This is a genomic window from Microbispora bryophytorum, assembly GCF_043197435.1.
Taxonomy (GTDB): Bacteria; Actinomycetota; Actinomycetes; order Streptosporangiales; family Streptosporangiaceae; genus Microbispora; species Microbispora bryophytorum.
This window is the reverse complement of record NZ_JBICTF010000011.1, coordinates 1-113853: the sequence shown is the minus strand read 5'-3', so window position 1 is coordinate 113853 and position 113853 is coordinate 1. Positions and strand designations below refer to the sequence as shown.

Sequence of the window (113853 nt, the reverse complement as noted above, 5' to 3'; positions counted from 1 at the left end):
CGCTCCCATGAGGTTGGCCTGGAAGCCGCGCTTGTACATGTCCAGGGCGAGCGCGCGGGTGGCGTCGCCGGGGCCGCCCTCGGTCAGCACGAAGATCAGGTCGAAGAAGGTCAGGGAGCCGACGAGCATCAGTGTCGAGGACGTGATGATCGTGTACTTGAGCTGCGGCAGCGTGATGCTGAAGAACATGCGCACCCGTCCCGCGCCGTCCAGTTCCGCGGCCTCGTAGAGCGAACGCGGGATCTGCCGTACGCCGCCCTGGTAGAGGAGCGAGTGGAACGGGATGTACTGCCACGACACCACGAAGATCACGACGCCGAAGGCGAGGCCCGGCTCGCCGAGCCAGTCCTGGGTGAGGAAGTCGAGGCCCAGCCCGGCGCCGATCCCGAAGTTCGGGTCGAGCAGCGCCTTGAAGGTGATCGCGATGGCCGCGGAGCTGAGCAGCAGCGGGATGAAGTACAGCACCGCGAGCAGTTCGCGGTAGCGCTGGTGGCCCGCCAAGAACACCCCGATCAGGATGCTGGCCGGGGTCTGGAAACCCCAGGAGAGCAGCATGATCAGGAACGTCACCCACAGCGCGTGGGGCAGGCCGGGGTCGGTGAGCACCTGCCGCCAGCTTTCGAGCCCGGTCAGCTGGATCTCGCCCAGGGTGTCCCAGGACGTGAAGCTGAGCAGCAGGACCCCGATCAGCGGAATCAGCGCGAAGACGGCGAAGGCCACCAGGGCCGGCAGCGCCAGCCAGGGCAGGACGCCGCCGCCGCGCGACACGGCGGCGGACGACGTCCTTCGAGCGGTGATGGCGGACATGCTTACTTACCGATAACCGCGTTCATGTTCGTGGCGAACTGCTGGGGCGAGATCGACATCTGGAACAGCTTGGCGATGTTGTCCAGCAGCACCTCGGCCGCGGTCGGGCTGAGCGCCTGGTCCCACGACTGGGCGAACACCTTGGCGTTGCTGGAGACGCCGTAGATGAAGTTCAGGAACTCGGCGTCCTTGGAGCCGGCGAACAGGCTGTCGGAGCCCTTGACGATCGGCACGCCACCGGTGCCGACCCAGTCCTTCTGCTCCTGGTCGTCGAGCACGCCGGTGGCGAAGAACTTCTTGGCGATCTCCTTCTGCTCCGGCGTCGCCTTCGAGGAGATCGACAGGTACTGGCCGGGGTTGCCGACGGTGTTGGTCGGGTCGCCCTTGCCTCCGTCGACCCCCGGGAAGTTCATCCAGCCGAGGCCGCCGCTGGAGACGATGTCGCCGCCCTGCTCCTGCTGGATGCCGTACGACCAGCTGCCGTGCAGCATCATCGCGGCCTTGCCGGTGTAGAGCAGCGCCTGGTCGGCGTTGGAGTCGGCGGTGACGGAGGAGAAGCCCTTGATGAAGGCGTTGGCCTTGATGAGCTCCTGCATCTTGGTCAGGGCCTCGATGGCGAGGGGGTTGTTCCAGGCGTCCTTCTCGCCGTCGAAGACGGCCTGGAACACCTCGGGGCCGCCGATGCGGTCGAAGAGGAACTCCAGCCACATCATGTTGGTCCAGCGCGACTGGCCGGCCAGGGAGAACGGCGCGACCCCCGCGTCGTTGAACTTCTTCACCAGGTCGAGGATGTCGCCGTACGACTGCGGCGGCTGGGCCCCGACCTTCTCGAAGACCTTCTTGTTGTAGAACAGGACGATCGGCTGCACGGTCTCGCACGGCATCGCGTAGATCTTGCCGTCGATCGTCGCGGCGCCGAAGGCGCCGGGGAACAGCCGGTCCTTCACGGCGGCGTTCTCGCCGAACCACGAGGTGAGGTCCTCGACCTGGCCGGCCTGCACGTAGCTGCGCAGACCGCCGCCGCCCCAGCCCCAGATGATGGTGGGCGCCTGGTTCGCGCCGATCGCCGTCTTGATCTTCGTCTTGTACGCGTCGTTCTGGATCGTGGTGATCGCGATCTGGCCGTTGGGGTTGGCCTTGTTGAATCGATCCACGGACGCGGTGCGGGGAGCCTCACCGGGCGGGCCCTGGAGGAACCAGTAGGTGGCCTTGCCCCCGCCGCCACCACCACCGGCGGCGCCGCCGCCGCTCGCGCCTCCGCCGGCCGGGGCGGGGCCGGACGTGCCGCAGGCCGCCAACGCGGCACCGAGGGGGAGGCCCATGGAGAGGGCGAGGAAGGTGCGGCGGGATGAGTTCGTGGACTCCACGCTGATCTCCGTACGTCGAACGCCGAGGCTGGCCGCGGCTCGTTGAAAAGTACTCGGACGTGGTGGGGGGCGACGTGGATCGGCACCCCGGTGCCACTGTCCACTCCTTCTTGAAGTCAGCTCGTTTCGAAATATTTCGACACAAGCCGCGTGGCACGCCAATCTAGATTTGCGGTACGTCACTGTCAAGAGCGCTCTCACGAGTTCCCCAGCTCATCGTGATGCGTGTGTAAAGTACCGACGAACAGGCGTCACGCCTGGTGATCATGGTTGGCCTGAAGATTGCCGACAGAACCGACCGCGATGCCGAAAAGTTTCGAAACTTTTTTTGAGGAGACCAAATGACGGCCCCAGATCGGACGCACGCGGCGGACGGGACGCTCCGGGCATGGCAGGACCCGGCACTCCCCGTGGCCGACCGGGTCGAGGCGCTCCTCGCCGAGATGACCCTTGAGGAGAAGGTCGGCCAGCTCGGCAGCCGGTGGTTGGGCAACGACATGCAGGCTCCCGAGGAGGCGGAGCCGGAGAACGCGCTCAATGTGGCCCCCATGCAGGATGTGTTCGCCGCCTCCGGCACGGTGCCCATCGAGGAGGCCGTACGCGATGGGCTCGGCCACCTGACGCGGGTGTTCGGCAGTGCCCCGGTGACGGCCGTGGAGGGCGCGGCGGACGTGGTGCGGCTGCAGCGCGAGGTGGTGAAGCAGTCCCGGCTCGGCATCCCGGCACTGGTCCACGAGGAGTGCCTGACCGGTTTCACCACCTACGGCGCGACCGTCTACCCGGCGGCCATCGCCTGGGGCGCGACCTTCGACCCCGAGCTGGTGGAGCGGATGGCCGCCGCCATCGGCAGGGACATGCGGGCCGTGGGCGCCCACCAGGGCCTGTCGCCGGTGCTGGACGTGGTGCGCGACTACCGGTGGGGCCGGGTCGAGGAGACCCTGGGCGAGGACCCGTACCTCGTCGCGATGCTCGGCGCGGCCTACGTGCGCGGCCTGGAGAAGGCCGGGGTCATCGCCACGCTCAAGCACTTCGCCGGCTACTCCGCCTCGCGGGCGGCCCGCAACCACGGCCCGGTCCCCATGGGCCGCCGCGAGCTGATGGACATGATCCTGCCGACGTTCGAGACCGCCATCGCCGAGGGCGGCGCGCGCTCGGTCATGAACTCCTACTCGGACGTGGACGGCGTGCCCGCCGCCGCCGACCCCTGGCTGCTGACCGAGGTGCTGCGCGACGAGTGGGGGTTCACCGGTACGGTCGTGTCGGACTACTGGGCGATCGCGTTCCTCGCGAAGATGCACCAGGTCGCCGCGGACCACGAAGAGGCCGGGGTGCTCGCGCTGACCGCGGGCATCGACGTCGAGCTGCCCGACACGCTCGGCTTCGGCCGGCACCTGGTCGAGCGGGTGCGGCGGGGCGAGCTGCCCGAGGACCTGGTGGACCGGGCCGCGCGCCGCCTGCTCACCCAGAAGGTGCAGCTCGGGCTGCTCGACCCGGACTGGACGCCGGAGGGGTCGGTGGCCGGCGCGGACACCGTGGACCTCGACTCGCCGGACAACCGGGCGCTGGCCCGGGAGCTGGCCGAGCGGTCGATCGTGCTGCTCGACGCGGGCGACGCGCTGCCGTTGCTCGGGGAAGGGCGCCCGGGGCCGCGCCGGGTCGCCGTGGTCGGGCCCTGCGCCGACGACCCGCGCACGTTCATGGGCTGCTACGCCTTCCCCAACCACGTGCTGCCCCGCCACCCGAACCTCGGGCTCGGCGTTGAGGCGCCCAGCCTGCTCGACGCGCTGCGCGCCGAGCTGCCGGACGCCGAGATCGTCCACGAGCGGGGCTGCGACTGGCGGGACGAGGACCGGTCGGGCTTCGCCGCCGCCCTCGCGGCCGCCCGCGAGTCCGACCTGTGCGTGGCCGTCGTCGGCGACCTCGCCGGGCTGTTCGGGCAGGGCACCTCCGGCGAGGGCTGCGACGCCGAGGACCTGCGGCTGCCGGGGACGCAGGAGGACCTGCTGATCGAGCTGGCCGCCACCGGCACGCCGGTCGTGGTGGTCGTGGTGTCGGGCCGGCCGTACGCGCTGGGGCGGGTGCGCGAGGGCGCCGCCGCGATCGTGCAGGCGTTCATGCCGGGCGAGGAGGGCGGGGCGGCCATCGCGGGCGTCCTGTCCGGACGGGTGCAGCCCAGCGGGAAGCTGCCGGTGCAGATCCCGCGGACGCCGGGCGGGCAGCCGGGGACCTACCTGCAGCCGCCGCTGGGCTCCGACAGCCACGGGATCAGCAACCTCGACCCGACGCCGCTGTTCCCGTTCGGCTACGGCGCGTCCTACACCGCCTTCGAGGTCGGCGACCTGGAGATCAGCGACTCCGAGGTCTCCACCGACGGGGAGTTCACCGTGTCGGTCCGCGTGCGCAACACCGGCGGCCGGGCGGGCGAGGAGGTCGTCCAGCTCTACCTGCACGACGTGCTGGCGCAGGTGACCAGGCCGGTGCGGCAGCTCGCCGGGTTCGCCCGGGTGCGGCTGGAGCCCGGCGAGAGCGCGCGGGCGACCTTCGTCGTGCACGCGGACAGGACCGCCTTCACCGGCCGCGACCTGCGGCGGATCGTCGAGCCCGGAGACGTCGACGTCTTCGTGGGCACCTCGGCGTCGGACCTGCCGTGCCAGGGCCGCGTACGGCTGACCGGCCCGCTGCGCCACGTCGGCCACGACCGGCGGCTGGTCACTCCCGTGGAGGTGCGATCGGCGGCGGGTCCCGATCAGGGAGGAACAGATGCCGCCCAGTCGTAGGCGGGCCACCCTCGCCACGGTCGCGGCCTCGGCGGGCGTGTCGGTCGCGACCGTGTCGAAGGTGCTCAACGGCCGCAGCGACGTCGCGCCGGAGACCCGTTCCCTGGTGCTGTCGCTGCTGGAGCAGCACGACTACGTCGCGCCGCCGCAGCGCCGGGGCGAGGTGGCGCCCGACACGATCGAGGTGGAGTTCGACGCGGACCTCAACGCGTACTCCACCGAGATCGTCCAGGGTGCGGTGCAGGCCGGGGCCGATCTCGACGTGGCGGTCGTGGTGAGCATCCGGCGCGACGCCGACCGCACCGCGGGGTGGGCGCGCGAGCTGGTCGCGGCCGGACGGCGGGCGCTGGTCGCCGTCACCGGTGAGCTGACCTCCGGGCAGCTCGCCGCGCTGTCACGGGCGCGGCTGCCCCTGGTCGTGATCGACCCGCTGAACCTGCCGCGGACCCGGGTGACCAGCGTCGGCTCGACGAACTTCGCCGGTGGCCTGGCCGCGACGCAGCACCTGCTCGGGCTGGGGCACCGGCGCGTCGCCTATCTGGGCGGCCCGGCCACCGCGACCTGCAACCAGGCCCGGCTGCACGGGTACCGGGCCGCCATGGAGGCCGGGGACGCGTCCGTCCTGCCCGGCTACGTGCGGACCGGGCACTTCCACTACCACGACGGAATGACGGGCGGAACGGCCCTGCTCGACCTGCCCGAGGCGCCCTCGGCGATCTTCGCGGGCTGCGACGACATCGCGCTCGGCGTGCTGGAGGCGGCCAGGGCACGGGGGCTGCGCGTGCCCGAGGACCTCAGCATCGTGGGGTTCGACGACACGCAGATCGCCCGGATGGCCTCGCCGCCCCTGACCACCGTGCGGCAGCCGCTGCGGGAGATGGGCGCCGTCGCGGTGCGTACGGCGCTGCGCCTGGCGGCCGGGGAACAGGTCGAGTCTCACCACGTCGAACTCGCGACGGAGCTCGTGGTGCGCGGCTCGACCGCACCGGCGCACACTGGCTGGTGAGGCCCGGGGAAGCAAATCCGCCGAGCGAACGTTGCATGATGCAATAGTCACCGTGCAATGGTCACTGCGCAGTAGCCGCGTGAAAGTTGGTGGTCTCGATGACCGTCCGGGCAAAGGCACTGATCACGCTCCTCCCCTCCGACCAGGGCGGTCTGCCGCACGAACTTCCCTCCCGCACCCAGTCGCTGGTGATCTGCGCCTGTGCGGGGGAGGAGGACAGCCGGTCCAGCCGGCCGTTCCAGGCGGCGATCACGGCGGACGATGAGGAGCCGCTGACCCCCGGAGACCGGCTGCATGTGGTGACCATCGCGACCACCGACGACGACGCGGTCGAGTATCTGCGCCCCGGGGAGCGTTTCCGCCTGTGGTGCGGCCACGACGTCGGCAGCGGGATCGTCTCCCGCCGCCTCATCTGACCGTCCGGCCGGTCCTCATCGCGGCCGTGTCCCACCCCGGCGGGCGCGCGCGTAGGCTTGTCTCGCGCCCGCCACCTGCGGGAATGGGAGGCCTGCCCGCTGGGGGAGGCGATATGGCCGAACAGTCGCTACCACTCGCCGCGCATCTGCGGCTGCACACACACGACGTCGACGAGGCCCGTGCGCGGGTCGGAAACGAGCTCGGCGACCACGGGCTGCGCCCGGTGAATTCGGAGACCCGGCTCGACACCCGCTTGAACGGGATGGCGTTCGACGGGGTGGGGTTGTACTCGCTCCGTTACGGCACGGAGGTGCTGATCACGCCGCAGCCGGTGGACAGCTACCTGCTCGTCGAGATCCCGCTGGCCGGCGCGGCGGAGGTGTCCCACGGCCGTGATCGGATCGTGTCGACGCCCGAGCTCGCCTCCGTGCTGTCGCTGACGCGGCCCATGTCCATGCGATGGGCCCCCGGCCACGAGTCGATGATCGTCCGCTTCGGCCGGGCGGTGCTCGAAGCCCACCTCGGCAAGCTCCTGGGGCGCACGCCCCGCAGGCCGCTCACCTTCTCGCTCGGGCTGGACCTGACCCGGCCCCCCGCCCGATCGTGGCTCTCGGTCGTCGAGCTGCTCAGGCGAGAGGCGGAGACCGGCGGCGCCATGCTGGAGCAGCCCGTCGCGCTCGGGCAGCTGGAGGGGCTGCTCATGACACAGTTGCTGCTGGCCCAGCCCAGCAACTACAGCGAGGCGCTGTCGGCCGTGCAGCCCCGGGTCGCGCCGACGGCGGTGGAACGGGCGGTGGACGTGATCGAGGCGCGGGCGGCGGAACCGCTCAGCGTGGAGGAGCTCGCCGAGGCGGTGGGCGTCGGCACGCGGGCGCTCCAGGAGGGGTTCCGGCGTCAGCTGGAGACGACGCCCATGAGCTACCTGCGGGAGGTGCGCCTCGAGCGGGTGCGCGCCGAGCTCAGGGTCTGCGATCCGGGCGCCACCACGGTCACCGACGTCGCCTACCGGTGGGGGTTCGTCCATCTGGGGCGGTTCGCCCTTGCCTATCGCCGGCGTTTCGGGGAGTCGCCGTCGGAGACGCTGCGCCGCTGAGCGCGGGCGCGGGGCCGCTCAGCGGGCCGGCAGGTCCGCCCACCACGTGGTCGTGCCACAGGGACGGTGCACGCAGCCGTGCCGGATGGCGAGGGCGTCGACGACGACGGCGCCGCGCCCGCTCTCGTCCGGGGGCGCCGCGGCCCCCGGCCACACCGGTGCCGCTCCGGCGTCGGTGACCTCGACCCGGATGACGTCGTGATCGCCCTCCGAGCGGAGGAGGAGCCGGAACTCGGCCGGCGGCAGGGCGTGGAGCACGGCGTTGGTCACCATCTCGGAGATCACCAGCACGGCCTCCTGCGCGGCGTGCCCGGGCGTTCCCCAGGCCACCAGGACGCCGAGCGCACGGTGTCGCAGGCCGCAGATCTCCTGAGGAGAGTGCGGCACCGGACACGTGTATCCGGAAACGACCGTCTCGGCCGTGCGGGCGCCGGCGCGCTCCATGGTCTGCGAGTTCATCGTGTCGTGCTCCTTCGTCACCAGCCGGCACCTCCATCGGCGAAGCGCCCCCGACGCTTCGTACCGCGGTGCGTCAAACGGTCGGACAGGGCGTCACTTATCGCAGATTAGGCATGCCGCAGGACCGCCTGCTATCCCCAAGGCGAGGGCGGGTATCCGTATAACGAACCATTACCTGACGTCGTGGAGGGTGGCGCGCTCATGGGCCGGACGAGCGCGTAGCCACCCTGACGGGCCCTCACGGTAAAGGCTCTCCCGGCAGGCCGCTCCCGGGCGCGAGGGAGACGGATCAGCGGGCGGACGTGGTCTTCGGGGCGTTCAGCCGCTGACGCCGGAGCTGCTCGGCGAACTCCCTGGCCATCGCGAGCTGCTCGCGCAGTTTGTCGGCGCGTTCCGCGACCGCCCTCTCGAACAGCTGCAGCCGGGCGAGCAGGCCGGGTTCGTCGTCGTCGCGGGCGAGCCGGTCCGTGATCTCCAGCAGGTCGCGCATCTCCTCCAGCGTGAACCCCAGCGGCTTCATCCGCCTGATCAGCGCCAGGCGCTGCACGTCCTGCTCGCTGTAGAGCCGGAAACCCCCCTGCGTGCGGGCGGGCACGATCAGGCCGACCTCTTCGTAATGGCGGATGGTGCGCAGGGACAGCCCGAGCCGCTCGGCGACCTCGCCGATCTGGGCCAGACCTTCAGGCATCGCTCCGCTCACCTTTCCTGCCGCCGTGGTCACCGCCCCCATGCGGGTACCGCCGCCACCCACGGGCTACCCTCACGTACGGGTGGGGTTTCGCGGAACGGCGCCCTGGAACTCTTCGGCGAAGACACCTGTCGTCCAGGAGCCCGGCTGGAGGGGAGCACAAGCATAAGGCCCTTGACCCGCCCCGGTGGAAGTCGGCGGCGGCGCCGCTCCCACCGCGACGGCGCGCCCGGCGAGGGGGAAGGGCCAGGCGGGCCGTGCGGTGGCGTCGCCTGCGACGGACGAGCACGCGGCGAAGCGGAGTTCCATCACAAGCGGGGCAGACCCTACTCTTACGGCAGGTTGTAGGGCAATAACCACCCGGCGGCCGGCGCTCGCGATCAGTAGGTGCTGGGCTCCGGATCCTCGACGCTCCACATCACCGTGCCGTCCGGCCGGACGCACCGCCGGCGGACCCGGGTGACCAGTTGCGTCGGCAGTTGGAGCGCCGCCACCCAGGACCCGTTCCTGCTCCGTTCGAAACAGATGTTGTCGCCGTTGACGACGACGCGGTCGGCGGTGAGGGTGCGCTGAAACCCGCTGTACATCATGACGCGGTAGACGGACATCGTCCTCCTCTCCACGTGCGGTCTCTCGTGTGGCCGGACCCGCCGCTGAGGAGGCTCCCGCGCGGGCGGGCCCCGGTGGGCGGCGGGGCCGCCCGGACGCCTGGTCTTCCGGCGGTGACGACGCGGGGCGCGGGGACTGGACGTCGCGGGACGGCAGCGCGTCGGCCGGGAGAACCACGTGACCAGCCCTCACCCTACTCTGACGTCAGAGTAGGCGAACCCCGAGGGCGGAGGGGCACAGGGTGGGTGGAGGGGCACAGGGCGGACGGCACATGCCCCCGGCGTTCTCTTCGCGCCCAGCCGGATCACCGGCCATCACACGTGAGCGGGGCCCGCGCGGGACGTGACGGGCGGTCTGTCCGCCGCCGTCCCGCGCGGGCCCCGTAGCGCACTCTCTTGCTCTCGCTTACCCCCGGGATCGGGTGTCATGCGCGGTTCTTCCCACCGGTCGCCGCGGTCGCCCGGTCAGCTCGTCAGCAGGCCGATGCCGAGGGTCAGCACGCCCGCCGCGAGGCAGAGCGCGCCCAGCCAGAGCAGCATGATCAGACGGTTCGGCCGGGTCACGTCCCGTCCGATGGACGACAGGAAGAACCCGGCGGACATCAGCACGGCGGCGGCCGGCACGCCGAGCCGGGCGATCCACAGGGTGGCGCCGCCGAGGCCGGTGGCGTCGACGAAGAGGAGGCACACCAGCCCCAGGGTGACCAGCACCCCCGCGTGCGCGTGGCCGGCACGGGCGAACGTCTGCTGGAAGGGCGTCATCGGCACCGCGCCGCGGACGATCCGGGTGAGGAACCACCCGCCGAACTCGATGGTCACGATGGTCAGCAGGACGACGCCGGCGATCACCTGGGTCGGCTGGCTGAGCTGCAGGGGGGTCATGGGATCTCCTGTCCGAACGTGATGGGGCGTACGGGGACGGCGGGGGGGTCAGCGGCCGGTGTCCAGGGCGGTCTCGGGAAGGCCGAGTGTCCGCGCGAGCTCGGCCAGCTCCGCCTCGAACAGATCGCCCTTCTCGTCGCCGACGACTCGCGGAAGGCCGAGCGACTCCAGGCAGACCATTCCGTAGAGCCGCATCCAGCAGCGGGTGAAGGCGGCCGCGGCGGCCGTGGAGGGCATTGAGACCTCCAGGATCCGGACGAGCCGCTCGGCCAGCGGCTCGATCTGGGGCTCGCGAGGCCAGGGAGCGGGGGAGGCGCTGCCGTAGTCCCTCCAGGCTCCGGCGAAGATCTCTCCGAACAGCCTGCCCACCTGGCGTCGTGCATGGCCGAGGGCCTGGTTCTCCTCCTCCGGCGGGGACACGACCAGGGAGAGGTGGAACTCCCGGGGGTGCTCGACCCCCCAGCGCCGCAGCGCCCTGCTCGCGACCACGAGCCTGCCCGCCGTGTCCGCCTCGTCCACCTCGTCGGTCCTGGCGGCGACGAACTCGGTGAGCTCGTCCAGGATCGCCACGATGACCGCGTCGAGGAGGGCGCGGTGGCCGTCGAAGTAGCGGTAGACCCCGGGCGGGGTCATCCCCATCTCCCGGGCGACCGCCCGGATCGTCAGTGCTTCCGCGCCCTGGGTGGTCAGGATCTCGCGGCTCACCGTGATCAGCTCGCGCAACGTGGCGTCGCGCACCCTCTGGCGTCGTGAAGGACCGGTCGTCGAGGACCCCTCCATCGGCCTGTCTCCCTTCTTGTGTTTACACATGTTAACTCTAGCATCTTGCAGTAGCTAATGCGTTTATGCGACGCTGAGGTTATCAACGTTCGCGGCAAATCGCCCGCCCGGTCCCTGGAGGCTCCCTTGACCACCGACTCCGGCACAGCGCTGCGCTCCAGACCCGCCGCCCCGGCAACCGCGCCCCTGGCCGGCGCCGCCGAGCGCGACCGTGCCGTCGAAGTGCTCGGCGACGCGTTCGGCGCCGGCTACCTGACCAAGGAGGAGTTCGACGAGCGTCTCGACGTCGCTACGCGAGCGCGGCACCGCACCGAGCTCGACGTCCTCCTCGCCGACCTGCCGGCCGAGTTGCGTACGTCGAGGGACCGGGCGCGGCGCCGGGCCCGCAAGGCCAGGGCGGCCAGGCTCGGCGTGCGCATCCACGCCGGCGTCTATGCCGGCACATCGCTTCTCATGGTGGCCGTCTGGCTCGCCGTCGGACGGGCCGCGGACGTCTGGTATCCGTGGCCGATCTGGCCCGTCCTGGGCTGGGGCATCGGAGTGCTCGGCCACGCCGTGCCCGTGACCCTGGCGGTCCGCGCCCGCGAACGCCGGGGGAAGACATTCAATTCAATCGCTTGACTTACCGCACCGATTCCGATGCGGTGGTGAGGGTGACGGAAAGGTTACGGGCCGAACGGGTCAGCGTGACCCGCGAGCGGATTCTGTCGGCGGCGGAGCGGCTGTTCGCCGAGCACGGCGTGTTCGCCGTGTCCAACCGGCAGGTCAGCGAGGCCGCGGGGCAGGGCAACAACGCCGCGGTCGGCTACCACTTCGGCACCAAGGCGGATCTCGTACGCGCGATCACCCGCAGACACGCCGAGCCGGTCGATCGGATACGCGAGCGGATGCTGGCCGACGTCGGCGACTCCGCCGACGTACGCGACTGGGTGGCCTGCCTGGTCCGCCCGGTCACCGAGCATCTGGCCGCGCAGGGCAACCCGACCTGGTATGCCCGCTTCCTCGCCCAACTGGTGACCGATCCCGCGCTGCGTGCGATCGTCGCCGAGGAGACGCACGCCTCGCTGCGACGGGCGGCGGACGGGTTCATCCGCTGCCTGCCCGAGCTGCCCGCCGAGGTCCGGGCGGAGCGCGGCGAGATGACGCGGCAACTGATCACGCACGTGTGCGCCGAACGCGAGCGCGCTCTCGCGGAAGGCGCCTCCACGTCCAGATCCAGCTGGCACGGCACGGCCACCGGGCTGATCGACGCGCTCGTCGGACTGTGGCTCGCGCCCGTTTCCCGGGATCGGTGAGCGTCACCTCGCCGGACGCACGCCCGCCTCGTCCTCGTGGTGGCCGACGAGGCCGAGCAGCCACCGTCCGGGCGCGGCCAGCCGGGCCCGGACCCCGTCGTGGAGCAGCAACCAGGCGACCCAGCCGACGGCGAGCACGGCCCAGTACGAGATCAGCCGGTAGAGCGCGACGACGGCCACCGCCATGCTGCCGGTGACGCCCGCTCCGACGAACGTGGCGGCCATGCCGAGCTCGGTGACGCCGAGCCCGCCGGGGATGACCGCGACCGTCGTGGCGACCTTGCCCGCCACGTAGCCGAGCAGCACGGTGTGCGGCCCCAGTGCGACCCCCGCCGCCGCGCATACCGCGGCCAGGCAGGCCACGTCCATAAGCCAGTTGGCCAGCGCGAGAACGGCGAGGACCAGGCGGTCGCCGCCGGCGGGCCTGAGCGCGTCCCTGGCGGCGAGAACCTGTGGGGAGGCGCAGGAACGGTGCCCGCCGGGTCGCCGGCGCAGCCGCACCACCGCGACGGCGGCCGCCGCGACGGCGCCCAGCGCGATCAGCGCCGGGCCCCGGGTCGCGTCGCCGCCCAGCAGCGCGACCAGCCCCAGCACGGCGAAAGTGGCGGTCGAGTACACGGCACTGAGCACGAGCGTCGCCACCGACAGCGGCTTGGACGCACCGAGCCGGCCGAGCTCACGGATGGTGAAGGCGGCCGAGAGCACCGGTCCGGCGGGCAGGGAGCTGGACACGGCGTTGCGCGCGTACGCGACGGCCACGGAGCGTGGCCGGGTGAGCCTGACGCCGCCGCTCCTGAGCAGGCGGCGCAGCAGCCCAGCGAAGAGCCTCATCGAGAGGCCCTCGGCGACAACGGCGACGGCCAGCCAGCCCGGGTTCACGCCTCGAACCGACGCCCAGACCGCGTCCGGGTCGGGAATCCTGTCCCTGAGGGCGAACAGTGCGACTCCGGCCACGCCGACGACGGCGGCGCCTCTGAGCCGGCGCGCTGCGTGGGCGACGGAGGCAGGGGACATGCGCGGGTTCTCCGTTGCGCGATCGGGGTGGTGCGCGCCTAAATCAAGCGACTGACTTACGTTAGCATCGCGGTTTTCCCCGCTCAGGAGCGGATCCGGTCTTCGCGCTCCCGCTGCCGCAGCCGAGGTGGCGGGTGAGAACGGTGATCACGCCCGCTCCTTCTCCGCCTTCTCCTTCTCCGCGGCGACGCGCTCGGCGTAGTAGCGCGCGGAGCGCTTCGGCGTCCTGCGGAGCGTGTCGTAGTCGACCCGGACGATGCCGAACCTGCGGTCGTAGCCGAATGCCCACTCGAAGTTGTCGAGCAGCGACCAGGCGAAGTAGCCGCGGACGTTCGCGCCGCGCGCGCGGGCCTCCAGCGTCGCGTCGATGTGCGCCCGCAGATACTCCGCCCGCTCGACGTCGTCCACGTAACCGTTCTCGTCGGGCACGTCGGCGTACGCGGCGCCGTTCTCGGTGATGTACCAGGCCGGACCGGGATACTCCCGTTCGAGGCGGAGCAGTAGATCCGTCAGCGCGGCGGGGGTGACCTCCCAGTCCATCGCGGTGCGCGGGACGTCGCGGCGCAGAGCCACCGGCGACGGCCAGCCGTTCTGACCCACCGGCCCGGCCTGTACGGCCTGCGAGGAGTAGTAGTTGACGCCGAGCACGTCCAGCGGCTGCGCGATCAGCGCGAGGTCGCCGTCCCTGACCGGGAGCGGGCATCCCAGCTCGTCGAGCTTGTCCGCGATGTCGGCCGGATACTCACCCCGCAGCAGCGGGTCGAGGTACAGCCGGTTGTCGAACCCGTCCGCCCAGCGGGCGGCGGCGACGTCGGCCGGGGAGTCGCTCGCGGGGATCTTGGGCGCGAGGTTGAGCGTGATGCCCACCTCCAGCCGGTCGGAGCGGCCGCTCGCCTCCGCCCTGTCGCGGATCGCCCGGGTCGCCAGCCCGTGTCCCAGCAGCAGGTGGTGGAGGGCGGCCATCCCCGCGCGGGCGTCCTGGCGCCCCGGGGCGTGCTGGCCGGTCATATAGCCGAGGAAGGCCGAGCACCACGGCTCGTTCAGGGTCGTCCACTGGTCCACCCGGTCGCCCAGCGCGTCGTAGGCGATGGCCGCGTAGTCGGCGAAACGGTATGCGGTGTCGCGGCTCGGCCAGCCCCCCGCGTCCTCCAGGGCCTGGGGGAGATCCCAGTGATAGAGCGTCACCCACGGGCGGATGCCCTTGGCCAGCAACTCGTCGACGAGACGGTCGTAGAAGGCGATCCCCGCGGGGTTGCCCCCGCCGGTGCCGTCCGGCTGCACCCGGGGCCAGGCGAGGGAGAAGCGGTACACGTCCATCCCGAGTTCGGCCATGATCGCCACGTCCTCGGGCATGCGGTGGTAGTGATCGCACGCGACGGCTCCGGTGTCGCCGTCCGTCACCGTGCCAGGAGTCGCGCAAAAGGTGTCCCAGATGGACGGGGTGCGCCCGTCCTCGGCCACGGCGCCCTCGATCTGGTACGACGAGGTCGCCGTGCCCCACAGGAAGTTCGCATGCTGCGTCATCAGGTCAGATTTCCTTCACGAAGGTAGTTATCAGGTCCCGGCCAGGCAGTGTGTCAGAACATCGAGCTCGGCGGACCGGCGCCTGACCTTCGAGCCGCCGATCACCCACACCGTCTCGCCGGAGGGACGTCGACGGCGTCCGGGCGCGTTCAAGCTTCGGTCGCGATGGGGTCGGTGACCGTATTCATGGGTGCGTCCTGCCCGGCGGAAACGCCCTCCGCTTTCTATCGTGTCCCCTGAAGTGATCTCTGGTGCTGCCGCCCATGCTCTGGGCGTTGACATATTCGGGGGACGAGCATGCGACTCAGGCCGCTCGCGTTGGTTTCGGGAATCGCGCTCGGGTTGGCGGTGCTGACCGGTCCGGCCGCCACGGCCGCGGACACGACGGTGACCTTCACGGTCACGTCGGGTGCGTTGACGATCACGGCGCCCGCCGGTCCGGTGAGTCTGGGCAGTGCCCAAGCGGGCGGCACGGTCAGCGGGCCGATCGGCACGGTCACGGTGACCGACGCCCGAGGCGGTGTGCCCACCTCGGACTGGACGGCGCGGGTGTCGTCCACGGCCTTCGCGGGCCCGAGCGACACGGTCCCGGCCTCCGCGGCGACCTACACGCCGGGTCCCGGCACGCTGATCGTCGGCAACGGGACGCTGACGCCCGGCCCCGGCGGGACCCTGGACGTGCAGCGGGTCGCGATGACCTACACCGGCGGCACGGGCAACAGCCAGGCGACCTGGAATCCGACCATCTCGGTGACCATCCCGCTGTCGGCCGGTCTCGGCACCTACACGGGCACGGTGACGCACTCTGTTGCCTGATCGACTCATCGGCTGGGTCGCGGGCGTCCTGCTCGCCGTTCCGGGTGCGGGCACGGCAGGCGCGGCGCTCGCGGCCGTCCCGGGCCCCTCCGCCGTGGCCGCCGTGGCCGCCGTGGCCGCCGTGGCCGCCGCGGCGGCCACGGATCGGGGGGATCCCGGGCAGGGGCTGGGCATCCGGCTGGTCGACGCACCCGTCGCCCGCCGCGCCGACCCTCGCGCGCTCAAGGGCGTGGTCGATCACCTCGATCCCGGCACCACCATCAAGCGGCGGATCGAGGTGTCCAACACCAGCGGCCACCGGATGCGCGTCTCGCTGTATCCGGCGGCGGCCGACATCCGCGGCCACGCGTTCGTCTTCGCCCCCGACCGGACCCCGAACGAACTGACGACCTGGACCAGCATCGCGCCCGCGGAGATCGACCTGGCCCCCGGGCAGGCCCGCCGGGCCTGGTTCACCACCCGCGTGCCGTCCGACGCGTGGAAGGGCGAGCGGTACGGGGTGATCTGGGCGCAGACCACCGCGGAGCCGGACCAGGTGCACAACATCGGCCTGGCCAGCCGGGTCGGCATCCGGATGTACCTCGACATCGGCCCGGGCGGCGAGCCGCCGTCCAACATGAGCATCGACCGTCTCACTCCGGAGCGGGACGCCACCGGTCGCCCGGTCCTGGCCGCTCAGGTGCACAACACCGGCGGCCGGGCCCTGGACCTGTCCGGCTCGCTGTCGCTGTCCGACGGGCCGGGCGGGCTGCGCGCCGGACCCTACCCGGCGCAGCTGGGCGTCGCGCTGCGCCCGGGCGAGACCGGGCGGCTGGCCGTCGTCATGGACGCACGGCTGCCTGAGGGCCCCTGGAAGGTGGACATGGTCGTGCAGAGCGGCCTGATCAAACGCGAGGTCTCCGCGACCGTCGTCTTCCCCAAGGCCGGTATCGGCCGGCCCGTCACCCCGTCCGGCGCGTCGCGGCTGATCCTCCCCTCGATCGTCGTCGCACTGGGTCTCGTGGCCGCCGGTGTCCTGACCTGGCGCCGCCGCAGGGCCGGATCCCATCCCGAACCCCGAAGGGCATAAATGCGCAGACGCATCAACCCCCTCGCCACCTCGATCGTCCTGGCCGCCGCCCTGCCCGCCCCCTCGGCGTCCGCGACTGTCGCACCGGCCACCTACGTCCTGGCCAGGGCGGGAGAGCTGACCATCACCGCTCCCGTCGCGGTGTCGCTGGGCAGCGGGCCACCTGGAAGCCAGCCCAGCACGCAGATGGGCACGGTGACGGTGACCGACCGCCGCGAACCCGGCTCGGGCGCATGGACGGCCACCGTCTCCTCGACCAACTACACCCGCACCACCGCGCCGGTGGTCACCATCGGCCGGGCCAACATGAGCTACTGGTCCGGCCCGGCGAGTACAACCCAGGGTGGCGGGACCTTCATCCCCGGCCAGCCGACCGCCGCGAGCAGGGTCACCCTCGCCGCCCCGCGGACGGCGTTCTCCCACACCGCCGTGGCGGGGATCAACAACGCCAGCTGGAACCCCACCCTGGTGCTGTCGATCCCTTTCTCCGGTGTGACCGCCGGCACCTACACCGGCGTCGTCACCCACTCCGTCGCATGACCCCGGCGACCGGCGAGATCGCCACAGTCCGACGATGTACGTCTCTCAGGGTGATACAGCCACTTAGGACGCTCATACAACTTTCGTCCCGATTACAACTGCTGTATCCCCTTCTGTTGCGCTGCTCTGTGATCTTTGTGCGGTGGTCGGGCCCGTCTTGCCCGGCCGTACCCGCAGCAGCACTACTCACAGGGGGATGACACATTGGGTGCATTGCGCAAGGCCGCGGTCGTCGCGGTGCTCGGCGGCGTGATGGTCGCATTGCCGGGGATCGCCTCGGCCGACGCCGCCCACGGCAAGCCGGCCAACGGTCCTGGCAACGGCCCCGCCAACGGCCCGGCCAACGGCCCGGCTAACGGTCCCGGTCACGGGAAGCGCGTGCTCGACCTCCAGGCGCACCGGGGCGGCGCCGCGCTGATGTCGGAGAACACGATTCCGGCCTTCGCCAACGCGCTCGAACTCGGCGTGAGCACCCTGGAACTCGACATCGCGATCACCGAGGACGGCAAGGCGGTCGTCTCGCACGACCGGCAGATCGACGGCCGCAAGTGCAAGGACACCGCTCCGGCCTTCAAGGGCGACCCGGAGTATCCGTACGCCGGCAAGTTCATCAAGGACCTGACCGTCAAGCAGATCAAGACCATGGACTGCGGCCAGACGCTGGAGGTCTGGCCCGGCCAGAAGCCCGCCACCGGGGCCCACATGGCGCTGCTGACCGAGGTCTTCGACCTGGTCAAGGCCTACAAGGCCAAGGACGTCATGATGAACATCGAGACCAAGTACGAGGTCGGGACGACCGAGACGCAGCCGCGTGAGATGTTCGTCCAGGAGGCCGCGAAGGAGATCCGCGAGGCCGGGATGCTCAAGCAGGTCACCATCCAGAGCTTCGACTGGGGCGCGCTCATGCGGATGCACCAGGTCGAGCCGCGGCTGCCCCTGGTGGCGCTGACCAACCCCGTCTACGACGGCATCCCCGGCCTCGAGATCTGGCTCGGCGGCATCAACCTCGCGGACTTCGGCGGCGACCCGCTGAAGGCGATCAAGTCGTTCGGCGCGTCGGCGTTCTCGCCGCTGCCCGGCACCCCCGAGGGCGGCGAGGTGGGCGACGCCGACTACAAGCCCTACGTGACCAAGGCGCTGGTCGACGAGGCGCACCAGCTGGGCATCAAGGTCATCCCGTGGACCGTCGAGGAGAAGTCGACGATGAACGCGATGATCGACGCCGGCGTGGACGGCATCATCACCGACTACCCGGACCGTCTGCGCGAGGTCATGGCCGACCGCGGCCTTGAGCTGCCCAAGAGCTACCACCTGAAGAACCACGGGCACTGATCGCCGATCAGGATGATGGTGCCGTGGGCGACCGGGGCGTAGCCGTGCCATCCGCACCGGCCGGGATGCCTCATTGAGCACGGCCATCGTTGAGCACGGCCACCGTTGAGCACGGCCACTGTCGAGCCCGCCGTAGCGGAGCTCGGCGGTGGCCGCTCGATACCAGCGGGGTCCGGTCGTGGTCTCGGAGTGATCGAGCGGACCGCCGGCCGCCTACTGCGGCGTACGCGGATGGTGCGGACCTTCGCAGGACGCGGCTGCAGAAAAGCGGGGCAACCGCTGCCGGAGCATCGGCCTCCGGGCGACATAGACGCCGAAACCGAAAAAAGTGCGGGTCGAGATCGATCTCGACTCCGCACTTTCCGACAATCCCCATTGGGGATCTAGTTGGTGTCCGAGGGGGGACTTGAACCCCCATGCCCATCACTGGGCACTAGCACCTCAAGCTAGCGCGTCTGCCTATTCCGCCACCCGGACGTGGTGCCTCACGCAGGATCGTCATCCCGCGTCGGCTGATACAGGTTAGCACTCTCCCGGCCCTGCTTCATACCGGGAAAAGGCCCCACGCGGATGGCCGGAGCCCTGGGGGTGAACGTCACACCTGTACGGCGGCAGGATGGAGGCGCGAGCCGTACGACGGAAAGGCGGGGGGCCGCTGACCGGCCCGTCCCGCAGGAGGAGGCGTTATGACCCCACGCTACGGGGAGGACGAGGTCGCCGAGCTGTGCGGCGACCTGATCCGCATCGACTCGGTCAACGCGGGGGACAACGCGGGGCCCGGGGAACGCGAGGCCGCGGAGTACGTGGCCGGCAAGCTGTCGGAGGTCGGCCTGGAGCCGACGATCCTCGAGTCCGATCCCGGACGGGCGAACGTGGTCGCCCGGGTCGAGGGCACCGACCCGAGCAGGGACGCCCTGGTCCTCCACGGTCATCTGGACGTCGTGCCGTTCGACGCCGCCGACTGGACCCACCACCCGCTGAGCGGCGAGATCGCCGACGGCTGCGTCTGGGGCCGCGGGGCGGTCGACATGAAGAACATGGACGCGATGATCCTCGCCGTCGTGCGGCGGCGGCTGAGTGAGGGGCGCAGGCCGCCCAGGGACGTCGTCCTCGTCTTCACCGCGGACGAGGAGGCCGGGGGCCACTACGGCGCCCAGTGGCTGGCCGAGCGGCATCCTGAGGTCTTCGAGGGCTGCACCGAGGCCATCGGCGAGGTCGGCGGCTTCAGCGTGACCACCGAGAAGGGCCGGCTGTACCTGATCGAGGCGGCGGAGAAGGGCATCGCCTGGATGCGCCTGACCGCCAAGGGCAGGGCCGGGCACGGCTCGATGCTCAACGACGACAACGCCGTGACCGAGCTCGCCGAGGCGGTCGGCCGGCTCGGCCGCCACAGGTGGCCGGTGCGGCTCACGCCCACCGTGCAGGCGTTCTTCGAGGAGGTCTTCGGCACGGAGGTCAAGGCGGAGGACGCGGAGGCGGCGGTGGCCACCCTCGGGCCGCTCGCCCGGATGATCGGCGCCACTCTCCGCAACACGACCAACCCGACCATGCTCCAGGCCGGATACAAGGCGAACGTCATCCCCCAGGTCGCGACCGCGCACGTGGACGGCAGGTTCCTGCCGGGATACGAGGACGAGTTCTTCCAGACCGTGGACGAGCTGCTCGGGCCGAACGTGACCAGGGACTTCGTCTATCACGACGTGGCGGTCGAGACCCCCTTCAAGGGCCCGCTGGTCAAGGCGATGGCCGACGCGCTGATCGAGGAGGACCCGGGCTCGCGGGCGGTGCCGTACACGCTGAGCGGCGGCACCGACCTCAAGGCGTTCAGCCGCCTCGGGATCAGCGGCTACGGCTTCGCGCCGCTGCGGCTTCCCGAAGACTTGGACTTCTCCGGGATGTTCCATGGCATCGACGAGCGTGTTCCGGTTGATTCGCTCCGGTTTGGCGTCAGGGTCCTTGACCGTTTCCTCGAATACTGCTGAGAAAGCCCTTGCGATCACATGCCGTGCCGGTACAGTGACTCTCCGTTGGGGGTTGGATCCGCACCGGGTTGACCCAGCGGACTGTTGACTCAGCGGTTTGGGGAGGTCGCGTGACGCGCACGTCGCAGGAGCAGCGGAGGGCGAGTTCGCCCGCCGCTGTTCCCGATGTGCGCGTCACGTCTCCAGGCTCTGCGAAGCGGGGCCGGACGGCGCGGTTCGCGGCCGGCTCCCGTCTGGGCCGCCTGCTGGTCATCGGCGGGCTGATCGCCGCCGGATGGCTGCTCGGTGTGATCTTCGGTGTCTTCGGCACGGCGACGTCCGTGGCCGGGACGGCACCCTCACATGACGTCGCCGGGTCGGTTCTTCCCGATCGTCTCTCAGGTCCGGACCTCGGTCTGCCGCCCTTGCCGGGCGCGGCCGAGTCCCACGGGAAGAGCACCGACGGTTTCCCCACGGCGGCGGACGACGTCTCGGCGACCGCCGAGGCGATGGCGGGGCGCACGGTCGACGGGCTCACCAGCCAGTCGAAGCCTCTGCTCCCTCCGCCTTCCACCGCGGACCACGCGCCCGCAGACCAGGGCCTGGTCCCGCAGTCGAGCGGTGGAAACCTCCTGTTCGGGGATGTCGCGCGGGATGTGTTCGAACCGCGCTTCACCAAGCTGCCCGCCCCACTGGCGGCGGTTGTTCCCCCGGTGGTCCGCACAGCGGCGGACGACCCGTCTTTCTCTCCTGACTGATCCCGCCTTCGTGCCGGTCCCCGTCGTACGGCGACCGGTGCCACCGCCTGCCCTCGCTCGTGGTGCCCGAGCGGCAGGCTCCCGCGGGTGACGCGGAATTTCCCATCCTCGTGACGTCCACGGCTCCGCTGTGCTCATGCGGCCTGGACACGCGTCGCGAGTTGTCAGGTAACCCCCCTAGAAGAACCACTAGGAGCATTTATCATGCGAACGTGGGCGAAGGGCTCGGCCTCCGCGGCGTTTCTGGCCGCCGGCGTCATGGCCCTTGGCAGTGGTACGGCCTTCGCCGACACCGACGGCAGTCACTCGGTGCTCGGCGGAAACCAGGTCGACATCCCGGTGACCCTGCCGATCGACATCAGCGGCAACGCGGTGGCGGTCGCCGGAGACTCCCGGGCCTCCTCCCAGGGCGGCGCGGCCGTGCAGGGCGCGGGCGTGGGCGCCGGGCAGAACAAGACCTCCGGAGCGGGCAGCATCCTCGGCGGCAACCAGGTCGAAGCGCCGATCAACGTCCCGGTCAACGCCTGCGGCAACGCGGTGTCGGTCATCGGCCGGTCGGACGCGAGCTGCCGCGGCGGCGCGGCCGTCAAGAGCTCGGGACGGCACGCGAGCGCGGGCGGCAACCGCACCAGCGGCGCGCACAGCATCGGAGGCGGCAACCAGGTCGTCGCGCCGATCACCGCGCCGATCAACCTCTGCGGCAACTCGATCGCCGTCTTCGGCAACGCCACCGCCGGATGCCGTGGCGGTGCCTTCGTCGGCGGCGGCCGTGACGTCGTCCGCGCCGGCGGCAACCGCACCAGCGGCCACGGGTCGATCCTGGGCGGCAACCAGGTGGTCGCGCCGATCACCGTGCCGGTCAACGTCTGCGGCAACTCCGTCGCGGTCATCGGCAAGGCGTTCTCGGGCTGCACCGGCGGCTCGTCCGTGGGCGGCTCCGGCGGCCACGGCGGTCACGGCCACGGCGGTCACGGCCACGGTGGGTACGGCGGTCACCACGGAGGCGGTCACTGGCACCGTCCCGGCTCGGCCGGCCACGACACCGACAGCCGCTACTCGGTCGGCAGCGGCACCCAGGTGGTCACTCCGATCACCACGCCGGCCGACGTGTGCGGCAACGGCTCGGGTAGCTGCCACGGTGGCTCCACGCCCGGTCACGGCGGTCACGGTCGCCACGGCGGCCACGGCGGCCACGGCGGCGGCGCGGGCGGCAACCGCACCAGCGGGGTGCACAGCGTCGGTGGCGGCAACCAGGTGGTCGCCCCGATCACGGCTCCGATCAACGTCTGCGGCAACGCCGTCGCGATCATCGGCCACGCTTTCGCGGGTTGCCGCGGCGGCGCGACCGCGATCAGCGGCTGGAGCAAGCACGGCGGCCGGGGCGCGGGCGGCAACGTCACGTCCGGCCACGGCTCGATCCTGGGCGGCAACCAGATCGTCGCGCCGATCACGGCTCCGATCAACATCTGCGGCAACGCGGTGTCGGTCATCGGCAAGTCCCAGGCGGGCTGCCGGGGCGGCGCATCGGTCCTCGGCGGTGGCGTCGGCGCGGGCGGCAACATCACCTCGGGCAAGCACGGGATCCTCGCGGGCAACCAGATCGTCGCCCCGATCACCGCTCCGATCAACATCTGCGGCAACTCGGTGGCCGTGCTTGGCGACGCCGCCGCAGGGTGCCTGGGCGGCGCCCAGGTGGGCGGCGGCTGGAAGAGCCACGGCCACTGGGCCCACCAGCACAAGGCCGCCCGCGGTGGGGCCATGCCCGCCATGCCGGGCGCGTCGGTGCTGTCGGGCAAGCACACCGTGCAGCCGATGAGCGCCGCCGCCACTCCCTCCGCTCCGGTCGTCGGCGACCTGCCGAACATGCTCGGCCTGCCGGAGACGCCGAGCCTGCCCGCCGCGCCCGCCGCGAAGGGCAAGAAGGCCGGCAGCACGCTCGACGGCGCGACCAGCTCGCTGCCCACCACCAAGACGCTGGAGGACGCGACCGCCTCGCTGCCCGTCGCCGACACGGCGCGCAACCTCCCGACCGGCGACCTCGGGAAGAGCGCCGGCGTGCTGCCGCTGGACAAGCTGAGCGGGCTCAAGCTGATGAGCGCCGAGCAGCCGGTCGGCCTGACCGGGATGAACCCGGCGTCGTTCCTCGCACTGGCCCTCGGCGCCATGTTCGCCGCCTCGGCGAGCCTGTTCGCCGTCACCCGCCGCTTCCGGTTCGGCCGCAAGTAGTCGTACGGCCGCGCGTGACGGCACGGGAACACCTCCGGCGGCGACGGCCGTACGGAAGTGATCCGGCGGCGCGCGGCTGACGGAGGCGAGGGATATCACTCGCCCGCGCCAGGGAGCGTCTGCCAGAGGCTCCCGGCGCGGGCGACCAGGACGCCCCCCACCACCAGTGGAGGGGGCATGAACGCTTTGCCCGTTCCGGGGGCGCGGCCCGGGGCGGGCAAAGCTCTTTTGTCGGGTACTGTTTCGGGACAGATGGAGCACCCACGGTCATGGCGTCGACGACACCGCGGATGGGCAAAGCCCTTTTGACCGTGGCGTCCGCGTCCTCGGAGGCTCACATGGTCCGGGCGGCCCGTATGATCTTCCGACGCAGCCGGACGCGCCTGCTGCCGTCGGGATAAAGGCGTAGCCGCTCCAGTTCCCAGTCTCCATGCTCGGCATGCTCTGTGAGCATCTGCCTCGCCACCTCACGAGGGGTGCCGCGAGGGAGATACAGGTCCAGATAAGAGTAGTCGAGCACAGCCATTGGTCTCCGGGGCGTGCTAGGGAACTCGATGGGCTCTATTCTGCGTCTCCGTGGATAACAGCGCCAGGCGGGTTACATTCCCGGACACAACCGGGTAGCCCGGGGGGGAGGAACGTGCGGCGGCAGGTACCGTCAAAGCGGCGCCTCGTCGGCGCCCCACGGGGGTAAGCGCCCCCGGCCCGGACGACGAGGGTGTCATGAGCCGGGAGTACGAAGCCCGGCACTACGGGGAATGACAGCGGACAGCGAGGTAGGAAGCAGCGTGCCAGCCAACAACGGCAACGCCGGCGGAACCCGCCTGGTGATCGTGGAATCGCCCGCGAAGGCGAAGACGATCGCCGGGTACCTCGGGCGCGGCTATATCGTCGAGTCGAGCATCGGACACATCCGCGATCTTCCGGAGAAGGCCGATGACATCCCGGAGAAGTACAAGAGCGAGGCATGGGCCCGCCTCGGGGTGAACGTCGACCACGAGTTCGAGCCGCTCTACGTCGTGAACCCGGACAAGAAGTCGCAGGTGTCCAAGCTCAAGCAGCTTCTCAAGGAAGCCGACGAGCTCTACCTCGCCACCGACGAGGACCGGGAGGGCGAGGCCATCGCCTGGCACCTGCGCGAGGTGCTCAAGCCCAAGATCCCGGTGCACCGCATGGTGTTCCACGAGATCACCCCCCACGCGATCAGGGACGCGGTCTCCAACCCCCGCGACCTCAACCTCCGCCTGGTCGACGCCCAGGAGACCCGGCGCATCCTCGACCGCCTCTACGGCTACGAGGTCAGCCCGGTCCTGTGGAAGAAGGTCAAGCCGCGGCTTTCCGCCGGTCGTGTCCAGTCGGTCGCCACCAGGCTGGTGGTGGAGCGCGAGCGGGAGCGCCTGGCGTTCACCGCCGCCAACTACTGGGACCTGCAGGCGCTGTTCGACACCGGCCGGGCGGGCGACGACACCCGGACGTTCTCCGCCACGCTGACCGGCGTGGACGGCAGGCGCGTGGCCCAGGGCCGCGACTTCGCCTCCACCGGCAGGCTGAAGAACTCCGACGTCCTCCACCTCGACGAGGCCGCCGCGACGGCCCTCGCCGGCCGTCTGGAGGGCGTGTCCTACGCCGTGCGGTCGGTCGAGCGCAAGCCGTACACGCGCAAGCCGTACGCGCCGTTCCGGACCACGACGCTGCAGCAGGAGGCGAGCCGCAAGCTGGGCTTCTCCGCCAAGTACACGATGCAGGTGGCCCAGCGGCTGTACGAGAACGGCTACATCACCTACATGCGTACCGACAGCGTCACGCTGTCGGAGACCGCCGTCACCGCCGCCCGCAGCCAGGCGGTCAAGCTGTACGGCTCGGCGTACGTGCCGGACAAGCCGCGCGTCTACACGAGCAAGGTGAAGAACGCCCAGGAGGCACACGAGGCCATCCGGCCGTCCGGCGAGGAGTTCCGGACGCCCGGCGAGACCGGCCTGTCCGGGGACATGTTCCGGCTGTACGAGCTGATCTGGCAGCGTACGGTCGCCTCCCAGATGAAGGACGCGGTCGGCGAGTCGGTGTCGGTCAAGGTCGGCGGCGCGTCCAGCGCCGGCGAGAACGTCGAGTTCAGCGCCACCGGCCGGACGATCACCTTCCACGGCTTCCTCAAGGCGTACGTGGAGGGCGCGGACGACCCCGCGACAGACCGGGACGACTCGGAGAAGCGCCTGCCCACGCTGACCGAGGGCGACCGGCTCACGGCGGCCGAGCTGACCGCGCTCGGGCACTCGACCAAGCCGCCCGCACGGTACACCGAGGCGTCGCTGGTCAAGGAGCTGGAGGATCGGGAGATCGGGCGGCCGTCGACGTACGCGTCGATCATCGGAACGATCCTCGATCGGGGCTACGTGTTCAAGAAGGGCACCGCCCTGGTGCCGTCGTTCCTCGCGTTCGCCGTGGTCAACCTGCTCGAACAGCACTTCGGCAACCTGGTCGACTACGACTTCACGGCCGACATGGAGAAGGTCCTCGACGACATCGCCAACGACCGCGCCGAGCGGGTGCCCGAGCTGCACCGGTTCTACTTCGGCGGCGGAGACGGTGACGAAGGCCTGAAGGAGATGGTCACCGACCTCGGCGAGATCGATGCCAAGGAGATCAGCTCGTTCCCGATCAGGGGGACGGACATCCTGATCAGGGTCGGTCGCTACGGGCCCTACCTCGACCGCGACGGCGCCCGGGTGAACATCCCCGAGGACATGGCGCCGGACGAGCTGACCGCCGAGAAGGCCGAGGAGCTGTTCTCGCGCCCGAGTGGCGACCGCGAGCTGGGCGTCGACCCGGCGACCGGCCGCAGGATCGTGGCCAAGGACGGCCGTTTCGGCCCGTACGTCACGGAGATCCTGCCCGAGGAGCCCGCGCCGGCCGACGGGAAGAAGCGGACGAAGAAGGCCGACGCACCCAAGCCGCGGACCAGCTCGCTGTTCAAGACGATGTCCCTCGACACGATCACCCTGGAGCAGGCGCTGAAGCTGCTCCAGCTGCCCAGGGTCGTCGGCGCGATCGACGGCGAGGAGGTGACCGCGCAGAACGGCAAGTTCGGCCCCTACATCAAGAAGGGCACCGACTCGCGCTCGCTGACCTCGGAGGAGGACCTGCTCACGGTCACCATCGAGCAGGCCAAGGAGCTGTTCGCGCAGCCGAAGGCCCGCGGACGCGGCCGCGCCGCCGCCGCGCCGCCCCTGCGTGAGCTGGGTGAGGACCCGAACTCCAAGAAGCCGATCGTGGTGAAGGAGGGCCGCTTCGGCCCCTATGTCACCGACGGCGAGACCAACGCGTCGCTGCGCAAGGGCGACACGGTCGAGGACATCACGCTGGAGCGGGCGGCGGAGCTGCTGGCCGAGCGGCGGGAGCGGGCGCCCGCCCCCAAGCGAGCGCCTCGGGCCAGGACCGCCGCGAAGAAGCCCGCCGGGAAGCCCTGACCCCGGTCCGCGCGTCCCGCCGTCCCGTCAGGGCACGGTGGCGGGTGCGGCGGCGGGTGTGGTGACGTGCCCGGGCGCGGCTTCGCCGTGCCGCCGCGTCTGTCCACAGCCGGCCTCCGGCTGTGGACGACGGACGCGGCTGCCGGCGTGAGCTCGTAGCATCGTCGTGAGCCGGCCCTTGATCGCCAGCCGGTCGAGGGGAGTTCTCGTGGGGTTCGTCGGCATGATTGTGGTGGCCGTCGTCGTTGTGCACGGCTATCTGTGGTGGCGGCTCGTCAGGGCGTCGACGACACCGGGATCGCGTTCGCGCCGGGTGCTGACGTCGGTGCTCGTGATCCTGGCCGCCGTGATGGTGGTGACTTTCGGCGGGAGCCGGCTCGGCCTCGGCATGGACGTGGAGCGGGTCGTCGCCTGGCCCGGCTACCTGTGGCTGGCCGTGATGTTCTACCTGTTCGTGTTCGGCCTGGTCATGGAGGTGCCCCGGGCGGTCGCGACGTTCGTGACGTCGAGGCGCCGCCGTGCGGCCGAAACCGCGGCCCCGGCCGGGCGGGCCGAGGGGGAGACGGCGCCGGTGGACGAGGTGGTCCTCGCCGGAGCCGCGGCCGGGGGAGGCCCAGCCGCTCACGGCACGGCCACGACAGGCAGGCCGGCGGCGGAGGGGGCCGCGGCGGACGCCCCGGCGATCGACCGCCGGCTGTTCATCTCCCGTACGGCCTCCGCGGTCGTGACCGTGGGAGCGCTCGCGACCGTGGGGTACGGCGTGAGCCGGGCCCTCGGCGATCCGGTGATCGAGCGGGTGCCGATCCGCCTGCCCCGGCTCGACCCCCGGATGAGCGGGCTGCGCATCGCGGTCGTCAGCGACATCCACCTCGGCCCGCTGAGCGGCCGGGGGCACACCGAGCGGATCGTCCGGATGATCAACGGCCTGCAGGCCGACGCGGTGACGATCGTGGGTGACCTGGTGGACGGCACGGTCGCCGAGCTCGGCCGTCTCGCCACCCCCCTCGGGTCCCTCGAATCCCGCTATGGCGCGTATTTCGTGACCGGCAACCACGAGTACTACACCGCCGGGGGCCCCAAGGAATGGATCGAGGAGTTGCGCTCGCTGGGCGTCCGGCCGCTGCTCAACGAGCGGGTCGAGATCCGGCACGCGGGAGCCGTACTGGACCTCGCGGGCGTCAACGACCTCAACGGCGTGCCGTCGGGCGACGGCCCGGACCTCGACCGGGCGCTCGGGGGCCGCGACGCGAACCGGCCCGTCGTGCTGATGGCCCACCAGCCCGTCCAGGTGACGCAGGCCGCCGCGCACGGAGTCGATCTCCAGCTGTCCGGGCACACCCACGGCGGGCAGATGGCGCCGTTCAACCTGCTCGTGCCGCTGCAGCAGCCCGTGGTGGCGGGGCTGGCCAGCGTGCCGCGCACGGGTGGCGGCGACACCCAGGTCTACGTGACGCGGGGTGCGGGCTTCTGGGGGCCGCCGGTCCGGGTGGGCGCGCCGCCCGAGATCACCCTCATCGAGCTGCGCTCCTGACCGCTCCGGATCGCCGGAAGCGGAACCGGGCAGAGCATTGGTGCCATCTCGACAGCGAGGACGAGGCGGACGTAATACCCTCAGGCGACGGGCAGGCCCCAGTGGTCCGCTCGTCCGTCTCCCAAGCCCAGCGAGCACCTGGATACGCTGACATCATGAGCACCCCTGGCCGGGCCGCCGCGCGCCGCAAGCAGCCGCACGTGCTGGCGAACGCGCCGTTCCGCAGGCTGTGGACGGCGATGGCGACGTGCAGCCTCGGCGACTGGCTCAACATCATCGCGCTGACCGCCCTGGCCGGTAACCTGACCGCAGGATCTGGTTTCCAGGCGCAGAGCCTCGCCATCGGCGGCGTCTTCGTCGCCAAGATGCTGCCCGCGATCCTGCTCGGCCCGCTCGGCGGCGCGGTGGCCGACCGGTTCGACCGCAGGCTGACGATGGTCGTCGCCGACCTCGCCAGGTTCGCGGTGGTGCTGTCGATCCCGCTGGTCGGCAACTACCAGTGGGTGATCATCGCGACGTTCCTCGTCGAATGCGTGAACCTCTTCTGGGTGCCGGCCAAGGACGCCACCGTGCCCAACCTCGTGCCGAAGGAACGGCTCGAAGAGGCCAACCAGCTCAACCTCCTCGTCACGTACGGCACCGCCCCCGTGGCCGCGGCGCTGTTCGCGGTCGTGTCGGGCGTGGTCACGACGATCTCGGCGGCCGCACCGTCGTTCGACGTCGCGGCCACCAGCGTCGCGCTGTACGCGAACGCGCTGGCCTACCTGGCCTCCGCCGTGATGGTCTTCACGCTGCGGGCCATTCCGAAGAACCACGTCAGGCACGTGTCGGCGCCCTCGGTGCTCCGGCAGATCACCGAGGGATGGCGGTTCGTCGGCGGCAACCGCGTCGTGCGCGGGCTGATCATCGGCATGCTCGGGGCGTTCGCCGCCGGAGGCGCCGTCGTCGGCGTCGCCAAGGCGTACGTACAGGCACTGGGCGGCGGTGACGCGGGGTACGGCGCCGTGTTCTGCGCCGTCTTCCTCGGCATGGCGTTCGGCATGTTCTTCGGCCTGCGACTGCTGAAGGGCCTGTCCAGGCGGCGGCTGTTCGGACTGTCGATCGTGCTCGCGGGGCTGACGCTGGCCGCCGTCGCGCTCATCCAGAACCTGGTCGTCGTGGTCGTGCTGACCGTGATGCTGGGCGCCTGCGCCGGCATCGCCTGGATCATCGGCTACACGATGATCGGCCTGGAGGTGGAGGACGGGCTGCGCGGCCGCACGTTCTCCTTCCTGCAGTCGCTGGCCAGGGTGGTGTTGCTGCTGGTCGTGGCGGTGGCCTCGACGCTGGCCGCGCTGTTCGGCACGCACGCCGTCGGGGTCGCCGGGATCAGCTACCGCTTCGACGGCACGAACCTCGTGCTGCTCCTGGGCGCGCTGCTGGCGATCGCCGTCGGGGTGGTCGCGCTGCGGCACATGGACGACCGGCCGGGGATTCCCATCGGGGTCGACCTGCTGACCGCCCTGCGCGGGCGGCGGTTCGTGCCGGAGGAGGCGGACCTCGAACGCGGTCTGTTCATCGCCTTCGAGGGCGGAGAGGGCTCGGGCAAGACCACCCAGTCGCGGCTGCTCGCGATCTGGCTGCGCGACCAGGGCTTCGACGTCGTGCAGACCCGCGAGCCGGGCTCGACCAAGGTCGGCATGCGGTTGCGGGCGATCCTGCTCGACGCCGCCCACCAGGGACTGTCGCCGCGGGCCGAGGCCATGCTGTACGCCGCCGACCGGGCCGAGCACGTGGAGAAGGTCATCAGGCCCGGCCTGCAGCGCGGCTCGACGGTGATCTCCGACAGGTACGTGGACTCGTCGCTGGCCTACCAGGGCGCGGGGCGGTCGCTCGACCAGGAGGACGTCGCGAGGATCAACAAGTGGGCGACGGGCGGGCTCGTCCCCGACCTGACCGTGCTCATCGACGTGCCGCCCGCGGTCGGGCTGCGGCGGATGGCCTCGCCCGCCGACCGCATCGAGGCCGAGCCGCTGGAGTTCCACGAGCGGGTGCGGCGGGAGTTCCGGGCGCTGGCGGCGGCCGACCCCGACCGCTACCTCGTGGTGGACGGCACGCTCGACCAGCGGGAGGTGACGCACCTGATCCAGGACCGGGTGCGGGAGATCCTGCCCGACCCGGTGCCGCAGGAGGCCGAGGAGGCCACCGGCACGATGCCCGCCATCCGCGACTTCGGATAGCCGCACATGACCGTTTTCGGGGATCTGATCGGGCAGGACCGGGCGATCGACGTGATGCGGCGGGCCGCGTCGGCCGCCGCGGAGGCCATCGCCGGAGGGCGCGGCGCGGGCATGACCCACGCCTGGCTCTTCACCGGGCCGGCCCTGCGGACCGCGGCCGCCACGGCGTTCGCGGCCGCGCTGCTCTGTCCCGACCAGGGGTGCGGCCACTGCGACGCCTGCCATCATGTCGAGGTCGGCTCGCACCCGGACGTCACGTTCGTCCGGCCCGAGGGCCTGTCGTACAGCGTGCGGCAGACGCGCGAACTCGTGCTCAAGGCGGCGGGGGCGCCCACGCTCGGCCGGTGGCGGATCGTGCTGTTCGAGGACGCCGACCGGGTGACGGAGGCGGCGGCCAACGCGCTGCTCAAGGCCATCGAGGAGCCGCCGCCGCGGACCGTGTGGCTGCTGTGCGCGCCCTCCCCGGACGACATGATCATCACGATCCGCTCGCGCTGCCGGGTCGTGACGCTGGGCATGCCCTCCACCGAGGCGGTCGCGAACGTGCTGGTGACCCGCGACGGGGTGCCCCACGACGTGGCGCTCGACGTCGCGCGGGCGGCTCAGGGGGACATCGGCCGGGCGCGGCGGCTCGCGCTGGACGAGGAGGCGCGGCGCAGGCGCGACGACGTGCTGTCGATCCCCCGCGCGCTGACCGGTGTGGCGGAGTGCATCGCCGCCGCCGAGCGGCTGGTGAAGACCTCCACCGCGGACGCGGACGCGGCCACGACCGCGTTGAACGACGTCGAGACCGCCGAGCTGCGCAAGGTCTACGGCGAGGGCTCCTCCGGCAAGGGGCTCAACAAGGGCCTCGTGCGCGGCGGCGCGGGAGCGCTCAAGGAGCTCGAGACCATGCAGAAGTCGCGGGCGACCCGCGTCAAGCGCGACTCCCTCGACCTCGCGCTGCTCGAACTCGTGGCGTTCTACCGCGACGTGCTGGCCGTGCAGTTCGGGGCTCCGGTCGAGCTGGTCAACGAGGACCGCAGGCACGAGGTGGAGGCCGTGGCGCGCTCGTCGGCTCCCGAGCAGACGCTCCTCCGTACGGACGCGATCATGAAGTGCCGGGAGCGGCTGGCGGCCAACGTGAACCCGCAGATCGCGGTCGAGGCCATGACTCTCGCGCTCCGCTCGCCCGCTTAGGACGGAACGCTCGATGACTGCCGGTGCCGTACGGCACGTATGGTGGGTTCGGACGCGTTAGCCGTACGGATCGAGGAGGGCCGGCGCTTGGGCATGATGATGGCCGTGAGCTTCACCCGCTACGGACGGCTCTACTACCTCGATCCGGGCGGCCACTCTCCCAAGGTGGGTGACAAGGTCCTCGTGCCGACCGACTCCGGACCCGAGGTGGCCGAGTGCGTGTGGGCGCCGCAGTACGTGAGTGAGGACGTCGACGGCCTGCCCGTCTGTCAGGGCATCGCGGCCGAGGAGCACCTGACCCGAGACGAGAGCAACCGCCGCCGCAGGGCGGAGGCCCGCAGCGTGTCCAAGCGTCTGATCAAACGGCACGAGCTGCCGATGAAGGTGGTCGGCGTCGACTACCTGGACGCCGACAACGTCTACACCGTCTACTTCTCCGCCCCCCACCGGGTCGACTTCCGGGCGCTCGTGCGCGACCTGGCCCGCAACCTGCGTGCCCGGGTCGAGCTGCGGCAGATCGGCCCGCGTGACGAGGCCAGGCTCCAGGGCGGCATCGGCCCCTGCGGGCGTGACCTGTGCTGCGCGACGTTCCTCAAGGACTTCGAGCCGGTCTCGGTGCGGATGGCCAAGGATCAGGACCTGCCGGTCAACCCGCTCAGGATCGCGGGCGCCTGCGGCCGGCTGATGTGCTGCCTAAAGTACGAGCACCCGCTCTACCAGGAGTTCCGGGCGTCGGCGCCGCGTACGGGCCTCGCGGTGGACACCCCGCAGGGCCCGGGCACGGTGGTGGGGCACAACGTGCCGTCCGATTCCGTCATCGTCCGCCTCAACGAGGGCGGCCGCCGCTGCGCCTGCTCCAAGGCCAGCGTCTGCGCCCCGCGCAAGCAGCATGACGCGATGTACGGCGAAGCTGAGACGGTGGCCGAGAGCGACCCGAGTGCCTGACCATCAACGGTGATCGTCGAACTCTCCGACGGGTGCGCCATCGAAGATCTCTCCGATGTTGCCTGTACCCCAGCATGCTCGGAGGTGCGCAACGATTTCGTGCCGTGGAGGTGCTTCCCTGTTGCCGTGGCGCGGGGCCTTGCTTTCACAGATGGCGGTGCAGGAAACCCGCCGTCGCCTCGGCGGCGCGCGTGACATATGGCTCCACGTCGTACAGGTCGATGTGTTCACGGCAGTCGAGCCAGAGCATCTCCTTGTTTCCCGGGCTCCGCTGGAGGAGTGTGTCCGCCAACTCGGGCGCGCAGTACGCGTCGACCCGCCCGTGGACGACGAGTAGCGGCGTAGCGGCGAGCAGCGGGGCCGCGCCGAGCGCGTCGAAGGTCATCAGCGAATGGAGCGACCCCCAGGTCACCCGGTTGTCCCAGTGCGGCGATGCGGAACGGGAGGTGCCGTAGTAGGCGTACGGCTCGTCACCGGGCATCGCGGCCTCGCCGCCGCCGGGCGCCACAGCGGGCAGATACTCGTCGTAGCGGTCGAGGAAACCCGCGAGCGCGGTCCGGTAGGCGTCGTCGCCCATTTGCTCGGCGAACCAGGCCGGGTTGTTGTAGGCGCCTGCGATTCCGGCGACGGCCTTCACCCGTGGGTCGGTGGCGGCCGCCCGCACCGCGTACCCGCCGCCGAGGCACACCCCGGCGAGGCCGATCCGGCCCGGGTCGACCTCTGCCCGGCGGGCGAGCAGGCTCACCGCGGAGCGCAGGTCGGCGAGCTTGCCCTCGCTGTCCTCGTGCCCTCGGCGCCCTCCGCTCTCACCGAACCCTCGATGGTCGAAAGCCAGAGTGACCAGACCCGCCCGGGCCAGTCGCTCCGCATACAGCCCAGTGACCTGCTCCTTCACACCGGTGAAGGGCCCGGTTAGGGCGACGGCGGGCGAGGGTTCGAGCCGTTCGGGCAACCTGAGCTCTCCGACGAGCTTTACACCGGCTGCCGAGAAGGTGACCCGCTCGGTCCGTATCGTGGTCGTCATCGCCCCGCCTCCCCCGACGTGGTGGCCAGGGTGGACAGTTCGGCGGCCACCGCATCGGCGCCCAGACCGATGAGCCACTCCAGGGGCGCATCCGGCAGGAATCTGCTCATTACCGTGGTCAACTCCTGCTTCTGCCGATCCGTCAGCGAGGGGCCGTCCCCGGCCAGCCGCCGCACGACCTCCCGGTACAGCAGCAGGTACTGCCGTTGCCGGACGAACATGCCGCTGTCGCTCGGGGAGCCGTGGCCCGGGTAGAGCACCAGACCGTCCAGCTCGTCCATCACGCGATCCAGGACGTGCAGCCAGGCCGTGGAGTGCCCGTCCGCGGTGTAGGGGTGCGTTCCGCCGAACGCCAGGTCGCCTGTGAATGCCACCCGTCTCCCGCCCGCCTCCACCAGGAGATAGGAGTCGGCATGGCTCTCCGCCGGCCCAAGGTCGTGTATCCGGACCCGCAGGCCGGCGACCTCAATGATGTCCCCCTCCTTCAGAAGGCGGTCGGGTACCCGATACCGGTCGGGCCACTCGTCGCCGTACACCGGCTGCCACTGCTCCCGCTTGGGCACGGCGATCTGCTCGATCGTCTCGGCCACCGCGACCGAGGCGTGAACCGGCACATCCTCGTCCACCACGTACGGCAGGCCGTTGAAGTGGTCGGGGTGTGCGTGGGTGACGAACGCTCCGAGCAGTGGTTTGCGGAGCGCGGCCAGGCGCGCCGCGAGGGCCCGGGCGTCGGAGACGAGCAGGTTGCCATCGACAAGGACCACCCCCTCCGCTGTCTCCAGCAGGTAGCTGTTGGCGAACAGGCCCGGCTCCGCCGCCGTGTAGGTGTGAATGACAAGATCGCTCATGCTTGAGAAGCTAGGCGTGCCGGATTCTTCGGGCCAGAAGGCACTTTGCGGTGCCCATCGACGAGCGTACGGAGGAGGGCCGCGTGGATCCCGTGGTTCCCGACACGCTGGAGGAGAGCTGCGCGACGCGGCAGGCCCTTGAGCGGTTCGCGGCGAAGTGGCGGGTGTTGGTGATCTACGCCCTGCTGGCCGGTCCCCAGAGGCACGGCCAACTGCGGCGGCGGCTGCCCGGCATCACGCAGAAGGTGCTGACCGAGACGCTGCGAGGCCTGGAGAAGGACGGCATGGTCGAACGGCGGGTCATCAAGGACACGGCGCCCCAGCACGTGGAGTATGCGCTGACCGACCTGGGACGCACGCTGCGCGAACCGCTGGACGCCATCTGCGCCTGGGCGCTGGAACACGCGCGTGGATAGCCGCCGGCCATCCACATGGACCGCTACGATCGGTCCGGCGGCCGGACGCGGCGTACTACGCTGCGGTGGTGAGCACTGGGCGCCGCCTTGAGACATGGCTGAAGACGAAGTCGCCAGAGGACCGGCGGCTGATCCTCGCCCGGGTCGGGTTCACCTCCGAAGACGACGTGACCCCGCAGGACCTCGCCCGGCTGCTGCTCCAGCCGCGTGCGGCGCTCTCGCTCGCGCGGCTCTGCACCCTTCCTCAGCACCAGGCGCTGTCGGCCGTCGCGTGGCTGGCGGCGCAGCGGCACGGGCCGCTGCTCAACCTCTGGCATGACGCGGACCCGGCGACAAGGGCCGTGCCGCGCGCCGACGTGCTCGACCTGCTGGCCGGGAGCGATGCCGCCCTGCGGGCGCGTGCCGCCGCCACCCTGGACGCGCTCGCCGACATGGCGTTGGTGCTTCCGCCGCACGACGACCAGGTGATCGTGTCCACCGGCGTCCACGCGCATCTCGCCGAGTCAGCGGGGCTGGGCCGCCCGGCGGCCGAGCTCATCAGGCTCCACTTCAACGCTCCGGAGATCCATGCGATCGCCGAGACCCTGGGATTCCCGAAGGCCAGGGCGCGCGAGGGCGCGGAGCGCAACGTGCTCGGCCTGCTCGCCGACCAGGAGCGGGTGCGGACCCTGCTCGCCCAGGCTCCCGCGGAGGCCCGGGAGTGGCTGCTCGACATCATCGGGCACGGATCGCAGGTGCTCACCCACGCCTATCAGGCGCGCAGCGGCTTCGGTTATCAGCAGGCGCCGAAGTACGCCTTCCGACCGGGAGGTTCCGGCGACCCGAACACCGACTGGCTGGCCGCGCGCGGGCTCCTCCTGCCCGCCGGGCCGTACGACACAGCGGAGGTGCCGATCGAGGTCGCCGTGGCCGCCCTCGGCGAGCTGCGCGTGCCGTTCGTCCCGGAGCCGCCGCGGCCCCCGGCCGGTCTGCCCGACGCCGCCCGGGCCGACGGCTCCGGCCAGGCGGCCGCCACCGCCGCGCTGTCCCAGATCGAGCGCGTGCTCGCCGCGTGTGCCGACCAGCCTCCCGTCCTGCGCAAGGCCGGCGGTCTGGCGGTCCGCGACACCAAGCGGATCGCCAAAGCGGCAGGCGTGGCCGAGGACGTCACCCGGCTCTGGCTCGACCTGGCCATGCAGGCCGGACTCCTCGGCCTGCACGCCGAGCCGGTGCAGCGGCCGAAGGGTCATCGCGGCAAGCTGCCTGAGCCGGTCGTGAGCCTGCTGCCGGCGATGGCGTACGACGACTGGCTGAAGCGGTCTCCCGCCGAGCGGCTGGTGGCGATCATCGCCACCTGGGCGACCATACCGGCCGTCTACACGTTCTGGCCGGAGGAGGCCGGGACGCCGGTCGCCCTCACCGAGCCCGAGGATCCGTACGCGGTCGGCATCAGAGGTGCCGTCTTCGAGGCGCTCGCCGCGCTTCCCCCGGGCAAGGGCGTCGGCGCCGACGGCCTGCCGTACGTGACGGAACGGGCGGCCTGGCATCGCCCGCGCCACTTCGCGGAGTCGAGGGCGGGCGACGATCTGGTCGGCGCCGTTGTGCGTGAGGCCGAGTCGCTCGGCCTGGTCGCCGGGGGCGCCCTCACCGGCGTCGGCCGTGTCGTACGCGACCTGCTGCTCAGCGGTGAGGCCTGGACGTCGCCGGAGCCCGCCCTGGCCGACGCCCTGGCGGCCATGCTCCCGCCCGCGCAGGCCACCGCCTTCTTCCAGGCCGATCTGACGGCCGTGGTCCGCGGGATGCCCGGCCAGGAGCTCGCCGAACTGCTCGACGACGTCGCCGACCGCGAGTCGGAGGGGCACGCCGTGGTGTGGCGCTTCTCCGGTTCGACCGTGCGCCGGGCCTTCGACCGGGGGCAGGAGGCCGACGTCCTGCTCGCGCGGCTCGCCGAGGTGGCCGAGGCGCCCCTGCCGCAACCGCTGGAGTATCTGATCAAGGACACCGCCCGTACGCACGGGCACGTCCGGGTGGTGCGCTCCGGGTGCTGCCTGCGCTCCGACGATGAAGCGCTCGTCGAGGAACTCGCCCGCTCTCGGGCGCTGCGCGCGCTGGGCCTGCGCAAGATTGCCCCGACCGTCCTGATCAGTGCGGTGGGTGAGGAGGAGACCCTGGCCCGGTTGCGTGCCGCCGGTTACACCCCGGCGCTGGAGTCCGAGACCGGGGTGGCGATCATCGAGAGAGCCGCGCGCCGGCGTGCCTGACGTGCGACCGGCCAGGGACGGCGCTCAGCGCGCCGCCCCTGGCCGGGCCGATCTCTGGACAGTCAGGTGACTGGGGACGGCGTCAGACGCGGGTCCACTTCTGGTTCGTCTCGCCGTGGCAGGTCCAGATGTGCACCTTGCTGCCGTTGGCGGTGCCGTAGTTCGACACGTCCAGGCACTTGTTCGCCCCGACCGCGGTGATGGTGCCGTCGGAGTTGAAGCGCCACTTCTGGTTGTTCTGCCCGTTGCAGTCCCAGATGAGCACGCTGGTGCCGTCGGCCGTGCCCGCACCGTTCACGTCCAGGCACTTGTTGCCGTAGACGCGCAGCTCACCCGCGCTCGTGGAGGTCCACTGCTGGTTGGACTGCCCGTTGCAATCCCAGATCTGCAGCTGTGCCCCGTTGGTCTGTGAGGCCTCGGTGACATCCAGGCACCGGCCCGAGCCCGTGCCCCGGATCGCGCTCGTCGCCTGCGGAGTGCCCGACGGCGACGCCGACGGCGATGCCGGGGGCGTGGGCGAGGGGCTGGTGGTCGGCCCCCCGTTGCCGGTGAACTGCCACCAGTTCACGTTCATCAGGTAGCCGCTGCCGCCGGTGAACCGGAGATACAGGTCGTGGGTGCCACTCGCGCCGGTGACCGAGCAGGAGACGGTCGTCCAGTTCTGCCAGCCGCCGGTGCCCGGGACGTCGCAGGTGCCCATGAGGGTGCCGGTGGCGCCGTCGCGGCGCACTTCGATCTTTCCGCCGCTGCCGCCCGAGGCCACCCGTGCGGAGAACGAGGTCGCGCCGGTGCCGAAGGCGACGCCCTTGACCTTGATGTAGTCGCCGTTCTCGATGAACCCGACGTTCATGCCGCCCTCGCTGGACGGCTCGGTCTCCACGCCGGACTCCCAGGCGATGGTCTCGGCCTCCTGACGCACGTACGGGTTCAACGTGCCCACCTGGGGCGCCCCGGTGGTGGTCATGTTGATCGTCGGGATCGTGCCGTCGGAGTTGTAGCTGAACTTCTCCACCGCGACCGAACGGGTGAAACCGCCACCGCCCGGCAACGCGCCGTTGTGGTAGAAGAAGTACGAACCGCCGTTGAAGTCGACGATCCCCGGGTGGTTGGTGAAGCTGCTGCCCTGCGTCGACATGATCGTGCCGCGGTAGGTCCACGGCCCGGTCGGGCTGGAGGATGTGGAGTAGGCGATGAACTCCGAGCAGCACTTGGCCGCGAACACCATGTAGTACAGGCTGCCCCGCTTGTAGAACCAGGGGCCTTCTTCGAACAGCGTCGGCCGGTTGGCGTCCCCGCTGCGGGAGCCGAATCCCGAGGTGGTCAGGTTGACCTTCGTCGGGCTGCCCGAGTAGGACGTCATGTCGCTGTTGAGCTTGACGTACCACAGGTTGGGGTTGCCCCAGTAGAGGTAGGCCTGCCCGTTGTCGTCGATGTAGACGGTGGGGTCGATCTCGCCGTTCTCGACCAGGGGGTGTCCCAGGGCGTCCCTGAACGGACCGGTGGGGCTGTCGGAGACGGCCACGCCGATGGCCATCCTGCCGGTCGACCGGTTGGTCGTGGGGACGTACCAGTAGAACTTGCCGTTGCGGTAGATGGCCTGGCCCGCCCACGCGTCCGACTTCGCCCAGCTGAAGCTGGACACGCTCAGCGGCGAGCCGTGGTCGGTCCAGTTGACCATGTCGGCCGAGGACCAGACCCGCCAGTCCTTCATCGTGAAGTACGTCGAGCCGTCCTCATCGTGCCCGGTGTAGAGGTAGACCCGGCCGTTGTAGACCAGCGGCGCCGGGTCCGCGGTGTAGATGGTCTGCACGATCGGGTTGTCCGCCCTGGCCGCGCCGGCCGGAAGCAACGCCAGCACGCACAGCAGGCCCACGATCCAGGCGACCACGCGCCTGGACAGTGAAAAAGCGGATCTCACATGCGCCTCCTCAGGTGGTGGTCGCTCACCGTGCGCGCCGCGTGATCGATGGCGTGGTTACGTTAATGTGAACGCTAACAATCGACGGATGACGACCATGGCCGTGTGGGCGGAGCCAACCGTATGCGCGGGTGACGGTCAAGGTGCGGGCCTCACCGAGGCGGCGGCCAGCGGCCGGATCACCTGTGCGAACTGGTTGTCGGGGCTCCACCGAGGAGACCACCGCGTGTGAAAGTTTCACCCTGGGGAGAATTAACGTACGGGCATGCTTCGCCGGGCCGACCCTGCTCCGTCAGATGGACGGCGGCGCGAGCGCCCGGGCCGGCTGCGACCACCGCTCTCGCTTGTCAGCCCGTCTTCGGGCAGATGGTGCCGTTCCTGGGAGCGCGCAGGGCGAGCAGGTAGTCGTCGACCGCGTTGTCCACGCACGCGGAGCCGCTGCGGTAGGCCGTGTGCCCGTCGCCGTCGTACCCGAGGAGCACGCCCGAGGTCAGCTCCGAGGCGAGCCCCTGAGCCCACTCGTACGGCGTCGCGGGGTCGCGCAGCGTGCCGACGACGAGGATCGGCGGCGCGCCGGCGGCCTTGAGCGGCTTGTCGGTGCCGACGGACTTCGCGGGCCAATAAGCGCAGGGCAGCGAACCCCACATCACGAACGGTCCGAAGTGCGGCGCCACCTTGGCGGCCTCGCCCGCGGCCTGCCGGTACGTGTCGAGCGCCTTGGGGAACGGGTGGTCCACGCAGTTGACGGCCATGTTCGCCTCGGTCTGGTTCGAGTACGAACCGTCGGACCGCCGGTCGACCAGCAGGTCGGCCATCTGGAGCAGCTCCGTCCCGTCGCCCCCGTTCATCGCCTTGCCCAGGGCCTCCCGGAGCCGAGGCCAGGCCGCGCGCTCGTACAGCGGGGTGGCGATGCCGATGACCGCCCACGCCTCGTCGACCGGCCGGCCGTCGCCGAGGTCGTTCTTCAGCGGCTGCCGGTCGGCCCTCGCCAGCAGGTCGCTGATCTCCTTCATCGCGCCGTCCACCGTGCGGCTCTTGAAGGGGCAGGCGCTGTTGAGGAAGCAGTCCTCGACGAAGGCCTTCAGCGCCACCTCGAAGCCCTTCGCCTGCACCTCGTTGGACTTCAGCGACGGCACCGCCGGGTCCACCGCGCCGTCGAGCACGAGTGCCCGTACGTGCTTGGGGAACAGGTCGGCGTACATCGCGCCCAGGTAGGTGCCGTACGACTTGCCGAGGTAGGTGAGACCGGGGTCGCCGAGGACGCCGCGCAGGACGTCCATGTCCCTGGCCGCGTCGGCCGTGCCGACGTGGGGGAGGAGCCGGGCCGACTTGGCTCCGCAGCTGTCGGCGAACTGCTTGGACACCTTGTTGAGCGCCGAGACCTCCGCAGGCGTGTCCGGGCTGGAGTCCATTCCGATGTACGCGTCGAGCTGGGAGGCCGTCATGCACGTGACGGGGGTCGACTCGCCCACACCACGGGGGTCGAATCCCACGATGTCGTACTGGGCGCGCACCTTGTCGCTCACCACGGAGCGGGCGGCCCGCGCGTACTGGATGCCGGAGCCTCCGGGCCCGCCCGGGTTGATGAGCAGGGAGCCGGCGCGCTTGCCGGTGGCCGGCAGGCGGATCACGCTGAGCTCGATGCGCTCGCCCGAGGGCTTCGTGTAGTCGAGAGGCACCTTGATCTTGGCGCACTGGAAGCCGTCGCCGCACGTGCGCCAGGTGGGCCGCTGCGCGTAGAACGGGCGCAGTTCGGCGGTGGGCGCCTCGACCGCCGGCTGTGTCCGCGCGCCGGTGCTCGGCTGTTCGGAGGCGGTCGGCGCGTGGCTGGAACACGCCGTGAACGGCAGCAGTGCGGCCAGCGCCGCGACCGCCATCCGCCGGCTCGGACCGCCGCTGTACCACGTACGCGGCGGTGTGACCTTCACTTTGTGCCCGGCCGATCGCATACCCGTCGTTTCCCCTGCCGTCGCCTGCGTGACGAGGACCAGCATGCCGCCTGTCGAGGGCGGGCGGCGACCTCCCGGCAAGGGCCGCGAAGGATGAGGTCAAATGTCTGGCGGCCCGTGGGCGTCATCGGGCGGGACACGGCGGTTTTCCTGTGACAGATGCGCCTGGTATGCCGTGTTTCTGCTGCTCATCGGGCAAAGAGTGCCTCTACAAGCGGCTGGGGAAGTTTTACGGTCTCCGTGGTGCGCATCCGGCTCCGGGAGCGGGATCACAGGGCCGCGACGCTCCGGTGCCGGCGGTGCACGAGAACCGCGATGAACCTGTAGACTGTGCGAAGCCGCTCGCGGCGTGCCGCCTTAGCTCAGTCGGCCAGAGCACTTCACTCGTAATGAAGGGGTCAAGGGTTCGATTCCCTTAGGCGGCTCCAGCTCAGAGGCCCTCCCGGTCCATCCGGGAGGGCCTTTTTCGTTCCCGTACAGCAACGCGTACAGCGGGCGCTGAGTACCCATGCAAGAGAAAGTTTGCGTGCCGGGACTTTTCCGGGTTCCTTCCCGGCACGGCTGACCGACGTGGATTCCTTCACGCCCCCGTGGCCGGCGCGGGCGACGGGGAAGGTGGTCGCGCGCCCGTCTTTTGAGCCGGTCGGCGAGCTGCTGGCCGTACATCCCGAGACCGGTGCGGCCGTCGCGGGTGTGCTGATCGCCGTGGACTGACCGCGGTTCACGGAGGGCGAGTTCGTGTGCCCGGAAAGGACAGGCCCTCCCCGCGGGCTGGTCGCGATTCGCTCGCGGTCCGGGTGTGGCGGGAAGGGCCGTGCGGCGGGAAGGGCCTGGCCCTCGGTGTGGTTCTCGGTGCGGTCGCCGGATCAGCCGGTGATGCTGGCCTCACCGGTCTCGAGGTGGCCGACGAAGCGCTGCGACCAGCCCTCGTCGTTGTCGGCCGTGACCGTCACGTCGTACCAGCCGTCGCTTTCCTTCACCGGGTTCACCGTCCACGCCTCCTTGCCGTGCGCGTTGACCTTCACGGTCTGCGGCTTGCCCGAGATGTAGTTGTTGTGCGTGATCGTGAACGTCACGCGGGTGTCGCCGTTGTTGTGCAGCCAGAGCTTCAGCTTCGGGTTCTTCGTCGACTTGCCGTCGTAGTAGTCCGCCTCGACGACGAGGTCCTTGCCCGAGGTGGTGACGTCGCCGACGAACCGGCGCAGGAACCGGTTCGGGCCGGTGACGGTGATGTCGTACGCGGTGTCGTCGGCGGAGGAGCCCACGGCGCCGGTCCCGGACATCGTCGACTTCGCGGCGACCGTGTACTGGCCCGGGAACGCGGCCGGGTACTGCGCCAGCGTCGGGAGCCCGGCCCGGTTGTTGTACACCGAGAAGTGGCTCGCCTTCGTCACGAAGGGGGCCTCGTTGCTGAAGGTCAGGTTCGCCACAGCGCCGGTGAACCCGGTCAGGTTGGCGTTCGGCTGGTACGGCAGCGGACGCGCCCGCTTGGTCCCCTCCTCCTGCGTCGGCATCGTGTTGTCGCCCGGCAGGGGGGTGTACCGCGTCTCGGGGATGAGAGGCCCGGTCTCAGGAAGGTCGGGCATGCCGTAAACGGGCTTCTCGAAGTCGAAGGCGGTCGTCAGGTCGCCGCAGACCTTGCGCCGCCACTCGCTGATGTTGGGCGAGACGGCGGGCTTGCCGAGCGCGCTGGTCCACTTCTCGATGAACTGGATGACCGAGGTGTGGTCGGAGACCTCCGAGGTCACCCAGCCGCCGCGGGTCCAGGGCGAGATGAGGATGAGCGGCACGCGGAAGCCGAGCCCGACGGGGAGCGGCTCGGTGACGCCGTACGCGGCCATGGTGCCGGAGACGAACTCGTCCGCCTCGCCCGGCGCCGGCACGGGCGGCGGGACGTGGTCGAACTGACCGTCGTTCTCGTCGTAGTTGATGATCACCAGGGTCGAGTTGAACACGTCGGGGTCGGCGTTGAGGGCTTCGAGCACGCCGCGGAGGAAGTACGCGCCGTTGCTCGGCGCCGTGACCGGGTGCTCGGAGAAGAACTGGTTGTTCACGACCCAGTTCACCTGGGGCAGGGTGCCCCCCAGCACGTCGGCGCGGATCGCGGCGATGAGGTTGTCGGCGTTGCCCGACAGCCCGGTGACCGGCTCGGGGACGTTCTTCACGCCGTTGTCGTAGTAGACGTCGCCCGGTGCGGCCGTCCCGCCCTGAGTGGGGTCGAGCTTCGCGAAGGTGTTGAAGTACTCCAGGCCGTTGTCGCCGTAGTCGTCGGCGCACTGGTAGACCCGCCAGCTGACGCCCGCCGCCTGGAGCGTCTCGGCGTACGACTCCCAGGGCAGGAACTTGCCGCGCTCGTCGCCGCCGTCGTAGGCGGTGAAGCTGCCGTGCTTGTGGTCGGCGTTGATCGTTCCGCCCCACAGGAAGGTGCGGTTGGGCCCGGTGGCGCTGAGCACGGAGCAGTGGTAGGCGTCGCCGACCGTGTAGGCGTCGGCGAGGGCGTAGTGGAACGGCAGGTCATGGCGGTCCAGGTAGCCCAGCGTGGTCGGGCCGCCCTTGGCGTAGTACCAGCCGTTCATGAGGCCGCCGTACCAGGCGCCGTGCTGGTCGGTCCAACCGTGGCTGGTGCCGCCGTAGTTGGCGGCGCCGAGCTCGGCGCTCGGCGGGGTCGCCCCACTCCAGGTCTTGGCCCCGCTCAGCCGCCACGGGTACTGCGTGTCGGCCCCGTCCGTCAACGTCTTCGGCTGCTCCCAGACGGTCTTGCCACCGGGGAGCACGATGGTCGAGCGGTCACCGAAACCGCGCACGCCCTTGAGGGCGCCGAAATAGTGATCGAAGCTGCGGTTCTCCTGCATGATCACGACGACATGCTTGATGTCACGGATGTCGCCGTACGGCTTGGGCGGGTGACCGGGCTTCTTCTGCGTGGTGGCTGCGGCGGCGCTCGCGTTGGGCAACGCGGCGCCGACGGCGGCCGCTCCTGTTACGGCAGCGGCAGTGCCGAGGAAATTTCTACGGGACAGTTCAGGCATGGCTTCAGACCTCCGCGTGCGGGATGTGCCGGACGACGCTAGCCGCGAGATCTTGCTCGGAGGCGACGAGAAGCCAAAGCCGACATTGCCGATTGGTGCTGTCCATATAGCTACGAGCGCGGCTAAAGCGGACGAAAGGATTGATCGGACGCCGTGCGGGTGTTCACCATCGGCGAGCCGATCCGCACGCGGGTGGTGCTCTGGCACGCCGAAGACGCCGTCGATGTCGGCGAGCAGCGGACTGGTCGCGGCGAACACGCTGGTGCTCGCGCCCTAGGCCTTGGGGCCTGGAGGAATTGGCGCAGGCCGCGCGGCGACGTCGCGGACGTCGTTCGCCGAACGCTTCCACACCGCCAGGGCGGTCTCCGGTGTGACCACCAGGGCGAGCGTGGCGTCGCCGTGCGCGATTCCCGCTACAGCGGGGATACCGCCCTACTCCGGAGCGGTTATCACGGTCAGGTGTTCTTCGATGCGGAAGCCGGCCGACTCGTATACGGACTCAGCCATCTTGCTCGCGTAGAGGTAGGCGGTGGTGGCGCCGGCGGCGTAGCCCGCACGGACCATCGCCATCGTGACGGCCCGTCCGTACCCGCGCCCTCGGTAGCTCGGCAGCGTGGTGATGTTGAAGATTCCCGTCAAGCCACCCGAAACGGCTGTCATTCCTGTCCCTACCGGTATGCCGCGCAGCTCTGCCAGGTAGAAGGTGTGCCCGTCGACGTTCGCAAGAGATCGGTCGGCCAGCATCTTGAACATCTCGCGCGGCGCCTCGAAGCCGTCGGCGACAGTCTCGGCGTAGAGGTCGAGTTCATCGGCCGGCACGGCGCGAATACGCAGGGAGTCGATGGCCGGTTCGGCCGGAAGTCCTCGCTCGGGCCTGCGTATCATCAACGGCTGTCTGGTGAACTGGGTCAGCCCATGCTCCGCGGCCACCTTGGTGACGAGAGGCCCCGCCTCTCCGCGTACATGGATGCTCCAGGGAACCTCCCATCGGCCTTCGGAGGCTGCCAGCGCCGCTATCTCGTCAGGGATCGGCTCCACGTCGGGGCTGATGATGGCGTTCAGCGTGGCGATCGGAGCCCCGGAGACGGCCAAGACAGCGCCGTTCGGCCCTCGTCGTGCGTGACCTGTGGCAGCGGCGAGCTTCTCGAAGGTGGCCGCGTACGCTGCGACAACCGGCTTGATCGGGTCATCGGCTGGAATGATCGGGGTCACCATAAGTACCACTTTGTCGTAGTCGGTCAGGCGGTCGAAGGGCGGCGGTCGACCCAGTCGACGATGAGCCGGCGCTCGGCGAAAAGCCACCGGCCGTCCTGCCGGACGAAGGCGTCGTGGTAGCGGATCGACATGACCATGAGGGTGCGCTGTCCCTCCTCGGTCCAGAGATGGTGCGCCAGGCAATAGGTTTCGCCGGTGGCGCGGTCGCCGTCGACGGTCACCGTGCTCTGACCGTTGAAGTGCGTCGTCTTGTCGTAGTTCCGCAGCGAGCCGAAGGCGGCGGCCAGCTCGTCGCGGCCGTTGAGGGTCTGCGCCGGCTCGGCGCCGGGTTCGCCGTCGTACACCGCGACGTGGGCGTCCTCGGTGAAGAGTGCCGCCTGCCCCTGGGCGTCGCGTCGGTCCGCCAGGTGGGCGTAGGCGTCGACCAGTTCGCGGATCGCCAGCCGATCGGCGAACTGTTCGGGGAACGGGTTGGGACTGCTCATGGTGGTTCCTTGTGCTCTGCGGGACGGCACCCTGTGGTGCATTTTCAGGATCGATACTGGCCTGGGCCGGTCCGGACCGGCCAACACCGGTTACCTGGCACGGCGGCAGGAGCGGCCTGTGGCCTCTGGTTGTGGTGATCCGGCATGCGTGTCCCAGGCGCTCGGCGGGTGGTCAGCCGGTGGCGGTGAGGTCCGTCGTGGCGGCCAGGTCGGTTACCACCTCCACCATCCGGCGCAGCGCGGGCGAGTTGTGGCCGGGCCGCCAGACCATCTCGGTCGGCATGCGCTCCCCGGCGAGCGGTATGAACACCACGCCGGTACGGCGCAGGTTGTGCGCCGACCAGCCGAGGCGGGTGATCCCGACGCCGGCCGCGACGAGGCCGAGCAGCCCCTGAACGCTGGTGTCCCGGGCGACGATGTCGGGAGTGAACCCTGCGGCGCGGAAGCCTTCTTCGAATTTCTGGTGCCACGGCTCCCAGGAACTGCGCGGGGTCATCACCCAGCGTTCGTCCGCCAGCTGGGACAGGGTCAGCTCGGTGCGGTCGGTGAGCGGATGCCCCTGGGGCAGGACGGCGCACACCTGTTCGGTGGCGACGGTGCGGGAGGCGAGGCCCGGGACGTACGGCGGGCGGGTGAACGCGAGGTCGTAGCGGCCGTCGAACAGGCCGCCGACGAGCGGCCCGATGGCGGTCTCCTCGGTGCTGAGTTCCAGGTCGGGCAGACGTTCCCGTGCGGCTCGGACGACCGGTGGAAGCAGGTGGTTCGCGACGGTGGCCAGGAAGGCCAGGCGGAGCCGGCCGGTCTCGCCGCGCAGGGCCCGTCGGATCACGGTGACGGCCTCGTCGGCGCGATCCAGCACCGCGCGTGCCTCGGGCAGGAACAACGCCCCGATATCGGTCAGTTTGGTGCCGCGACTGTCTCTGTCGAACAGTTTCGCGCCGAGGATCCGTTCCAGTGCGGTGATCTGCTGCGACAGCGACTGCTGCGTGATCATCAGCCGGGCGGCGGCCTGAGTGAAGCTCGACTCCTCTGCGACGGCGACGAAGTATCTGAGTTGCCGCAGGTCAGGGGTCACAGTCTGAGCCTACCGCCGTGCCAGGTAACCGGTGTTGGCCGTAGCCGGCCGTCCGCGGGCAGCATCGTTCGTGTTCACGACGAACACGTAACGAGAGCGGGAAGATGCAGAACGACACACAGGGCCGGGTCTGGTTGATCACCGGGTGTTCCTCCGGTTTCGGGCGCGAACTGGCGCTGGCGGCGGTGGCCGCCGGCGACCGGGTGATGGCCACCGCCCGCCGGCCGGAAACCCTGACCGAACTGGCCGACCAGGGCGAAGGCCGGATCAACATCGTGGCGCTCGACGTCACCGAACCGGCCTCGATCGACGCTGCGGTGCGGGCCACGCTGGCGTTGTACGGCCGGATCGACGTCGTGGTGAACAACGCCGGCTTCACCATGATCGGGGCCGTCGAGGAAACCTCGATGGAGCAGCTGCGTTCACTCATGGAGGTCAACTTCTTCGGTGCCGCGGAGGTCACCAAGGCGGTCGTCCCCCTGCTGCGCGAGCAGGGCAGCGGGACGATCGTGCAGATGAGCTCTCTGGGCGGCCGGATGACCTACCCGGGGCTGGGCGGCTATGACGCCGCGAAGCACGCGCTGGAGGCTTTCAGCGAGGCGCTGTCGAGTGAACTGGCGCCCCTGGGCGTCCGGGTACTGCTGGTGGAACCGGGCATGTTCCGCACCAAGATCTCCAGCAACATGGTTCTGGCCCCGGAGAACCCGGCCTACCAGGAGAGCTCGGGAGGTCTGCGGCAGATGGTCGCGGGGATCGCGGGCAACGAACCGGGTGACCCCGCGAAGGCCGCCGCGGCCATCATCGAGGTGCTCGACGCCGAGAACCCGCCGCTGCGCCTCGTGCTCGGCGGCGACGCGGTCGACGCGTTGCGTGCCCACCACGAGTCCCTGCTGGCCGACATGGTCACCTGGGAGACGCTCAGCCGCTCGACCACGATGGCGTGACGTCCGCACCCTTCTCTGCCTGATCGCGGCCATGGAGTGGCATGGCCGACGCCCTCACCCACCGCCGCAGAACGCGACCGCAACGGCGACTCGTGCCGAGCAGGAGCCGGACGAGCGCGAACGCCTCCTCCGAGATCCGAGAGACGCGGGGCAGGCGGCATCTGCGGCATCCTTCAAGGAGAAATTTCGCATGACCAGTCCACAACACCCGATCGGCTCCGGCTTCGGCGCCGAATCCACCGCTGCCGACGTGATCAAGGGGATCGACCTCTCAGGCAGAACCGCGGTCGTCACGGGCGGCCATTCCGGTCTCGGTCTGGAGACCACCCGGGCCCTGCGCTCCGCCGGCGCGACGGTCGTCGTCCCGGTGCGCTTCCCGGACCGTGCCCGCGACACGCTCGCGGGGATCGACGGCGTCGAGATCGAGCAGGTGGATCTGATGGATCCGGCCTCGATCGACGCGTTCGCCGACAGGTTCCTCGCCACCGGGCGGCCGCTGCACATCCTGGTCAACTGTGCGGGGATCCAGAACGTGCCGCTGACCCGGAACGCCCGCGGGTATGAGGCGCAGTTCGCCACGAACCACCTGGGACACTTCCAGCTCACCACGCGACTCTGGCCGGCTCTGCGCCGGGCCGGAGGCGCGCGGGTGGTCACGGTGTCGGCCTGGGCGCACCACCTCTCACCCGTGATCTTCGACGACCCGAACTTCGAACGGCGCGAGTATGACGGGTGGCTGGGGTACGGCCAGTCGAAGACCGCCAACATCCTGTTCTCCGTGGGGCTGGACCGGCGTGGTGAGGCCGACGACATTCGCGGCTTCAGCCTGCACCCGGGTCTCATCATCGGCACCAACCTCAGCCCGTGGACCACGCCGGAGTATCTCCGGACGAACGACCTCGTCGACGAGCACGGCAACCGGGTCATCGACCCGCAGTCGGGCCGTAAGACCGCCGAACAGGGGGCCTCGACCATCGTCTGGTGCGCCACCGCCCCGCAGTTGGACGGCATGGGCGGCGTCTACTGCGAGAACAACGAGATCTCCCCGCTGCTCACCTCGCACGACGAGACCGTCGACGTGATGACGGGCCGGGTGGAGACACCTGTCGGGGTGATGTCCTACGCCGTCGACCCGCAGCTCGCCGACCGCCTGTGGGACCTGAGCGAGCGGCTGACCGGCAGCACGATCTGACGCTCCGGCGGCGATCTCGGGGAACGGCCCGCCGCGGACCGTGCCTGCGACGGATTCCGGTGCTTTCCGCGCCGATTTCTCCCCGCGGCCCGTCATTGATCCGTAAGCATTCGCGATCCCGGGCGGCGGTATGGTCGCGACTGTGCCTGTGAATTTCCTTCCCGGCGCGGATGTCGATTCGCCGCCGTGCCGGGAAATAGAGGGTGCGTGATTTCGCCATGAAGGAACGCATCGAAACGCTGATGCGGAGCGTGCCCGGCCGCTTCACCAGCGGGCTGCACTCCGAACGGGTGGCCACCCGGCTCGGCCTGTGGCTTGGCGTCAGCTTCACCGTCGCCTTCGTCACCGGCCTGTTCAGCCACTTCATGCAGCATCCCCCCGGCCGGCTGGCCTGGCCGTCCCGGCCGGTCGGGCTCTACCGGGTCACGCAGGGCCTGCATGTGATCGGCGGGCTGGCGACGATTCCGCTGCTTTTCGCGAAACTCTGGACCGTTTATCCGAAGCTGTGGCAGTGGCCGCCCTTCCGATCGCTCTCGCACGCCGTGGAACGCGCGCTCGTGCTCGTTCTCGTCGGTGCCTCGCTGTTTCAATTGATAACCGGCTTGCTGAACATCTCGTACGCCTACCTCTGGCCGTTCTCCTTTCCGGTCGCGCACTACTGGACGGCATACCTTCTGTACGGGGCCCTGGTCATTCACGTCGTGAACGAATGGGCGAAGGTGCGCAGGAATTTGTGGACGCGGGAGGAGGTCGAGCCCCGGGAGGCGGTCACGGCGCGGCGGCGTTTCCTCGGCACCGTGGCCGCCGCGTCGGGCCTCACCGTCCTGTTCACGGTGGGCGAGACGTACGCGCCGCTTTCCGGGCTCGCCCTGCTGGCGCCGCGCGACCCGCATGCCGGTCCGCAGGGCCTCCCGGTCAACAAGTCCGCGGCGGCGGCGGGAGTGACCGCGGCGATCCGCGATCCGGGATACCGGCTCACGGTGACCGGCGCGGTGCGCACGCCGCTGTCCCTCGCGTACGACGACCTGCTGCGGCTCCCCCAGCACACCGTCCGGCTGCCGATCGCCTGCGTGGAGGGCTGGAGCGCCGAGGCCGAATGGTCGGGCATCCGGTTGCGCGACCTCGCCGCCCTGGCGGGTGTCGCGCCTGGCTCCGTGCTCACGGTCGAGTCGCTGGAGAGGGGCGGGGGATACCGGTCGAGCGAGGTGCGGCCACCGCACTGGAACGACCCGCTCACGCTGCTGGCGCTGCGGATCGACGGCGCGCCGCTCGCGCCCGACCACGGTTTCCCCGTACGGCTGATCGCGCCGAACAGGCCGGGTGTGCTCCAGACCAAGTGGGTGTCGAAGGTGGTGGCGGGGTGAACGTGGGGCGTTGGCTGGGCTACGGCCTGGGCGGCGGACTGGTCGTGGCCGGGATCGCCGGACTGGTCGTGAACGCCCACCAGACCGACCCGCTCGGCTGGGCCCTGTGGTTCGGCGGCCTGATCGCGGCGCACGACGGAGTGCTCGTGCCCTTGGTCCTGCTCGCCGGCGTGGCCGTCGGGAGGCTGACAAAGCCGTCGCCGGTGCGGGCGGCGCTGACCGTCGCGGCCGTGCTGTCCCTCGTCGCCCTGCCGATGGTCGCGGGCATCGGCCGGCGGGCCGACAACCCCTCACTCCTGCCGCTGGACTACGGGCGGAACCTGCTCGTCGTGCTGGGCCTGATCGCGCTCGTGACGGCGCTCACCACAATCGCACTGCGGCTCCGGGGGACCCGCCGGCGCGGTTAGACGCCCGTACGGCCCGGCGCTCACGGCCGTCGGCTGCCCGCGGGGTGGCGGGCTTCCTGAACGGCCTACCACCCGCGTACCCGGCCGCAGGGGACGCGACTGCTAGCCGGCGTTGCCCGACACCGCGGCCAGCAGGCCATCGAAGTCGTCGCGGCAGGGGCCGCAGGCACGCAGGTGCGCGACGATCCCCGGGTATCGCCGCCGTGTGGCCTCCGGGTCCCGCGTCACGAGTTCGACGTACACGTGAAGCAGGTCCATCGCCTTGGCACAGCCCACGTCGCGCGGGTCGGTGCCCAGGAACCGGTCGAGCTCGTCCCAGCCGTTCATGACCGCCTCGAAGTGCCGATGTCCAGATAGCCTCGGGCGACGAGCACGGCGCGCAGCTTCCGCCTGGCGTCGAACATCGTCTTGTAGATGGCGTTGCGGTTCGTGCCCAGTTCGACGGCCAGAGCGTCCGCCGGGACGCCCTTGAGCACGATCGCGACGAAGATCTGGCGCTGCCGTTCGGTGAGTTCCTCGTCCACGGCCCGGCGCAGCGCGTCGAGCAGATCGTGTCGCTCGGAGCGTTCGGCCGGGTCGAACCCGAACCGGTCCGGCAGGCGCTCCCAGTCCTCCCCCTCCAGCGACACCCTCGGGTCACACCAGAAGTGGCGCCCGAGCTTGGCCGACACCTCCAGCACCGCGAACTTGTAGACCCAGGTGGTGAACCTGCTCTCACCGCGGAACCCGCCGAGCTTCGCGGTGACGGCCAGCAGGGCGTCGGCCGCGGCCTGGTGGGCCACGTCGTCCAGCTCGGGTCCGGCGAGGCGCAGTCGCGGGGCGCGCCTGCGCACCTCGTTGCTCGCGACGCGCAGCAGGATCGCGTGCAGCCGTTCCACGGCCGCCTCCCGCTCCACTGCGGTGCCGCGGAGCGTACGCAGCCACTCGGCCGACTCCGGGTCGACCGAGGCGAGGGTGGCCTGGTTGTCCCCGAGGCCTGGATCCACCGCCATGCCTCCGATGGTATTGACCGCTCCCGGGAGGTAAGACCTCGGCCGCCGGTGACGCGAAGACAGTGTCAGCACATCGTTTCGACACGACAGGAACATCGACATGACACTGCTGCATCCCGGCGACCGGTTTCCCGACCTGGACGTTGCCCTTCCGGGCGGGGAGACCCTGCACCTGCCCGACGCGCTGGCAGGAAGCTTCGGCGTCGTCCTCTTCTACCGGGGTTCGTGGTGCCCCTACTGCAAGGCGCAGTTGCGCGCCTTCCAACGGTCGCTGGACACCCTTGCCGGCGTGGACGCCAAGGTGGTGGCCCTGTCGGTGGACGACGAGGCCACGACGCGGGAACTGGCCGTCACGCTCCGGCTGGACTTCCCGGTCGGGCACAGCGCCGACCCGGACCAGCTGGCCCGCACGACCGGCGCTTTCGTCAACGACGACCCCAGGTATGTCCAGTCGACGGGCTTCGTGCTCGACCCCGACGGCCGGGTCGTCGTCAGCGTCTACTCCAGCGGCGCGATCGGCCGCCTCGTCCCCGACGACGTCGTCGGCCTGATCCGCTACATCCGGGAGCACTCACCCGCCGCCTGAACCTCCCCGCGCGTCGCGCGCACGGCCCGGGCGGCCAGGGCGGCTCGGGCAGCTCGGGCGGCAGGCCGGAACGTCCGGCCTGCCGCCCGGGAGCGCCCGCTCCTCAGCTCACCGCCCGCCTCAGGAGCGCCACGATCATCGCCTCGGCGTCGGCGGTCAGCTCGGTCAGGGCGTACGAGGCCGGCCACATGGCGCCTTCGTCGAGGTTCGCCTCGTCGCTGAAGCCGAGCGTGGCGTAGCGGGCCTTGAACTTCGCCGCGGGCTGGAAGAAGCAGATGATTTTGCCGTTGCGGGCGTAGGCGGGCATCCCGTACCAGAGCTTCGCCGTGAGGGTGGGCGCGCCGGCCTTGATCAGGGCGTGCAACCGCTCGGCGATCACCCGGTCGGGCTCCGCCATTTCGGCGATCTTCGCGAGGACCTCGCTCTCCGTGTCGCCCTTGGCGGCGCCGCGCCGAGTGCTCGCCTTCAGCTCCTTGGCGCGCTCCTTCATCGCGTCGCGCTCTTCTCCGGTGAACCCGTCGTACTTCTGGCCCTTGGCGGTGGTGGGCTTCGTGGTGGTCGACATGACGACTTCCTCTCTCTGTGACGTGCGGCTCTGGGATGTGAGGCTTGGACTGGTGCCGGGCGGGAGCATCGTCACCACTGGGTCACCACTGGCCCGCCTGCCGGCGGGTCGCCACGTTGAGCCGGTTGAATGCGTTGGCGATCGCGATGTTGAGCAGCAGCGCGGCCAGCTCCTTGTGGTCGAAGTGCGTGGCGGCCATGTCCCACACCTGGTCCGGCACCGGGTCCGGCCGGTCGGCGAGCCGGGTCACGGCCTCGGTCAGGGCCAGCGCCGCGCGCTCCTCGTCGCTGAACCAGGGCGTTTCCCGCCACGCGACGACGGCGTGCACCTGGTCCGCGGTCGCGCCGTGCCGCTGTGCCTGGTGGACGCCACCGGCCACGCACGGAGCGCAGCCGTTGATCTGGCCGGCCCGCAGGTGGCTCAGCGCCAGCAGCCTGGCGTCCACTCCGGCTCCCGCGATGGCGCTGGTGACCGCCGTCAGGGCCTCCATTGCCCCGGGGATCAGAGCCGCCGGGTTCGGCATGCGCTCGGTCGACATCGTTTCTCCTTCGCCGCGGGTGTTTCCGACAGGAACCATGTGACCAGCGGCGTGCCGGTGCCCGCATGGTCTGTGGGACACCGTGGGACACCTAGAACCCGGCTGAGCAGCGCGAACGCGTCGCCGATCCGTCCGCGCGGGCCGGGACGGGTACGGTGTTGCACGTGTCCAGCCCCCAGGAGCGACTGGTGGCTCAGCTCGCCCGGATCAAGGAGCTGAGCGGGCTCAGCCTGCGCGCCCTCGCCCGCCAGACGGGTCTGAGCAGCTCGTCGTTGTCGCGGTATCTGACCGGCCGGCTGGTGCCGCCGTGGGAGGCCGTCGTGGCGCTGTGCCGCGCGGTGGGACGCGATCCCCGGCCACTGCGCGCGCTGTGGGCCGAGGCGGCCGAAGCCGGCGCGGCGCCTGGACGCGGGAAGAAGCACTCGCCAAGGCGCAGGAGACGTTCGACCAGTTGCTCCCGAAGGGGATTGACTCCCCGGACAGCCATCTTTCGACAGTACGTGACGCGTGTAGTGGGCAGTCCGTCGCACGGCTCTGGTTCGCGCTGCGAGGCGAGCCGGGACGCAGGGAGGCGTACATTTACGAGATCACTGTGGCCGAGAGGTTCCGGGGCCAGGGTTACGGCCGGGCGACGATGCGGGCTTGCGTCGAAACGGCGCGCGAGCTCGGCGCGACCTCAGTGGGGCTACACGTGTTGGGGAGCAATGGAGTGGCACGGTCGCTTTACACCTCGCTGGGTTTCGCTGAAGTCGGCGTGACGATGTCGCTGGCACTCGATGCGTCCTAGGTCGTGTCTGACAAATCATGGCCCTGCTGCGCGCGGCCCAGGCGGCGCCTCGCTGCGTTCTCGTCGTCGCCCATAGCTCCGCTATGGGCTCCTCCTCGGCCTTGCGATGCATCCACCTGGATCCACGCTCGCGACGGGCAGCATTTGTCAGACACTCCCTAGCGACGCGTCGTTCACCGGCTCCGCGACGGATATTGGTGTTCGGTCGGCGAGTGGAGGACTTCGCGTCGACAACGCCCAGGTTCGAACCTGAGTTGCACCGGTTTTGGCCGTGGCGCCGACTGCCAAGTCGGCGATGTGTAAGTGGGTTCACGCCAGCAAGGTGCGGCGAGAGCCGGGAAAGTTCGATCGCCCACCGGATGTCGGTACGCCAAGTACCGACGCGGTCCACGACGTCGAACGACGGAGCAGAGCACCACCGTCCGATCAGGGGCGGGAAGCCATGGTGACCTACGCGTCCCCGCCGCTCCTTGGGATGCGCTGCCGCCGTGTCGCCCGGCTGGTGCGTGCCGCCGTCCTGACCGGCGGGCAGCGCGGGCGATGGAGCCTGGCCACCGATTCCGAACCGCGGCCGCCGTACAGGGCGCGACGGTCTCGGTGGTGTTTTGTGGCTATTATCCCCGGAATGCGTGATTTTCTGACGGACGGGGCGCCCCAGGACTCCGATCTGGTGCATGCCGCACAGAGGGGCGACGTGAGTTGTTTCGGCCTGCTTCTCGCCAGACACCGAGCGGGTATGCACGCGGTCGCACTGGCCTTGCTGGGTCACAGCCAGGACGCCGAGGACGCCGTACAGGAGGCGGCGCTCATCGCGCTGCGCCGGATAGGGGACATCCGGGATCCCGACGCGGTCGGTCCCTGGCTGCGGATGGTGGTACGCAATGTGTGCCGTACCCAGCTGCGCAGGATTTCGGCGGTGCCCGTGGCCGAACCCGCGCAAGCGCTCACGGAGGGCCGGTCGGGCGGTTCACCGGACCCGGCGGAGGTTCTCGACCAGCACGCGTTGCGGGACTGGGTCTGGGGCGCGCTGGAGGACCTGTCCCCTGGCCAGCGGTTGGTGACGATGCTGCGTTATTTCACCGACGTCACGTCGTATGAGGACATCGCGGCGCTGTGCGCCACGCCGATCGGCACCGTGCGCAGCAGGCTCAACCAGGCGCGCACGAAGCTGGTCGGTGCGCTGCTGAACTCGGCCGACCGGGCGCACGACGATGCCGCCGCGCTGAACGCGCTGCACCGCAGACTGGCCGTGGAGACCCTGGAATCCGCGTATCGCGGCGACCTGTCCGACCGCTGGTCACCCCATGCCGAGGTGATATGGCCGACCGGCAAGCGCACGAGCATCGACTACCTGCCGACCGCGTTCGACCGTGATGTGTCCGCCGGTGTACGTCACAAGCTGCTCAACGTGGTCGCCAGCCGCGAGGTGGTCATCTGGGAGGCCGCGCTGCTCAACCCGCCGGAGAACCCGTTCCACTGCCCGCCCGCCGCCGTGTGGGTGCACTTCATGGACCAGGGCCGGGTCGGCAAGCTGAGCCTTCACCACCCCGGCCGCCGCTGAGACGAATCCGCCCGGCGAATCCGGCGGGCGATCGAACTTCTCCGGGCTCTCACCGCATCTTGCTCGTGTGAGACCAACAAGCAGCGAGAACCGCCGTGGGTGACGCACGGACTGTCGTCGTCGACGGCATACGCCAGGTCTACCGCATCGCGGGTGAGGGCCCCGTGTGCCTCGTGCACTCGGGAGGCCCCGGCGTGCACCCGGAGTACCTGCGGCTTCCCAAGCTGGAACGCGACCTGACCATGGTGTACATGGACCCGGTCGGATGCGGCGACAGCGACCTGCTACCGGACGGGGACTACTCCGTGTCCCGCTACGGGCGCTTCGCCGAAGCCGTACTCGACGACATCGGCGCTCCCACCGGCTACTTCCTCGGCCATTCACACGGCGGCTTCGTCGCCCTCCAGTTCGGTCTCGACCATCCTGACCGTCTCGACGGGCTGATCCTCTACGACACCGCCCCTGCGCACGGGCGGGACGAGAGAGAGGCCGCGACAGAAGGGATGGCGGCCTTCGTCCAGCGCTGGGCGGATCGGCCGGAGGCGGTCGAGGCGGGCCGGATGTGGGACGCGGTCAATGCGTCACGGACGATGGAGATCGCCGACGACGAGTCGTTCGGGCGCTACATGAACGGCATCATGCCCGCCTACTTCGCCGACTACCGCAGGACGCTGGAACGGGTGGGCGATCTCGCAGTGGCGGTCACCCATGACCCGAACCGGCTCCCGGCTCTCTGGGACGTACGGGACCGGCTCGGCACGATCAAGGTGCCGGCGCTGCTGATCGTCGGCACCTACGACTTCATCTGCCCGCCTCGCCTGGCGTATGAGATGCGCGCGGGAATGCCGGACGCACGACTGTGCGAGCTGGGGCAGAGCGGCCACTTCGGACACATCGAGCAGGCGGACGAGTTCGCTTCCGCCGTGCTGGACTTCGTACACGACCACGCGATGGGAAATCGGGAATGACAACCACTGTGCCGCTCGGCCTCGCCGAGCACACCGAGATCAGAGCGTACGTCGACTTCTTGACGGGCGCACCGGCGCCGGTACGGGAGGCGTTGGGCATCGACTCGCTGCACATCGGCTCGGCGCTGGCCCTCGTGATGCGCGAGGACCCGAGCCACTTCTTCAACCGGGCCGGTGGGTTCGGCGCGGGCGAGCCGATCACGGCGGACGTCCTGGCGCAGGTCTGCGACTTCTATCGAGAGCAGGGCGTGTCCCGGGGCGCATTCATGATCGCGCCGGCGCTGCTGCCGCCGGACTGGGCCTCGATTGCCGCGCGACTGAACCTCACGAAGGAACGTGGTTACGTCAAGCTGGGCTGCGACACCGAGACCATGCTGTCCGCGGCCGGTGGCATCGGGGTGCTCGCCCCGGGCCTGCGCGTCGGCCCGATCGAGCCGCACCAGGCGAACGAGTGGGCCACCGTCATGATGGCCGCGCGCGGTCTGCCGCTGCAGAATCTGATCGACATGGCCGCGTCGTCCGTGGGCAAGCCGAACTGGCGGCATCACGCCGTCTGGGACGGCGAGCGGATCGTCGCGGTCGGGGGCATCTTCATCAACGGAGAATGCGCGGACATGTTCGGTGGAGCGACGCTCCAGGAAAGCCGCAACCGTGGCGCCCAGTCAGCGCTGCTCGCCATCCGTGCCCGCGCGGCGCAGGCCGCAGGCTGCCGATGGATCGTCGCCGAGACCGGAGCGGAAAGCCCCGGCGACCACAACACGTCGCTCCACAACATGCTGCGCGCCGGCTTCGAGCCGATGTACGAGCGGGTCACCTGGCGATGGCATGAGTAGCGGCGCCGGCCCGGCCCTGACGGTCGCCGCCAGGAGCAGGCGGTCCTGTTCGCCCTTCACCTCACGGTGCGGGACGGCCGCAGAGGAGGGGTGACAGCGCGGCCGGAGCCGGTCTTCGGGTACGGACCATGGCCGTCACCGGTGCCGATCCGCTGCATGTTGCCGGACGCGGGGGAAAACCTGGTGACATTTGGCGTCGCCTGCCGGAATTCTGAGTGCGGGCGACGAGTTTGTCGCTGCGGGCGCAGCACGCCTGGTGCGCTCGCCGACGGCCGGGCAGGGTCGCACCTTACGCCCGCCGGGCAGGCATGCAGCGAGCGCGGGTGGCGATCAGTCGCAGACTCCGACGCCCCACAGTTCGGAGCCCTGCATGAGCAGGCGCGTGGGCCGCTGTTTAGCGTCGGCCATGAAGCCCTTTCCCCGGCAGTGCGCGGAGGGCGCACCTGGTGCTTGGGGGTGGGCCCCAACCGGAGCATTCCATCGGCCGCGGCCTACAGTCGACATGACGACTTCCTCTCTCTGTGACGTGCGGCTCTGTGACGTGCGGCTCTGGGATGTGAGGTTCTGGATCCGCCCCCCGCGATGGCGCTGGTGACCGCCGTCAGGGCCTCCATTGCCCCGGGGATCAGAGCCGCCGGGTTCGGCATGCGCTCGGTCGACATCGCTTCTCCTTCGCCGCGGGTGTTTCCGACAGGAACCATGTGACCAGCGGCGTGCCGGTGCCCGCATGGTCCGTGGGACACCGTGGGACACCTAGAACCCGGCTGAGCAGCGCGAACGCGTCGCCGATCCGTCCGCGCGGGCCGGGACGGGTACGGTGTTGCACGTGTCCAGCCCCCAGGAGCGACTGGTGGCTCAGCTCGCCCGGATCAAGGAGCTGAGCGGGCTCAGCCTGCGCGCCCTCGCCCGCCAGACGGGTCTGAGCAGCTCGTCGTTGTCGCGGTATCTGACCGGCCGGCTGGTGCCGCCGTGGGAGGCCGTCGTGGCGCTGTGCCGCGCGGTGGGACGCGATCCCCGGCCACTGCGCGCGCTGTGGGCCGAGGCGGCCGAAGCCGGCGCGGCGCCCGCCCGGCGCCGCAACGATCTGCCGGCCGACCTGTTCGACTTCACCGGCAGGAAAGCGGAGTCCGCGCTGGTCGAAGAGCTGCTGCGCACCACCGGCGCGGCCGCGATCGACGGCATGGCGGGCGTGGGCAAGACCAGCCTGGCCGTGCATGTGGCCCATCGGCTCGTCCCCGCCTATCCGGACGGCGGGCTCTACCTCGACCTGCAGGGCTTCACCCCTGGTCAGGAGCCGCTGGAGCCGCACGCCGCGCTGGGCCGGCTGCTGGGCGCGCTGGACGTCACGCACCCCCCGGCCGGCACCGTCGAACGCGCGGCGCTGTGGCGGTCGGAGCTGTCCCGCCTGCGGATTCTCGTCGTGCTCGACAACGCGGTCGACGCGGAGCAGGTGCGTCCGCTGCTCCCCGGCGCGGGGAAGTCCGGGGTCCTGGTCACCAGCCGGCACCGGCTGGTCAGCCTGGACGCGGTGCCGCCGGTGTCCCTGGAGCCGCTGGCCGACGACGACGCGGCGCACCTGTTCGGCCGTGCGGCCGGGCTCTCGCTCACCGAGGAGGAATCGGTCGGCCAGGTGCTGCGGCAGTGCGGCGGGCTTCCGCTGGCGCTGCGGATGGCGGGCGCGCGGCTTCGCCACCGCCCGGGCTGGACGGTGGCCGTGCTGGCCGAGCGGCTGCGCGCCACCCCCAGCCGATTCGACGCCGCCTTCGGCATGTCGCTGCAGCAGCTCGACGCGGTCCAGCGCCGCATGTTCCGGCTGCTTGGCCTGCTGCCGGGCGCCGACTTCGACGCGGCGGTGGCGGGCGCGCTCACCGGCATGCCGCCCGGCCGGGCCGGCGCGGCGCTGGAGGAGCTGGTCGACGCCCACCTGGTCCAGGAGCCCTCGCCCGGGCGATACCGGATGCACGATCTGATCCGGCAGTACGCGGCGGACATCGCCGCCGACGAGGAGCCGCGGGCCGAGGCCGCCCTGCGCCGGGTTTTGACCCACTATCTGGCGCAGGCCGTCGCCCACGAGCGGACCCTGCCCTCGCCGCACCGCAAGGACCCCTCCCCGGGAGATCCGGCGAAGGCCATGGCCTGGTTCGACCTCGAGTACGTCAACCTGGTGGCCTGCTTCGACGCCGCCGTACGGCTCGGCGTGGACGAGGTGGTGGCCGAGCTGCCGCAGGCCATGCGGGTCTGGTTCTTCCGGCACCGCGGCACCGACGACCAGGCACGCCTGCTCGAGGCCGCCGCGGCCGCCGCGGGGCGTCTCGGCCGCGACCGTCAGCGGGCTTCGCTGCTCGCGGACCTCGGCTTCGCCCGTGCCGCCGCCGGACGCCTCACCGAGGCGCTCTCCGCGTACGAACTGGCCGAGCAGTCGGGGCCGGACGACGACACCGCGGCCGCCCTCGCGCTACGCATCGGCTTCGTACGCCGTGATCTCGGTGACCTCGAAGCGGCGCAGGCGCACTTCCGGCGGGCACACGAGCTGTTCGAGAAGCTCGGGCGTCACGCCGGACAGTCGCAGGCGCTGGCCTTCGACGGATGGGTGACCCTTCACCTCGGGCGGCGCGACGAAGCCGCCGAACTCGCGCGGGCGTCCGTCGCCCTGGCGGACGGGCCCGCGCGGATCACCGGGCTGGTCACCCTCGGTCTCGCACTGGCACCGGACGACCCGGCGGTGTCGTTGCGCACGCTGCACGACGCGTTGGAGCTGTCCGAGCAGCACAATCTCCAGCACAACCAGGCGTGGTGCCACAACCATCTCGGTGTCGCGCTGCGGATCACGGGCTCACCCGAGAAGGCGCTCGAACACCACCGGCGGGCCTTCGAACTGCTGGAACCGCTGGCCGAGGTGCAGTTGGAGATGGACTTCCTGCACGCCTACGCCGAGACGTGCCGCGTGGCGGGCCGCTACGAAGAGGCGCTGGCGCTGCTCGACCGGACCATCGAGCTCGCGCGTGAGCTGGACCGGCCGTACGACGAGAAGCTCGCCCGCGCGGCGGTCGTGCGCATCCGTCGCACCACCGGCGATCCTCATGCCCCTGATCTCCCGTAGCGACTGCGAGGTCGACGTCCACGACGGGGTGTTCTTCATCGTCGATGTGTCGTTGTCCTGGGACCCCTTCGAGCCGTCCGACCACGGCGGCCTCAGCCTCTCGGCCGAGGACGACCTCGTGAGTCTCGCGCTCGAAGTGTGGGACGACGAGCCGGAGGATCAGCGCGAGATGTGGGCGGATGTGGTCACCCGCGTCTTCCACTCGGAGACCGGGGAGATCTGCGCGGCGGAGCTGTACACGGGCGTGCAGGACGGGTTCCTGCTCCTGGGCGGGCCGGAGCGGCTGTGGAACGTACGGGTGTACACGCGGGCCGATGACGAAGCGGATCCGCGGGAGCGGTTCTTGGTTCAGTTCTGGCCGCGGGGGTCCTCGACCTAGATCTGGATCTTCTTTGCCCAGGGTCGGGAGAGAACAAGATCCGGCCAACTGTTGGCACGGCCGCACGTGTCGTGCCGCTCCTGTCGTTCCCGTCGGCGAATCTTCCCTGCGGTGCCAGCGCTGCCCGTACGGCCTGGTGAATCGCCACGACGAGAGGACGTTCATGATGAGGCACATCCACAGGATGTGTTATCCCGTCGCCGCCCTGTTGGCGGCGGCTGTCCCCCTGACGCTGGCCGGAGCGGTCCCCGCCGACGCCGCGCCCGCCCGCAGCGAAGTCGCGGCCACGGCGGCCACGGTGTCCACGGCGGCGCAGAGGCTCGCGGCGCCGGACCCCGTGTCATGTCCTGAGCAGGTGGCGCTGGTCAACGGCGGTTTCGAGAAGCCCCTCGTCACCGGGACGTGGGCTTCGCTCCCCGACGCCTCGCAGAGCAACCCGAACGCGATGCCGGGCTGGCGGACGACGGCCACCGATCACATGATCGAGGTCTGGAGCCCCCGGATGAACGTTCCGGCGGTAGAGGGCGCGCAGTTCGCGGAGCTGAACGCCAACCAGGTCTCGACCCTCTACCAGGACCGTCCGACCACACCGGGCCAGAAGCTGTACTGGCGGCTGTCCCACCGCGGGCGTCTCGGCACCGACCAGATGGCGCTGGACATCGGCGCTCCCTCGGGCCCCGCCCAGCAGGGGACCATGTCCGACGGCGCCGGTAAGTGGGGCGCCTACCACGGCAGCTACACCGTGCCCGCCGGGCAGACGACCACCAGGTTCGCCTTCCGTTCCATTTCCGCTGCCGGGGGCAACGCGTCGGTCGGCAACTTCCTCGACGACGTCTTCTTCGGCACCCCGCCGTGCGTCGTCGTCACCAAGTCCGCGAGCCCGCAGGGGCCGGTGGACGTCGGCGCCGAGATCACCTACCGGCTGACCGCCGTCAACAAGGGCGGCGACGTCGCGCAGAACGTCCGGCTCACCGACAAGGTCCCGACGGGGACCACCTACGTGCCCGGCTCGCTCCGCGTCGTGGGCGGCCCGGGCAGCGGCGCCCTGACCGACCAGGCCGGCGACGACCAGGCCGAGTTCGACGCGGCCACCGGCGCGATCTCCTTCAGGCTGGGAGACGGCGCCACGGACACGGCGGGGGGCCGGCTGGCCAACGACACCACTCTGCCGGACGGCACCACCGTGGAGTTCCGCGTCAGGGCCGGCCGGTCGGTCGCGGGCAAGCAGGTCGTCAACAGCGGCGCGGTCGCCTACGAGAACCGGCTCGGCCCGGAGCCCGAGCCGTTGGCCTCCACCAGCGGTGACGCCGTCATCAAGGTCAATCCGGCGGTCGACCTGAGCGTGGTCAAGTCCGCGGACAAGACCGAGGTCACCGTGGGGGAGACCGTCACCTACCGCGTCACGATCGCCAACGCCGGGCCCAACGACGCCACCGGCGTCACCGTCAAGGACGTCCTGCCGGCCAACCTCGCCTTCCTGTCGTCCACAGGCTCGGCCGGCACGTACGCCGGTGGAACCTGGACCGTGGGGACGGTGGCCGGCGGCGCGACGGCCACGCTGATCGTCCGGGCCAAGGCCACCGCGATCGGGGAGACGGTCAACACCGCCACCGTCGGCGGCAAGGAGCTCGACCTCGACCCGGCCAACGACAGCGACGCGGTCAAGGTCTGCGTCCAGCGCGAGCCGTTCTGCCCGTACTGCACGCCCGGGAGCAAGCAGGACACCGGAAAGTGACCCGCTTCGCCCACGCCGATGAGGCGTGACGCGAGGTTTCGACGTCGCGAGGCCCCTCCGGACCGACCCGGAGGGGCCTTCGCACGTGCCGGGCCGGAAACACCCGAGCGGCGGATCGCCGCAAAGACGCGAGCAGCGGATCGGCGGTGGTGCGCGTTCACACTGCATGGATCGTGAATCCCTACGGCCGACGGCGCTCGCGCCGCCCGCACCGCCTCCCCGGGCCGATCTGGCGGGGCTGTACCGCGAGCACCGGGTCGGCCTGGTGCGGCTCGCGGTGCTGCTCGTCGGCGACCTGGAGACGGCCGAGGACGTGGTGCAGGACGTCTTCGCCCGCCTGCACAGCCGGCGGCCCCCGGACCTGACGCTCGCCTATCTGCGGACCTGTGTGCTCAACGGGTCACGGTCGGTGCTGCGCCGCCGCGCGGTCATGCTGCGGCGCACGCAGCGGGTCACCGACCTCGCCGACTCGGCGGAGACCGCCGTTCTCATCGGCGAGTCCCGCAGGCAGGTGCTGATGGCGCTGGCCCGGCTGCCCCGGCGTCAGCGCGAGGCGCTGGTGCTGCGTTACTACCTCGACCTGGCGGACTGCGAGATCGCCCTGGTCATGGGGGTGGGGCAGAGCACCGTCAGATCCACGACCGCACGGGCCCTGGCCAGACTCCTTCGCGAACTGGGAGAGGACGCATGAGCACCATCGAGGATCGGCTTCGTGACGCCATGGCGGCCCGCGCGCGTACGGTGCCGGACGACGGCCTCGATCACGCGCTGCCCGCGCCACGCGGCACCCGGACGCGCGGCCTCGCGATCGCCGCCGCTGCCCTCGCGGTGGCGGGCACGATCGTGGGCGTGGCACGGCTCGCGGAGCCGTCGGCGAACCGCCGGGACGTCGGCGTCGCCGCAGCGTCGGCGAGCGGCGGCGCGGCCTCATCCGGCATGGTCGACGTCTCGGTGTTCCTCTGCACGGATTCCTCCCCCTTCAAGAGCTGCAGGGGCGGCGAGGTCACCACCTGGGAGAAGGAGAACATCAGCCGAGCGCTCCGGGCGCGCCGTGACGTGAGGACTGTGACGTTCGAGGACCGGCGGACGGCGTTCGAGAACTACCGCAGAAGCGAGACGAACCCCAGGCTGCTGAAGGCGACCCGGGCCGAGGACATGCCGGAGTCATTCCGCCTGAAGCTCGTCCCCGGCGCCGACCCCCTGGCCGTGGCCAGGGCGGCGAGCGACCTGCGCGGGGTGTCCAACGTCGTTGACGAAGGGTGCCTCAGGGACAACCAGGACCGGCCGGAGGAGGTCCAGCGAGAGTGCGACTTCCTGGACAGGTGACCCTGAGCGCCTGACACGCGGAAGGGGCACGGGCGGCGCCCGTGCCCCTCATGGCCCTACTGGCTGTCAGGACCTCGTTTTCCGGCTCACTGGTCGCAGTCCTCGCTGCTGGAGGAGTGCATCATGGGCCGGCTGTAGCTGCTGATCTGTCGTGACTCGGTGACGTACCGCGTCTCGGTGACGGGACGCTGGTAGGTCATCATGCGCGTGTAGCTGACCGGACGGCTCTCGGAGACGAAGCGCGTGGACTGCACCTCCTGAGACTCCGGCACCATCCGGGTGTAACTGACCGGACGGCTTTCCGTGACGAAGCGCGTCTCGGTGACCGGACGCTTGAAGGTCTCCTGGCGGGTCACCGGACGTGACTCGGTGACGTACCGCGTCTCGGTGATGGGCCGCTGGAAGGTCTCCTGGTGGGTGACCGGACGGCTCTCGGTGACGTAGCGCACCACGGGACGCCTGTAGGTGACGTACTGCGTCACCGGACGCGACTCGGTGACGTACCGGGTCTGGGTAACCGGGCGCTGGAAGGTCTCCTGGTGGGTGACCGGACGGCTCTCGGTGACCATGCGCGTGTAGGTCACGGGGCGCTGGTAGGACACCTGGCGCGTTTCGGTCACCGGACGCATCCGGGTGACCATCCGCGTCTCGGTGACCGGGCGCTGGTAGGTGACCTGCCGGGTGAACGTGACCGGACGGCTCTCGGTCACCATGCGCGTCTGCGTGACCGGGCGCTGATAGGTGATCGTCCGCGTGTAGCTCATCGGACGGCTGTACGACGACTCCTGGCGGAGCTGCGGACTGCTGCTCTGCAGCGACGACTCGCGCAGCGATGCCCGCGAGCGCTGGTAGGCGAGGTTGCTTCCGGACTGGCCGCTCGACTCCTCGCTCGACTCTTCGCTCGACGAACCTTCCTGGGCGCTCTCCCGCCCGTACCCGCTCTCCTCCTGGTACGCGCGCCCGCTCTCCTGGGCCGCCTCCTCCGACTGTTCGCCGAGGCTGGTGCCCGGCTCTTCGGCCTGCGGCGCGCTGAGCGCGGCGGCGAGGCCGGACGGGTGGGCGGCGGTGGAGGCCGATGCGATGGCCGGCCAGAGCGTAACCGCGGACAGGACTGCCGGACCCAGCAGTAATGAGAATCGAGTGCCGTGCATAGAGATACTCCTCTCCGATCAGCGATCGGGTCGTATCTCAATCGTTGACACACGCCGCCGCGGCCCGTCCAGGCGAGTTGACTCCTCCCGGGCCGTTCGCTGTGGCATTCCATGTCTGCCCATGGGCGTGACCTTCGACGACGACGCCGTCGACCGGCCTCCGCTTTGCCTCTGCATTTCGCCGGGAATGCGCTTCGACTAATTGCCGAGACGTTTACGGATTCGCCATTGTGCGTTTTCCGCGAAACAGCACAGCTCAGCGGTGGGCGATGACGGCGTACCGTTCGTCGTGGATGGGCTTGCCCCAGAGCACGGGGTCGGTCAGCGGCTCCACCCGCACGCTCGCGGCGTACGGCCGCAGCACCTCGACGAGGGGCTCGGCGCTCACCCCGCCGAGCCAGGGCAGGCAGCCCGCGCCCGGCACGTACGGCGGGCCGTCCCCGGAGGCCTGCCAGTTGCCCTCGATGAGGATCAGCCGGCCGTGCGGGCGCAGCAGACTCATCCAGGTGCGCAACGCGCGCTCCGGCGCGGGCAGGGTCCACAGCAGATGCCGGGCCAGGACGACGTCGAAGGAGGTTCCGGCGGCGGCCGGCGGGTCGCTCGCGTCGCCGGTGAGGACGGGCGCGGTGAAGCCCGCCGCGGCGAGCTTGTTTCGGGCCGCCTCGGCCATCCTGGGGGACAGGTCCACGCCCACCGGCCGGTGTCCCTGCTCGGCCAGCAGCAGCGTCAGCGACCCGGTGCCGCACCCCAGGTCGAGGACGTCGGTGGGAGGCCCCGGCATCCAGGACCGCAGCCGTCCCGCCCAGGCCGCGTGCACCCGGAGGTCGCGAAGCCCGTGGTCGGCTTCGTCGTCGAAGGTCTCCGCCTCCGCGTCCCAGTAGGAGGCGATCGACTGGGGATCCAGATCAGGCACGGACGCATCTTGTCACCCGTCGCCGACAAAAGTGGACGCAAAGGGTAAGACAGGTGATGTCCGCAGGGGTGGGCCCGCCTGCGGGGGTGAACGGTTCACCCAGGAAAGACGCCGAGACCCCGGCAGGAGGATCTCCTGCCGGGGTCTCGCACGTGTGGTGCCGGTGCCGGGTCGCCTCTCGGCGAAAGGCACAACGCGGCTCCAGCCGAACGGTAGTCCGCGAAGGCAAATTAGGTGAGGCCCGGGGACACCTGCACACCGGCCACGCTTCATCCAACCACGTGCCCGCACTTGTTGTTCCCGGGCCACGCCATCTTTTTCCGAGTCGATCCCGGCGCCCGCCGCCCGCAGCACACGTACGGCGCGGCCCGTCACAGGAGAAAGGGCCGCGGCCGCCGTTTTCCCCGGTCGATCCGGCTGCGCGGGGCGGAAAAGGTGTTGCCCGCCCTCGTCGTGCTCGGGAAGCCTCCCACCTGTGGAACGAGTGATTCTGGCCGGGGCGGACGGCGCCCCTGCCTTCAGTTATGTCGAGGACGAGCGGTATGGGCTGCCGTGCGCCGACCTGGTCGAGGTCATGGGCCCGGGGGCGGCCGACGCGATCACGGCGAAGCTGCCGGGCTGGGCGGTGGCGGGGCCGGTGGAGCTGGGCGAGGCCCTGGTCGCGCGCGGCGCGCGCGTGATGCGGCACGCCCACGAGATGACCTGTGAGCTGCGTACGGCGCCGCCCGCCGAGAGCGGCGCCCCCGACGGTTTCCGGTTCGCGCCTTGTGACCGGTCTCCGGAGGAGGTGTTCGCGGCGTGGCGGGCTGCCTATCCGGCGGGTCACCCCGACCACCGGAACATGGACGACGCCGCCGCGCTGCGCGACGTCCTCGCCCCGTTGCTGGAGGGGAAGGTGACCGGCGAGATCCTGCCCTGCGGCGTGCTCGCCGTGGACCGGGACGACGCGGTGGACCGGGACGACGTGGTGGGCGGCGACGTGGTGGTCGGCGGCGCGGTGGTCACCCTCTTCCACGACCGGCCCTGGGTGGTCGAGGTCTTCCGCCACCCCGCCCGCACGCCCTCCGGCCTCGGCGCGCGCATGCTGGCCGCCGTACGGGACAGGGCGGCGGCCGACGGGTGGGAGCGGCTGGGCCTGGTCGTGTCCGAGGGCAACCCGGCCAGAGGCGTGTACGAACGGCTCGGTTTCACCCTGGTCGGCAGCTCGATGACCGTCGTCATCCCGAGCCGGTCGACGTGACGAACTCCTTGACCTCCCGCTCGTAACGTCCGGGGTCCGCGTTCCAGGAGCCTGTGTGCCCGCCTCCGCTCGTCCGCACGAGCCTGACGATGTCGGGGCGGGCCTCGGCGAACCGCAGCGCCGGGCCGGTCGGCACGGTCGCGTCGTCGTCGTCCACGAAGACCAGGGTGGGGATTTTGAACTCGCGGGCGTGCCGCAGGTGGTCGATGTCGTCGAAGGACACGCCGGTGCGCCGCTCGATGACCCATTCGCCCACCGACACGAGGAAGCCGGGCACGCCCATCTGCTCGCCCCCGAGGGCGATCGGCGCCCGCCAGTCGATGACCGGGCTGTCGAGGATCATGGCCGTGATCGGCTCGCCGGGCAGGTTGCGTACGGCCATCGGCACGATGCCCCCGCCCATCGACCAGCCGTACAGGACGATCCCGGTCGCGCCCTGGCTCTTGGCGTACGTGATGGCCGCCGCCACGTCCTGCCACTCGGTGGCGCCGAGGTGGAACCTGCCGTCCGAGCTCGCCGGGGCGCCCTCGTCGTTGCGGTAGGTGATGCCCAGCACCGGCATCCCCAGGCTGTGGAAAACCGGCAGCACGCGCAGGGCCTCCGCCGGGCCGCCGTTGCGGCCGTGTACGGCGATCACCCAGGTCGTCGAGGTGCCCTCGGTCCGCCAGCCGGGGAAGTCGCCGAGCGGCGAGGGGATCTTCACGTCCGTGTACGGCACGCCGGCGGCGGCCGGGGTCGCGTGGCCCCACAGCCAGCGGTCGAGGTAGGCGTGCACTCCGGGCCGCAGCTCGCCGTGGACGACCTCGGTGACCTTCCTGGTCACCGTGCCGGCCCCGGTCGCGATCACCTGGCCCACCAGTGCGTTGCCGTCCGCCCAGGTCAGGCCGTACGTGCCGGGGGCCGCCGTGTCGGCGCCGCCCTTGATCGTGACCTGGTCGCCGCTGACGGCCGTCACCTCCAGGGGATAGCCGGAGGTGTGGACGGGGTCGATGACCAGGCCGGAGTAGTACCAGCCCGCGCCGCCGACTGCGGCGACCGCGAGCACCACGACGACGGCGAGCGTCCACAACAGGCGGCGCCGCCATCGTGTCGTCCTGCGCATGGCCCAGAATCTACTGGGCCTTTTGCGGTTCTTTAAGTGCGAGCGGTGGGTTAAGTGCGGATGACGCCTTTCGTGCGCATGAGGAACTCACCGAGGTAGGCGTCGTGCGGAACCCACGGCGGCATCAGATACGTGGGGGTGTCCCCCAGGTAGACGTTCCTGATCGACGGGTCCTCCACCAGCCGGTCGACCAGCCCGGCGTCCTGCGTGATCGCGGTCAGCACGAGCGTGTTGCGCAGCGGCTCGATGCCGTCGGCCCGGCTCCAGGGCGCGAACCACACACAGGGGAACGACAGCTCGATGCCCGTCTGGGGCGCGTCCGGCCGGTCCACCAGGAAGACGGCCGGCCGCAGGACCCCGCTGCCGTCGCCCAGGTCGTCCACCACGCCGTCGCCGCCGAGCACCGGCGTCGCGCCGTTCACGTGGTCGAGCAGGTACTTCTCGATCGCGTGCGCGTCCGCGACCGGCTGCACGGGCAGCACCGCGCCGTCGTCCTCCGGCGGCAGGCTCGGGATCGCCGAGAGCCGCTCCGCCACGGCCTCGGCCACCGGTGCGGGATCGCCCTCCACGAAGACGGCGGTGGCGTTCACGCAGGCCGTCCCGCCGAAGGCGCTGACCGACTCCACGATCATGCCCAGGTGGGACTCCCAGTCGTGCCCGGTGAGCAGGATCTTGGACCGTCCCGGGCCCTGCGGCAGCACCCTGACATCGTTGCCGTACTTGTTCACGACCTCCTCGCCGCCGTACACCATGGCGAGGTCCGCGTCGCGGATGATGTCATCGGCCACCGCGTAGTCGGTCGGCAGGAGCACCACCTGGTCGTCGCCGAACCCCGACTCCCGCAGCGCCGTGATCAGGCGGTGCGGGGTGAACGGCTCGCGCCGCGAGGGACGCACCGCGACCCGGTATCCGAGCGCCAGCGCCTCCAGCCACAGCGTGTGCACGCCCGGATGGTTGCCCGCGGCGTGTACGGCGAACACGTCGCCGCGCCGCGTCCAGACCGCCTGGCCGTTGCGGGTGAGCGGATCGCGCCAGTCGTCCACCGCACCCTCGGGACGGGCGTACCGGGTGGTGCGGTACGCCTCCGCGGCGCGCCGTCCGATGCCCGAGGTCGCGGAGCGGACCACGGTGATCGGCATCCCCGAGACGCGGCTGACGATGCGCTGGTACTTCTCCGCCGCGATTCCGTCCACCACGCCGGTCGCGAAGAGCCGTCCCGCGCGGGTGAGGGCCGCCACCCGATCGTGGGCCGGCAGGGTCCGCGCCTCGCGCAGGGCCGCCATCGACCGCTGGACGAACAGGCGCGGCACCAGGCTCAGCTCGGCGACCGGCGTCCCGGTCAGCTCCGTGATCGTCTGCCGGCTGCGGCTGTGGTAGGGCCCGCCGGCGCCGAGCGCATCGAGCCGGATCAGCTCGTCCATCAGTACACCCCCTCGATGACCGTCTCGTTCTCGAAGGTGGCAAGCGGGCCGACGTCCGCGACGGAGTCGCCCATCTGCCCCGGTGGCGGCGCCACCCGGGTCGCCAGGTCGCGTTCGAGGTTGTTGGGCAGCAGGAAGCTCTTGCTGATGTGGTGCATCACCACCTGGCCGCGGTCGCCGTACCGGACGACCTCCCCGGTCTCCGGGTCCACCACCGAGAACGTGATGTAGGGCGAGAACGCGTCGAAGACGATGAGGTCCTCCTCCGGCGCCGTGACGCGCTCGGCCAGCCCGCCGAGGATCATCGTGCTGCCGTACGTGCCGTACAGCTTCACGTTCGGGAAGACCTCGGTGCGGAGCAGGTAGCGGGTGTCGGGGTCCATGTGCGCGCCGCCCCAGCTGATCGCGGCGACTTTCGCGTTGATCAGGTCGACGAGCGCTCCTCTGCGGGCCAGCCGGGTCAGCAGCGGCGGCGTGGTCGCCAGGACCCGCACGTTCTGGGTCTCCAGGATGTGGGCGCTCTGGTCGATGAGGTGCTCGGCGTAGCGCTCGGCCTCGTCGGCGCGGCCCTCGGCGATGCACCTCTTCACCCACCGGGGGTCCATGTCGACGGTGAACGGGATGCCGCCCCGCCGCGCGGCCTGCCGGCGGATCAGCTCCCCGATGAGGTGCGGCCCGGTCGGCCCGAGCGACAGCCAGTGGCCGCTTTCGGGATAGCCCCTCGCCTGCAGACTCTGCTGGGTCCGGTGCATCAGCCGTTCCAGCCAGTCGCGCAGCAACACCACGCGCTTGGGCGGCCCGGTCGTGCCGCCGCTCTCGTACACGCCGATCACGTCCGCGTCCGCGCCGTACCCCCGGGGGATCAGGTCCTCCACCCGGACCTCGCGCAGCTCGTTGGCCACGTTGGGGAACCGGCGCAGGTCCTCGAAGGTGCGCACGTCCTCACGCGGGTCGAAGCCGAGCGTCTTCGCCCGGTCCAGCCAGTACGGCGAGCCGGTCTCGGGGCTGAAGTGCCACCGCATGGCGGCCGCGATGAACGCGGGGCCCTCCGGGATCTGGTCGAGCGGGCAGTCGAGGATCGGATCTGTTGACATCTCCGGCCCCTTTGACTCGGAAATCCCTAAAACGCCAGGCTATTTCCAGGCGATTCGCCACCAGGTCAAGAGATTCCGGGACTGTGGAAAACATCGGACACCAGATCACAGGGCCCGATCGCCGCCGGTCGGTCCTCGGTCGCTCCGCCTGAAAGAGTCTGGACGGCGCGGCCGGCGGAAAACGAGATGCCACGTGCAGAAGTGGTGAGTAGCCTGCGCGGGTAGCGCACGAACATATCCGAGCAGGAGATTCACGGTGGGGCATGTCGAGATCGGGCACCTGACGCATGTGCTGCCGGACGGCAGGATGCTCCTGAACGACGTCTCGTTCCGGGTGGGGGAGGGCGTCAAGGCGGCCCTGGTCGGACCGAACGGCGCGGGCAAGACGACCCTGCTCCGGATGATCGCGGGCGATCTCCAGCCGGTCGAGGGCACGGTGGCCCATTCGGGCGGTCTCGGCGTGATGCGGCAGTTCGTCGGCAACATCCGCGACGGCCGTACGGTCCAGGACCTGCTGCTCAGCGTCGCGCCGGAACGGGTCAGGACGGCGGCCGAACGGCTGGACGCCGCCGAGCTGGCGATGATGGAGCGCGAGGACGAGAAGACCCAGATGCGGTACGCCCAGGCGATCACCGACTACACCGACGCCGGGGGCTACGACATCGAGGTGCTCTGGGACGCCTGCACGATGGCGGCCCTCGGCGCGCCGTACGACAGGGTGAAGTATCGCGAGGTCGCCACGCTGTCCGGAGGCGAGCAGAAGCGGCTGGTGCTGGAGGCACTGCTGCGCGGGCCCGACCAGGTGCTGCTGCTCGACGAGCCCGACAACTACCTCGACGTGCCGGGCAAGGTGTGGCTGGAGACGGCGCTGCGCGAGACGCCCAAGACCGTGCTGCTGGTCTCCCACGACCGCCAGTTGCTCGCCAACGCCGCCGACCGGATCGTCACGGTCGAATCCGGCAACATCTGGATCCACGGTGGCGGCTTCACGACGTACCCCGAGGCGCGGCGGGAGCGCAACGAGCGACTCGACGAGCTGCGCAGGCGCTGGGACGAGGAGCACGTCAAGCTCAGGCGCCTGGTGGTCATGCTCAGGCAGAAGGCCACCTACAACGACGGCATGTCCTCCGCCTACCACGCGGCCCAGACCCGGCTGCGCCGGTTCGAGGAGGCCGGGCCGCCGGAGGTCGCGCCCAAGGACCAGCTCATCAGCATGCGCCTGCGCGGCGGCCGTACCGGCAAGCGGGCGGTGATGTGCGAGGCCCTGGAGCTGACCGGCCTCATGAAGCCCTTCGACATGGAGGTCTGGTACGGCGAGCGGGTGGCCGTGCTCGGCTCGAACGGCTCGGGCAAGTCGCACTTCCTGCGGCTGCTCGCCGGGGAGGGCGTGCGGCACACCGGGACCTTCAGGCTCGGCGCGCGGGTGGTTCCCGGGCACTTCGCGCAGACCCACGCCCGGCCCGAACTGGCCGGCCGTACGCCCTGCGAGATCGTCATGACCGAGCACGCCCGGCTGAAGAACGAGGCGATGAAGGCCCTGGCCCGCTACGAACTCGCCGGCCGGGTCGCCGAGCAGCGGTTCGAGACGCTGTCGGGCGGCCAGCAGGCCCGCCTGCAGATCCTGCTGCTCGAAATGTCGGGCGCCACGCTGCTGCTGCTCGACGAGCCGACCGACAACCTCGATCTGGCCAGCGCCGAGGCCCTGCAGCAGGGCCTGGACGCCTTCGCGGGCACCGTGCTGGCGGTGACGCACGACCGCTGGTTCGCGGCCGACTTCGACCGCTACCTGGTCTTCGGCTCCGACGGGCGGGTGTACGAGTCGCCCGAGCCGGTCTGGGACGAAACGCGCGTGGTCCGCCCGCGATAGCCACGTTCTTCCGGCGAGTCAGACGGCGGTTCAGGCGGTGGCTGTTCAGGCGGCCGTTCAGTCGGCGGGGTGCGGGCCGAGCAGGTCGGCCAGGCCGATGCGGGTGAGGAAGCGGGCGCGGATGCGGTCGGCGACCTCGCTCACCTCCGCCGACCCGTCGTCGAGCGGATCCACGTGCACGCGGAAGGGCCGCGTGCCGTGCGGGGTGTCGACGACCTGGACGACGGCGTCGGCGACCAGGGACACGTCGGCGCCGGGCGGCTGCAGCGCGGCCAGCCGTTCGCCCACCTGGTCCATCAGCGCGCCGTACCGCTCGTCGTAGGCCGTGAGCACCGTCTGATCGGCCGGGTGCCCGGCGTTGGCGAAGTGGTTGGTGCCCGAGGTGAACGCGCCGGGGACGACGATGCTGGTCTCGATGTCGAAGCGGGCCAGCTCGGCGGCGTACGACACCGCCAGGGCGTCGGCCGCCGCCTTGGCGGCGAAGTAGGGCGCGAGGTAGGGCGGGGTGCCGCCCCTGGTGGAGCTGGAGCCGATCCACAGCAGCAGGCCGTGCCGCCGCTCGCGCAGGTGCGGCAGGACCGCCCGGTTGAGCCGCTGGCTGCCGAGCACGTTCGTGTCGTAGACGGCGGCGAGCTCCTCGGGGGTGAACGCCTCGGCGGGGCCGAGCACCATGTGGCCGGCGTTGTGCACGACCACGTCGATGCCGCCCGTCTCGGCCAGGACGGTCGCGACCGCGGCGTCCGCCGACTCCTGCGAGAGCACGTCCAGCTCGACGGTGCGCAGATCCACGCCGTGTTCCCTGGCGTAGCCGGCCGCCTCGGCCACGCGAGGGGCGTTGCGGCCGGTGGTGGCGCGCATGGCCGCGTACACGGTGTGCCCGGCGCGGGCCAGGGCGCGCGCGGACAGCGCGCCGAATCCGGAGCTCGCACCGGTGATCAGGATGGTCTTGCTCATCGGTATTCCTTACGAGTCATGCGAAACGAGTCATGCGAACGTGATGACGCGGCGGCCGCCGCCGGACCCGCCGCCCATGGCTTCGAGGGCCGCCGGTGCCTCGTCGAGGTCGATCGGCGTGACCTTGGGCAGGATGCGGTGCTGGGCCGAGAACGCCAGCGTGTCGCGCAGATCGTGGGGCGATCCGGACGGGGAGGCCATGACGTGCAGCCGGTTCAGCACCATCGGCTGGGCGCTGAGGGTGAGCGGGGTGTTGTCGTAGCCGCAGAGCACCATCGTGCCGTCGGGGGCGAGCCCGGTGAGGACGGCGGAGGCGGCCTCGTTGGAGGGGGCGGCGTTCAGGATGACGTCGGCGCCGCCACCCCACGCCCTGAGGGCGGCTGCGGGGTCGGTGTCGCGGCTGGCCACGTACATCTCCGCGCCGAGTTCCCTGGCGGCCCCCTCGCCCGCGGCCGACCGGCCGATCACGGCGACCCGGGCGCCCATGGCGACGGCGTACTGGACGGCGAGGGCGCCGATGCCGCCGGCGCCGATGATCGCCACCCGGGAGCTCGCGGTGGCCCCGGCCCGGCGCAGGCCGTTGAACGCGGTCAGGCCCGCGCACATGAGCGGCGCCGCGGACACCGGGTCGAGCCCGGCCGGGAGCGGGGTCACGTATCCGCCCTTGAACAGGCCGTACTCGGCGTAGCCGCCGTCGGCCGTGATGCCGGTGATGCGCTTGGCCGGGCAGAGGATCTGGTCGCCGGACACGCAGTAGTCGCAGTGGCGACAGGAGTCGTACAGGAACTGCGCCCCGACGGCGTCACCCACGGACAGGCCGGCGACGCCGTCGCCGAGCGCCGCGACCGTGCCGGTGATCTCGTGGCCGGGGATGATCGGGAAGCGGGCGAACGGGAAGTGCCCGCGGAGCAGGTTGAGATCCGTGAAGCACAGGCCGCAGGCGGTGATCTTCACCAGAACCTCGCCCGGGCCCGGCTCGGGGATCTCACGGTCGATCAGGGACAGCGGGGTGTCGACCCCGGTGGCGAGTGCCGCACGCATAGGTTTCCTCCGTCGGCCACGGGTGACGCCCCCGCAGCACGCTCACCAGCGTGCTCCGCATGCTCCGGCGCAGCCAGGGGTGCTCAACCCCAGCTTCCGGCCAGCCCGAACGCCGGCCCGGGCGTGTCGCGCCAGACGTCAGCCGGATCGAGCGCGTGCATCCTCGGCACGACGTCGGCGTCGTCGGGGACGAACCAGAGCAGCCGCTGGGCGGCGTCCGCGGTGACGATGCTGTTGCAGGTGACCTTGAGGGTGCCGAGCACCGGGTTGACGACTCGCTTGTACTCCTCGTGGCGGACCTTGACCTCGTGCGCCCGCCACAGCCCGGCGAACTCGTCGCTCGTGTCCAGCAGGTGGCCGACGAGCTCGCGGCAGACGGCGTCCGTTGGGCCACGACGCGCGACCGCGGCGCGCAGATCGGAGACGAGCAGCCGGGAGTGGTAGTCGTGGTCCTCCGGCGGATAGAGGTCGCGGGTGGCCGGGACGGTGAACCAGTGGTAGAGGAAACTCGCCCGGATCCCGGTCAGCCCCGCCTGCGGCCCGACCAGGACCTGCGCGGTGTGGTTCTGCACGACCACCTCGTGCATGTCGGTGATCACCATGGCGGGGGTGTCCTCGAGCCGTGTCATGAGCTGCTGCAGCGCCGACTGCATCCGCACGGGCTCCGTCCCGGGCGGCGCAGGACACCCCGCCAGGTGGAACAGGTGGGCGGTCTCGTCCGGGCACAGGCGCAGCGCGCGGGCCAAGGCGTGCAGGACCGGCTTCGACGGGGTCTGGCCGCGCCCCTGCTCCAGCTCCGTGTAGTAGTCGGCGGACAGGCTCGCCTGCTCCGCCACCTCGTCCCTGCGCAGGCCGGGCACCCTTCGCCGGCCGCCGTGCGGCAGGCCGGCGGCCTCCGGGCTCAGCCGGTCTCTGCGCGACCTCAGGAACGCCCCCAGTTCCGAGAGATCCACCGTGTCCTCCCCGCTGCTCCTCGGCCGCCTTTCCGCTCGTCCCCGCCTCCATCCTCGCGCACCGCACGTCAGCGGGCTCCTCGGGGGGAAGGCGCGGCGAGGGCGGCGGCGGGGCAGGCCGGGGACGAGCCACGCGGGGTCCGCCCGCGATAGACGGCCGGTAAAGATACCGGCGGGAGCGCGCGTGTCCCGGAGGCGGCGCCCCATTCAGCGGTTATGACGGCTAAGTGACGCGACGTTGCCACTTGACCGTCGCACTCGCCCTCGCCGCGCTGGCGATGGCGTCGTGCGCGAGGGAAGACAAGCAGGAGGGCCCGCAACCGCTGGCCCTCAAGGAACACATGTCCTCGATCGTGCGCTCGGGGGCCGGGTACGCCGTGACCTGGGCGGGGGTGCTGAGCAACCCCAACCGCTGGCAGTTCGGCGAGAACGCCGTCGCCGTGATCACGGCCGTGGACGCCGCCGGCAAGGAGGTCGTCCACCAGGAGCAGCCGCTGGACGCGGTGCCGCCCGGCCGTCCGCTGGCCTTCAGCGGCCGGGTCACGAGCCCCGCCCAGCCGGTGCGCGTGAAGATCGACTACCGGCCCGCCACGTGGCGGCCCATCCCGCGCGTTCCGTCGGCGTTCCTCAAGTTCCCGATCTCGGACGTCCGCACCGACAAGCTGACGAACGGGTCCTACCTGGTCACCGGCTACGTGCTCGACCCGTTCCGCAAGCCCGCCGGCGGGCTCGCCGTCACGGCCCTGCTGCGCGATGCGGCGGGCAAGCTCGTCGGCGGGGCCACGTCATATGTGGACGACGTACGGCCGGGAGCCAGGCGCAGGTTCGTCATCACCGTCGAGGGCGTGCGCGGGCAGGTCGGCGCGACCGACGTGCACGCCACGACCTGGGGCTCGACCGCCAAGACGTACGAGGACCTGGCCCAGGCGGGAGCCGTTCCGCTGCACACTGTCGCGCCGACGACGGAGCCGTTCGTCAAGGACCGCGGATATCCGCCGCCCAACGACCGGCGTCAGTGAGCGGCCCTCTGCCGATCTTGACGGGCCAGGAGGGTTACCGTAGCGGGATGGCCATCCCCAGGATCGTGCTGTTCGGAGCCACCGGCTTCACCGGCAGGCTCACCGCCGAGGCGCTCGTCGCACGGGGGGCCCGGCCGCTGCTGGCCGGGCGGGACCAGACGCGGCTCACCGCCCTGGCCGACGCGCTGGGCGGTGGCCTGCCCATCGCGGTCGCCGACGTCTGCCGCCCGGAGTCCGTACGCAGGATCGTCGCGCCGGGCGACGTGCTGATCTCGACCGTCGGCCCGTTCGTCCGGTGGGGAGAGGCCGCGATCGCCGCCGCGACCGAGGCGGGCGCGGTCTACTTCGACACCACCGGCGAGCCCACGTTCGTCAAGCGGATCTTCCAGCGGCACGGCCCCGCCGCGGCGGCCCGGGGCGCGGCCCTGGTCACCGCCTTCGGATACGACTACGTGCCCGGCAACCTCGCCGCGGCCCTGGCTCTGCGCAAGGCCGGGCCAGGGGCCGTCCGCGTGGACGTCGGCTACTTCGTGGAGGGCGGCACGGCGCGTCGCGCGAGCGCCGGGACCCGTGCCTCGGCGCTGGGAATGGTCCTCGAACCGATGTACGGCTTCCGCGAGGGCCGCATCGTTCCCGAGCACGGCCGCACCCGGAAGTTCCTCGTCGACGGCCGCGTGCGGCACGGCCTGTCCATCGGGGCGTCCGAGCACTTCACGCTGCCGCCCGCGCATCCCGGCCTGCGCGAGGTGAACGTCTACCTCGGCTGGCTGGGCGGGCTGACCAGGGTCGCGGGCGTGCTGGCCAAGGCGACCCCCGTCATCGCCGCGCTGCCGGGGGTCCGGCGGGCGACCGAGGCGCTGGCCGACCGGGTGCTCCGTACGGGCGGGGCCGGCGCGCCGGCCGGGGCGGGCATGTCGTCGAGCGTCGTCGCCGAGGCGTACGACGCGGGAGGCCGCCGCCTGGCCGTCGTCCACCTGACCGGAGGCGACCCGTACGAGTTCACGGCCGGTGTGCTGGCCTGGGCGGCGACGACGGCACTGGCCGAGGGCGTGCGCGGCACCGGTGCTCTAGGACCCGTGGACGCCTTCGGCCTCGACGCCCTCACGCGGGGCTGCGCCGAGGTGGGAATGACCGTCAAGGGATGACCGTCAGGGGGTGACAGACGCCTGTACGGCGTCGTGCACGGCGTCTTCCCAGCGGGCCGGATTATTCGCAATAAATCGCCTAATAGAGCGTCGAACTCCGGCAATTTAACTGGATGGCAGAGGTAAAAGCCGACGACGCGGGCACGTGACTTCCCCTGAATGGGTGGAGCGGGGAGTTACTGAGCATTTACTCTCAGTTATATGAATGATGGCGTCCTGGTCGAGGCGTTGCGGGCCCGGGATCCGGGAGCGCTGGCCGCCCTTTATGACACATATGCGGGCAATCTCTACAGGTACTGCCGCACATTGCTGGCCGGTCCCGACGCCGCCCAGGTCGCGCTGCGCGACACGTTGATCGCCGCGGAGGCCCTCGTCGGCTCGCTGGCCGACCCGGACAGGTTCCGTCCCTGGCTGTACGCCCTGGCCCGCGGCGAGTGCATGCGCCGCCGCACGCCGGAGGAGACCGGGCCGGACGCTGGGCCGGACACCGGGCCGATCCCCCTCGCGACCGTGCCCTTCCCCGGCGTCGCGGCCGAAGGCGCCGAGGCCGACCTGCGCCTCGTCGCGAGCAGCGCCGTGGGGACGCTGTCGGTCGAGGACCGGGAGGTGCTCGAACTGGCGGCCCGGCACGGGATGAGCGGCCAGGACCTGGCCGCGGTGCTCGGCGCGGGCGAGCGGTATGCCGAGGCGCTCCTCGACGCGGCCACGGAACGCCTGCGTGAGACGGTGACCGTCGAGATCCTGGCGAGGCGTGCCACCCACGACTGCGCGCGGGCGTCCGCCATCCTCGCGGAGTTCACGGGGGAGCTCACCCCGCAGGCGCGGGCCCAGCTCAGCCGGCACCTCGCGCGGTGCGAGACCTGCGCGCATCAGCGCGTCAGGCAGATCTCCCCGGCAAAGGTGTTCGGCCTGCTCCCCCAGATCGCCCTGCCGGAGACGCTGCGGGTGCGGGTGCTCAGCAGCTTCATCGACCCCGAACTCGTCCCCTATCGGCGGTACGTCGCCAAGCGCATCGGCGGGCTCAACGCGGCGGGCTTCCCGAGGGCCGGTCGCCGCGAGGGGAGGCTGGCGCAGGCGGTGGCGGGCGCCGTGGCCGCCCTGGCGGCGGTGGCGACGATCGCGCTCGTGTTCGCCCAGTTCGCCGGGGACCTGCGCGAGCGGGCCGCCGACACGATCGCCCCGCTCCGGCTTCCCACGGCGGAGGCGTCGGCCGGCGTGTCCGGCGGCGCCGCGTCTCCCGAGGGGTCGTCGGACGAGGCCGCCGGGGCCGACGAGGCCGGCGGGCGCTCGCCCGCGCCTCCGGTCTCCCGGGAGCTGGCCGAGCCGGTCGTGCCCGTGGTTCCCGCGAGACCGGTCCCCGTGCCGCGCCCGGCGCCCCTGCCCGCACCCGTGCCCCCCGCCGATCGGCCGCACCGCCCCGTGTCGCACGGGAAGCCCCCGGGGCACCCCGCAGGGGGGTCGTCCTCGCAGGGGCCCGGCGCCTCGCCGTCCGGCCCGACGCCCACGCCCGTCACCACCTCCACACCCCCCGGCGGCTCCGGCACCCCGAGCACCCCCGGCGGCTCCGGCACCCCCGGCTGGCCGGGTTCCGGCGGCCCCGGGTCGGGCGGGCCGGGCTCCGGTTGGCCGGGCTCCGGTGGACATGGTCCCGGCGGCCCCGGCCCGGGCTGGTCGCCCCGGGGCGGACCACCTCCGGCGCACTGGCCGGGTCACCGTCCGCCCTGGCGTGACCACCAGCACCATTCCCGTCTCCACCGGGAGTGGCCGCCGACTCCCGCGTCCTTCCACAAGCCCTCGGGCGGACACGGCGGACACGGCGGGCCCACGGCCCTGCCGCCAGGGCGCGGCGGACACGGCGGCAGGCACGAGGCGCGAAGCGCCGGAGGCGGCGAGAGGACACCGAGCGCCGGAGGTAGCGGGAGGACACCGAGCACCCGGGACGGCGGGAGGACACCGAGCGCCGGAGGTAGCGGGGGGACACGAAGCACCGGGGACGGCGAGAGGGCGCGAAGAGCCGGGGACGGCCCGAGTCCTGGCCGCCCCGGCCGGGACGGCTCACTGCCCGGCGTCCCCGGTGGGAGCCGGGGCGGCTCCGAACGCGGAACGGAGCGTCGTGGCAGTTCCGGCGGTCCCGCGACCGGCCCCGCGACCGGCCCCGTGACCGAAGGCTCTGCGACCGGGGGCTCCGCGACCGGCGGCTCCGGAAGGCCTGGAGGCGCTTTCCCTGGCCAAACGGGACGATCTACCACATAGGCCGATTACTGGGCGTAGCTTAGATGTGTACGGAGAGTAGTCGCCGGGAAGTGAGGGGAGTGGAGCAGGGAAGGGGAAGGAATTGCCACTCCTCAGAGCGTCGGGGCTGGTCGCCGGGCTCGGGTCAAGTCTCGTCCTGACCTTCGGAGCACCGGCGGGAGCCGATCCGAAACCGTCCGTGAAGGACGTCGCCAAGGCACGCCAGCAGGTGCAGGAGCGCACCCGCGAGCTGGGCAGAGCCGAGGCCGACCTCGCGCTCGCGCAGGCCCGCCGAGAGGCGCTGAACACCGAGGCCGAGCGGCTCGTGGAGTCGTACAACGGGCAACTCGTCCAGCTTGAGCAGGCGCGTGCCGCGTACGAGCAGTCGGCGCGGCGGGTCCGCCTGGCGTCCGGCCAGGTCACCCAGTTGCGCGGCGAGGTGGCGGCGAGGGTGGCCGAGGGGTACGGCGGGGTGCGGTTGTCACCGTCCGCCGCGGCCATGCTCGGCGGCATCGGCGACGTGCACGGCTTCCTGCGAAGAGCGAGCATGCTGACGCAGCTCGGCGACGAACAGGCCGCCTCGTTGCAACGGCTGAAAGACGCGCAACAGGTCTTCGAGATCCTCCGAGAACAGGCGGCCCGTGCCTACTCCGAGCAGTCGCACAGCGCCGACGAGGTGCGACAGGCGAAGGACGCGGCACAGCGGGCCGTCGAGGAGCAGCTCGAACAGACCCAACAGATCGAGCGGGAGAAAACGGAGATCTCCAAACGGCTGGAGGCCGCCCGCGACCGCGTCGACAAGCTGAAACAGGCGAGGAGCAAGGCCAGGCGCGCGGCGCTTCCCGCGCGCAGGAGCCTGGCGGTGCCGGCCTGGACCGGGCGGTTCGGGTCGGGCCCCGGTGAGATGGCCGCCCAGTGGGCGCTCAAACAGATCGGCAAGCCGTACGTGTGGGCCGCCGCAGGCCCGTCGGGGTTCGACTGCTCGGGGTTGACGATGCGGGCCTGGCAGCGGGCCGGGGTGTCACTCGATCACTGGACCGGCACGCAGTGGACGTCGGGACAGCATGTCCCGCTCAAGGAACTGCGCACCGGCGACCTCATCTTCTACGGCCGGTTGAGCCGGAATCCCGGCGACATCCATCATGTGGGCATCTACATCGGGCGGGGCATGATGGTCCACGCCCCCCAGACGGGGGACGTGGTGCGCATCTCGCCCATCTGGCGCCACGATCTGGTCGGCGCCACCCGGCCCGACTGATTCAGTGCTCCTCGTCGTGGTGCCCGGTCTCCTGGAAGCGCTCGATGCTGGCGACGATCTCGGCCTCGGCCTCGACACGGCCGACCCAGTTGGCGCCCTCGACCGACTTACCGGGCTCCAGGTCCTTGTAGACCTCGAAGAAGTGCTGGATCTCCAGCCGGTCGAACTCGGCGACGTGGTGGATGTCGCGGATGTGCTCCATCCGAGGATCGGTCGCCGGAACGCACAGGACCTTGTCGTCGCCGCCCTTCTCGTCGGTCATCCGGAACATTCCGACGGCTCGGCAGCGGATCAGGCAACCGGGAAAGGTCGGCTCCTGGAGCAGGACGAGCGCGTCGAGCGGGTCCCCGTCCTCACCGAGAGTGTTCTCGATGAACCCGTAGTCGGCGGGGTACTGAGTAGACGTGAAAAGCAGGCGGTCCAGACGTATGCGGCCGGTCTTGTGGTCAACCTCGTACTTGTTCCGTTGTCCCTTGGGGATCTCAACGACAACGTCGAACTCCACTCGTTCCTCCGCATGAGTCCCCGGTTTCCCGGGCTGGCGTTAATGTCTCGTAGGCGTGGTCAAAGTCGGCGCGAAATGAGGGCGTAGTGGTGCGACGTGAGCGGTGGATGGTGGTGGCCACCCTCGCCCTGCTGCAGATCTTCGTCGTCCTCGCGGGCACTTATCTGATCACCCATGACGCCGACAGGACCCCGGCTCCGGTCGCGTCCCCGAAGCCGGCCCCGATCCCCCTGGTGACCGCGGGTCCGGTTCTGGCCGCGGTGGGGGGCGGGGCTCTCCCCGCCAAGGGTACTTTGACCACCCGGCTCACCGCTGCGATGGGTGACCCCGCCCTCGGCGGCAGTGTGGCCGGGATCGTGCTCGACGTCGCGACGGGGACGCCGGTCTACGACGGCCGCTCGGGCACCGCCATCACCCCGGCCTCGACCACCAAGCTCGTCACCGCGCTGACGGTGCTGGGCACGGTGGGGCCGGACGCCCGCCTGGCCACGCGGGTCGTGCGAGGGGCCTCCGCCGGATCGATCGTCCTGGTCGGCGGCGGCGACCCGACCCTGGCCGGCCCCCGGACGAGCGCCGCCGAGCAGGAGGAGACCTACCCGCGGCCGGCCTCGCTCGCCAGGCTCGCCTCGAACACCGCCAAGGCGCTCAAGACGGCGAAGCTCACCTCGGTGGACCTGTCGTACGACAGCTCTCTGTTCACCGGGCCGCGGACGGCGCCGGGATGGAAGCCGACGTACATCCCGGAGGGCAGCGTCGCCCCGGTGGCCGCGCTCATGATGGACGAGGGCCGGGCGGCCAACGGCGCCCGCTTCCCTGATCCGGCGCAGGCCACCGCCGACGCGTTCGCCACGCTGCTCAGGAAGAACGGCATCAAGGTGGGCAAGGGGGTCGGCTCGGCGAAGGCGGCGCCCACCGCGCAGGAGCTGGCCCGGGTGGAGTCCGGCCCGATCTACGCGCTCGTGGAGCGGATGCTCACCCACAGTGACAACGACCTCGCCGAGGCGCTCGCCCGCCAGTCCGCCATCAAGGAGGGCCTGCCGCACACCTTCCAGGGCGTGCCCACGGCGGTCGGGCGCGTGCTCACCCGTCTCGGCGTGTCCGACGGGGTGGAGGTCCACGACGGCAGCGGCCTGTCCATCAAGAACAGAATCGCGCCGACGGCACTCGCCCACATCCTGGCCGTGGCGGCGTCTCCCGCCCACCCGGAGCTCCACTCGCTGATCAGCGGCCTGCCAATCGCGCATTTCACCGGAACTCTGCACAATCGATATGAGAAGTCTGATTCCAAGGCCGGGGCCGGATTGGTACGCGCGAAGACGGGCACCTTGAACGGGGTGAACACCCTGGCGGGCATCGCGTACACATCCGAGGGCCGGTTGCTGACCTTCGCGTTCATGGCCGACCAAGTGGCCAATCCGCCGGAGGCGATCACCGCCCTCGACAAGATGGCGACGATCGTCTCCCAGAGCTGAGCCGCGGTGAAATGCGCTCACTCGCGTGCTCGCTCGTTCCTCGCTGCGCGCGCGCATCGGTCCAGAACACGGCCGCGCTCCTCACCGAGCTCTATGCGCGGCGAGAAGCCGGAGAACGTACGGTGGTGGGTATGCAGGTGATCGACTGGGATCTGGCCGTCGCGACCGGGGTGCGCCTTGTGCGGCCCGGTCCTCAGGTGAGTCGCGAGGAGGCCAGGCAGGCGGTCCTCGAACTGCGGCGCCTGTCCCGGGACGCCGAGGGGCACGTGCGTGAGTTCACCCGCATCGACTCGGCGACGCCCGAGGCGGCGACCGTGGTCGACCGTCCGGGGTGGATCCGCGCCAACGTGGAGGGCTTCCGCGTGGTGCTTGAGCCGCTCACGCAGAAGATGTCGAACATGCCGGCGGTCGTCGGCGCGGTCGGCTCGCGCATCACCGGGCTCGAGGTCGGCGCGGTGCTGGCCTTCCTCGCCTCCCGGGTGCTCGGGCAGTACGAGCTGTTCCTCCCGCCCGACCCCTCGGGTGAGGCCCCGACCGGCCGCCTGACCCTGGTGGCCCCCAACATCGTGCACGCCGAGCGTGAGCTGGGCGTCGATCCCCGCGACTTCCGCCTGTGGGTGTGCCTGCACGAGGAGACCCACCGGGTGCAGTTCACCGGCGTCCCCTGGCTGAGGGAGTATGTCCGCGGCCAGATGACCGAGTTCCTCCTCGCGTCCGAGATGGACCTGACGACCCTGCTGGAGCGCCTGCGCGCCGCCTCCGACGCCGTGGCCGACGCCTTCAGGGGCGGCGAGGGAAACCTCATCGAGGCCATCCAGACGCCCGAGCAGAAGGCCGTGCTCGACCGTGTGACGGCCGTGATGACGTTGGTGGAGGGACACGGCGACTACGTCATGGACGCGGTGGGCCCGTCCGTCGTGCCGTCGGTCGCCGAGATCCGCGCCAAGTTCCAGCGCCGCCGCGAGGGTGGCTCGCGCATGGACCAGCTCGTCCGCCGGCTGCTCGGCATCGAGCTGAAGATGAAGCAGTACGCCGAGGGATCCCACTTCGTCCGCACGGTCGTGGACGAGGCCGGTATGGAGTCGTTCAACAAGGTCTGGACCTCGCCGGAGACCCTGCCCGACCGCGCGGAGATCGCCGATCCACACGCCTGGATGTCCCGCGTCCTGGCCTCCGCCTAACCCCACTCCACCGCCGTGATCTTGTAGTTTGTCGCAGGGATCCCCTCTGACCTGCGGCGCATCCCTCCGTGACCATGCGATAAGCCGGCCACCTCCGGGCTGACCTGGGCCGGCGTCTGTCGTGATCATGCAGTCGCCGGGCCGGGAAGTTGCCCGGCCCACGGGCGGCACCGCCAGAATGGCCGCATGGGCCCGCATCCCGCCGTCGCCGACGTCCGCCGCGCCGTACGGCTGTCGCTCGCGGACCTCGCCGCCTCTCGGGACGCGGGGGAGTCGTCCGGCGCGCTCATCCTGGTGGCCTGCAGCGGCGGCGCCGACTCGCTGGCGCTGGCGGCGGCCACCGGCTTCGCGGCCCCGCGCCTCGGCCTGCGCGCCGGGCTGCTCACCGTCGATCACGGGCTGCAGGAGGGCTCGGCAGGCCGGGCCCGCGACGTCGTACGGCTCGCGCCCTCGCTCGGTCTCGACCCGGCCGAGGCGCTGACCGTCACGGTCGGCACGGCAGGGGGCCCCGAGGCCGCGGCGCGCGAGGCCCGCTACGCCGCGCTGTCGGCCGCGGCCGACCGGCTGGGCGCCGCCGCCGTCCTGCTCGGCCACACGCGCGACGACCAGGCGGAGACCGTGCTGCTGCGCCTGGCCCGCGGCAGCGGCACGCGGTCCCTGTCCGGCATGGCGGAGGTCACGGGGATCTACCGCCGGCCACTGCTGGGGCTCGGCCGGGCGCGGACCAGGCAGGCGTGCGACGCCCTCGGCCTGCGCCCCTGGGACGACCCGCACAACGACGATCCGGCGTACGCCAGGGTCAGGGTGCGGCGCGACGCCCTCCCGGCGCTGGAGGCCGCGCTGGGACCGGGTGTCGCCGAGGCGCTGGCCCGTACGGCGCGGTTGTGCCGGGACGACGCCGACGCCCTGGACGCGTGGGCGGACGCCGTCCACGCGAAGTCGCGCGGCCCCGGCGGGGAGCTGAACGTGGCCGTGCTGGCGGACGTGCCGGGGGCGGTGCGGCGGCGGGTCATCCGCCGGGCGGCCGTGGAGGCCGGGGCGCACGCCGCCGCGCTCGCGGCGGTGCACATCGAGGCGGTCGAGCGGCTGGTGACCGGCTGGCACGGGCAGAAGGGGGTGGACCTACCCGGGGGGGTGGGGGTGGTGAGGCGCTGTGGCACCCTTGTCTTCGCCGTGGACAATCTCTCGCTCTCGTAAGGAAAACCCCAGGTGGACGCAGCCGACATGGGTAAGGATCTCTCCAAAGTCCTCATCTCCGAACAGGAGCTTCAGGAGAAGATCAGAGAACTGGCGGACCGGATCGACACCGACTACGCCGGCCGGGAAGTGTTGATCGTCGGCGTGCTCAAGGGAGCGGTCATGGTCATGGCCGACCTCGCCCGCGCGCTGCACGTGCCCGTGCAGATGGACTGGATGGCCGTTTCCTCGTACGGCGCGGGGACCATATCGTCCGGCGTCGTGCGGGTGCTGAAGGACCTCGACACCGACATCGCCGGCCGGCATGTGCTCGTGGTCGAGGACATCATCGATTCAGGGCTGACCCTCTCGTGGTTGATGAACAACCTGAAGTCGCGTCACCCCGCCTCCGTGGAGATCTGCACGCTGCTGCGCAAGCCGGACGCGGTGAAGGTCGAGTTGGACGTCCGCTACGTCGGTTTTGACATCCCCAACGAGTTCGTCATCGGGTACGGGCTCGATTACGCGGAGCGGTATCGCAACCTCCCGTTCATCGGGACTCTTGCGCCGCATGTGTACGGAGGGGAGTAAGCCCTTAGCGAAGTGACCCTCGAATCAGGCGTTATTGGGCGCCAGGTCGGGGAACACGGGGTTGGCTGACGTACGTTGGAAAGGCAAAGCCGGAGCCGCTCGGGCAGTTACCCGACGCGGCTGCCGGGTGTACCTTCGGATATCTGTGGAGGGGGCCGGTCGGCCGCCCCGCGGTAGCCAGAAGGAGCGGTAAGGGATGCCGCGACCCCGGGTTCTCCCGGGGCAGGCCTTGGTCAGGAAGGGACGGGCCCGCCGGGGTTCCGCAACGGATGGATCTCAAGCGATTTACACGTGGCCCACTGCTGTGGATCCTGGGCATCGTATTGCTTCTCCTGCTCGTCACCACGATGTTCGGCGGCGGCGGCAACTACACCACCGCCGACACCTCGACGGTCGTCCAGCAGATCCAGCAGGGCAATGTCAAGAGCGCGACCGTGGTCGACAAGGACCAACGCGTCGAGCTGACACTTAACCGGCCCGTCGAGGTCGGGGGCAAGTCGACCGACCGCATCCAGGCCCTGTGGGTCGAGGGTCAGGGCGTCCAGCTCACGCAGGCGCTCGAACAGGCCAAGCCCGCCCAGGGCTGGACGGTCGACGTGGCGAAGGAGAACTTCCTCGTCAGCCTGCTGATCAGCTTCCTGCCGATCATTCTCATCGTCCTGATCTTCCTGTTCATCATGAACCAGATGCAGGGCGGCGGCTCCCGGGTCATGAACTTCGGCAAGTCGCGGGCGAAACTGATCACCAAGGACACCCCGAAGACGACCTTCGCCGACGTCGCGGGGGCCGACGAGGCCATCGAGGAGCTCCAGGAGATCAAGGAGTTCCTGCAGGCCCCGGCCAAGTTCCAGGCCATCGGCGCCAAGATCCCCAAGGGCGTGCTGCTGTACGGCCCGCCCGGCACCGGCAAGACCCTGCTCGCCCGCGCCGTCGCGGGTGAGGCCGGCGTGCCGTTCTACTCGATCTCCGGTTCCGACTTCGTCGAGATGTTCGTCGGCGTCGGCGCCTCCCGCGTCCGCGACCTGTTCGAGCAGGCCAAGGCGAACGCCCCGGCGATCATCTTCATCGACGAGATCGACGCCGTCGGCCGGCACCGCGGCGCGGGCCTCGGCGGCGGCCACGACGAGCGCGAGCAGACCCTGAACCAGCTCCTCGTCGAGATGGACGGCTTCGACGTCAAGGGCGGCGTGATCCTCATCGCCGCGACCAACCGCCCCGACATCCTCGACCCCGCGCTGCTGCGCCCCGGCCGCTTCGACCGCCAGGTCGTCATCGACCGGCCCGACCTGGAGGGCCGCAAGGGCATCCTGCGCGTCCACGGTCGCGGCAAGCCGTTCGCGCAGGACGTCGACCTCGACGTGATCGCCCGCAGGACTCCCGGATTCACCGGCGCCGACCTCGCGAACGTGATCAACGAGGCGGCCCTGCTGACCGCCCGGCAGGACCAGAAGCTCATCACGATGAACACTCTCGAAGAGTCGATCGACCGCGTGATGGCCGGTCCCGAGCGCAAGTCCCGGGTCATGTCGGACCAGGAGAAGAAGATCATCGCCTACCACGAGGGCGGTCACGCCCTGGTGGCCCACGCGTTGCCCAACTCCGACCCGGTCCACAAGATCACGATTCTGTCCCGCGGCCGCGCTCTCGGTTACACGATGACGCTGCCGATGGAGGACAAGTTCCTCGCGACCCGTTCCGAGATGCTGGACCAGCTCGCCATGCTGCTCGGCGGCCGCACCGCGGAGGAGCTCGTCTTCCACGAGCCCACCACCGGCGCGTCCAACGACATCGAGAAGGCGACGTCGATCGCCCGCCGCATGGTCACCGAGTACGGCATGAGCGAGCGGCTCGGCGCCCGCAAGTTCGGCAGCGGCAACGGCGAGGTCTTCCTCGGCCGTGAGATGGGCCACGAGCGCGACTACTCCGAGCAGATCGCCTCGGCGATCGACGAGGAGGTCCGCCGCTACATCGAGAGCGCGCACGACCAGGCGTGGGAGATCCTCGTCCAGTACCGCGACGTGCTCGACAACCTCGTGCTCGAACTGATGGAGAAGGAGACGCTCTCCCGGGAGCAGGTCCTTGAGATCTTCTCGCCCATCGTGCGCAGGGAGAAGCGTCCCTCCTACGCCGGCTACGGCAAGCGTCTGCCGTCCGACCGTCCTCCGGTCATCACGCCCAAGGAGCGGGCCAACGGCAACGGCTCGGCGCTGCCCGCCGGCGGCTCCGGCTCCACCCCGTGGGTCAACGACCAGTCAACGCAGCGGGACGAGGCCTGACCGTGGCCGCACCCACGGTGGGGCCGCCCCCCGGATTCGACCACGACCGGATCCAGAAAGCGGTCCGGGAGATCCTGTTCGCGATCGGTGAGGACCCCGATCGCGACGGGCTCCGGGACACCCCGTCCCGGGTGGCCCGCGCGTTCGCGGAGCAGTTCGCCGGCCTGGGTCAGCGGCCCGAGGACGCGCTGACCACCATGTTCGACGCGGACCACGACGAGATGGTGCTCGTCAAGGACATCGAGGTGATGTCCACCTGTGAGCACCATCTGCTCCCGTTCCACGGCGTGGCCCACATCGGCTACACCCCGAACGACAAGGGACGCATCACCGGCCTGTCCAAGCTGGCCAGGCTGGTGGACGTCTACGCCCGCAGGCCACAGGTCCAGGAGCGGATGACCTCCCAGATCGCCGACGGCCTGATGCAGGTGCTGGAGCCGCGCGGGGTGATCGTGGTGATCGAGGCCGAGCACATGTGCATGACCATGCGCGGCGTGCGCAAGCCCGGCGCCAAGACGATCACGTCGGCCGTCCGGGGCGACTTCCGTTCCAGCGAGGCGACCAGGGCCGAGGCCATGTCGCTGATCCTGCGCGGCTGAGCGCGGGCGACGGCCGATTGGGACGCCGCTCCTGCCCGACGGGCATTGAGTCTCGTGGCACTAGTCTTGACCCCATGACCGCAGCGAGTGTGCCCGGTATGCCCCAGTCTGGGCGTTGCCTGGTCATGGGCGTGGTCAACGTGACCCCCGACTCCTTCTCCGACGGCGGGCAGTGGTTCGACGCCGACGTCGCGATCAGGCACGGACTCGACCTGGTGGCCGAGGGCGCCGACATCGTCGACGTGGGCGGCGAGTCCACCCGCCCCGGCGCGGCCCGGGTGTCCCTGGAGGAGGAGCTGCGCCGCGTCGAGCCGGTGATCCGCACGCTCACCGAGGAGGGCGTGACGGTCAGCGTCGACACCATGCGCGCGGAGGTGGCCGAGGCGGCCGTCGCGGCAGGGGCGAAGCTCGTCAACGACGTGAGCGGCGGGCTGGCCGACCCGGTGATGCCGCGGGTGGTGGCCGCGACCGGCGTGCCGTACGTCGTGATGCACTGGCGGGGGCACAGCCGCGACATGGACAGCCGGGCCATCTACGGCGACGTCGTGACGGAGGTGGCGGAGGAGCTGCGCAAGCGGGTCGACTCCGTGCTGGCCGAGGGCGTGCGGGAGGAGCAGATCGTGCTCGACCCCGGCCTCGGATTCTCCAAGAACGCCGAGCACAACTGGGCCCTGCTGGCCGGGATCGGCGAGCTCGGCCGCCTCGGCCGCCCGTTGCTTATCGGGGCGTCGAGGAAACGCTTCCTCGGCCGCCTGCTGCCGGGGCCGGACGGCGAGCCCCGGCCGTTCGACGGCAGCGACGCCGCCACACTCGCCGTCACCGCGCTCGCCGCGCGGGCCGGCGCGTGGTGCGTGCGGGTGCACCGGGTGCGGGCGAACGCGGACGCGGTGCGGGTGGCCGCCGCGTGGAGGGCAGCAGCCGTACGACACGCTGACGAGGGCCGGTGACGACATGCCGACAGGGACGCCGATGAAGGACATCGAGGAGCTCAACCAGGCGTTCTACAACGCCATCGAGAGCGGCGACCTCGACAAGATGTCGGAGATCTGGACGGAGGACGTCCCAGGACGTCCTGCCATGTGCGTCCACCCCGGCTGGCCCATGCTGACCGGCCGGTCGGAGGTGCTGCGGTCCTGGGCGCTCATCATGGCCAACACGACGTACATCCAGTTCGTGCTGACCGACGTGCAGACGACCGTGATCGGTGACGTCGCCGTGGTCACCTGCGCGGAGAACATCCTCACGGCCGCCGACACCGACGAGCCGGGCTTCGCGGCCGGCCGGGTCGTCGCCTCCAGCACCTATGTGCGGTCCGGGACCGGGTGGCGGCTGTGGCTCTACCACGGCTCACCGGTCCTGCAGAGCGACGACGACGACGATGAGGAGGAGCAGGAGCATTGACGGTGCGGCCGACGACCAGTCGTGACACGGTGCGGTTGACGGGCCTGCGGGCCCGCGGCAGGCACGGCTGCCTGCCCGCCGAGCGCGAGCTGGGCCAGGAGTTCGTGATCGACGTGGCCCTGAGGTTCGACACCGCTCCGGCGGCGGCGGCCGACGACCTGACGCTCACCGTGGACTACGGGGCGCTGGCTGTGGAGCTCGTCCACATCGTGGAAGGCGAGCCGGTCAACCTCATCGAGACCCTCGCCGAGCGGCTCGCGGCGGCCTGCCTGGCCCACGAGCTGGTCGAGGAGGCGGAGGTCAGCGTGCACAAACCGGCCGCGCCGATCCCGCTGCCGTTCGGCGACGTGGTGGTGACGATCAGAAGGGGTCGCGGATGAGGGTCGTGATCGCGCTCGGCAGCAACCTCGGCCGCCGCCTGGAGAACCTGCAGGGAGCCGTCGACGAGCTCTTCGACGCTCCGGGGCTCACGTTCGTGGCGGTGTCGCCGGTCTACGAGACCGACCCGGTCGGCGGCCCCGAGCAGGGGCCCTACCTGAACGCGGTCGTGGTCGCCGAGAGCATGCTCGACCCCCGCACGCTGCTCGACCGCGCGCAGAGCGTCGAGAGCGCGTTCGGCCGCGAGCGCAGGGAGCGGTGGGGCCCGCGCACGCTCGACGTCGACCTCATCACGGTCGGGAGTCTCATGTCGGACGACCCCGAGCTCACACTCCCGCACCCCCGGGCGCACGAGCGGGCGTTCGTACTGGTCCCGTGGACGCAGGCGGATCCCGCGGCGGTGCTGCCGGGGCGCGGGCCGGCGGCGGCCCTGCTGGCCGACCTGGACCAGAGCGGGGTGCGGCTGCGGCCCGACCTCGTGCTCGAACCCCCGGCCTGATCGACGAGGAGCCCCGTGTGAAGCCCAGCAATCCCGGCGTGCTCGTCGGCCTCGTGGCCGTGTTCGGCCTGCTCACCTGGGGGCTGCTGCGGCAGTTCTACTCCACGGTGCCGACCCTGCCCTGGACCGCGATCCCCACCACGCTGCTGCTTGCCGTCGGCGAGGCGTACACGGGCTGGCTGACCCGGGCGAGGATCCTGCGCCGCCCGGACACCAAGCCCGTCGACCCGCTGGCCGTGGCCCGCCTGGCGGCGCTGGCGAAGGCCACGGCGTACGTCGCGGCGGCGTTCGGCGGCATTTTCGCCGGGTTCGTGGTGCACGTGCTCGAACTGCTCGACCTGGACAAGCCCCGCCAGGACGCGTTCGTCGGAGGCGGGTCGTTCGTGGCCTGCGTGATCCTGATCTGCGCGGCGCTGTTCCTGGAGCACTGCTGCCGGGTGCCCGGCAAGCCCTCCGGGGAGACGTGACGGCAACGCGCCGATCTACTTGTCGATGTCGCCCACCACGAAGAACATCGAGCCGAGGATCGCGATCATGTCGGCGACCAGGTTGCCCGGCAGCATCTCCCGCAGCACCTGGATGTTGTTGTAGGAGGCGCTGCGCAGCTTGAGCCGCCACGGCGTCTTCTCGCCCCGCGACACCAGGTAGTAGCCGTTCAAGCCGAGCGGGTTCTCCGTCCAGGCGTATGTGTGGCCCTCGGGCGCCTTCAGCACCTTCGGCAGCCGCTGGTTGATCGGCCCCGGCGGCAGGTGCCGCAGGCGCTCGACGCAGGCGTTGGCCAGGTCGAGGGAGACCTTAACTTGTTCGAGCAGCACCTGGAACCGGGCCTGGCAGTCCCCGGCCGACCGGGTCACGACCTTCACCGGCAGCTCGCCGTACGCCAGGTAGGGCTCGTCGCGCCGCAGGTCGAAGTCGACGCCCGAGGCCCGCGCGACGGGGCCGCTCACGCCGTACTGCATGATCGTCTCGCGGTCGAGCACGCCGACGCCGCGGGTGCGGGCCAGGAAGATCTCGTTGCCGGCGATCAGTTCCTCGATGTCGGGCAGTCGCCGCCGCACGGCCGCGACGGCCGCCGTGACGCGGTCGAGCCAGCCCAGGGGCAGCTCCTCCTTCAGCCCGCCCACCCGGTTGAACATGTAGTGCATGCGGCCGCCGGAGATCTCCTCCATGACGTGCTGCAGGGTCTCCCGCTCGCGGAAGGCGTAGAAGACCGGCGTGATCGCGCCGAGCTCCAGGGGATAGCTGCCGAGGAACATCAGGTGGCTGAGCACGCGGTTGAGCTCGGCCAGCAGCGTCCTGGCCCACACCGCCCTGGCCGGGGGCTGCATGCCCAGCATGCGCTCGACCGCGAGCACGACGCCCAGCTCGTTGGCGAACGCCGACAGCCAGTCGTGCCGGTTGGCGAGCACGATGATCTGCCGGTAGTCGCGCACCTCGAACAGCTTCTCCGCGCCGCGGTGCATGTAGCCGACGATCGGCTCGGCGGCCGTGATGCGCTCGCCGTCGAGGACGAGCCGCAGCCGCAGCACGCCGTGGGTGGAGGGGTGCTGCGGGCCGATGTTGAGGATCATGTCCTCGGTGGCCAGCTCCCTCGCCTGCACGGCGTCGGCTCCGGCGCCGAGCCCCACGATGCGTTCGGTGCGCCCGCCCTCCTGCTCGGTCGTCATACCGTCCATGCTTTCACGCCCATCACGGGGGAGCGAAGACGGCGAAGGCATCAGACGAACTCGACCACCGTCTCAGGTCAACGGCAGTAGCCTACTGCCCGACTTAAGGATAGCCTTAATTTCGGGAGGGCACTCTTGGCGTGGACGGTGAAGGTCACAGATGAGTATGCCGCCTGGTTCAGGACGCTCCTCAAGGAGGATGTCGACTCGGCGATTCAGGTCGCTCAGGCCGTCGCCGCTCTCCGGGAGGAGGGGCCAACGCTGGGCAGGCCCCTCGTCGACCGGCTCAAGGAAAGCTCCCTGCATCATCTCAAGGAACTGCGCCCAGGATCGCGCGGGCGATCGGAGATCAGGATCATCTTCGCCTTCGACCCTACGCGGGCGGCGCTGCTGTTGCTTGGCGGTGACAAAGCCGGGAACTGGAACCGGTGGTACAAGGAGAACATCCCCCTGGCCATACAGCCTTATGTCGACTACACCAGCGACGGCGAGGAGTGAACATGCCTAAGAGAGTGCCGGGGGACTGGGCCGACCTCGAGCGGGAACTGCACGAGGCCGGCGTCTCCCCTTCCGTGATCGAGCAGGGCGCCAGAAAGCTTCTCGCCGAGGCGCGCGGTCATCAGCTCGCCGAGGCGCGAAAGCAACTTGGGTTCGGTCAGAGGGACGTCGCGGCTGTCATGGGTCTGAGCGTCGCCCGGGTCTCACAGATCGAGCATGGAGAGGTCACCTCTCTCGACGTTATCGCTCGCTATGTAGAGGCGCTCGGGGCCCGCTTGGACCTGGTCGTCGACTTCGGTGATCGGACGCTGCGCCTGCCGGTCAGCGAGAGGTCGACGGACGCCGCTTGATCGGGGACCTCTTGAGCGAGACCCCCGGCCTCACCTTCCGTCGTCAGGCGGTGGCGATCTCGCGCAGGGCCTCGACGAGGCGGTCGACGTGTTCGGTGGTCGTGCCGATGCCGACCGAGGCGCGTACGGCGCTGAACGTGCCGTCCGCGCAGCCGCCGTCCTCCTGAGCGCCGTCCTCCCCGCCGCCGAGGAGGTGGCGGACGAACGGGTGGGCGCAGAACTTGCCGTCCCTGACGCCGATGCCCCAATCGGCCGACAGCGCCTCGGCGACCTCGCGGGCCGTACGGCCCTCGACGGTGAACGACACGATGCCGACGCGCGGGTGGTCCTGGCCCCACAGCGACAGCTCGCGTACGCCGGGGATGGCGGCGAGCCCGGCGCGCAGGCGGGCGAGCAGCCGCTCCTCATCCCGCACCAGCGCGGCCCAGCCCGTCGCGGTGAGCGCGTCGCAGGCGGCGGCGAGCGCGATCGCGCCGAGCACGTTGGGGGTGCCCGCCTCGTGCCGCGTCTCGGGGTCGTCGCTCCAGTCCACCGTCTCGCCCACGGACCGTACGGCTCCGCCGCCGCGCAGGTACGGGTCGGCGCAGGCGAGCCAGTCGGGGCGGCCGACGAGCACACCGGCGCCGAACGGGGCGTAGAGCTTGTGCCCGGAGAAGGCCACGTAGTCGAGGTCGAGCGCGGCCAGGTTCAGCTCGCGGTGGGGCACGAGCTGGGCGGCGTCCACGGCGATCCGCGCGCCGTGCCGGTGGGCGATGTGGGCCAGTCCGGCGATCGGCCACAGCTCGCCGGTGACGTTGGAGGCCGCGGTCACGACGAGCAGGGCCGGGCCGTCGATGGCGGCCAGCGCCTCGTCGGCCGCCCGGATCGCCTCGCCGGGGAAGGCGGGCGGCGCGAGCCGTACGGCCTTCTGCCAGGGCAGCAGCGAGGCGTGGTGCTCGGTCTCGAACACGACGGCGGTGGTGCCCTCGGGGAGGCTGCGGGCCAGCAGGTTCATGGCGTCGGTCGTGTTGCGCACGAAGATGAGCGCGTCGCCGGGGCGGGCGCCGACGAAGGCCCGCACGGTGTGCCTGGCCTGCTCATACCTGGCCGTCGTGAGCTGCGAGGCGTAGCCCGCACCCCGGTGGACGCTGGAGTAGGCCGGCAGCGCCGCCGCGACGGCGGCGTTCACCGGCTCCAGACAGGGCGCGCTCGCCGCGTAGTCGAGGTTCGCGTACTGCACCAGCCTGCCGCCCCTGATGGGCACCTCCAGGTCGGCGCCCACGACAGCCGGTAGGCGCACGGGGGCGAGATCGTGCTCGGAGATGCGGGTGACGGCCTGCTGGACGAAGGTGAGTGCGGACAACGCCATGCTCCTCGGGTCGGGGACCCCGGCCATGGCATCGGAGAGGCGGAGCCCGCGCTTGCCCGGCACACCTCGTGCCGGACCCGGTCCTCACCCGGGGCACCCCGCCGCGAGCGCGAGGGTTGCCGGCCAGCAAGCCGGGGCTTGACGCTGGCACTCATGACCTGGACGGCACTATAACCCGACACCGCCCTCCGGCCGCAAGTCCGGGTGGCCCAGCCGAAGTCAGCCGTCGTCGACCGTGACACCCAGGATGTGGGCGAACATCGGCGCGAGTTCCATCAGCTGGACGCCGCTGATGGTCGCGCCGCGCAGCGCGTCGTAGCCGTCGGAGATGCCCAGGGACACGGCGCCGCGCAGGTCCACCCGGGACATGCGCGCCTTGTCGAACCGCACCCGTTCCAGCGTCGAGCCGGGGAAGGTTACGCCGGTCAGCGCGGCGCCCGCGAAGTCCACGTCGCGCAGCGTGCACTCGACGAACGAGACCTCCCGCAGGTCGGCGGCGCGGAAGTTGACCGAGTCGAGCTTGCACCGGTGGAAGAGCACGTGGTTCATCTCGGCGCCGGGCAGCGCCGTGCCGGCCGGGGCGCTCATGACGATCTCCGCGTCCGCCCAGACGGACTCGGTGAGGTCGCCGCCCACCCAGCGCACGCCGTTCAGCCACACGTCCGAGAACCGGGCGCGCCGGTATCGGCCGCCGGCGAACGTCACCGAGGCGAACGCCGACTCGATGAACCGGGCGCCGGACGCGTCGGCGTCCTCGAACTCGCCCCCGTCGAACAGGACCGTGTCGTAGTCGCCGCCCTGCGCGAGCCGCCCCTTGAACGGCTCAAGGTGATCGGCATAGGGCAGTTCGCCGAGTTCGCGGGGCTCCCTGCGAGGCTGTTCGCGGCGCTTCGGCATCGGCCCAACCTACGCCATGACGGACCCGCACGCCCGTACTCCCAGGCGAGGTCTTTCATCCGTATTGTTGTCCATTGTGAAGTTTGATCCCTGGAATGCCGAGTTCATCGCGTACCCCTACGACGCCTACCGCGACCTGCGCGACAACGATCCGGTCAGCTTCTTCGAGCCGACGGGGCAGTGGCTGATCGCCCGCCACGCGGATGTGAACGCGCTGCTGCGCGACCGGCGTCTCGGCCGGTCCTACCTGCACGTGGCGACGCACGAGGCGTTCGGCCGCGAGCCCGAGCCGGAGTTCCAGGAACCGTTCTGGCGGGTGATCCGAGCCGGGATGCTCGACGTCGAGCCGCCGGTCCACACGCGGCTGCGCCGCCTGGTGTCCAAGGCGTTCACCCCCCGCATGGTCGAGTCGCTGCGTCCCCGCGTACGGAAGATCGCGACCGAGCTGACCGCGGGACTGGTCGAGCGCGGCGGCGGGGACCTGCTGGCCGAGGTGGCCGAGCCGCTGCCGGTCACGGTGATCGCCGAGATGCTCGGTGTGCCCGAGGCCGACCGCCACCTGCTGCGCCCCTGGTCGGCCGACATCTGCGGGATGTACGAGCTGAACCCCTCGCCGGAGGTCCAGCACACGGCCGTGCGCGCGGCGGCGGAGTTCGCCGGCTACCTGCGCGAGCTGGCCAGGGCCCGCAGGGATCGGCCGGGCGACGACATGATCTCGGCGCTGGCCCAGGTGGTCGACGACGGCGACCGGCTGACCGAGGACGAGCTGATCGGCACCTGCGTGCTGCTGCTCAACGCCGGGCACGAGGCCACGGTCAACGCCACCGGCAGCGGGTGGTGGGCGCTGTTCCGCAACCCGGGTGAGCTGGAGCGGCTGCGCGCCGACCCCGGCCTGATGCCGACGGCGGTTGAGGAGTTGCTGCGCTACGACACCCCGGCGCAGATGTTCGAGCGGTGGGTGCTGGAGGACGTCGAGGTCGGCGGGGTGACGATCCCCAGGGGCACGGAGATCGCGCTGCTGTTCGGCTCGGCCAACCGCGACCCCGAGGTCTTCGCCGATCCCGACCGTCTCGACCTCGGCCGGGCGGACAACCCGCACATCTCGTTCGGCGCCGGCATCCACTTCTGCCTCGGCGCACCGCTCGCGCGGGTCGAGATGGCGGAGTCGTTCGGCGCCCTGCTGGGGCTGGCGCCCAGGCTGGAGCTCGCCGAGGAGCCTGCCTGGAAGCCCAGCTACATCATGCGCGGCCTGGAGTCCCTCAAGGTCACCGTCTGACGACCTGGCTGAGCCAGCCGAAGCCGCCGAGACCGGCCGGGTCGATCAGCTCCGCCTCCTGGGAGGCCCGGCCCAGCGCGCGTACGTATGCGGCCGGATCGGCGGACGCCAGCGCGAGCGGCGGGCGGGCGCCGGTGACTCCCAGGTCCCGCAGCGCCTCCCGCTGCGTGGTGAGCGTGGACGCCTGCGCCCCCGCCCGCTCGCCGGCCGCCGCGCAGGCGTCCAGCGCGACGTGGGCGGTGATGTCGCACGACCCGTCCGGTGTCGGCGGCACCACCGAGCCGTCGCGATATCCGGCGACCGTGCCGAGCGGTGGCCGTCGTCTGGCCGGATGGGCGTAGTCCACGGCGACCGCCGTGCCGCACGCCAGCCGCGTGATCAACGAGGCCCAGGCCTCGTCGCGGGGACGGCCGATCTCGGCGCGTTCTCCCGGTGAGCGCAGCGGCCACCAGCGCTCCAGCCAGGCCAGGTCATCCGGGCCGGGAGCGGGCCCGGGCCGCTGTTCGCCGGTCGAGGTGTCCACGAGCACCAGGCGAGGGCCGTCCGGCGTCATCTCGGCGATGTCGAGCGGCACGTTGTCCAGCCACTCGTTGGCGATCACCAGGCCGCCCGCGCCGTACGGCGCCTCCGGCTCCCAGGCGACGCGCGGATCGAGATCGCCGGGCCGGGGGGACAGGTCGACGGCGGTGACCCGCAGCCGCTTCGAGAGGTCCGGCGGCGCGGCGGCCCGCACCCGGGCGGCCAGGAGGCCGTTACCGCTGCCCATGTCCACGAGATCGACCGGGTCGGGCCGCCCGAGCGCGGCGTCGACCCGCAGGAGCAGGCGCAGCACGGCCTCGGCGAAGACCGGCGAGGCCTGCACCGACGTGCGGAAATGCCGGTCGGGGCGCTCCCGCAGGTAGAAGCCCTCCGCGCCGTAGAGCGCCCGCCGCATGGCCTCCCGCCAGGTGACCTCCACGGGGCCCAAGGTTACCGACACGCCGAGGCCGTAACGAAAAGTAGTCACTTTCGTACTTGTGGCTCAACATAGGCCCGGGAGAAATGGGACAAAATCCGACCGTTGGGCCACGCCCGGGCGGGCGGGAGCGCCGCCGCTACGCTGAACCGAGGGAGGCGTCATGGAGACAAGTGACCGCCCGGCGCGGCTCGCCGTAGGAGTGCTGGGCGCGGGACGCGTCGGTTCCGTGCTCGGAGCCGCGCTCATGCTCGCGGGTCATCGGGTGGTGGCGGCAAGCGGCGTGTCCGACGCGTCGGCGCGGCGGGCCGCCGACCGTCTCGGCCTGGCGCTCAGCAGGCCGGACGAGGTGATCGCCCGGTCCGATCTCGTGCTGCTGACCGTGCCGGACGACGTGCTCCCCGGTCTCGTCTCCGGTCTCGCCGCCACCGGCGCCGACCTGCGCGGCAAGCTGCTCGTGCACGCCAGCGGCGCGTACGGCCTGGGCGTGCTCGACCCTGCGGCCGAGGCGGGGGCGCTGCCGCTCGCGCTGCACCCCGTGATGACGTTCACCGGCAGGAGCGACGACCTGACCCGGCTCAACGGCTGCTCGTTCGGCGTCACGGCGCCCGACCTGCTGCGGCCCGTGGCCGAGGCGCTGGTGATCGAGATGGGCGGCGAGCCGGTATGGATCGCCGACCGTGACCGGCCGCTCTACCACGCCGCCCTGGCCGGCGCCGCGAACCACATGGTGACGCTCGTCGCCGAGTCGCAGGAACTGCTCGCGAAGATCGGCGTGGAGCATCCGGGCCGGATGCTCGGCCCCCTGCTGAGCGCGGCACTCGACAACGTGCTGCGTCTCGGCATCAGCGGGCTCACCGGGCCCGTGGTCCGCGGCGACGCGGGCACCGTGCGCAAGCACGTCGACGCGCTCATCCTGGCCGCCCCCGAGGCCGCGGACGCGTACGTCGCCCTCGCGCGGCTCACCGCCGACCGGGCGCTCGCGGCGGGCCTGCTCAAGCCGGAGGCGGCCGAACGCCTTCTGGACGCCCTGGGAGGGAACATATGGACCTGACCGTCGCCGCCGACCGCGCCGCCCTCGACAAGGCGAGGGACGAGCTCGGCCCCGGGAGGATCGCCCTGGTCCCCACGATGGGGGCGCTCCACGAGGGCCACCGGTCGCTGATGCGGCTGGCACGCGAACACGCCGACCACGTGGTGGTGAGCGTGTTCGTCAACCCCCTGCAGTTCGGCCCCGACGAGGACTTCTCCCGGTATCCCCGTACGTTCGAGGCCGACCTCCGAGTGTGCGAGGAGGAGGGTGTGCGCGTGGTCTTCACGCCCTCGGCCGACGACATGTACCTGCCGGACCGCCAGGTGGAGGTCTCGGCCGGCGGCATGGGCGGGGTGGTCGAGGGCGCCTTCCGGCCCGGCCACTTCGACGGTGTGCTGACCGTGGTGCTCAAGCTGTTCAACCTCGTACGGCCGGACGTCGCGGTCTTCGGGCAGAAGGACGCCCAGCAGCTCGCGTTGATCCGGCGGATGGTGGCCGACCTCGACGTCCCGGTGTCGATCGTCGGCGCCCCGACCGTGCGGGAGCCGGACGGCCTCGCGCTGTCGAGCCGCAACAGGTACCTGTCCGAGGCCGACCGCCGCACCGCGCTCGCCCTGTCGCGGGCGCTGCGGGCCGGCGCGGCGCGGGGCCAGACCGCCGGGCCGGCCGGGATCCTCGACGCCGCGCGGGCCGTGCTGGAGGAAGCCGCCCGCTTCGACCCGCCGCTGCTGCTCGACTACCTGATCCTGGCCGACCCGGCGACGTTCGCGCCGGCCGGCGACGACCACCGCGGCGAGGCGATCCTGGCCGTGGCCGCCAAGGTGGGCACCACCCGCCTCATCGACAACGTGGTCCTGACCCTGTAGAGGTCGCGGCGGCTCAGGCTCCCCCGTACCGCAGCGTGAACCAGAAGGTGGGGAACGGGTTCGTCCCCGGTGTGATGTCGGCCAGCTCCCAGCCGGTGAACCTGGCGCGCAACTCGTCGGCGGTGACCCCGGAGAACTTGTCGTCGAGCACTCCGGGGCCGTACCCGAACATCAGCAGCCGTGCGCCGGGAGCGGCACGGCTGGTGAGCCCGGCGGCGTAGGCGTCGCGGCGGTGCGGCGGGATGCCGCAGAAGCAGCTCAGGTCGAAGAACAGGTCGTAGGGGCCGGACGCGTCCAGCTCGTCGAGCCGGGTGGCGTCTCCGTGCAGGAGCCGTACGGCCACTCCCGCCGCGTCGGCCTTCTCCCGGGCCTGCTCGATCGCGCGGCCGACCAGGTCGACGGCCACGACCTCCCAGCCGTGCCGGGCCAGATAGATCGCGTTGGTTCCGGTGCCGCAGCCGAGCTCCAGAGCGCGGCCGGGCGGCAGCGCGCCGTCCCCCTCCCCGCGCCTCTCCCCGCGTCCCTCTATCAGGGCGACCAGCTCGGGCGGTGTCACGCCCGAATCCCACGGCGGCTTGCCGGTTCGGTAGTACTCCTCCAGTTCCCGCAGCACGGCCTCCTCCTGGTCCGGCTCCTGGTCCGGTCCGCTGCCGACCCGGTCTGCGTTGTTCGTGCCCCGGGCGGTGTTCGGCGTGTTCATGGCCTCGCTCCACTTCTTTAGAGTCAAACTCTAGTGATGAACTCTAGAGATATACTCGCATCATGGACATCGTCAAGCGGCCGGACAAACGGGCCGAGCGCTCGCGCCGCACCCGGGAGAAGGTCATCCAGGCGGCGCGGGAGCTGTTCGTCGCGCAGGGCTACGGGGCGACGAGCCTGCAGGAGGTCGCCGACCGGGCGGGCGTGGCCGTTCAGACGGTCTACTTCGCCTTCGGCAACAAGCGCACGCTGTTCAAGGACGTCGTCGACACGTCCATCGCCGGCGACATCGAGCCGGTGGCCATCATGGACCGTGAGTGGTTCCGCGCCGCGTGCGCCGAGCCCGCCGCGGCCGACCAACTGCGGGCGCACGTCCGCGGCACGAGTGAGATCCTCGGCCGGGTCGCCCCGCTCATGCCGATGATCGAGTCCGCCGGGGCCGCCGACCCGCAGATCGCCGCGGGATGGCCCGACGGCCCCGACCCGCGCTATGTCGTGCAGCACGCCGCGGCCCAGGCGCTCGTGGGCAAACCCGGCGCCCGGCCGGACGTCTCCGTCGAGATGGCGGCGGATCTGCTGTTCTGCCTGCTCAGCCCGCAGCTGTACCTGCTCTTCGTCCAGGACCGCGGCTGGTCGCAGGACCAGTGGGAGGAATGGGCCCGCGCCACTCTGACCGCGCAGCTCTGCACCGGCCCCGTGACAGGCGCCGCCCCTGCGGCAGGCACCGGCCCCGCGACAGGCGCCGCCCCCGCGGCGTGCCCCTAGGAGGAGGGGGCGGGGCGTCACCATCGCCAGGGGGGCGTTATCGTCATTATGACGAAAGGGGATCCCCTCATGGTGGCGCTCGCACGCAGACTCACCGCCCCCGCACCCGGCTGGACCGTCGAGGCCGACGCCGTCGTGATCGGGTCCGGCATCGCCGGCCTCACCGTGGCGCTGCGCCACGTCGAACTCGACCCCCGCGCGCGGGTGCTCGTGGTCACCAAGGACGTGCTGTCGGCCGGGTCCACCCGGTGGGCCCAGGGCGGCATCGCCGCCGTCCTCGACCCCGAGGACACCCCCGACGAGCACCTGAGGGACACGCTCGTCGCCGGGGTCGGCCTGTGTGATGAGGAGGCCGTCCGCGTCCTGGTCACCGAGGGCCCCGACGCGCTGAAGCGGCTGATGAGCCACGGCGCCGAGTTCGACCGCGACACCGACGGCGAGCTCCAGCTCACCCGCGAGGGCGGCCACCACCGCAACCGGATCGTGCACGCAGGCGGCGACGCGACCGGCGCCGAGGTGCAGCGGGCCCTGGCCGAGGCGGTGCTGGCCGAGCCCCGCATCGAGGTCATCGAGCACGCCCTCGCCCTCGACCTCCTCCTCGACGCCGAGGGCCGCGCCTGCGGGGTCACGCTCCACGTGATGGGGGAGGGCGCCCGCGACGGCGTCGGCGCCGTACGGGCCGGGGCCGTGGTGCTGGCCAGCGGCGGCATGGGCCAGGTATACGCGGCCACGACCAACCCTGTGGTGTCCACCGGAGACGGCGTGGCGCTGGCGCTGCGGGCCGGCGCGGTGGTCAGGGACATCGAGTTCGTGCAGTTCCACCCCACGGTCCTGTGGCTGGGGGAGGGCTCGACCGGCCAGCAGCCCCTCGTCTCCGAGGCCGTGCGCGGCGAGGGCGCGGTGCTGATCGACTCGAGCGGCGAGCGCTTCATGCGGGGGGTGCACGAGCTGGCCGACCTCGCGCCCCGCGACGTGGTCGCCAAGGCGATCATGCGTCAGCTGGCGCGGACCGGCGCCGACCACGTCTACCTCGACGCCACCCACTTCGGCGAGGACAAGTGGCGGTCCAGGTTCCCCACCATTCTCGCCGTCTGCCGCGAGCACGGCATCGACCCCGTCACCGAGCCCATCCCCGTCGCCCCCGCCGCCCACTACGCGAGCGGCGGCGTGCGCACCGACCTATACGGCAGGACCAGCGTTCCCGGCCTGTACGCCTGCGGAGAGGCGGCCTGCACGGGTGTGCACGGCGCCAACCGGCTGGCCTCCAACTCCCTGCTGGAAGGGCTCGTCTACGGCGAGCGCATCGCCGCCGATCTGGCGGCCGGGAACCTGACCCGCGACCGCGCGACGCACGAGCCCGTCCCGGCCGACGACCGGCCCGAGGGCCTGGTGGACCCGCGTACGCGGCCGAGGATCCAGAGCCACATGAGCGGGGGCGCCGGGGTGCTGCGCAGCGACCGGAGCCTCGCGCAGGTCGCCCGTGCGCTCTCCGACGCCCGCTGGACGCCGGTCGCGGTCGAGCCCTGCACCGAGTCGTGGGAGGCGACCAACCTCCTCACGGTGGCCTCCGCGCTGGTCGCCGCGGCGGCCGTGCGCGAGGAGACCCGCGGCTCGCACTGGCGGGAGGACCACCCCGACCGCGACGACGCCCACTGGCGGGCGCACATCGACATCGCCCTGACGGCGGAGGGACTGACCTTGACGTACACGCCTCACGAGGAACTGCGGAACGAGCTGGACAAGACCGGCCTCGACCCGGACGCCGTGCTCGGGCTCGTCCGCGCCGCGCTGGAGGAGGACCTGGCCGGGGGACAGGACGTGACCTCGGTCGCCACCATTCCCGCGGACCAGCGGGCCGTCGCCGACGTGGTGGCCCGCAAGGAGGGCGTGGTGGCCGGGCTGGCCGTGGCCGAGACCGTCTTCCGCCAGGCCGACGGGCCGGTCGAGGTCGAGCGGCACGCCGCCGACGGCGACCGCGTGCGCCCCGGCGACGTGGTGATGTCCGTGCGGGGCGCCACCAGGGACCTGCTCACGCTGGAGCGGACCGCGCTCAACTTCCTCACCCACCTGTCCGGGATCGCCACCGAGACCCGCCGCTGGGTGGACGCGGTGGAGGGCACCGGCGCCCGGATCCGTGACACCCGCAAGACCCTGCCCGGGTTGCGCGCGCTCGCGAAGTACGCCGTACGGGCCGGCGGCGGGGTCAACCACCGGATGGGCCTGCACGACGCCGCCCTGATCAAGGACAACCACGTCGTGGCCGCCGGAGGCGTCGCCGAGGCGTTCCGCGCCGTACGGCAGGCCTTCCCCGGCCTGCCGATCGAGGTCGAGGTGGACAGGATCGACCAGATCGAGCCGGTCCTGGCCGAGGGCGCCGAGGAGATCCTGCTCGACAACTTCACCGTGGACCAGCTCGCCGAGGCCGTACGGCTGGTGGCCGGGCGGGCGCGGCTGGAGTCGAGCGGCGGGCTGACCCTGGAGGTGGCCCGCGCCGTCGCCGCGACCGGGGTCGACTACCTGGCGGTCGGTGCGCTCACGCACTCGGCCCCGGCACTCGACCTTGGTCTAGATCTTCGTGATGCATAATCGGGGAATGCTGCTCACCATCGACGTCAGCAATACCCACACGGTGCTGGGCCTGTTCGAGGGTGAAGAGGTGATCGAGCACTGGCGGATCGCCACCGACCCCCGCCGTACGGCGGACGAGATCGCGGTGGTGCTCCAGGGTCTCCTCGGGCAGTCGCCGCTGCTCAAGGACGCCGACATCAGCGGCATCGCGATCTGCTCCACGGTCCCGTCGGTGCTCAACGAGATGCGGGAGATGTCCCGGCGCTACTACGGCGACGTCACGGCGGTGGTGGTCGAGCCGGGCGTCCGCACCGGCGTCCCGGTCCGGATGGACAACCCGAAGGAGGTCGGCAGCGACCGCATCGTGAACGCGCTCGCCGCCGCCGCCCTGTACGGCGGGCCGTGCGTGATCGTGGACTTCGGCACGGCCACCTCGTTCGACGCCGTCTCGGCCCGGGGGGAGTACGTCGGCGCGGTGACCGCGCCCGGTCTGGAGATCTCGGTGGACGCGCTGGCCACGGCCGGGGCCCAGCTCCACAAGGTCGAGCTGGTCCGGCCCCGCTCGGTCATCGCCAAGAACACCGTGGAGGCGCTCCAGTCGGGCATCATCTACGGCTTCGCGGGCCTGGTCGACGGCATCGTGGACCGGATGACGGCCGAGCTGGCCGCCGACCCCGACGACGTCACCGTGGTGGCCACGGGCACCGGTGCGCCGCTCGTCATCGGTGAGGCCCGTACGATCGACGTGCACGAGCCCTGGCTCACGCTGATCGGCCTGCGGCTGGTCTACGCCCGGAACGCGTCCTGACGACTCCCTCGCGTACGGGACCATAGAGGCCAGGATCCCGTTCAGAGAGGACTGACGTGATGGACGCCGACTGGGTGGCGCGTTTCGCCGATGAGGTCATCGCCGAGGCTGAACGGCGCGCACCGGGCAAACCCGTCGTCTGCGCGTCCGGTCTCAGCCCGTCCGGCCCGATCCATCTGGGCAACCTGCGTGAGGTGATGACCCCGCACCTGGTGGCCGACGAGATCAGGCGGCGCGGCCACGAGTGCGTCCACATCATCTCGTGGGACGACTTCGACCGCTTCCGCAAGGTCCCCGTGGGTGTCGACCCCGCCTGGAACGAGCACATCGGCAAGCCGCTGACCTCCGTCCCGGCCCCGCCCGGCAGCGAGCACCCGAACTGGGCCGAGTACTTCAAGGCGCCGATGATCGCCGCGCTGGCGGAGCTGGGCGTGGAGTTCCACGGCATCAGCCAGACGCAGATGTACGGCTCCGGGGCCTACCGGGAGCAGGTGCTGCTCGCCATGCGCGAGCGGCGGCGGATCGACGCGATCCTCGACCAGTACCGCACCAAGAAGGCCAAGGCCAAGGAGGTCGCGGACGCCGACGAGGCCGCCGCCCTGGAGGGCTCGGGGGCCGCGAACGAGGACGACGGCTCCGGCGCGGGCGGCTACTACCCCTACAAGCCCTACTGCTCGGTCTGCGACCGCGACATGACCACGGTCACGTCGTACGACGACGAGACCACCGCGATGTCGTACACCTGCGTGTGCGGCCACAGCGAGACCGTCCTGCTGTCCGAGCACACCCGCGGCAAGCTGGTGTGGAAGGTCGACTGGCCGATGCGCTGGGCCTACGAGGGCGTGGTCTTCGAGCCGTCGGGCGTGGACCACAGCTCGCCGGGCTCGTCGTTCGTCGTCGGCGGCCAGATCGTCCGTGAGGTGTTCGGCGCCCCGCAGCCGATCGGGCCGATGTACGCCTTCGTCGGCATCAGCGGCATGGCCAAGATGAGCAGCTCCAAGGGCGGCGTGCCGACCCCGGCCGACGCTTTGTCGATCATGGAGCCCGCGCTGCTGCGCTGGCTGTACGCCCGCCGCCGTCCCAACCAGTCGTTCAAGGTCTCCTTCGACCAGGAGATCCAGCGGATGTACGACGAGTGGGACACGCTGACCAGGAAGGTACAGGACGGCACGGCGCTGCCGGCCGACCAGTCGGCCTACCGCCGCGCGTCGAGCACGGCCTCCCGGGTCCTGCCGGAGACGCCGCGGCGGCTGCCCTACCGGACGCTCGCCTCGGTCGTGGACATCGCCACCGGGCACGAGGAGCAGACGCTGCGCATCCTGCGCGCGTTCGACCCGGAGATCGGCGGGCTGGACGAGTTGCGGCCGCGGCTCGACCGCGCCCAGCACTGGGTGAACACGTACGTGCCCGCGGAGGAGCGCACGCAGGTGCGCGAGACGCCCGACAAGGAACTGCTCGACACGCTCGGCACGCAGGACCGCGAGTCGCTGCGCCTGCTGGCGGAGGGCCTCGGCGAGCACTGGTCGCTCGACGGGCTGACCACCCTCGTGTACGGCGTGCCGAAGGTGCAGGCCGGGCTCGACATGGACGCGAAGGCGGCCACGCCGGAGCTGAAGGCCGCGCAGCGCGCCTTCTTCGCCCTGCTCTACCGGCTGCTCGTCGGCAGCGACACCGGCCCGCGGCTGCCCACGCTGCTGCTGGCCGTGGGCCGCGACCGGGTGCGCGAGCTGATCGGTCACGCCTGATCGGTCAGACCTGATCGCTCGCGTCTGATCGGTCAGTCCCGATCTGCGGCGTCCCATCTCCGGCGCGCGAACGGGCCGGACGGCATGGCCGTCCGGCCTCAGCCGGCTTCGCGACGTCCCGGAGCCGGGCCCGTCGGCGCCCGCCACGCCCCAGCCGAGCGCGTACGTCTCCAGGTGCGGCATGGGCCCGCTGGCGCGGCGCTGGGCCGAATTCCACGTGGAGGATTGTCGAGGCGGCCCGGGAGGTGTGCGACCGGTGCTCTCACTCCGAACCTTGACGACCTTCAGTGGAGGCGTTTACCTTCCCTGAAGGGTGGGCCGACGAAAGCATCGTCGTGGGGGAGGGCGGACGATGAGTATTCCCGAGGTCGTCTACCGAGGTGACAGTCGCGCCTCGGACCTTGAGCGTGCCGGTCTCACCGAAGAGGATCTGCTTCTCCTCGCGGAGCTGGCCAAGGGTGTGACCGCCGACCGGGTGGGCCGCAGTCTCGACGTCAGCGGGCGCACCGTGCGGCGCCGGCTGCGGTGCATCTGCGACCGGATCGGCGTCGCGACCGCGATCGAGGCCGTCGCCTGGGCGGCACGCCGCCGCCTCATCTGACCTTCTCGACGGCAGGCCGCCGAGGGGGGCTCAGTCGGCGACGCGCACCGCTCCCGCGAACGGCCGTCCGGCGATCTTCGCGATGTGGACGACGTCTCCCGTGCGCGGCGCGTGGATCATGTAGCCGTTGCCGATGTAGATGCCGACGTGGTGCAGGTCGGAGTAGAAGAACACCAGGTCGCCGGGGCGGAGCTGGTCACGGGGGATGTGCGTGCCGGCCGTCCACTGGTTGCCGGTGTAGTGGGGCAGGCTGATGCCGACGGACTGGTAGGCCGCCATGACCAGGCCGGAGCAGTCGAAGGAGCCGGGGCCCTCGGCGCCCCACACGTACGGCTTGAGCTGCTGCCCGAGAGCCCAGCGCGCCGCCTGGGCGGCCTTGCCGTCGCCGATGATGGGGAACGCCGTCCTGCTGCGCGTCTCGCTGCCGATCGTCTGGGAGACCTGCCGGTAGAGGCTGCTCTCGGTCTTCTTGATCAGCTTGGTGATCTTGTCGCGTCGCGAGTCCAGCCCGCTGAGGAGCTTCTTGACCTCGGCCTGCCGGGCGGAGGCGCTCTCCCTGGCCCGTGCGGCGGCGTCCATGGCCTTGGTGACCTCGGCGACCTCCTGGCTCTCCCGCAGCTCCAGCGCGTACGTCGTGGAGGCCTGGTCCAGGTATCGCCGGGGGTCGGCGTCGCTGTCGATGAGCACCAGCGCGTTGCCGAGCCCGTTGGTCATGTAGGAGTGCTGCGCGAGGGCGCTCGCCTTCTGCCGGCGGACCGCGAGCTCGGCCTCGCTCTTGGCGAGGTTCTTCTTGGCGAGGTCGGCGGACCGCTCGGCCGTCTTCAGGCGCACGCGCTCGCCGTTGTACTGCTCGCTGAGGGTCTCGATCTCGGTGTAGAGGTCCTCGACCTGGGCCGTGAGTTCCTTGAGGCTCGGCTTGGGGTCGGCGGTGGCGCTGACCACCGGCGCGCCGAACGTGATCGCGCTGATCGCGACGCCGACGAACGCCAGACGGCGGATGGCACCCGGACCGGCCGTGCCGGATCCGGACTGTCGGCCGCGAGCGTGCCTGCCCGCCTGCCGTCCTCCACGCGTGCGCAACCGAGCTCCTCTCCCACGTGTGCCCCGCGGCGGGCCCGTCGTCGCGACGGGCCGTACGGCGGGGCACTGCTGAGCGCCTACCGGGTTAGCTGACGGGTTCGGGCCGGAGTAGCCCTACCTTGTGGATTCACCCCTTGACGATCCGGGATCGAACCGATCCTGATCCTGCAGTTGGGTCCCCGGCTCCCCTTCGCACTGGGTGCTTCGAGGATTCGGCGTCCGGTCGCCATGAGCGCTCACGAAGACCGGCATCGTCGCTGGACGATAGTGCACCGCGAGTTCTTGCTCAACCAGAACTCCGAAACTCGTCTACGTTTGACAACCAAATGATCACGGTCGGGTCACGGGATCGGTAGTGATACGTCCCTGTTCACCTGCGTTTCGAGTGATCTGTGAGTTTCGATGGGTGGTCTGGGCTGGTGGAAAAACTGGGACGAACCCGGATGGCACCTCGGGCGGCGGTCATGCATCCGTCCGTATCCTGGCGGCTACGGACCGTCAAACCTCATGTCGGGTATGGCGTTTGGGAATGACCGTTATTCGTTCGGGATGCTCCGTGCCGACCGTGTGGGATCGGCCGCGCTCCGGCTAGGCTGGCCGGTCATGGAGCAGGTCGCCGCGCAGACATCCAGTGGATCGAGTGCCACGGCCGTGACGGTGCGCCGAGCCAGGACGCCGGACGTCCGGGCGATCAGGCGCCTCGTCGACGCGTACTCGGGTGTGGGTTCCCGCCTGCTCAAGAAGAGCACGGTCACGCTGTACGAGGACGTCCAGGAGTTCTGGGTGGCCGAGAGGGGCGGGCAGGTCGTCGGCTGCGGCGCGCTGCACGTGCTGTGGGAGGACCTGGCCGAGATCAGGACCGTCGCGGTGGACCCCGCGGCGCGCGGCGGGGGCATCGGCCACCGGATCGTCGGCGCGCTCATCGAGACCGCCAGGGACCTCGGCGTGCGGCGGGTTTTCTGCCTCACGTTCGCGGTGGAGTTCTTCGCCAGGCACGGCTTCAGGCCCATCCAGGGCACCCCCGTCTCCCCGGAGGTGTACGCGGAACTGCTCGCGTCGTACGACGAGGGCGTCGCGGAGTTTCTCGACCTGGAGCACGTCAAGCCGAACACGCTGGGGAACACCCGGATGTTGCTGCACATCGACCGTCATTGACCCCTTTGTCGATCATTGATCGCTGATCTTGACGATGGTTGTCGGCTGCTGCAAAGGTGACTGTTGATACACCTGTCGCTACTTTTGGCAATATCAGCGTGTGCTAGGGACGTGCGGCGCATGCGTCTTCGAAACGAGGTGACACGGTGAGCACCGGACAGCCGCCGTACCCCCAGGACGAGTCGGACGGAACGCCACCGCCCTCATCGAACGCCGGGTACGGCACGGACAGACAGCCCCAGGACTATGACCCCGACGTCACGGTCGTGAGCAATCGCCACTCGGGACAGCACACGGGTCCCCAGCAGCCGCCCGGCTACGACCCCGCCCAGGGCGGCTACGGCCAGCAGGGTTACGCCCAGCAGGGCCAGCAGCAGTACGGCCAGCAGGGGTACGGTCAGCCCGCCCCGCAGCAGGGCTACGGCCAGGAGGCCGCCCAGCAGCAGGGCTACGGCGCCCAGCAGGGCCAGCAGCAGTACGGCCAGCAGGGCTATGGCGCCCAGCAGGGCCAGCAGGGTCAGCAGGGCTATGGCCAGACCGCCCCGCAGCAGGGGTACGGCCAGCAGGGCTACGGCGCCCAGCAGGGCTACGGCGCCCAGCAGGCCCAGCAGCAGTACGGCCAGCAGACCGGTCCTCAGGACTACGGTCAGCAGCAGGGCTACGGGCAGCAGGGGTATGGCCAGACCGGCCCGCAGCAGGGCTATGGCGCCCAGCAGGGTCAGCAGGGTCAGCAGCAGTACGGCCAGCAGCCCGGTTACGGGCAGCAGGCCGCCCCTCAGGACTACGGCCAGCAGCAGGCCTACGGGCAGCAGGGGTATGGCCAGACCGGCCCGCAGCAGGGCTATGGCGCCCAGCAGGGCCAGCAGGGCCAGCAGCAGTACGGCCAGCAGCCCGGTTACGGGCAGCAGGCCGCCCCTCAGGACTACGGCCAGCAGCAGGCCTACGGGCAGCAGGGGTACGGCCAGACCGGCCCGCAGCAGGGTTACGGCGTTCAGCAGGGCCAGCAGCAGGGCTACGGCCAGCAGCCCGGTTACGGGCAGCAGCAGTACGGCCAGCCGGGCTATGGCCAGCCCGGCTTCGGCCAGCCGTACCCCGCCGCGGGGCCGATTCCCCCCGGCGCCCCGGCGCCGCTCGCGGAGTGGTGGCAGCGTCTCGTCGCCCGCATCATCGACGGCGTGATCGTCGGCATTCCTCTCGCGATCATCACGTTGGTGATCACGGGAATCGTCGTCACCGACGCGAGCGTCGACCTCGCGAGCGGGGTTTACAACCCCGGAAGCGGTTACTTCCTGGCGACGCTGCTCACGGCGATCCTGGGCGGTCTGGTCATGGTCGTCTACGAATTCCTCATGCTGCGGGCGCAGGGGCAGACGCTCGGCAAGAAAGCCATGGGCATCAAGGTCGTTCCGGTCGGCGGCACTCTCGACGCGGGCGGGCTTCCGCAGGACGCCGCGCTCAAGCGCGCCGGCGTGTTCTACGCTTTCGAGTTCCTGCAGTGGATTCCCGTTATCAGCTACCTCGCGTACGTCGGCTCTCTTCTGAACGTGCTGTGGCTGTTGTGGGACAAGCCGCTGCATCAGGCGCTGCATGACAAGGTCGCCAACACCGTGGTGGTGAAGGTCAAGTAACGACGACGGACGGGGTCGATGGAACGGACCATCGGCCCCGTTTTTCTATGGATCGCTATGGCTGCGTCCGCACAGTCCGCTCACCCGGCTGTGACGGAAAATCCTTGCGGGGCCTCCCGGGCATGCCATGCTTGGGTTCACCGTCCCGAGAGGTGCCCAATGACCGCGAGACCGCCCCCGGCGCCAATCCTTAACACTCGCCCAGTCGTCCCCGGGCCATATCCGTCCACGGACGGCTTAAGGAACCGTCAGGGGCGCTTATGGGGCAGTATGGAGCCGCACAGGGCCTTATGGCGCTCGCGGAAGCCCGCCCGCTACACCCCGCGGCAGGCGGCGTCCGGGGAATGCGGGGATCGTTTGGCCGTGGGAAACTCTGACGCCGCGGCCGTTCGGGCCGTCCAGGTGATTGTGGCCCGCTCCTTTTTTCGATCTTCAGACCGCCCGCCCGTTGATCTTGAAGGAACCGGCCGGTCCTCTCTTTTTACGAGGCTTCGGGGTGGTGGCGATCTGCTTGCGCGTATATCGCGCGAGGCGCGCGCGCCGTACGAGAAGGCTGCCGGGACCCTTGTGAAGATCCGGCCGTCGCGCCGGCTCGTCGTTTCAGCCGAGCTCTTCAACGGCCGTACGTCCCCGGTCCGCCCTTTTCCGCACGAGGTGTTTGCCGCTTCACACTTGTCCGCCCCGTGCCTGTCCGTCCTGGTCCGCGAGCCCCTCACCTGCGGCGACGGCAGGCGCCCGGCGAAACAGGGGGGCGCGCGGCCCGGCGGCCCGCTGTCGCCCGGGAAGCGCGCAAGCGGTTGAAACGGCCGGACGGCCCAGGATCGGTGACCGCGGGGGTCGGCCTTTTGGGTACGATTTCGAGTGCATCCGGTAAGGCCGCTGGAGAGACGAGGATTACCCCGGCCCCCCAGGGGCACCCCGGAAGACGCGCCCGGTCCCTCCCAGCGCTATGGTCGTATCGGGGCGCCGGGCCCGGTCAGAAGGCCGGTGGCCTGGCCGCGTCCTCGGAATTTCCTCGGGGTGCACCTAATGACACCCCCGGCACGAGCGAGGCAGAATGACAGAGGTATTGTCCGCCTTGATACCTTCCGTGGCCGTCGCCGGCGTGGTCGTCTACGGCATCGTAAAGTTGGTACGTTCCGACGCGGCGGGCCTCCGTACGGCACGGGAGCCACGCGAGAAGTCACCGGACTCAGAGGTTCCTGAGAATCCGCAACCTTGAATTGTCAGCCAGGGGAAACCGGGTATATGTTTGGCTGACGAATCAAACTATGGGCTGCGAAAGGATTGCCGGATGGCCAAGCACACGCAGGTGATTCTCATCGACGATCTCGATGGCGGCGAGGCCAATGAGACGGTCACCTTCGCGATTGACGGCACGTCATATGAGATTGACCTGAGCGACGGCAACGCGAAGAGGCTTCGCGAGGCTCTGTCGCCTTTCGTCGGCAGCGCGCGGCGCGCGGACAGCGGGCAGGCCCGCGGGCGCCGTCGTGGTGGTGCGGGCGGTGGGGGCCAGCGAGCCATGACCCGCGAGAAGAGCGCCGAGATCCGCGCCTGGGCGAAGTCTCACGGGCACCCCGTGAGCGAGCGCGGCCGCATTGCCGCCTCGATCGTCCAAGCGTACGAGGACGCGCACTAGGCGGTGGGCCTCAGATCTCCCGCCTACTGCGGTTGTCCGGGCGGCACCTGGCTGCGTTGTCGCCCTGCCCGCGAAGATTTCTCGCAGGCAGGGAATCCCCGCAGGGCCCGGAGCCGGCACCTATAGCTCTGCTATTGGCGCCGTCTCCACCTTGCGGTGGCATCCGCCTGGACGATCCCCGCTACGGCAAGATCTGCGGAGCACTTCCTAACTCGAACCCTGATCGCGCGGTTATGGCAGTCGTCGGAGGACCTGACGATCGCATAACCGCGCGATTGTGTTTGCGCTCCCTTAAAACCTCGTTCGCTTGCGGCGTATCGGGAACACGTCACCCCCAGCAGGGGGTTGGATAGAGCATGAACGCCCTGCGCTTGGGGAACCCTTCTGTCAAGGAGTGGGTCGCCGGGCCAGGGCTACCATGCGGAACGACGGGCCGGATCTCCCGTGCTCGCCTGACCGCTTCGTGAGGAGCGACGAGATGTTCGAGAGGTTCACCGACCGTGCGCGGCGGGTTGTCGTCCTGGCCCAGGAAGAGGCTCGGATGCTCAACCACAACTACATCGGTACTGAG

The 113853-nt window shown here is 70.9% G+C and carries 102 protein-coding genes, 2 tRNA genes, 1 pseudogene and 2 riboswitches (1 of these 107 only partly in view); of the genes and pseudogenes, 67 read left to right on the top strand and 38 right to left on the bottom strand.

The annotated features are described in order from the left end of the window. A protein-coding gene (locus ACGFIB_RS30795) for a carbohydrate ABC transporter permease (protein ID WP_357238621.1) crosses the window boundary here: on the bottom strand, positions 1 to 807 show its 5' portion. Its footprint begins 108 nt before the window's first position; the window shows 807 of its 915 coding nt (coding positions 1-807); it begins with the start codon at positions 805 to 807; the stop codon falls past the left edge of the window. A gap of 2 nt (positions 808 to 809) precedes the next feature. Further along, on the bottom strand, positions 810 to 2174 hold the full coding sequence (locus tag ACGFIB_RS30790) for an extracellular solute-binding protein (protein WP_317984888.1): 1365 nt from the start codon (positions 2172 to 2174) through the stop codon (positions 810 to 812). A 341-nt stretch (positions 2175 to 2515) separates the two neighbouring features. Here ACGFIB_RS30790 and ACGFIB_RS30785 point away from each other — a divergent pair, with 341 nt between their 5' ends. The 4 genes from ACGFIB_RS30785 to ACGFIB_RS30770 all read left to right on the top strand — a co-directional run bounded on the left by ACGFIB_RS30785 (position 2516) and on the right by ACGFIB_RS30770 (position 7467). Next, entirely contained in the window at positions 2516 to 4951 is a 2436-nt protein-coding gene (locus ACGFIB_RS30785) for a beta-xylosidase/alpha-l-arabinosidase (RefSeq protein WP_357238623.1), read from the top strand. Then, complete coding sequence (locus ACGFIB_RS30780; RefSeq protein WP_357238625.1) at positions 4935 to 5957, top strand: LacI family DNA-binding transcriptional regulator; 1023 nt, start codon at positions 4935 to 4937, stop codon at positions 5955 to 5957. The genes ACGFIB_RS30785 and ACGFIB_RS30780 overlap by 17 nt, the downstream gene beginning before the upstream one ends. Positions 5958 to 6055: 98 nt before the next feature. After that, positions 6056 to 6373, top strand: a complete 318-nt coding sequence (locus tag ACGFIB_RS30775; protein WP_357238627.1) for a hypothetical protein — start codon at positions 6056 to 6058, stop codon at positions 6371 to 6373. A 113-nt stretch (positions 6374 to 6486) separates the two neighbouring features. Beyond that, positions 6487 to 7467 (top strand): AraC family transcriptional regulator, encoded by a 981-nt coding sequence (locus ACGFIB_RS30770; protein WP_357238629.1) that lies wholly within the window; start codon positions 6487 to 6489, stop codon positions 7465 to 7467. Positions 7468 to 7485: 18 nt separating this feature from the next. On the opposite strand, the gene ACGFIB_RS30765 is transcribed toward ACGFIB_RS30770, so the two are convergent. The 5 genes from ACGFIB_RS30765 to ACGFIB_RS30745 all read right to left on the bottom strand — a co-directional run bounded on the left by ACGFIB_RS30765 (position 7486) and on the right by ACGFIB_RS30745 (position 10884). Then, a complete protein-coding gene (locus ACGFIB_RS30765; protein ID WP_208762357.1) occupies positions 7486 to 7947 on the bottom strand; it encodes an ATP-binding protein in 462 nt (153 codons plus the stop codon). A gap of 268 nt (positions 7948 to 8215) precedes the next feature. Then, the gene (locus ACGFIB_RS30760; RefSeq protein ID WP_142573626.1) at positions 8216 to 8614 is read right to left on the bottom strand and encodes a MerR family transcriptional regulator; all 399 of its coding nucleotides are present in this window, start codon (positions 8612 to 8614) and stop codon (positions 8216 to 8218) included. A gap of 380 nt (positions 8615 to 8994) precedes the next feature. Next, on the bottom strand, positions 8995 to 9222 hold the full coding sequence (locus ACGFIB_RS30755; protein ID WP_142573628.1) for a hypothetical protein: 228 nt from the start codon (positions 9220 to 9222) through the stop codon (positions 8995 to 8997). A gap of 465 nt (positions 9223 to 9687) precedes the next feature. Continuing rightward, on the bottom strand, positions 9688 to 10104 hold the full coding sequence (locus ACGFIB_RS30750) for a hypothetical protein (RefSeq protein WP_142573630.1): 417 nt from the start codon (positions 10102 to 10104) through the stop codon (positions 9688 to 9690). A gap of 48 nt (positions 10105 to 10152) precedes the next feature. Beyond that, positions 10153 to 10884: a TetR/AcrR family transcriptional regulator gene (locus tag ACGFIB_RS30745; protein ID WP_357238632.1), complete on the bottom strand. Its 732-nt coding sequence runs from the start codon at positions 10882 to 10884 to the stop codon at positions 10153 to 10155. 126 nt (positions 10885 to 11010) lie between these two features. On the opposite strand from ACGFIB_RS30745, the gene ACGFIB_RS30740 reads away from it, so the two are divergent. Then, positions 11011 to 11505 (top strand): DUF1707 domain-containing protein, encoded by a 495-nt coding sequence (locus ACGFIB_RS30740; RefSeq protein ID WP_357238634.1) that lies wholly within the window; start codon positions 11011 to 11013, stop codon positions 11503 to 11505. A gap of 26 nt (positions 11506 to 11531) precedes the next feature. Continuing rightward, positions 11532 to 12179, top strand: a complete 648-nt coding sequence (locus ACGFIB_RS30735; RefSeq protein WP_393376618.1) for a TetR/AcrR family transcriptional regulator — start codon at positions 11532 to 11534, stop codon at positions 12177 to 12179. A 3-nt stretch (positions 12180 to 12182) separates the two neighbouring features. Here ACGFIB_RS30735 and ACGFIB_RS30730 read toward each other — a convergent pair whose 3' ends face one another. Together ACGFIB_RS30730 and ACGFIB_RS30725 are read right to left on the bottom strand one after the other, a co-directional pair. Continuing rightward, positions 12183 to 13193, bottom strand: coding sequence for a lysylphosphatidylglycerol synthase transmembrane domain-containing protein (locus ACGFIB_RS30730; protein WP_357265214.1), 1011 nt, complete (start codon positions 13191 to 13193; stop codon positions 12183 to 12185). Positions 13194 to 13340: 147 nt separating this feature from the next. Beyond that, entirely contained in the window at positions 13341 to 14717 is a 1377-nt protein-coding gene (locus ACGFIB_RS30725) for a GH1 family beta-glucosidase (protein WP_393376616.1), read from the bottom strand. A gap of 297 nt (positions 14718 to 15014) precedes the next feature. On the opposite strand from ACGFIB_RS30725, the gene ACGFIB_RS30720 reads away from it, so the two are divergent. The 4 genes from ACGFIB_RS30720 to ACGFIB_RS30705 all read left to right on the top strand — a co-directional run bounded on the left by ACGFIB_RS30720 (position 15015) and on the right by ACGFIB_RS30705 (position 18474). After that, positions 15015 to 15533, top strand: a complete 519-nt coding sequence (locus ACGFIB_RS30720) for a hypothetical protein (protein ID WP_393376614.1) — start codon at positions 15015 to 15017, stop codon at positions 15531 to 15533. Next, positions 15526 to 16602, top strand: coding sequence for a hypothetical protein (locus ACGFIB_RS30715; RefSeq protein ID WP_393376613.1), 1077 nt, complete (start codon positions 15526 to 15528; stop codon positions 16600 to 16602). The genes ACGFIB_RS30720 and ACGFIB_RS30715 overlap by 8 nt, the downstream gene beginning before the upstream one ends. Continuing rightward, entirely contained in the window at positions 16603 to 17142 is a 540-nt protein-coding gene (locus tag ACGFIB_RS30710) for a hypothetical protein (protein WP_393376611.1), read from the top strand. 204 nt (positions 17143 to 17346) lie between these two features. Further along, complete coding sequence (locus tag ACGFIB_RS30705; RefSeq protein ID WP_393376609.1) at positions 17347 to 18474, top strand: glycerophosphodiester phosphodiesterase family protein; 1128 nt, start codon at positions 17347 to 17349, stop codon at positions 18472 to 18474. Positions 18475 to 18862: 388 nt separating this feature from the next. Here the strand turns inward: ACGFIB_RS30705 and ACGFIB_RS30700 are convergent. After that, positions 18863 to 18951: transfer RNA gene (locus ACGFIB_RS30700), tRNA-Leu, on the bottom strand. Between the two features lie 209 nt (positions 18952 to 19160). On the opposite strand from ACGFIB_RS30700, the gene ACGFIB_RS30695 reads away from it, so the two are divergent. The 3 genes from ACGFIB_RS30695 to ACGFIB_RS30685 all read left to right on the top strand — a co-directional run bounded on the left by ACGFIB_RS30695 (position 19161) and on the right by ACGFIB_RS30685 (position 23419). Beyond that, a complete protein-coding gene (locus tag ACGFIB_RS30695; protein WP_393376607.1) occupies positions 19161 to 20456 on the top strand; it encodes a M20/M25/M40 family metallo-hydrolase in 1296 nt (431 codons plus the stop codon). A gap of 110 nt (positions 20457 to 20566) precedes the next feature. Further along, the gene (locus ACGFIB_RS30690) at positions 20567 to 21193 is read left to right on the top strand and encodes a hypothetical protein (RefSeq protein ID WP_393376605.1); all 627 of its coding nucleotides are present in this window, start codon (positions 20567 to 20569) and stop codon (positions 21191 to 21193) included. Positions 21194 to 21397: 204 nt separating this feature from the next. After that, positions 21398 to 23419: a chaplin family protein gene (locus ACGFIB_RS30685; protein WP_357238650.1), complete on the top strand. Its 2022-nt coding sequence runs from the start codon at positions 21398 to 21400 to the stop codon at positions 23417 to 23419. A 334-nt stretch (positions 23420 to 23753) separates the two neighbouring features. Here the strand turns inward: ACGFIB_RS30685 and ACGFIB_RS30680 are convergent, their stop codons facing one another. After that, complete coding sequence (locus ACGFIB_RS30680) at positions 23754 to 23945, bottom strand: DUF5703 family protein (protein WP_220499497.1); 192 nt, start codon at positions 23943 to 23945, stop codon at positions 23754 to 23756. Positions 23946 to 24177: 232 nt separating this feature from the next. Between ACGFIB_RS30680 and topA the strand changes: the two genes are divergently transcribed. The 5 genes from topA to ACGFIB_RS30655 all read left to right on the top strand — a co-directional run bounded on the left by topA (position 24178) and on the right by ACGFIB_RS30655 (position 32757). Further along, the gene (topA, locus tag ACGFIB_RS30675; protein WP_393376603.1) at positions 24178 to 26883 is read left to right on the top strand and encodes a type I DNA topoisomerase; all 2706 of its coding nucleotides are present in this window, start codon (positions 24178 to 24180) and stop codon (positions 26881 to 26883) included. 166 nt (positions 26884 to 27049) lie between these two features. After that, the gene (locus ACGFIB_RS30670; RefSeq protein ID WP_393376601.1) at positions 27050 to 28414 is read left to right on the top strand and encodes a metallophosphoesterase; all 1365 of its coding nucleotides are present in this window, start codon (positions 27050 to 27052) and stop codon (positions 28412 to 28414) included. Positions 28415 to 28569: 155 nt separating this feature from the next. After that, positions 28570 to 30633, top strand: a complete 2064-nt coding sequence (gene tmk / locus ACGFIB_RS30665) for a dTMP kinase (RefSeq protein WP_142573653.1) — start codon at positions 28570 to 28572, stop codon at positions 30631 to 30633. A gap of 6 nt (positions 30634 to 30639) precedes the next feature. Further along, the gene (locus ACGFIB_RS30660; RefSeq protein ID WP_357238656.1) at positions 30640 to 31812 is read left to right on the top strand and encodes a DNA polymerase III subunit delta'; all 1173 of its coding nucleotides are present in this window, start codon (positions 30640 to 30642) and stop codon (positions 31810 to 31812) included. 99 nt (positions 31813 to 31911) lie between these two features. Next, entirely contained in the window at positions 31912 to 32757 is an 846-nt protein-coding gene (locus ACGFIB_RS30655; RefSeq protein ID WP_393376770.1) for a PSP1 domain-containing protein, read from the top strand. 145 nt (positions 32758 to 32902) lie between these two features. Here ACGFIB_RS30655 and ACGFIB_RS30650 read toward each other — a convergent pair whose 3' ends face one another. Both ACGFIB_RS30650 and ACGFIB_RS30645 read right to left on the bottom strand, forming a co-directional pair. After that, positions 32903 to 33781, bottom strand: coding sequence for an alpha/beta hydrolase (locus ACGFIB_RS30650; protein ID WP_393376598.1), 879 nt, complete (start codon positions 33779 to 33781; stop codon positions 32903 to 32905). Further along, complete coding sequence (locus ACGFIB_RS30645; protein WP_357238660.1) at positions 33778 to 34629, bottom strand: MBL fold metallo-hydrolase; 852 nt, start codon at positions 34627 to 34629, stop codon at positions 33778 to 33780. Before ACGFIB_RS30645 ends, ACGFIB_RS30650 begins: the two co-directional genes overlap by 4 nt. 83 nt (positions 34630 to 34712) lie before the next feature. Between ACGFIB_RS30645 and ACGFIB_RS30640 the strand changes: the two genes are divergently transcribed. Together ACGFIB_RS30640 and ACGFIB_RS30635 are read left to right on the top strand one after the other, a co-directional pair. Further along, positions 34713 to 35045 carry a winged helix-turn-helix transcriptional regulator gene (locus ACGFIB_RS30640; protein ID WP_393376596.1) on the top strand — a complete coding sequence of 111 codons (333 nt, stop codon included), beginning with the start codon at positions 34713 to 34715 and terminating at the stop codon, positions 35043 to 35045. A 68-nt stretch (positions 35046 to 35113) separates the two neighbouring features. Beyond that, positions 35114 to 37285, top strand: coding sequence for a helicase-associated domain-containing protein (locus ACGFIB_RS30635; protein WP_393376594.1), 2172 nt, complete (start codon positions 35114 to 35116; stop codon positions 37283 to 37285). 82 nt (positions 37286 to 37367) lie between these two features. Here the strand turns inward: ACGFIB_RS30635 and ACGFIB_RS30630 are convergent, their stop codons facing one another. Next, entirely contained in the window at positions 37368 to 39203 is a 1836-nt protein-coding gene (locus tag ACGFIB_RS30630; protein ID WP_393376592.1) for a lectin, read from the bottom strand. 347 nt (positions 39204 to 39550) lie between these two features. Continuing rightward, positions 39551 to 41080 (bottom strand): alpha/beta hydrolase, encoded by a 1530-nt coding sequence (locus ACGFIB_RS30625; RefSeq protein WP_393376591.1) that lies wholly within the window; start codon positions 41078 to 41080, stop codon positions 39551 to 39553. 423 nt (positions 41081 to 41503) lie between these two features. On the opposite strand from ACGFIB_RS30625, the gene ACGFIB_RS30620 reads away from it, so the two are divergent. Continuing rightward, positions 41504 to 41580, top strand: a tRNA-Thr gene (locus ACGFIB_RS30620). A 142-nt stretch (positions 41581 to 41722) separates the two neighbouring features. Further along, complete coding sequence (locus ACGFIB_RS30615; protein WP_393376589.1) at positions 41723 to 41866, top strand: hypothetical protein; 144 nt, start codon at positions 41723 to 41725, stop codon at positions 41864 to 41866. Between the two features lie 152 nt (positions 41867 to 42018). Here the strand turns inward: ACGFIB_RS30615 and ACGFIB_RS30610 are convergent, their stop codons facing one another. The 4 genes from ACGFIB_RS30610 to ACGFIB_RS30595 all read right to left on the bottom strand — a co-directional run bounded on the left by ACGFIB_RS30610 (position 42019) and on the right by ACGFIB_RS30595 (position 46956). Further along, positions 42019 to 44181 (bottom strand): phosphocholine-specific phospholipase C, encoded by a 2163-nt coding sequence (locus ACGFIB_RS30610; protein ID WP_393376769.1) that lies wholly within the window; start codon positions 44179 to 44181, stop codon positions 42019 to 42021. A 432-nt stretch (positions 44182 to 44613) separates the two neighbouring features. Continuing rightward, a complete protein-coding gene (locus ACGFIB_RS30605) occupies positions 44614 to 45396 on the bottom strand; it encodes a GNAT family N-acetyltransferase (RefSeq protein ID WP_393376588.1) in 783 nt (260 codons plus the stop codon). Positions 45397 to 45419: 23 nt separating this feature from the next. Then, positions 45420 to 45881, bottom strand: a complete 462-nt coding sequence (locus ACGFIB_RS30600; protein WP_142575628.1) for a nuclear transport factor 2 family protein — start codon at positions 45879 to 45881, stop codon at positions 45420 to 45422. A gap of 172 nt (positions 45882 to 46053) precedes the next feature. Then, positions 46054 to 46956, bottom strand: a complete 903-nt coding sequence (locus ACGFIB_RS30595; RefSeq protein ID WP_393376586.1) for a LysR family transcriptional regulator — start codon at positions 46954 to 46956, stop codon at positions 46054 to 46056. Positions 46957 to 47060: 104 nt separating this feature from the next. Here ACGFIB_RS30595 and ACGFIB_RS30590 point away from each other — a divergent pair, with 104 nt between their 5' ends. The 4 genes from ACGFIB_RS30590 (at position 47061) to ACGFIB_RS30575 (ending at position 50863) form a co-directional block, all read left to right on the top strand. After that, the gene (locus ACGFIB_RS30590) at positions 47061 to 47900 is read left to right on the top strand and encodes an SDR family NAD(P)-dependent oxidoreductase (RefSeq protein WP_393376585.1); all 840 of its coding nucleotides are present in this window, start codon (positions 47061 to 47063) and stop codon (positions 47898 to 47900) included. 190 nt (positions 47901 to 48090) lie between these two features. Further along, positions 48091 to 49092 carry an SDR family NAD(P)-dependent oxidoreductase gene (locus ACGFIB_RS30585; protein ID WP_393376584.1) on the top strand — a complete coding sequence of 334 codons (1002 nt, stop codon included), beginning with the start codon at positions 48091 to 48093 and terminating at the stop codon, positions 49090 to 49092. A gap of 218 nt (positions 49093 to 49310) precedes the next feature. After that, a complete protein-coding gene (locus ACGFIB_RS30580; protein ID WP_393376583.1) occupies positions 49311 to 50456 on the top strand; it encodes a molybdopterin-dependent oxidoreductase in 1146 nt (381 codons plus the stop codon). Next, entirely contained in the window at positions 50453 to 50863 is a 411-nt protein-coding gene (locus tag ACGFIB_RS30575) for a hypothetical protein (protein ID WP_393376582.1), read from the top strand. Before ACGFIB_RS30580 ends, ACGFIB_RS30575 begins: the two co-directional genes overlap by 4 nt. Positions 50864 to 50965: 102 nt before the next feature. On the opposite strand, the gene ACGFIB_RS30570 is transcribed toward ACGFIB_RS30575, so the two are convergent. Then, positions 50966 to 51190: a hypothetical protein gene (locus ACGFIB_RS30570; RefSeq protein ID WP_142575623.1), complete on the bottom strand. Its 225-nt coding sequence runs from the start codon at positions 51188 to 51190 to the stop codon at positions 50966 to 50968. Then, entirely contained in the window at positions 51187 to 51855 is a 669-nt protein-coding gene (locus tag ACGFIB_RS30565; RefSeq protein WP_357238695.1) for an RNA polymerase sigma factor, read from the bottom strand. Before ACGFIB_RS30565 ends, ACGFIB_RS30570 begins: the two co-directional genes overlap by 4 nt. 100 nt (positions 51856 to 51955) lie before the next feature. Between ACGFIB_RS30565 and ACGFIB_RS30560 the strand changes: the two genes are divergently transcribed. Next, positions 51956 to 52441, top strand: a complete 486-nt coding sequence (locus tag ACGFIB_RS30560; RefSeq protein ID WP_142575621.1) for a peroxiredoxin family protein — start codon at positions 51956 to 51958, stop codon at positions 52439 to 52441. Positions 52442 to 52544: 103 nt separating this feature from the next. On the opposite strand, the gene ACGFIB_RS30555 is transcribed toward ACGFIB_RS30560, so the two are convergent. Next, entirely contained in the window at positions 52545 to 53006 is a 462-nt protein-coding gene (locus ACGFIB_RS30555) for an iron chaperone (RefSeq protein ID WP_142575620.1), read from the bottom strand. An 82-nt stretch (positions 53007 to 53088) separates the two neighbouring features. Further along, positions 53089 to 53544, bottom strand: coding sequence for a carboxymuconolactone decarboxylase family protein (locus ACGFIB_RS30550; protein WP_393376579.1), 456 nt, complete (start codon positions 53542 to 53544; stop codon positions 53089 to 53091). A 155-nt stretch (positions 53545 to 53699) separates the two neighbouring features. Here ACGFIB_RS30550 and ACGFIB_RS30545 point away from each other — a divergent pair. The 10 genes and pseudogenes from ACGFIB_RS30545 to ACGFIB_RS30500 form a co-directional block, all read left to right on the top strand. Further along, positions 53700 to 53855, top strand: a pseudogene (locus ACGFIB_RS30545) (helix-turn-helix domain-containing protein); the annotation flags it as partial. Then, positions 53852 to 54331, top strand: a complete 480-nt coding sequence (locus ACGFIB_RS30540; protein WP_393376577.1) for a GNAT family N-acetyltransferase — start codon at positions 53852 to 53854, stop codon at positions 54329 to 54331. The pseudogene ACGFIB_RS30545 and the gene ACGFIB_RS30540, both read left to right, overlap by 4 nt. A gap of 295 nt (positions 54332 to 54626) precedes the next feature. Next, positions 54627 to 55892, top strand: coding sequence for an RNA polymerase sigma factor (locus ACGFIB_RS30535; RefSeq protein WP_393376767.1), 1266 nt, complete (start codon positions 54627 to 54629; stop codon positions 55890 to 55892). A 95-nt stretch (positions 55893 to 55987) separates the two neighbouring features. Then, a complete protein-coding gene (locus ACGFIB_RS30530) occupies positions 55988 to 56860 on the top strand; it encodes an alpha/beta fold hydrolase (protein WP_393376575.1) in 873 nt (290 codons plus the stop codon). Further along, positions 56857 to 57693, top strand: coding sequence for a hypothetical protein (locus tag ACGFIB_RS30525; protein ID WP_393376573.1), 837 nt, complete (start codon positions 56857 to 56859; stop codon positions 57691 to 57693). Before ACGFIB_RS30530 ends, ACGFIB_RS30525 begins: the two co-directional genes overlap by 4 nt. Before the next feature lie 826 nt (positions 57694 to 58519). Next, complete coding sequence (locus ACGFIB_RS30520; protein WP_393376572.1) at positions 58520 to 60793, top strand: ATP-binding protein; 2274 nt, start codon at positions 58520 to 58522, stop codon at positions 60791 to 60793. Next, positions 60774 to 61172: a hypothetical protein gene (locus ACGFIB_RS30515; RefSeq protein ID WP_393376571.1), complete on the top strand. Its 399-nt coding sequence runs from the start codon at positions 60774 to 60776 to the stop codon at positions 61170 to 61172. The genes ACGFIB_RS30520 and ACGFIB_RS30515 overlap by 20 nt, the downstream gene beginning before the upstream one ends. Positions 61173 to 61335: 163 nt before the next feature. Continuing rightward, a complete protein-coding gene (locus ACGFIB_RS30510; protein ID WP_393376569.1) occupies positions 61336 to 62907 on the top strand; it encodes a DUF7507 domain-containing protein in 1572 nt (523 codons plus the stop codon). A gap of 166 nt (positions 62908 to 63073) precedes the next feature. After that, positions 63074 to 63598, top strand: a complete 525-nt coding sequence (locus tag ACGFIB_RS30505; protein WP_393376568.1) for a sigma-70 family RNA polymerase sigma factor — start codon at positions 63074 to 63076, stop codon at positions 63596 to 63598. Further along, positions 63595 to 64233, top strand: coding sequence for a permease-like cell division protein FtsX (locus ACGFIB_RS30500; RefSeq protein WP_393376566.1), 639 nt, complete (start codon positions 63595 to 63597; stop codon positions 64231 to 64233). Before ACGFIB_RS30505 ends, ACGFIB_RS30500 begins: the two co-directional genes overlap by 4 nt. Before the next feature lie 86 nt (positions 64234 to 64319). Here ACGFIB_RS30500 and ACGFIB_RS30495 read toward each other — a convergent pair whose 3' ends face one another. Next, positions 64320 to 65384, bottom strand: a complete 1065-nt coding sequence (locus ACGFIB_RS30495; RefSeq protein ID WP_393376564.1) for a hypothetical protein — start codon at positions 65382 to 65384, stop codon at positions 64320 to 64322. A gap of 256 nt (positions 65385 to 65640) precedes the next feature. Beyond that, positions 65641 to 66297 carry a class I SAM-dependent methyltransferase gene (locus tag ACGFIB_RS30490; RefSeq protein ID WP_357238711.1) on the bottom strand — a complete coding sequence of 219 codons (657 nt, stop codon included), beginning with the start codon at positions 66295 to 66297 and terminating at the stop codon, positions 65641 to 65643. 475 nt (positions 66298 to 66772) lie between these two features. Between ACGFIB_RS30490 and ACGFIB_RS30485 the strand changes: the two genes are divergently transcribed. Then, positions 66773 to 67537 carry a GNAT family N-acetyltransferase gene (locus tag ACGFIB_RS30485; protein ID WP_393376562.1) on the top strand — a complete coding sequence of 255 codons (765 nt, stop codon included), beginning with the start codon at positions 66773 to 66775 and terminating at the stop codon, positions 67535 to 67537. Here the strand turns inward: ACGFIB_RS30485 and ACGFIB_RS30480 are convergent. Genes ACGFIB_RS30480 through ACGFIB_RS30470 form a run of 3 tightly spaced genes read right to left on the bottom strand, consistent with a single transcriptional unit; the run spans position 67515 to position 71154 of the window. After that, positions 67515 to 68639 (bottom strand): alpha/beta hydrolase family protein, encoded by a 1125-nt coding sequence (locus ACGFIB_RS30480; RefSeq protein ID WP_393376561.1) that lies wholly within the window; start codon positions 68637 to 68639, stop codon positions 67515 to 67517. The genes ACGFIB_RS30485 and ACGFIB_RS30480 overlap by 23 nt on opposite strands. A gap of 50 nt (positions 68640 to 68689) precedes the next feature. Continuing rightward, positions 68690 to 70060 (bottom strand): aldehyde dehydrogenase family protein, encoded by a 1371-nt coding sequence (locus ACGFIB_RS30475; RefSeq protein ID WP_393376560.1) that lies wholly within the window; start codon positions 70058 to 70060, stop codon positions 68690 to 68692. Next, positions 70060 to 71154: a phenylacetate--CoA ligase family protein gene (locus tag ACGFIB_RS30470; protein ID WP_393376559.1), complete on the bottom strand. Its 1095-nt coding sequence runs from the start codon at positions 71152 to 71154 to the stop codon at positions 70060 to 70062. The genes ACGFIB_RS30475 and ACGFIB_RS30470 overlap by 1 nt, the downstream gene beginning before the upstream one ends. A gap of 256 nt (positions 71155 to 71410) precedes the next feature. On the opposite strand from ACGFIB_RS30470, the gene ACGFIB_RS30465 reads away from it, so the two are divergent. After that, positions 71411 to 73021 (top strand): ABC-F family ATP-binding cassette domain-containing protein, encoded by a 1611-nt coding sequence (locus ACGFIB_RS30465; protein ID WP_142575611.1) that lies wholly within the window; start codon positions 71411 to 71413, stop codon positions 73019 to 73021. A gap of 57 nt (positions 73022 to 73078) precedes the next feature. On the opposite strand, the gene ACGFIB_RS30460 is transcribed toward ACGFIB_RS30465, so the two are convergent. The 3 genes from ACGFIB_RS30460 to ACGFIB_RS30450 all read right to left on the bottom strand — a co-directional run bounded on the left by ACGFIB_RS30460 (position 73079) and on the right by ACGFIB_RS30450 (position 75969). Next, entirely contained in the window at positions 73079 to 73975 is an 897-nt protein-coding gene (locus ACGFIB_RS30460) for an SDR family NAD(P)-dependent oxidoreductase (RefSeq protein WP_393376557.1), read from the bottom strand. 30 nt (positions 73976 to 74005) lie between these two features. Then, a complete protein-coding gene (locus ACGFIB_RS30455) occupies positions 74006 to 75016 on the bottom strand; it encodes an alcohol dehydrogenase catalytic domain-containing protein (protein WP_393376555.1) in 1011 nt (336 codons plus the stop codon). 83 nt (positions 75017 to 75099) lie between these two features. Then, entirely contained in the window at positions 75100 to 75969 is an 870-nt protein-coding gene (locus ACGFIB_RS30450) for a helix-turn-helix transcriptional regulator (protein ID WP_357266066.1), read from the bottom strand. A 245-nt stretch (positions 75970 to 76214) separates the two neighbouring features. Here ACGFIB_RS30450 and ACGFIB_RS30445 point away from each other — a divergent pair, with 245 nt between their 5' ends. The 4 genes from ACGFIB_RS30445 to ACGFIB_RS30430 all read left to right on the top strand — a co-directional run bounded on the left by ACGFIB_RS30445 (position 76215) and on the right by ACGFIB_RS30430 (position 81623). Further along, the gene (locus ACGFIB_RS30445) at positions 76215 to 76988 is read left to right on the top strand and encodes an FxLYD domain-containing protein (RefSeq protein WP_223854264.1); all 774 of its coding nucleotides are present in this window, start codon (positions 76215 to 76217) and stop codon (positions 76986 to 76988) included. Between the two features lie 47 nt (positions 76989 to 77035). Then, a complete protein-coding gene (locus tag ACGFIB_RS30440) occupies positions 77036 to 78133 on the top strand; it encodes an NAD(P)H-binding protein (protein ID WP_393376553.1) in 1098 nt (365 codons plus the stop codon). A gap of 201 nt (positions 78134 to 78334) precedes the next feature. After that, a complete protein-coding gene (locus ACGFIB_RS30435; RefSeq protein ID WP_393376552.1) occupies positions 78335 to 80386 on the top strand; it encodes a hypothetical protein in 2052 nt (683 codons plus the stop codon). A gap of 82 nt (positions 80387 to 80468) precedes the next feature. Beyond that, positions 80469 to 81623, top strand: coding sequence for a C40 family peptidase (locus ACGFIB_RS30430; RefSeq protein ID WP_142575606.1), 1155 nt, complete (start codon positions 80469 to 80471; stop codon positions 81621 to 81623). A 1-nt stretch (position 81624) separates the two neighbouring features. On the opposite strand, the gene ACGFIB_RS30425 is transcribed toward ACGFIB_RS30430, so the two are convergent. After that, complete coding sequence (locus tag ACGFIB_RS30425; RefSeq protein WP_142575605.1) at positions 81625 to 82128, bottom strand: inorganic diphosphatase; 504 nt, start codon at positions 82126 to 82128, stop codon at positions 81625 to 81627. Between the two features lie 86 nt (positions 82129 to 82214). Here ACGFIB_RS30425 and dacB point away from each other — a divergent pair, with 86 nt between their 5' ends. The 11 genes from dacB (at position 82215) to ACGFIB_RS30370 (ending at position 92168) form a co-directional block, all read left to right on the top strand. Beyond that, complete coding sequence (gene dacB / locus ACGFIB_RS30420; protein ID WP_393376550.1) at positions 82215 to 83600, top strand: D-alanyl-D-alanine carboxypeptidase/D-alanyl-D-alanine endopeptidase; 1386 nt, start codon at positions 82215 to 82217, stop codon at positions 83598 to 83600. 131 nt (positions 83601 to 83731) lie between these two features. Continuing rightward, positions 83732 to 84781 carry a zinc-dependent metalloprotease gene (locus ACGFIB_RS30415; protein ID WP_189105095.1) on the top strand — a complete coding sequence of 350 codons (1050 nt, stop codon included), beginning with the start codon at positions 83732 to 83734 and terminating at the stop codon, positions 84779 to 84781. Positions 84782 to 84967: 186 nt separating this feature from the next. Further along, entirely contained in the window at positions 84968 to 85978 is a 1011-nt protein-coding gene (gene tilS / locus ACGFIB_RS30410; protein WP_393376548.1) for a tRNA lysidine(34) synthetase TilS, read from the top strand. Between the two features lie 12 nt (positions 85979 to 85990). Next, complete coding sequence (hpt, locus tag ACGFIB_RS30405) at positions 85991 to 86548, top strand: hypoxanthine phosphoribosyltransferase (RefSeq protein ID WP_229689968.1); 558 nt, start codon at positions 85991 to 85993, stop codon at positions 86546 to 86548. A gap of 269 nt (positions 86549 to 86817) precedes the next feature. Then, the gene (gene ftsH / locus ACGFIB_RS30400) at positions 86818 to 88824 is read left to right on the top strand and encodes an ATP-dependent zinc metalloprotease FtsH (protein WP_142575603.1); all 2007 of its coding nucleotides are present in this window, start codon (positions 86818 to 86820) and stop codon (positions 88822 to 88824) included. A gap of 2 nt (positions 88825 to 88826) precedes the next feature. Next, complete coding sequence (folE, locus tag ACGFIB_RS30395; RefSeq protein ID WP_229689969.1) at positions 88827 to 89423, top strand: GTP cyclohydrolase I FolE; 597 nt, start codon at positions 88827 to 88829, stop codon at positions 89421 to 89423. A gap of 74 nt (positions 89424 to 89497) precedes the next feature. Then, the gene (gene folP, locus ACGFIB_RS30390) at positions 89498 to 90370 is read left to right on the top strand and encodes a dihydropteroate synthase (RefSeq protein ID WP_142575602.1); all 873 of its coding nucleotides are present in this window, start codon (positions 89498 to 89500) and stop codon (positions 90368 to 90370) included. Between the two features lie 4 nt (positions 90371 to 90374). Next, complete coding sequence (locus ACGFIB_RS30385) at positions 90375 to 90824, top strand: nuclear transport factor 2 family protein (protein ID WP_223854263.1); 450 nt, start codon at positions 90375 to 90377, stop codon at positions 90822 to 90824. Beyond that, a complete protein-coding gene (gene folB / locus ACGFIB_RS30380) occupies positions 90821 to 91204 on the top strand; it encodes a dihydroneopterin aldolase (protein ID WP_357238740.1) in 384 nt (127 codons plus the stop codon). Before ACGFIB_RS30385 ends, folB begins: the two co-directional genes overlap by 4 nt. After that, positions 91201 to 91701 carry a 2-amino-4-hydroxy-6-hydroxymethyldihydropteridine diphosphokinase gene (gene folK / locus ACGFIB_RS30375; protein ID WP_142575600.1) on the top strand — a complete coding sequence of 167 codons (501 nt, stop codon included), beginning with the start codon at positions 91201 to 91203 and terminating at the stop codon, positions 91699 to 91701. The genes folB and folK overlap by 4 nt, the downstream gene beginning before the upstream one ends. Positions 91702 to 91718: 17 nt before the next feature. Continuing rightward, positions 91719 to 92168 (top strand): DUF3180 domain-containing protein, encoded by a 450-nt coding sequence (locus ACGFIB_RS30370; protein WP_191054913.1) that lies wholly within the window; start codon positions 91719 to 91721, stop codon positions 92166 to 92168. 15 nt (positions 92169 to 92183) lie between these two features. On the opposite strand, the gene ACGFIB_RS30365 is transcribed toward ACGFIB_RS30370, so the two are convergent. Beyond that, the gene (locus ACGFIB_RS30365; RefSeq protein WP_393376545.1) at positions 92184 to 93368 is read right to left on the bottom strand and encodes an NADH-quinone oxidoreductase subunit D; all 1185 of its coding nucleotides are present in this window, start codon (positions 93366 to 93368) and stop codon (positions 92184 to 92186) included. 135 nt (positions 93369 to 93503) lie between these two features. Here ACGFIB_RS30365 and ACGFIB_RS30360 point away from each other — a divergent pair, with 135 nt between their 5' ends. Both ACGFIB_RS30360 and ACGFIB_RS30355 read left to right on the top strand, forming a co-directional pair. Then, a complete protein-coding gene (locus ACGFIB_RS30360; protein ID WP_393376543.1) occupies positions 93504 to 93866 on the top strand; it encodes a type II toxin-antitoxin system RelE/ParE family toxin in 363 nt (120 codons plus the stop codon). A gap of 2 nt (positions 93867 to 93868) precedes the next feature. Continuing rightward, complete coding sequence (locus tag ACGFIB_RS30355; RefSeq protein WP_393376542.1) at positions 93869 to 94216, top strand: helix-turn-helix domain-containing protein; 348 nt, start codon at positions 93869 to 93871, stop codon at positions 94214 to 94216. 43 nt (positions 94217 to 94259) lie between these two features. On the opposite strand, the gene ACGFIB_RS30350 is transcribed toward ACGFIB_RS30355, so the two are convergent. After that, complete coding sequence (locus ACGFIB_RS30350) at positions 94260 to 95519, bottom strand: aminotransferase class V-fold PLP-dependent enzyme (protein ID WP_393376765.1); 1260 nt, start codon at positions 95517 to 95519, stop codon at positions 94260 to 94262. A gap of 88 nt (positions 95520 to 95607) precedes the next feature. Continuing rightward, a riboswitch (SAM riboswitch) is annotated at positions 95608 to 95723 on the bottom strand. Between the two features lie 60 nt (positions 95724 to 95783). Beyond that, complete coding sequence (locus ACGFIB_RS30345; protein ID WP_357238743.1) at positions 95784 to 96461, bottom strand: pentapeptide repeat-containing protein; 678 nt, start codon at positions 96459 to 96461, stop codon at positions 95784 to 95786. A gap of 76 nt (positions 96462 to 96537) precedes the next feature. Between ACGFIB_RS30345 and ACGFIB_RS30340 the strand changes: the two genes are divergently transcribed. After that, positions 96538 to 97737 (top strand): cytochrome P450, encoded by a 1200-nt coding sequence (locus tag ACGFIB_RS30340; RefSeq protein WP_229689970.1) that lies wholly within the window; start codon positions 96538 to 96540, stop codon positions 97735 to 97737. Here the strand turns inward: ACGFIB_RS30340 and ACGFIB_RS30335 are convergent. Beyond that, positions 97727 to 98695, bottom strand: coding sequence for an SAM-dependent methyltransferase (locus tag ACGFIB_RS30335; protein WP_357238747.1), 969 nt, complete (start codon positions 98693 to 98695; stop codon positions 97727 to 97729). The two genes, ACGFIB_RS30340 and ACGFIB_RS30335, sit on opposite strands and share 11 nt — an antisense overlap. Positions 98696 to 98855: 160 nt before the next feature. Between ACGFIB_RS30335 and ACGFIB_RS30330 the strand changes: the two genes are divergently transcribed. Continuing rightward, a complete protein-coding gene (locus tag ACGFIB_RS30330; RefSeq protein ID WP_142575591.1) occupies positions 98856 to 99746 on the top strand; it encodes a Rossmann-like and DUF2520 domain-containing protein in 891 nt (296 codons plus the stop codon). Continuing rightward, entirely contained in the window at positions 99737 to 100591 is an 855-nt protein-coding gene (panC, locus tag ACGFIB_RS30325) for a pantoate--beta-alanine ligase (protein ID WP_142575590.1), read from the top strand. The genes ACGFIB_RS30330 and panC overlap by 10 nt, the downstream gene beginning before the upstream one ends. A gap of 13 nt (positions 100592 to 100604) precedes the next feature. On the opposite strand, the gene ACGFIB_RS30320 is transcribed toward panC, so the two are convergent. Continuing rightward, positions 100605 to 101291, bottom strand: a complete 687-nt coding sequence (locus tag ACGFIB_RS30320) for a class I SAM-dependent methyltransferase (RefSeq protein ID WP_357266079.1) — start codon at positions 101289 to 101291, stop codon at positions 100605 to 100607. A gap of 62 nt (positions 101292 to 101353) precedes the next feature. Here ACGFIB_RS30320 and ACGFIB_RS30315 point away from each other — a divergent pair, with 62 nt between their 5' ends. The 5 genes from ACGFIB_RS30315 (at position 101354) to ACGFIB_RS30295 (ending at position 107777) form a co-directional block, all read left to right on the top strand. Then, positions 101354 to 102055: a TetR/AcrR family transcriptional regulator gene (locus ACGFIB_RS30315; RefSeq protein ID WP_393376540.1), complete on the top strand. Its 702-nt coding sequence runs from the start codon at positions 101354 to 101356 to the stop codon at positions 102053 to 102055. Positions 102056 to 102103: 48 nt separating this feature from the next. Next, positions 102104 to 104641: an L-aspartate oxidase gene (locus tag ACGFIB_RS30310; RefSeq protein ID WP_393376539.1), complete on the top strand. Its 2538-nt coding sequence runs from the start codon at positions 102104 to 102106 to the stop codon at positions 104639 to 104641. A gap of 7 nt (positions 104642 to 104648) precedes the next feature. Continuing rightward, the gene (locus tag ACGFIB_RS30305) at positions 104649 to 105431 is read left to right on the top strand and encodes a type III pantothenate kinase (RefSeq protein WP_142575586.1); all 783 of its coding nucleotides are present in this window, start codon (positions 104649 to 104651) and stop codon (positions 105429 to 105431) included. 59 nt (positions 105432 to 105490) lie between these two features. Then, on the top strand, positions 105491 to 107176 hold the full coding sequence (gene lysS, locus ACGFIB_RS30300) for a lysine--tRNA ligase (protein ID WP_393376537.1): 1686 nt from the start codon (positions 105491 to 105493) through the stop codon (positions 107174 to 107176). Between the two features lie 352 nt (positions 107177 to 107528). Then, a complete protein-coding gene (locus ACGFIB_RS30295; protein ID WP_142575584.1) occupies positions 107529 to 107777 on the top strand; it encodes a helix-turn-helix domain-containing protein in 249 nt (82 codons plus the stop codon). Positions 107778 to 107807: 30 nt separating this feature from the next. Here the strand turns inward: ACGFIB_RS30295 and ACGFIB_RS30290 are convergent, their stop codons facing one another. Next, positions 107808 to 108857: a C40 family peptidase gene (locus tag ACGFIB_RS30290; RefSeq protein ID WP_223854261.1), complete on the bottom strand. Its 1050-nt coding sequence runs from the start codon at positions 108855 to 108857 to the stop codon at positions 107808 to 107810. A gap of 59 nt (positions 108858 to 108916) precedes the next feature. Further along, positions 108917 to 109085, bottom strand: a riboswitch (cyclic di-AMP (ydaO/yuaA leader). Positions 109086 to 109460: 375 nt separating this feature from the next. On the opposite strand from ACGFIB_RS30290, the gene ACGFIB_RS30285 reads away from it, so the two are divergent. The 3 genes from ACGFIB_RS30285 to ACGFIB_RS30275 all read left to right on the top strand — a co-directional run bounded on the left by ACGFIB_RS30285 (position 109461) and on the right by ACGFIB_RS30275 (position 113282). Then, positions 109461 to 110012, top strand: coding sequence for an amino-acid N-acetyltransferase (locus ACGFIB_RS30285; protein WP_142575583.1), 552 nt, complete (start codon positions 109461 to 109463; stop codon positions 110010 to 110012). Between the two features lie 146 nt (positions 110013 to 110158). After that, complete coding sequence (locus tag ACGFIB_RS30280; protein WP_393376535.1) at positions 110159 to 111640, top strand: RDD family protein; 1482 nt, start codon at positions 110159 to 110161, stop codon at positions 111638 to 111640. Between the two features lie 1294 nt (positions 111641 to 112934). After that, on the top strand, positions 112935 to 113282 hold the full coding sequence (locus tag ACGFIB_RS30275) for a histone-like nucleoid-structuring protein Lsr2 (RefSeq protein WP_142575581.1): 348 nt from the start codon (positions 112935 to 112937) through the stop codon (positions 113280 to 113282). Positions 113283 to 113853 lie beyond the last annotated feature (571 nt).

Bases quoted from the DNA above. Each gene is read 5' to 3' on its own strand.
- ACGFIB_RS30610 (WP_393376769.1), bottom strand. From the start codon at position 44,181: ATGCCTGAACTGTCCCGTAGAAATTTCCTCGGCACTGCCGCTGCCGTA.
- panC (WP_142575590.1), top strand. From the start codon at position 99,737: ATGGACCTGACCGTCGCCGCCGACCGCGCCGCCCTCGACAAGGCGAGG.
- ACGFIB_RS30625 (WP_393376591.1), bottom strand. From the start codon at position 41,080: ATGGCGGTCGCGGCGCTGGCCGCACTGCTGCCGTTCACGGCGTGTTCC.
- ACGFIB_RS30480 (WP_393376561.1), bottom strand. From the start codon at position 68,639: ATGCGCAGGACGACACGATGGCGGCGCCGCCTGTTGTGGACGCTCGCC.
- ACGFIB_RS30385 (WP_223854263.1), top strand. From the start codon at position 90,375: ATGCCGACAGGGACGCCGATGAAGGACATCGAGGAGCTCAACCAGGCG.
- ACGFIB_RS30600 (WP_142575628.1), bottom strand. From the start codon at position 45,881: ATGAGCAGTCCCAACCCGTTCCCCGAACAGTTCGCCGATCGGCTGGCG.
- ACGFIB_RS30730 (WP_357265214.1), bottom strand. From the start codon at position 13,193: ATGTCCCCTGCCTCCGTCGCCCACGCAGCGCGCCGGCTCAGAGGCGCC.
- folK (WP_142575600.1), top strand. From the start codon at position 91,201: ATGAGGGTCGTGATCGCGCTCGGCAGCAACCTCGGCCGCCGCCTGGAG.
- ACGFIB_RS30680 (WP_220499497.1), bottom strand. From the start codon at position 23,945: ATGGCTGTGCTCGACTACTCTTATCTGGACCTGTATCTCCCTCGCGGC.
- ACGFIB_RS30565 (WP_357238695.1), bottom strand. From the start codon at position 51,855: ATGGCGGTGGATCCAGGCCTCGGGGACAACCAGGCCACCCTCGCCTCG.
- ACGFIB_RS30440 (WP_393376553.1), top strand. From the start codon at position 77,036: ATGGCCATCCCCAGGATCGTGCTGTTCGGAGCCACCGGCTTCACCGGC.
- ACGFIB_RS30275 (WP_142575581.1), top strand. From the start codon at position 112,935: ATGGCCAAGCACACGCAGGTGATTCTCATCGACGATCTCGATGGCGGC.
- ACGFIB_RS30580 (WP_393376583.1), top strand. From the start codon at position 49,311: ATGAAGGAACGCATCGAAACGCTGATGCGGAGCGTGCCCGGCCGCTTC.
- ACGFIB_RS30515 (WP_393376571.1), top strand. From the start codon at position 60,774: ATGCCCCTGATCTCCCGTAGCGACTGCGAGGTCGACGTCCACGACGGG.
- tilS (WP_393376548.1), top strand. From the start codon at position 84,968: ATGGGCCCGCATCCCGCCGTCGCCGACGTCCGCCGCGCCGTACGGCTG.
- ACGFIB_RS30770 (WP_357238629.1), top strand. From the start codon at position 6,487: ATGGCCGAACAGTCGCTACCACTCGCCGCGCATCTGCGGCTGCACACA.
- ACGFIB_RS30585 (WP_393376584.1), top strand. From the start codon at position 48,091: ATGACCAGTCCACAACACCCGATCGGCTCCGGCTTCGGCGCCGAATCC.
- ACGFIB_RS30685 (WP_357238650.1), top strand. From the start codon at position 21,398: ATGCGAACGTGGGCGAAGGGCTCGGCCTCCGCGGCGTTTCTGGCCGCC.
- ACGFIB_RS30285 (WP_142575583.1), top strand. From the start codon at position 109,461: ATGGAGCAGGTCGCCGCGCAGACATCCAGTGGATCGAGTGCCACGGCC.
- ACGFIB_RS30550 (WP_393376579.1), bottom strand. From the start codon at position 53,544: ATGTCGACCGAGCGCATGCCGAACCCGGCGGCTCTGATCCCCGGGGCA.
- ACGFIB_RS30460 (WP_393376557.1), bottom strand. From the start codon at position 73,975: ATGAGCAAGACCATCCTGATCACCGGTGCGAGCTCCGGATTCGGCGCG.
- ACGFIB_RS30725 (WP_393376616.1), bottom strand. From the start codon at position 14,717: ATGACGCAGCATGCGAACTTCCTGTGGGGCACGGCGACCTCGTCGTAC.
- ACGFIB_RS30660 (WP_357238656.1), top strand. From the start codon at position 30,640: ATGACCGTTTTCGGGGATCTGATCGGGCAGGACCGGGCGATCGACGTG.
- ACGFIB_RS30645 (WP_357238660.1), bottom strand. From the start codon at position 34,629: ATGAGCGATCTTGTCATTCACACCTACACGGCGGCGGAGCCGGGCCTG.
- ACGFIB_RS30295 (WP_142575584.1), top strand. From the start codon at position 107,529: ATGAGTATTCCCGAGGTCGTCTACCGAGGTGACAGTCGCGCCTCGGAC.
- ACGFIB_RS30510 (WP_393376569.1), top strand. From the start codon at position 61,336: ATGATGAGGCACATCCACAGGATGTGTTATCCCGTCGCCGCCCTGTTG.
- ACGFIB_RS30475 (WP_393376560.1), bottom strand. From the start codon at position 70,060: ATGGACGAGCTGATCCGGCTCGATGCGCTCGGCGCCGGCGGGCCCTAC.
- ACGFIB_RS30310 (WP_393376539.1), top strand. From the start codon at position 102,104: ATGACGAAAGGGGATCCCCTCATGGTGGCGCTCGCACGCAGACTCACC.
- topA (WP_393376603.1), top strand. From the start codon at position 24,178: ATGACAGCGGACAGCGAGGTAGGAAGCAGCGTGCCAGCCAACAACGGC.
- ACGFIB_RS30355 (WP_393376542.1), top strand. From the start codon at position 93,869: ATGCCTAAGAGAGTGCCGGGGGACTGGGCCGACCTCGAGCGGGAACTG.
- ACGFIB_RS30455 (WP_393376555.1), bottom strand. From the start codon at position 75,016: ATGCGTGCGGCACTCGCCACCGGGGTCGACACCCCGCTGTCCCTGATC.
- ACGFIB_RS30745 (WP_357238632.1), bottom strand. From the start codon at position 10,884: ATGGAGGGGTCCTCGACGACCGGTCCTTCACGACGCCAGAGGGTGCGC.
- ACGFIB_RS30760 (WP_142573626.1), bottom strand. From the start codon at position 8,614: ATGCCTGAAGGTCTGGCCCAGATCGGCGAGGTCGCCGAGCGGCTCGGG.
- ACGFIB_RS30500 (WP_393376566.1), top strand. From the start codon at position 63,595: ATGAGCACCATCGAGGATCGGCTTCGTGACGCCATGGCGGCCCGCGCG.
- ACGFIB_RS30695 (WP_393376607.1), top strand. From the start codon at position 19,161: ATGACCCCACGCTACGGGGAGGACGAGGTCGCCGAGCTGTGCGGCGAC.
- ACGFIB_RS30470 (WP_393376559.1), bottom strand. From the start codon at position 71,154: ATGTCAACAGATCCGATCCTCGACTGCCCGCTCGACCAGATCCCGGAG.
- ACGFIB_RS30560 (WP_142575621.1), top strand. From the start codon at position 51,956: ATGACACTGCTGCATCCCGGCGACCGGTTTCCCGACCTGGACGTTGCC.
- ACGFIB_RS30320 (WP_357266079.1), bottom strand. From the start codon at position 101,291: ATGAACACGCCGAACACCGCCCGGGGCACGAACAACGCAGACCGGGTC.
- ACGFIB_RS30785 (WP_357238623.1), top strand. From the start codon at position 2,516: ATGACGGCCCCAGATCGGACGCACGCGGCGGACGGGACGCTCCGGGCA.
- ACGFIB_RS30415 (WP_189105095.1), top strand. From the start codon at position 83,732: ATGCAGGTGATCGACTGGGATCTGGCCGTCGCGACCGGGGTGCGCCTT.
- ACGFIB_RS30345 (WP_357238743.1), bottom strand. From the start codon at position 96,461: ATGCCGAAGCGCCGCGAACAGCCTCGCAGGGAGCCCCGCGAACTCGGC.
- ACGFIB_RS30305 (WP_142575586.1), top strand. From the start codon at position 104,649: ATGCTGCTCACCATCGACGTCAGCAATACCCACACGGTGCTGGGCCTG.
- ACGFIB_RS30505 (WP_393376568.1), top strand. From the start codon at position 63,074: ATGGATCGTGAATCCCTACGGCCGACGGCGCTCGCGCCGCCCGCACCG.
- ACGFIB_RS30780 (WP_357238625.1), top strand. From the start codon at position 4,935: ATGCCGCCCAGTCGTAGGCGGGCCACCCTCGCCACGGTCGCGGCCTCG.
- ACGFIB_RS30755 (WP_142573628.1), bottom strand. From the start codon at position 9,222: ATGTCCGTCTACCGCGTCATGATGTACAGCGGGTTTCAGCGCACCCTC.
- ACGFIB_RS30365 (WP_393376545.1), bottom strand. From the start codon at position 93,368: ATGACGACCGAGCAGGAGGGCGGGCGCACCGAACGCATCGTGGGGCTC.
- ACGFIB_RS30720 (WP_393376614.1), top strand. From the start codon at position 15,015: ATGCGACTCAGGCCGCTCGCGTTGGTTTCGGGAATCGCGCTCGGGTTG.
- ACGFIB_RS30775 (WP_357238627.1), top strand. From the start codon at position 6,056: ATGACCGTCCGGGCAAAGGCACTGATCACGCTCCTCCCCTCCGACCAG.
- ftsH (WP_142575603.1), top strand. From the start codon at position 86,818: ATGGATCTCAAGCGATTTACACGTGGCCCACTGCTGTGGATCCTGGGC.
- ACGFIB_RS30650 (WP_393376598.1), bottom strand. From the start codon at position 33,781: ATGACGACCACGATACGGACCGAGCGGGTCACCTTCTCGGCAGCCGGT.
- ACGFIB_RS30750 (WP_142573630.1), bottom strand. From the start codon at position 10,104: ATGACCCCCCTGCAGCTCAGCCAGCCGACCCAGGTGATCGCCGGCGTC.
- ACGFIB_RS30535 (WP_393376767.1), top strand. From the start codon at position 54,627: ATGTGTAAGTGGGTTCACGCCAGCAAGGTGCGGCGAGAGCCGGGAAAG.
- ACGFIB_RS30525 (WP_393376573.1), top strand. From the start codon at position 56,857: ATGACAACCACTGTGCCGCTCGGCCTCGCCGAGCACACCGAGATCAGA.
- tmk (WP_142573653.1), top strand. From the start codon at position 28,570: ATGAGCACCCCTGGCCGGGCCGCCGCGCGCCGCAAGCAGCCGCACGTG.
- ACGFIB_RS30605 (WP_393376588.1), bottom strand. From the start codon at position 45,396: ATGGTGACCCCGATCATTCCAGCCGATGACCCGATCAAGCCGGTTGTC.
- ACGFIB_RS30555 (WP_142575620.1), bottom strand. From the start codon at position 53,006: ATGTCGACCACCACGAAGCCCACCACCGCCAAGGGCCAGAAGTACGAC.
- ACGFIB_RS30435 (WP_393376552.1), top strand. From the start codon at position 78,335: ATGAATGATGGCGTCCTGGTCGAGGCGTTGCGGGCCCGGGATCCGGGA.
- ACGFIB_RS30590 (WP_393376585.1), top strand. From the start codon at position 47,061: ATGCAGAACGACACACAGGGCCGGGTCTGGTTGATCACCGGGTGTTCC.
- folP (WP_142575602.1), top strand. From the start codon at position 89,498: ATGACCGCAGCGAGTGTGCCCGGTATGCCCCAGTCTGGGCGTTGCCTG.
- lysS (WP_393376537.1), top strand. From the start codon at position 105,491: ATGGACGCCGACTGGGTGGCGCGTTTCGCCGATGAGGTCATCGCCGAG.
- ACGFIB_RS30710 (WP_393376611.1), top strand. From the start codon at position 16,603: ATGCGCAGACGCATCAACCCCCTCGCCACCTCGATCGTCCTGGCCGCC.
- ACGFIB_RS30570 (WP_142575623.1), bottom strand. From the start codon at position 51,190: ATGAACGGCTGGGACGAGCTCGACCGGTTCCTGGGCACCGACCCGCGC.
- ACGFIB_RS30330 (WP_142575591.1), top strand. From the start codon at position 98,856: ATGGAGACAAGTGACCGCCCGGCGCGGCTCGCCGTAGGAGTGCTGGGC.
- ACGFIB_RS30495 (WP_393376564.1), bottom strand. From the start codon at position 65,384: ATGCACGGCACTCGATTCTCATTACTGCTGGGTCCGGCAGTCCTGTCC.
- ACGFIB_RS30315 (WP_393376540.1), top strand. From the start codon at position 101,354: ATGGACATCGTCAAGCGGCCGGACAAACGGGCCGAGCGCTCGCGCCGC.
- ACGFIB_RS30655 (WP_393376770.1), top strand. From the start codon at position 31,912: ATGGCCGTGAGCTTCACCCGCTACGGACGGCTCTACTACCTCGATCCG.